At 40.8% G+C, this 115,343-nt stretch carries 103 protein-coding genes and 2 pseudogenes (2 of these 105 cut by a window edge); 49 read left to right on the top strand and 56 right to left on the bottom strand.

The annotated features are described in order from the left end of the window. From CYAN7822_RS11140 to CYAN7822_RS11115, 6 genes are all read left to right on the top strand, one after another. Positions 1–1,367, top strand: partial view of a phosphoketolase family protein gene (locus CYAN7822_RS11140; protein WP_013322366.1) — the 3' portion only. Its footprint begins 832 nt before the window's first position; only the last 1,367 of its 2,199 coding nucleotides appear in the window; the start codon falls outside the window, past its left edge; it ends in the stop codon at positions 1,365–1,367. Between the two features lie 374 nt (positions 1,368–1,741). Further along, positions 1,742–2,668 carry a protein kinase family protein gene (locus CYAN7822_RS11135; protein WP_013322365.1) on the top strand — a complete coding sequence of 309 codons (927 nt, stop codon included), beginning with the start codon at positions 1,742–1,744 and terminating at the stop codon, positions 2,666–2,668. A gap of 225 nt (positions 2,669–2,893) precedes the next feature. After that, on the top strand, positions 2,894–3,298 hold the full coding sequence (tnpA, locus tag CYAN7822_RS11130) for an IS200/IS605 family transposase (protein ID WP_013322364.1): 405 nt from the start codon (positions 2,894–2,896) through the stop codon (positions 3,296–3,298). 211 nt (positions 3,299–3,509) lie between these two features. After that, positions 3,510–3,998 carry a Uma2 family endonuclease gene (locus CYAN7822_RS11125; RefSeq protein WP_013322363.1) on the top strand — a complete coding sequence of 163 codons (489 nt, stop codon included), beginning with the start codon at positions 3,510–3,512 and terminating at the stop codon, positions 3,996–3,998. A gap of 115 nt (positions 3,999–4,113) precedes the next feature. Further along, positions 4,114–6,570, top strand: coding sequence for a pentapeptide repeat-containing protein (locus tag CYAN7822_RS11120; RefSeq protein WP_013322362.1), 2,457 nt, complete (start codon positions 4,114–4,116; stop codon positions 6,568–6,570). 328 nt (positions 6,571–6,898) lie between these two features. Continuing rightward, positions 6,899–8,110: a serine hydrolase domain-containing protein gene (locus tag CYAN7822_RS11115; RefSeq protein ID WP_013322361.1), complete on the top strand. Its 1,212-nt coding sequence runs from the start codon at positions 6,899–6,901 to the stop codon at positions 8,108–8,110. Between the two features lie 65 nt (positions 8,111–8,175). On the opposite strand, the gene CYAN7822_RS11110 is transcribed toward CYAN7822_RS11115, so the two are convergent. From CYAN7822_RS11110 to hisD, 9 genes are all read right to left on the bottom strand, one after another. Continuing rightward, positions 8,176–8,706, bottom strand: coding sequence for a tetratricopeptide repeat protein (locus tag CYAN7822_RS11110; RefSeq protein WP_013322360.1), 531 nt, complete (start codon positions 8,704–8,706; stop codon positions 8,176–8,178). Between the two features lie 181 nt (positions 8,707–8,887). After that, positions 8,888–9,673 carry a transporter substrate-binding domain-containing protein gene (locus tag CYAN7822_RS11105; RefSeq protein WP_013322359.1) on the bottom strand — a complete coding sequence of 262 codons (786 nt, stop codon included), beginning with the start codon at positions 9,671–9,673 and terminating at the stop codon, positions 8,888–8,890. Then, a complete protein-coding gene (locus CYAN7822_RS11100) occupies positions 9,666–10,637 on the bottom strand; it encodes a diguanylate cyclase (RefSeq protein ID WP_041933210.1) in 972 nt (323 codons plus the stop codon). The genes CYAN7822_RS11105 and CYAN7822_RS11100 overlap by 8 nt, the downstream gene beginning before the upstream one ends. Positions 10,638–10,969: 332 nt before the next feature. Beyond that, positions 10,970–12,196 carry a hypothetical protein gene (locus tag CYAN7822_RS11095; RefSeq protein WP_013322357.1) on the bottom strand — a complete coding sequence of 409 codons (1,227 nt, stop codon included), beginning with the start codon at positions 12,194–12,196 and terminating at the stop codon, positions 10,970–10,972. Between the two features lie 50 nt (positions 12,197–12,246). Next, positions 12,247–13,596 (bottom strand): APC family permease, encoded by a 1,350-nt coding sequence (locus CYAN7822_RS11090; protein WP_013322356.1) that lies wholly within the window; start codon positions 13,594–13,596, stop codon positions 12,247–12,249. A 200-nt stretch (positions 13,597–13,796) separates the two neighbouring features. Then, on the bottom strand, positions 13,797–14,267 hold the full coding sequence (locus tag CYAN7822_RS11085; protein WP_013322355.1) for a tetratricopeptide repeat protein: 471 nt from the start codon (positions 14,265–14,267) through the stop codon (positions 13,797–13,799). Positions 14,268–14,316: 49 nt separating this feature from the next. Continuing rightward, positions 14,317–14,529, bottom strand: a complete 213-nt coding sequence (psb35, locus tag CYAN7822_RS11080; protein WP_013322354.1) for a photosystem II assembly protein Psb35 — start codon at positions 14,527–14,529, stop codon at positions 14,317–14,319. A 49-nt stretch (positions 14,530–14,578) separates the two neighbouring features. Continuing rightward, the gene (locus CYAN7822_RS11075) at positions 14,579–15,388 is read right to left on the bottom strand and encodes a slipin family protein (protein ID WP_013322353.1); all 810 of its coding nucleotides are present in this window, start codon (positions 15,386–15,388) and stop codon (positions 14,579–14,581) included. Positions 15,389–15,592: 204 nt separating this feature from the next. Next, the gene (gene hisD, locus CYAN7822_RS11070; protein ID WP_013322352.1) at positions 15,593–16,900 is read right to left on the bottom strand and encodes a histidinol dehydrogenase; all 1,308 of its coding nucleotides are present in this window, start codon (positions 16,898–16,900) and stop codon (positions 15,593–15,595) included. 394 nt (positions 16,901–17,294) lie between these two features. Between hisD and CYAN7822_RS11065 the strand changes: the two genes are divergently transcribed. From CYAN7822_RS11065 to CYAN7822_RS11055, 3 genes are all read left to right on the top strand, one after another. Next, the gene (locus CYAN7822_RS11065; protein WP_013322351.1) at positions 17,295–18,092 is read left to right on the top strand and encodes a class I SAM-dependent methyltransferase; all 798 of its coding nucleotides are present in this window, start codon (positions 17,295–17,297) and stop codon (positions 18,090–18,092) included. Positions 18,093–18,279: 187 nt separating this feature from the next. Then, entirely contained in the window at positions 18,280–18,468 is a 189-nt protein-coding gene (gene rpsU, locus CYAN7822_RS11060; protein WP_013322350.1) for a 30S ribosomal protein S21, read from the top strand. 402 nt (positions 18,469–18,870) lie between these two features. Beyond that, complete coding sequence (locus CYAN7822_RS11055; RefSeq protein WP_013322349.1) at positions 18,871–19,722, top strand: DUF4231 domain-containing protein; 852 nt, start codon at positions 18,871–18,873, stop codon at positions 19,720–19,722. 90 nt (positions 19,723–19,812) lie between these two features. Here CYAN7822_RS11055 and CYAN7822_RS11050 read toward each other — a convergent pair whose 3' ends face one another. After that, a complete protein-coding gene (locus CYAN7822_RS11050) occupies positions 19,813–20,970 on the bottom strand; it encodes a ferrochelatase (protein WP_013322348.1) in 1,158 nt (385 codons plus the stop codon). Between the two features lie 282 nt (positions 20,971–21,252). On the opposite strand from CYAN7822_RS11050, the gene CYAN7822_RS11045 reads away from it, so the two are divergent. The 3 genes from CYAN7822_RS11045 to CYAN7822_RS11035 all read left to right on the top strand — a co-directional run bounded on the left by CYAN7822_RS11045 (position 21,253) and on the right by CYAN7822_RS11035 (position 24,338). Then, complete coding sequence (locus CYAN7822_RS11045; RefSeq protein WP_013322347.1) at positions 21,253–22,017, top strand: LmeA family phospholipid-binding protein; 765 nt, start codon at positions 21,253–21,255, stop codon at positions 22,015–22,017. 94 nt (positions 22,018–22,111) lie between these two features. Then, a complete protein-coding gene (locus CYAN7822_RS11040) occupies positions 22,112–22,930 on the top strand; it encodes an FkbM family methyltransferase (protein ID WP_013322346.1) in 819 nt (272 codons plus the stop codon). Positions 22,931–23,045: 115 nt separating this feature from the next. After that, positions 23,046–24,338 (top strand): glycosyltransferase, encoded by a 1,293-nt coding sequence (locus CYAN7822_RS11035; RefSeq protein ID WP_013322345.1) that lies wholly within the window; start codon positions 23,046–23,048, stop codon positions 24,336–24,338. A 79-nt stretch (positions 24,339–24,417) separates the two neighbouring features. On the opposite strand, the gene CYAN7822_RS11030 is transcribed toward CYAN7822_RS11035, so the two are convergent. The 11 genes from CYAN7822_RS11030 to CYAN7822_RS10985 all read right to left on the bottom strand — a co-directional run bounded on the left by CYAN7822_RS11030 (position 24,418) and on the right by CYAN7822_RS10985 (position 37,148). Then, positions 24,418–25,287, bottom strand: a complete 870-nt coding sequence (locus CYAN7822_RS11030) for an energy-coupling factor transporter transmembrane component T family protein (RefSeq protein ID WP_013322344.1) — start codon at positions 25,285–25,287, stop codon at positions 24,418–24,420. An 11-nt stretch (positions 25,288–25,298) separates the two neighbouring features. After that, positions 25,299–27,023: an ABC transporter ATP-binding protein gene (locus CYAN7822_RS11025; RefSeq protein ID WP_013322343.1), complete on the bottom strand. Its 1,725-nt coding sequence runs from the start codon at positions 27,021–27,023 to the stop codon at positions 25,299–25,301. 1 nt (position 27,024) lies between these two features. After that, a complete protein-coding gene (locus tag CYAN7822_RS11020; RefSeq protein WP_013322342.1) occupies positions 27,025–27,810 on the bottom strand; it encodes a hypothetical protein in 786 nt (261 codons plus the stop codon). A gap of 155 nt (positions 27,811–27,965) precedes the next feature. Continuing rightward, positions 27,966–28,487 carry a ribosome recycling factor gene (gene frr / locus CYAN7822_RS11015; protein WP_425365340.1) on the bottom strand — a complete coding sequence of 174 codons (522 nt, stop codon included), beginning with the start codon at positions 28,485–28,487 and terminating at the stop codon, positions 27,966–27,968. A gap of 377 nt (positions 28,488–28,864) precedes the next feature. Then, positions 28,865–29,386, bottom strand: coding sequence for a DUF2231 domain-containing protein (locus tag CYAN7822_RS11010; protein ID WP_013322340.1), 522 nt, complete (start codon positions 29,384–29,386; stop codon positions 28,865–28,867). Between the two features lie 54 nt (positions 29,387–29,440). Further along, positions 29,441–29,908, bottom strand: a complete 468-nt coding sequence (locus tag CYAN7822_RS11005) for a hemerythrin domain-containing protein (RefSeq protein WP_013322339.1) — start codon at positions 29,906–29,908, stop codon at positions 29,441–29,443. 446 nt (positions 29,909–30,354) lie between these two features. After that, positions 30,355–33,462, bottom strand: coding sequence for a DUF7507 domain-containing protein (locus tag CYAN7822_RS11000; RefSeq protein ID WP_013322338.1), 3,108 nt, complete (start codon positions 33,460–33,462; stop codon positions 30,355–30,357). 440 nt (positions 33,463–33,902) lie between these two features. Beyond that, the gene (locus CYAN7822_RS39010) at positions 33,903–34,214 is read right to left on the bottom strand and encodes a hypothetical protein (RefSeq protein ID WP_216701573.1); all 312 of its coding nucleotides are present in this window, start codon (positions 34,212–34,214) and stop codon (positions 33,903–33,905) included. Positions 34,215–34,304: 90 nt separating this feature from the next. Next, positions 34,305–34,442 carry a hypothetical protein gene (locus CYAN7822_RS39005; protein WP_013322337.1) on the bottom strand — a complete coding sequence of 46 codons (138 nt, stop codon included), beginning with the start codon at positions 34,440–34,442 and terminating at the stop codon, positions 34,305–34,307. After that, positions 34,435–35,541 (bottom strand): AAA family ATPase, encoded by a 1,107-nt coding sequence (locus tag CYAN7822_RS10990; protein ID WP_013322336.1) that lies wholly within the window; start codon positions 35,539–35,541, stop codon positions 34,435–34,437. The genes CYAN7822_RS39005 and CYAN7822_RS10990 overlap by 8 nt, the downstream gene beginning before the upstream one ends. A 98-nt stretch (positions 35,542–35,639) precedes the next feature. Then, positions 35,640–37,148: a UbiD family decarboxylase gene (locus tag CYAN7822_RS10985; protein WP_013322335.1), complete on the bottom strand. Its 1,509-nt coding sequence runs from the start codon at positions 37,146–37,148 to the stop codon at positions 35,640–35,642. Positions 37,149–37,377: 229 nt separating this feature from the next. Here CYAN7822_RS10985 and CYAN7822_RS10980 point away from each other — a divergent pair, with 229 nt between their 5' ends. From CYAN7822_RS10980 to CYAN7822_RS10970, 3 genes are all read left to right on the top strand, one after another. Continuing rightward, a complete protein-coding gene (locus tag CYAN7822_RS10980) occupies positions 37,378–38,688 on the top strand; it encodes an NYN domain-containing protein (protein WP_013322334.1) in 1,311 nt (436 codons plus the stop codon). Between the two features lie 237 nt (positions 38,689–38,925). After that, entirely contained in the window at positions 38,926–39,447 is a 522-nt protein-coding gene (locus CYAN7822_RS10975; RefSeq protein ID WP_013322333.1) for a L,D-transpeptidase, read from the top strand. Positions 39,448–39,644: 197 nt separating this feature from the next. Next, positions 39,645–41,264 carry an alpha/beta hydrolase gene (locus CYAN7822_RS10970; RefSeq protein WP_013322332.1) on the top strand — a complete coding sequence of 540 codons (1,620 nt, stop codon included), beginning with the start codon at positions 39,645–39,647 and terminating at the stop codon, positions 41,262–41,264. 142 nt (positions 41,265–41,406) lie between these two features. On the opposite strand, the gene CYAN7822_RS10965 is transcribed toward CYAN7822_RS10970, so the two are convergent. Continuing rightward, positions 41,407–42,567, bottom strand: a complete 1,161-nt coding sequence (locus CYAN7822_RS10965; protein WP_013322331.1) for a M12 family metallopeptidase — start codon at positions 42,565–42,567, stop codon at positions 41,407–41,409. Between the two features lie 395 nt (positions 42,568–42,962). Continuing rightward, positions 42,963–44,558, bottom strand: a complete 1,596-nt coding sequence (locus CYAN7822_RS10960; protein ID WP_041933651.1) for an Hsp70 family protein — start codon at positions 44,556–44,558, stop codon at positions 42,963–42,965. Positions 44,559–44,719: 161 nt separating this feature from the next. Here CYAN7822_RS10960 and CYAN7822_RS10955 point away from each other — a divergent pair, with 161 nt between their 5' ends. Genes CYAN7822_RS10955 through CYAN7822_RS10945 form a run of 3 tightly spaced genes read left to right on the top strand, consistent with a single transcriptional unit; the run spans position 44,720 to position 48,549 of the window. Next, positions 44,720–45,343: a TetR/AcrR family transcriptional regulator gene (locus CYAN7822_RS10955; RefSeq protein ID WP_013322329.1), complete on the top strand. Its 624-nt coding sequence runs from the start codon at positions 44,720–44,722 to the stop codon at positions 45,341–45,343. Positions 45,344–45,367: 24 nt separating this feature from the next. Continuing rightward, positions 45,368–46,882, top strand: a complete 1,515-nt coding sequence (locus CYAN7822_RS10950) for an HlyD family secretion protein (RefSeq protein WP_013322328.1) — start codon at positions 45,368–45,370, stop codon at positions 46,880–46,882. Positions 46,883–46,926: 44 nt separating this feature from the next. After that, positions 46,927–48,549, top strand: a complete 1,623-nt coding sequence (locus CYAN7822_RS10945) for a DHA2 family efflux MFS transporter permease subunit (RefSeq protein WP_013322327.1) — start codon at positions 46,927–46,929, stop codon at positions 48,547–48,549. 256 nt (positions 48,550–48,805) lie between these two features. On the opposite strand, the gene CYAN7822_RS10940 is transcribed toward CYAN7822_RS10945, so the two are convergent. Continuing rightward, on the bottom strand, positions 48,806–49,348 hold the full coding sequence (locus tag CYAN7822_RS10940) for a pentapeptide repeat-containing protein (protein WP_013322326.1): 543 nt from the start codon (positions 49,346–49,348) through the stop codon (positions 48,806–48,808). 235 nt (positions 49,349–49,583) lie between these two features. After that, positions 49,584–50,111, bottom strand: a complete 528-nt coding sequence (locus CYAN7822_RS10935; RefSeq protein WP_013322325.1) for a hypothetical protein — start codon at positions 50,109–50,111, stop codon at positions 49,584–49,586. Positions 50,112–50,226: 115 nt separating this feature from the next. On the opposite strand from CYAN7822_RS10935, the gene CYAN7822_RS10930 reads away from it, so the two are divergent. The 3 genes from CYAN7822_RS10930 to CYAN7822_RS10920 all read left to right on the top strand — a co-directional run bounded on the left by CYAN7822_RS10930 (position 50,227) and on the right by CYAN7822_RS10920 (position 53,136). After that, positions 50,227–50,925, top strand: coding sequence for a Uma2 family endonuclease (locus CYAN7822_RS10930; RefSeq protein WP_013322324.1), 699 nt, complete (start codon positions 50,227–50,229; stop codon positions 50,923–50,925). A gap of 105 nt (positions 50,926–51,030) precedes the next feature. After that, the gene (locus tag CYAN7822_RS10925) at positions 51,031–52,458 is read left to right on the top strand and encodes an HD domain-containing phosphohydrolase (RefSeq protein WP_013322323.1); all 1,428 of its coding nucleotides are present in this window, start codon (positions 51,031–51,033) and stop codon (positions 52,456–52,458) included. A gap of 75 nt (positions 52,459–52,533) precedes the next feature. Further along, the gene (locus tag CYAN7822_RS10920) at positions 52,534–53,136 is read left to right on the top strand and encodes a pentapeptide repeat-containing protein (protein ID WP_013322322.1); all 603 of its coding nucleotides are present in this window, start codon (positions 52,534–52,536) and stop codon (positions 53,134–53,136) included. A gap of 2 nt (positions 53,137–53,138) precedes the next feature. On the opposite strand, the gene CYAN7822_RS10915 is transcribed toward CYAN7822_RS10920, so the two are convergent. Next, a complete protein-coding gene (locus tag CYAN7822_RS10915) occupies positions 53,139–53,621 on the bottom strand; it encodes a CYTH domain-containing protein (protein WP_013322321.1) in 483 nt (160 codons plus the stop codon). A 185-nt stretch (positions 53,622–53,806) separates the two neighbouring features. On the opposite strand from CYAN7822_RS10915, the gene CYAN7822_RS10910 reads away from it, so the two are divergent. The 5 genes and pseudogenes from CYAN7822_RS10910 to CYAN7822_RS39400 all read left to right on the top strand — a co-directional run. Beyond that, complete coding sequence (locus CYAN7822_RS10910) at positions 53,807–55,069, top strand: GNAT family N-acetyltransferase (RefSeq protein ID WP_013322320.1); 1,263 nt, start codon at positions 53,807–53,809, stop codon at positions 55,067–55,069. An 18-nt stretch (positions 55,070–55,087) separates the two neighbouring features. Beyond that, positions 55,088–55,516 (top strand): Holliday junction resolvase RuvX, encoded by a 429-nt coding sequence (gene ruvX, locus CYAN7822_RS10905; RefSeq protein WP_013322319.1) that lies wholly within the window; start codon positions 55,088–55,090, stop codon positions 55,514–55,516. Between the two features lie 83 nt (positions 55,517–55,599). Then, positions 55,600–56,871 (top strand): glycoside hydrolase family 10-like protein, encoded by a 1,272-nt coding sequence (locus CYAN7822_RS10900; protein WP_013322318.1) that lies wholly within the window; start codon positions 55,600–55,602, stop codon positions 56,869–56,871. Positions 56,872–57,089: 218 nt separating this feature from the next. Further along, positions 57,090–57,770: pseudogene (locus CYAN7822_RS39405) on the top strand (FAD/NAD(P)-binding protein); the annotation flags it as partial. 780 nt (positions 57,771–58,550) lie between these two features. Beyond that, a pseudogene (locus CYAN7822_RS39400) lies at positions 58,551–59,228 on the top strand (MBL fold metallo-hydrolase); the annotation flags it as partial. Between the two features lie 162 nt (positions 59,229–59,390). On the opposite strand, the gene CYAN7822_RS10890 reads toward CYAN7822_RS39400, so the two are convergent. Continuing rightward, the gene (locus CYAN7822_RS10890; protein ID WP_013322316.1) at positions 59,391–59,735 is read right to left on the bottom strand and encodes a type II toxin-antitoxin system PemK/MazF family toxin; all 345 of its coding nucleotides are present in this window, start codon (positions 59,733–59,735) and stop codon (positions 59,391–59,393) included. Beyond that, entirely contained in the window at positions 59,729–59,971 is a 243-nt protein-coding gene (locus tag CYAN7822_RS10885; protein WP_013322315.1) for an AbrB/MazE/SpoVT family DNA-binding domain-containing protein, read from the bottom strand. Before CYAN7822_RS10885 ends, CYAN7822_RS10890 begins: the two co-directional genes overlap by 7 nt. Before the next feature lie 231 nt (positions 59,972–60,202). Between CYAN7822_RS10885 and rpmG the strand changes: the two genes are divergently transcribed. Both rpmG and rpsR read left to right on the top strand, forming a co-directional pair. Next, on the top strand, positions 60,203–60,397 hold the full coding sequence (gene rpmG / locus CYAN7822_RS35635) for a 50S ribosomal protein L33 (RefSeq protein WP_013322314.1): 195 nt from the start codon (positions 60,203–60,205) through the stop codon (positions 60,395–60,397). Between the two features lie 45 nt (positions 60,398–60,442). Beyond that, entirely contained in the window at positions 60,443–60,658 is a 216-nt protein-coding gene (gene rpsR / locus CYAN7822_RS10880) for a 30S ribosomal protein S18 (protein WP_013322313.1), read from the top strand. Positions 60,659–60,721: 63 nt separating this feature from the next. Here the strand turns inward: rpsR and CYAN7822_RS10875 are convergent, their stop codons facing one another. Continuing rightward, positions 60,722–61,663: a hypothetical protein gene (locus CYAN7822_RS10875; protein WP_013322312.1), complete on the bottom strand. Its 942-nt coding sequence runs from the start codon at positions 61,661–61,663 to the stop codon at positions 60,722–60,724. 141 nt (positions 61,664–61,804) lie between these two features. Beyond that, entirely contained in the window at positions 61,805–62,446 is a 642-nt protein-coding gene (ccmP, locus tag CYAN7822_RS10870) for a beta-carboxysome protein CcmP (protein ID WP_013322311.1), read from the bottom strand. 201 nt (positions 62,447–62,647) lie between these two features. Between ccmP and CYAN7822_RS10865 the strand changes: the two genes are divergently transcribed. Further along, the gene (locus tag CYAN7822_RS10865) at positions 62,648–62,848 is read left to right on the top strand and encodes a hypothetical protein (RefSeq protein ID WP_013322310.1); all 201 of its coding nucleotides are present in this window, start codon (positions 62,648–62,650) and stop codon (positions 62,846–62,848) included. Between the two features lie 488 nt (positions 62,849–63,336). Beyond that, positions 63,337–63,522: a diguanylate cyclase gene (locus CYAN7822_RS10860; RefSeq protein ID WP_041933209.1), complete on the top strand. Its 186-nt coding sequence runs from the start codon at positions 63,337–63,339 to the stop codon at positions 63,520–63,522. Between the two features lie 9 nt (positions 63,523–63,531). Here CYAN7822_RS10860 and CYAN7822_RS10855 read toward each other — a convergent pair whose 3' ends face one another. The 3 genes from CYAN7822_RS10855 to CYAN7822_RS10850 are packed head-to-tail and all read right to left on the bottom strand — an operon-like array spanning position 63,532 to position 65,964. Continuing rightward, positions 63,532–64,746 (bottom strand): YeeE/YedE family protein, encoded by a 1,215-nt coding sequence (locus tag CYAN7822_RS10855; RefSeq protein ID WP_013322309.1) that lies wholly within the window; start codon positions 64,744–64,746, stop codon positions 63,532–63,534. A 6-nt stretch (positions 64,747–64,752) separates the two neighbouring features. After that, positions 64,753–64,956, bottom strand: coding sequence for a hypothetical protein (locus tag CYAN7822_RS37625; RefSeq protein ID WP_157871802.1), 204 nt, complete (start codon positions 64,954–64,956; stop codon positions 64,753–64,755). 30 nt (positions 64,957–64,986) lie between these two features. Next, the gene (locus CYAN7822_RS10850; protein WP_013322308.1) at positions 64,987–65,964 is read right to left on the bottom strand and encodes a sulfurtransferase; all 978 of its coding nucleotides are present in this window, start codon (positions 65,962–65,964) and stop codon (positions 64,987–64,989) included. A 378-nt stretch (positions 65,965–66,342) separates the two neighbouring features. On the opposite strand from CYAN7822_RS10850, the gene CYAN7822_RS10845 reads away from it, so the two are divergent. The 3 genes from CYAN7822_RS10845 (at position 66,343) to CYAN7822_RS10835 (ending at position 69,519) form a co-directional block, all read left to right on the top strand. Next, positions 66,343–67,026, top strand: coding sequence for a hypothetical protein (locus CYAN7822_RS10845; protein ID WP_013322307.1), 684 nt, complete (start codon positions 66,343–66,345; stop codon positions 67,024–67,026). A gap of 15 nt (positions 67,027–67,041) precedes the next feature. Continuing rightward, entirely contained in the window at positions 67,042–67,761 is a 720-nt protein-coding gene (locus CYAN7822_RS10840; RefSeq protein ID WP_013322306.1) for a hypothetical protein, read from the top strand. A 120-nt stretch (positions 67,762–67,881) separates the two neighbouring features. Next, positions 67,882–69,519 carry an FAD-dependent monooxygenase gene (locus CYAN7822_RS10835; RefSeq protein WP_013322305.1) on the top strand — a complete coding sequence of 546 codons (1,638 nt, stop codon included), beginning with the start codon at positions 67,882–67,884 and terminating at the stop codon, positions 69,517–69,519. A gap of 215 nt (positions 69,520–69,734) precedes the next feature. Here CYAN7822_RS10835 and CYAN7822_RS10830 read toward each other — a convergent pair whose 3' ends face one another. After that, positions 69,735–70,319, bottom strand: a complete 585-nt coding sequence (locus CYAN7822_RS10830) for a hypothetical protein (RefSeq protein WP_013322304.1) — start codon at positions 70,317–70,319, stop codon at positions 69,735–69,737. Positions 70,320–70,596: 277 nt separating this feature from the next. Continuing rightward, positions 70,597–71,109: a VOC family protein gene (locus CYAN7822_RS10825; RefSeq protein ID WP_013322303.1), complete on the bottom strand. Its 513-nt coding sequence runs from the start codon at positions 71,107–71,109 to the stop codon at positions 70,597–70,599. A 412-nt stretch (positions 71,110–71,521) separates the two neighbouring features. Between CYAN7822_RS10825 and mutS the strand changes: the two genes are divergently transcribed. The 4 genes from mutS to CYAN7822_RS10805 all read left to right on the top strand — a co-directional run bounded on the left by mutS (position 71,522) and on the right by CYAN7822_RS10805 (position 79,040). After that, positions 71,522–74,200 carry a DNA mismatch repair protein MutS gene (gene mutS, locus CYAN7822_RS10820; protein WP_013322302.1) on the top strand — a complete coding sequence of 893 codons (2,679 nt, stop codon included), beginning with the start codon at positions 71,522–71,524 and terminating at the stop codon, positions 74,198–74,200. Between the two features lie 145 nt (positions 74,201–74,345). Beyond that, positions 74,346–74,975 (top strand): hypothetical protein, encoded by a 630-nt coding sequence (locus CYAN7822_RS10815; RefSeq protein ID WP_013322301.1) that lies wholly within the window; start codon positions 74,346–74,348, stop codon positions 74,973–74,975. A gap of 212 nt (positions 74,976–75,187) precedes the next feature. Then, positions 75,188–76,954 carry a 2-succinyl-5-enolpyruvyl-6-hydroxy-3-cyclohexene-1-carboxylic-acid synthase gene (gene menD / locus CYAN7822_RS10810; protein WP_013322300.1) on the top strand — a complete coding sequence of 589 codons (1,767 nt, stop codon included), beginning with the start codon at positions 75,188–75,190 and terminating at the stop codon, positions 76,952–76,954. Positions 76,955–77,324: 370 nt separating this feature from the next. After that, on the top strand, positions 77,325–79,040 hold the full coding sequence (locus CYAN7822_RS10805; RefSeq protein ID WP_013322299.1) for a tetratricopeptide repeat protein: 1,716 nt from the start codon (positions 77,325–77,327) through the stop codon (positions 79,038–79,040). Positions 79,041–79,107: 67 nt separating this feature from the next. Here CYAN7822_RS10805 and CYAN7822_RS10800 read toward each other — a convergent pair whose 3' ends face one another. The 3 genes from CYAN7822_RS10800 to ilvD form a co-directional block, all read right to left on the bottom strand. Beyond that, entirely contained in the window at positions 79,108–79,962 is an 855-nt protein-coding gene (locus CYAN7822_RS10800) for an eCIS core domain-containing protein (RefSeq protein ID WP_013322298.1), read from the bottom strand. A 220-nt stretch (positions 79,963–80,182) separates the two neighbouring features. Next, entirely contained in the window at positions 80,183–81,439 is a 1,257-nt protein-coding gene (gene sigC, locus CYAN7822_RS10795; protein ID WP_013322297.1) for an RNA polymerase sigma factor SigC, read from the bottom strand. 566 nt (positions 81,440–82,005) lie between these two features. Next, entirely contained in the window at positions 82,006–83,691 is a 1,686-nt protein-coding gene (gene ilvD, locus CYAN7822_RS10790; RefSeq protein ID WP_013322296.1) for a dihydroxy-acid dehydratase, read from the bottom strand. A 191-nt stretch (positions 83,692–83,882) separates the two neighbouring features. On the opposite strand from ilvD, the gene rpsN reads away from it, so the two are divergent. Beyond that, the gene (rpsN, locus tag CYAN7822_RS10785) at positions 83,883–84,185 is read left to right on the top strand and encodes a 30S ribosomal protein S14 (RefSeq protein WP_013322295.1); all 303 of its coding nucleotides are present in this window, start codon (positions 83,883–83,885) and stop codon (positions 84,183–84,185) included. A gap of 127 nt (positions 84,186–84,312) precedes the next feature. On the opposite strand, the gene CYAN7822_RS10780 is transcribed toward rpsN, so the two are convergent. Continuing rightward, on the bottom strand, positions 84,313–84,648 hold the full coding sequence (locus tag CYAN7822_RS10780) for a hypothetical protein (protein ID WP_013322294.1): 336 nt from the start codon (positions 84,646–84,648) through the stop codon (positions 84,313–84,315). A 63-nt stretch (positions 84,649–84,711) separates the two neighbouring features. Here CYAN7822_RS10780 and aat point away from each other — a divergent pair, with 63 nt between their 5' ends. Further along, positions 84,712–85,299, top strand: a complete 588-nt coding sequence (gene aat / locus CYAN7822_RS10775; RefSeq protein WP_013322293.1) for a leucyl/phenylalanyl-tRNA--protein transferase — start codon at positions 84,712–84,714, stop codon at positions 85,297–85,299. 414 nt (positions 85,300–85,713) lie between these two features. Next, positions 85,714–86,700 (top strand): RNA polymerase sigma factor, RpoD/SigA family, encoded by a 987-nt coding sequence (locus tag CYAN7822_RS10770; RefSeq protein WP_013322292.1) that lies wholly within the window; start codon positions 85,714–85,716, stop codon positions 86,698–86,700. Between the two features lie 68 nt (positions 86,701–86,768). Here CYAN7822_RS10770 and cysC read toward each other — a convergent pair whose 3' ends face one another. Continuing rightward, entirely contained in the window at positions 86,769–87,341 is a 573-nt protein-coding gene (cysC, locus tag CYAN7822_RS10765; protein ID WP_280990134.1) for an adenylyl-sulfate kinase, read from the bottom strand. A 78-nt stretch (positions 87,342–87,419) separates the two neighbouring features. Between cysC and CYAN7822_RS10760 the strand changes: the two genes are divergently transcribed. Then, positions 87,420–87,854 carry a VOC family protein gene (locus CYAN7822_RS10760; RefSeq protein WP_013322290.1) on the top strand — a complete coding sequence of 145 codons (435 nt, stop codon included), beginning with the start codon at positions 87,420–87,422 and terminating at the stop codon, positions 87,852–87,854. A gap of 26 nt (positions 87,855–87,880) precedes the next feature. Here CYAN7822_RS10760 and CYAN7822_RS10755 read toward each other — a convergent pair whose 3' ends face one another. The 14 genes from CYAN7822_RS10755 to CYAN7822_RS10690 form a co-directional block, all read right to left on the bottom strand. Then, the gene (locus CYAN7822_RS10755; RefSeq protein ID WP_173362906.1) at positions 87,881–88,576 is read right to left on the bottom strand and encodes a potassium channel family protein; all 696 of its coding nucleotides are present in this window, start codon (positions 88,574–88,576) and stop codon (positions 87,881–87,883) included. 77 nt (positions 88,577–88,653) lie between these two features. Continuing rightward, entirely contained in the window at positions 88,654–90,015 is a 1,362-nt protein-coding gene (locus CYAN7822_RS10750; RefSeq protein WP_013322288.1) for a TrkH family potassium uptake protein, read from the bottom strand. 228 nt (positions 90,016–90,243) lie between these two features. Then, entirely contained in the window at positions 90,244–91,383 is a 1,140-nt protein-coding gene (locus CYAN7822_RS10745; RefSeq protein ID WP_013322287.1) for a glycosyltransferase family 4 protein, read from the bottom strand. Positions 91,384–91,486: 103 nt separating this feature from the next. Beyond that, a complete protein-coding gene (locus CYAN7822_RS10740; protein ID WP_013322286.1) occupies positions 91,487–92,956 on the bottom strand; it encodes an MFS transporter in 1,470 nt (489 codons plus the stop codon). A gap of 55 nt (positions 92,957–93,011) precedes the next feature. After that, positions 93,012–93,863, bottom strand: coding sequence for a DNA repair protein RecO (recO, locus tag CYAN7822_RS10735; protein ID WP_013322285.1), 852 nt, complete (start codon positions 93,861–93,863; stop codon positions 93,012–93,014). A gap of 3 nt (positions 93,864–93,866) precedes the next feature. Further along, entirely contained in the window at positions 93,867–94,553 is a 687-nt protein-coding gene (gene deoC, locus CYAN7822_RS10730) for a deoxyribose-phosphate aldolase (RefSeq protein ID WP_013322284.1), read from the bottom strand. Between the two features lie 222 nt (positions 94,554–94,775). Continuing rightward, a complete protein-coding gene (locus CYAN7822_RS10725) occupies positions 94,776–95,387 on the bottom strand; it encodes a class I SAM-dependent methyltransferase (protein ID WP_013322283.1) in 612 nt (203 codons plus the stop codon). Between the two features lie 31 nt (positions 95,388–95,418). Beyond that, positions 95,419–95,607 carry a hypothetical protein gene (locus tag CYAN7822_RS10720; protein ID WP_013322282.1) on the bottom strand — a complete coding sequence of 63 codons (189 nt, stop codon included), beginning with the start codon at positions 95,605–95,607 and terminating at the stop codon, positions 95,419–95,421. Next, entirely contained in the window at positions 95,608–96,375 is a 768-nt protein-coding gene (pflA, locus tag CYAN7822_RS10715; protein ID WP_041933646.1) for a pyruvate formate-lyase-activating protein, read from the bottom strand. It abuts the gene before it with no gap. Positions 96,376–96,440: 65 nt separating this feature from the next. Continuing rightward, a complete protein-coding gene (gene pflB / locus CYAN7822_RS10710) occupies positions 96,441–98,723 on the bottom strand; it encodes a formate C-acetyltransferase (protein ID WP_013322280.1) in 2,283 nt (760 codons plus the stop codon). Between the two features lie 360 nt (positions 98,724–99,083). Further along, positions 99,084–99,713, bottom strand: a complete 630-nt coding sequence (locus CYAN7822_RS10705) for a GDYXXLXY domain-containing protein (RefSeq protein ID WP_013322279.1) — start codon at positions 99,711–99,713, stop codon at positions 99,084–99,086. A 20-nt stretch (positions 99,714–99,733) separates the two neighbouring features. Next, the gene (locus CYAN7822_RS10700) at positions 99,734–101,176 is read right to left on the bottom strand and encodes a DUF2157 domain-containing protein (RefSeq protein WP_013322278.1); all 1,443 of its coding nucleotides are present in this window, start codon (positions 101,174–101,176) and stop codon (positions 99,734–99,736) included. A 152-nt stretch (positions 101,177–101,328) separates the two neighbouring features. After that, positions 101,329–103,221, bottom strand: a complete 1,893-nt coding sequence (locus CYAN7822_RS10695) for a DnaJ domain-containing protein (protein WP_013322277.1) — start codon at positions 103,219–103,221, stop codon at positions 101,329–101,331. 462 nt (positions 103,222–103,683) lie between these two features. Beyond that, positions 103,684–104,889 carry an RNA-guided endonuclease InsQ/TnpB family protein gene (locus CYAN7822_RS10690; protein ID WP_013322276.1) on the bottom strand — a complete coding sequence of 402 codons (1,206 nt, stop codon included), beginning with the start codon at positions 104,887–104,889 and terminating at the stop codon, positions 103,684–103,686. A 111-nt stretch (positions 104,890–105,000) separates the two neighbouring features. Here CYAN7822_RS10690 and lpxD point away from each other — a divergent pair, with 111 nt between their 5' ends. The 5 genes from lpxD (at position 105,001) to psbM (ending at position 110,280) form a co-directional block, all read left to right on the top strand. Continuing rightward, the gene (gene lpxD, locus CYAN7822_RS10685) at positions 105,001–106,047 is read left to right on the top strand and encodes a UDP-3-O-(3-hydroxymyristoyl)glucosamine N-acyltransferase (protein ID WP_013322275.1); all 1,047 of its coding nucleotides are present in this window, start codon (positions 105,001–105,003) and stop codon (positions 106,045–106,047) included. A 38-nt stretch (positions 106,048–106,085) separates the two neighbouring features. Then, positions 106,086–107,654, top strand: a complete 1,569-nt coding sequence (ggt, locus tag CYAN7822_RS10680; protein WP_013322274.1) for a gamma-glutamyltransferase — start codon at positions 106,086–106,088, stop codon at positions 107,652–107,654. Positions 107,655–107,960: 306 nt separating this feature from the next. Further along, entirely contained in the window at positions 107,961–109,493 is a 1,533-nt protein-coding gene (locus tag CYAN7822_RS10675; protein ID WP_425365339.1) for a TolC family protein, read from the top strand. A 138-nt stretch (positions 109,494–109,631) separates the two neighbouring features. Continuing rightward, positions 109,632–109,928 (top strand): 2Fe-2S iron-sulfur cluster-binding protein, encoded by a 297-nt coding sequence (locus CYAN7822_RS10670; RefSeq protein ID WP_013322272.1) that lies wholly within the window; start codon positions 109,632–109,634, stop codon positions 109,926–109,928. A 244-nt stretch (positions 109,929–110,172) separates the two neighbouring features. Continuing rightward, positions 110,173–110,280 carry a photosystem II reaction center protein PsbM gene (gene psbM, locus CYAN7822_RS10665; RefSeq protein ID WP_013322271.1) on the top strand — a complete coding sequence of 36 codons (108 nt, stop codon included), beginning with the start codon at positions 110,173–110,175 and terminating at the stop codon, positions 110,278–110,280. A 164-nt stretch (positions 110,281–110,444) separates the two neighbouring features. Here psbM and CYAN7822_RS10660 read toward each other — a convergent pair whose 3' ends face one another. Continuing rightward, a complete protein-coding gene (locus tag CYAN7822_RS10660) occupies positions 110,445–111,296 on the bottom strand; it encodes a universal stress protein (protein ID WP_013322270.1) in 852 nt (283 codons plus the stop codon). Positions 111,297–111,398: 102 nt separating this feature from the next. Between CYAN7822_RS10660 and CYAN7822_RS10655 the strand changes: the two genes are divergently transcribed. Then, complete coding sequence (locus tag CYAN7822_RS10655; protein WP_245602726.1) at positions 111,399–111,923, top strand: O-acetyl-ADP-ribose deacetylase; 525 nt, start codon at positions 111,399–111,401, stop codon at positions 111,921–111,923. A 37-nt stretch (positions 111,924–111,960) separates the two neighbouring features. After that, a complete protein-coding gene (locus CYAN7822_RS10650; protein WP_013322268.1) occupies positions 111,961–112,872 on the top strand; it encodes a glutaminase in 912 nt (303 codons plus the stop codon). Here the strand turns inward: CYAN7822_RS10650 and CYAN7822_RS10645 are convergent. Continuing rightward, positions 112,852–114,354: a bifunctional metallophosphatase/5'-nucleotidase gene (locus CYAN7822_RS10645; protein ID WP_013322267.1), complete on the bottom strand. Its 1,503-nt coding sequence runs from the start codon at positions 114,352–114,354 to the stop codon at positions 112,852–112,854. The two genes, CYAN7822_RS10650 and CYAN7822_RS10645, sit on opposite strands and share 21 nt — an antisense overlap. 403 nt (positions 114,355–114,757) lie before the next feature. On the opposite strand from CYAN7822_RS10645, the gene CYAN7822_RS10640 reads away from it, so the two are divergent. Then, positions 114,758–115,343, top strand: partial view of a GspE/PulE family protein gene (locus CYAN7822_RS10640; RefSeq protein ID WP_013322266.1) — the 5' end (the start) only. 1,718 nt of this gene lie beyond the right edge of the window; only the first 586 of its 2,304 coding nucleotides appear in the window; the start codon lies at positions 114,758–114,760; its stop codon lies beyond the right edge, outside the window.

Genomic DNA, 115,343 nt, shown 5'->3' with positions numbered 1-115,343 from the left:
TTTTAGAAGCCACCGATAAAGCGGCTAAGTCTGCTTTTAGCGGCAAATTAACCGTTCTTATTGTTAAACAACTCAAAGGTGCAGGGGTTCACAAACGCGGGGCACAGTCTCATAATTTATATCCAGGAGATAGTTTAGAAAAAGATTATATCGTGAATGCGCTCAAGGAACGGGCCTTATCTCCTGAAGCTTGGGACTTGGTAAGAACCAATTTTGAACGTTCTGCTGGTGGCCCGGCATCTCATCATGTAGTAACCGAGAAGGAGTTACCTTTACCCGAGTTAGGCGAGTTACCTTTAACGGAATATGCAGTTAAAGGGGATAAAAAAGTTGCTACAACAGCAATGGGTGAATTAGTCGTTCATGTGGGCAAAAAAGACCCCAATTTTGTCATTACTAATGCCGATGGAAATGCGGCATCGGGTATTAATAACATCAATGTGGGTTTAAAAATTGTTCACCCTACCGTTGATGATATTTATTATCAGGGTCCCCAAGGACAGGTTTATGAACCTTTGAGTGAAGATGCTTGTGCCGGGTTAGCAGTAGGGTTAGCGTTATTCGGCGCTCGTACGTTATGGTGTTCTTATGAGTCTTTTGCTATCAATGGGTTACCGATATGGCAAACTGTCACTCAAGCAATGGCCGAGTTACGCCGCCCGACTCCCTCTACAATAACGCTATTTACTGCCGGGGCGCTAGAACAAGGGCGCAACGGATGGACTCACCAACGCCCTGAAATTGAAAATTATTTTGCGGCGATGATGCGTAACGGGAATATCTTCCCCTTGTTCCCTTGTGATGCTAATAGTATTCAGGTCTGTTATGAGTGGGCGTTAGGCACGAAAAATAAGGGTATTACTATTACGGCCAGTAAGTCTGCATTACCGGTGAGAACCACTTTTGACCAAACCCGTCAAGCGTTGCAAGATGGGGGTGTGGTCTTGCATGAAACCGAAGGCAAGAAACAGGTGGTTTTTGCTGTTGTTGGGGATATGACGCTTATTCCAGTTTTTGATGCGGCGCAACATTTGGAAGACCAAGGTATAGGGGTGCGTATCGTTTCGGTTATTAGTCCCCGCCGCTTGTATCGTCCTGATGATGTGATGTGGCATACTTGCACAGATGCAGACAGTCATTTCTTGGATGATGAAGGGTTTGAACGTCTTTTTGGCGGTGATGCTTTAATTGGGGTTACTGGCGGCACTAGCGCTATGTTAGAACCGGTGATGTTACGCAGTACCTCGAAACGAGATGTTTTTGCCTGGAAACGCGGGGAAACTACCGCAAGCGCTGGGGAAATTATGGCGTTTAATGGGTTGACTGCTGAAGCACTTACTAAACGGGCGCTCTCGTTGGTGGGTTAGTTGGTTTTTGCCGTTGGGTTACGCGGTTAACCTACGTTTATACCCATATTGATACCCGCGCTATGACACCCTCACCCTGAAGGGTGGGGCTATACGAACAAAGCCCGCCTACGCGGGCTAGTTTTTGGCTAAGATTACCTGCGCCCGCACCCTGAAGGGTGGGGCTATACGGGCAAAGCCCGCCTTCGCGGGCTAAATTGGAAATAAAGTAGGATTATTGAGGCTGCGTAGGCAGCCTTCGTTCGTGTAGCTCCACCCTTCAGGGTGAGAGTCTCTCAGGTTAGGTTTGGCTTGTGTAAAGAAATATTGCCAGCAGTAAAAAGATCTTGAAAATGGGGAATTCTAAATAAGGCATAATCTTAAAGTAATTTTTTATGACAATCAAGTTGTTTAGCGATCTAGAATGGCCATTACCTAAAAAATTTCAGTCACCTAAAAAGGGTGAAATCATTATAAATAATGACTCTAAAGATCAATATATAATTGGTAAGCGTATAAATAACGGAAATTTTGGAAATGTATATGAATGTTGGGATGAGTGGGGAAATGAGCTTGTAGCAAAAGTTCTGAAACCCAATAATCAAACTTATAAAAAAGTTCGAGAAGATTGGGAAAAAGAACTAAATAAATTAATAACTCTTCGTCATCCAAATATTACTTATATTTATGATTGCTTTGAATACAGAAATACTTTTTATTTAATTCTTGAGCGTTGTCATCGTACCTTTAAAGAAATGATTGAGATTTACAAATATGAAAATGATTTTTTAGATTATTTATTTCCTTATATTGCAAGAGACATATTACAAGCAATCCATTTTATTCATCAAGTTGGTTATGTTCACAAAGATTTACATTTAGGTAATGTATTTGTCCATTTAGTTAAAGACAAACTGTTACCTGATAATACTCCTGTTTGGATTTTTAAAATAGGAGATTTAGGAATTAGTAACTTAGAAGCTGATATCGATATTTTTAATACAACATTAGCTGCGTGGATGCTTCCACCAGAATATTTAGACCCTCAAGAGTATGCCATTAAAGATAATGGTGAATACCGTCTTACCAAACAGATTGATATTTACCATACAGGACTTTTGTTGCTGAGTGTACTTTTAGGTTATACACCTCCATTTACTGAGCAAGAAATTCTTCAGGGATCACCTCGTCAAATGGCAGAAAATCTTCCTCTACCCTATGGACAAGCGATAGCAAAAGCATTACGTAGGCACGTTGAATTTAGAACTCAAACAGCACTAAAATTTTGGCAAGATATAAAGGCCGCAATTCCATCAACCTGATAAATACCCTCACCCTGAAGGGTGGGGCTACTGGGACAAAGCCCGCCTTCGCGGGCTAAAAATAATAATGGAAAAAAACACAAAAAATAACAAAATTATCCTTTCATATCTGCCCCATTAATGTATAAAATAAAAATATAGAGCCTGCGTAGGCAAGCTTTGTTCGTATAGCTCCACCCTTCAGGGTGAGAGAATATCAAAACCCTAATTAATCTTATTAAAAAAATGACTAGAAATTTTACGCAATTATACGTACATTGCGTATGGGCAACATGGGATAGATTACCCCTAATGACCCCCGATATTCAAGAAATTATATATAATGCTATCGCCCGACAATGTAAGCAACTAAACTGTCAAGTTATCGCCGTAGGCGGCATAGCAGATCATATACATTTGCTTACAAACTTTCCCACAACAATAACCCTATCTAAACTCATTGGAGAAGCAAAAGGAAGTTCTTCCCATCTCATCACCCATGAAATCAAACCCAATGAATTCTTTAAATGGCAAGGAGGATATGGAGTTTTCACCGTCAGTCACAGCAACATAGATCAAGTAGCTAACTACATCCGTAACCAACCCCAACATCATCAACAAAAACAACTCATTTCTGACTGGGAAATTTAATAACATCGCCTCACATTTTGTAAGTTCCTACACCCGTCTATGGTTCCGCTATACGAACAGAGCAATCCTGCGCGGACTAAAATCAATTATAATAGGCTGCGTAGGCAGCCTTTGTTCGTATAGCTCCACCATAGACGGGTGCGAGTCTCCTAAAATTAATAACACTAAAAGTACCTGTTTTAATCTATGAACAGAAAAAGGAGACATAATCATGCAATGGCAAGAAATCTGTGAAAACAAACAATTACAAGACTTACCCTTTAAAATAGAATTAAATAAATGGGGACAAATCATCATGAGTCCTGCGCGAGTTAAACATTCATTTTATCAAGGAATTATCGCTAATTTATTAAACTCAATATTAGAGCAAGGATTTGCCTTTCCTGAATGTGCAATTAATACCTCTGATAATACCAAAGTTGCCGATGTAGTTTGGGCTTCAGATGAACGCTTAAAAATTATTGAAAATGAAATAGCCGCATCTATTGCGCCCGAAATCTGTATAGAAGTGATAAGCGCGAGTAATACCCTTGAAGAAATGCAAATCAAAATTAATTTATATTTAGAAGCCAAAGCCGAAGAAGTATGGTTATGTAATGAAAATGGAATCATGAAATTTTATAATCAGCAAGGAGAATTAGAACAGTCTTTATTAGCTCCCAACTTTCCTAAACAAATTCAAGGTTTTCGGAAATCATAAAATTTTTAAGAAAGAAAAACTTCTTATCCCCCTCAAACAACTTAGAATCAATTATATTAGCCTGCCTACGCAGGCTTTGCTCGTATAGCTCCAGGCTTGAGCCTGCGAGTCTCCTATGCAATTTATCACAACCGAAACCCTTGACACCCCCGGAACCACAGGAGAACAAATCGTATGGCAAACCATTCAAGAAGCCTTTAAAGATAGAAACTGTATCGCTTACTGGCGCTATCCCATCTTTTCTAAAAGCGGCAAATTCCGTAAAGAACCCGACATCTTAATCATAGATCAAGAACTGGGAATCATCATCATCGAAGTCAAATCTATCACCATCAATCAAATAATCAACATTAACGGCCATCAATGGCAATATCAAAACTACTATATTTCCTCGAACTCCCCCTATCAACAAGCGGAAAATCAACTCTTTGCCCTACTAGAATACACCCATCAAGAACCCGCTTTAAAAAATCAAATAACAGGCAGAGTTCTTATCGCCTTACCCCTCATCACCGAACAACAATGGCAAGAAAAAAACTATCATAAACTCCCCACATCACCCCCTATCATCTTTAAAAATCATCTTTTACAGGCTGTGTTCATCGGTGGACAAATAGAAAAAACTCTCCCTCTCACATCAGGAGCTAATCTAACCCAAAATCAATGGAAACTCTTACTATCAATTCTAGCCGGAAACCCTGTACATTGCCAACCCAATCATCAAGTATTATCTCAACCGGAAAGCCGAGGAAAACTCTTACAAAAACTGCGCTCACACATTTCAGAATTCGACATCCAACAAGAAACCATCAGTAAACAAATTCCCCCAGGATGTCAAAGAATTAGAGGCATAGCCGGCTCAGGAAAAACCGTCTTATTAACCCAAAAAGCCGCCATCATGCACCTAAAACATCCTGACTGGAAAATTGCCCTAGTCTTCTTCTCCCGAAGTCTCTATCATCCCATCAGAGAACAGATAGACAAATGGTTAGAATACTTCAGCAATAACGAGCAAAAATACGACCCCAAAAACCGTAACTTACTCATCCTTCATGCTTGGGGTTCAAGACAGCAACCTGGACTTTATAGTACCTTATGTAAATACGCTGGTGTTGCCCCTCTTACCGTTCAAAATACCAGCAGTCAGCAACCCAATGAAGCCTTAGCAGAAGCTTGTAGTCAACTCTTAAAAGAAACCGCCATTCCCCAAATATTTGATGCAATTTTAATCGACGAAGGACAAGACTTAATTGTGGATAATTATAAATTTGAAGATAAACAGCCCTTTTACTGGATGGCTTATCAAGCACTACGCTCTGCTGACCCTTTACACCCCCAACAAAAGCGGCTAATATGGGCTTATGATGAGGCGCAAAGTTTAGACAGTTTAAAAATCCCTACCGCCAGTGAATTATTCGGCGAAAAATTAGGTCATCTTGTCACCGGTAAATATCCCAATAACATCAAAAAAAGTGAAATCATGCGGCGCACTTATCGCACCCCTCATCCCATTATAACGGCTGCACACGGCATCAGTATGGGCTTATTACGCACAGGAGGAATGTTAACCGGCATGACTCGAAAAGCAGAATGGGAAGCCATCGGTTATCAAGTGGAAGGAAAATTTATTCCGGGGCAAAAAATCACCCTAAAACGTCCTCGAGAAAACTCACCTAACCCCATTCCCGAACTTTGGCAAGGTTCAATAATTGACTTTCAAATACACGCTTCTCGCTCCTCAGAAATCAGCAGTTTAGCCAGTCAAATTATTCATAATTTTAGATATGAAGGGTTAAGGCCATGTCGAGAAATTTTAGTCATTGTATTAGGCACATTTTATGAAGCTATGCGGCTAGAAACTCATATCGCCACCTTTTTAATGAGACAAGGAATAGATATATTTATTCCGGGTAGCTCAGATAGTAATATATTAAAACCGGAACCCGACCAACGCAACCCAAATCAATTTTGGTGTGAAGGTGCTGTTACTATTTCTCGTCTTCATCGTGCCAAAGGTCATGAAGCAGATTTAGTTTATATAGTAGGATTAGATCAAGTGGCCAAAGACGAAAGTAATATCTATTTACGCAATCAATTATTTGTCGCCTTAACGCGGGCCAGAGCATGGGTTAAAATCAGTGGAATTGGAGACTATGTGATGTATGATGAAATGCGGCGAGTTATTGGGAGTGGGGATACTTTTAGCTTTACCTTTACTCGTCCTCCCAAACGAGAAATAAACGTCACTGATGCCGGCGAATTATTAAAACGATATGCTTTAGGAGGGAGAAACTTTCGCAATGCCGACTTACAAGAAGCACAATTAAGCGGCATCTGTTTAAAGGGAGCCAATTTAATAGGAGCAAACTTACGAGGAGCAAATTTGGAAAATGCCCAATTAGATCACATCAAATTAATTGCGGCAGACTTAAGCTATACTAACTTAAAAGGAGCCAGTTTAAGAAAAGCAAAATTGATGGGAGCCATCCTAGAAGGCGCTAACTTACAAAACACAGATTTAACCGAAGCTGACCTCACCAATACAGATTTGAATAATGTTAAATTATCATAACAATCATCACACGGCATAAACCTCCGCCTCACTCATCAAAATACTCTAGGTATATCTGTGGAGTAGAATCCGAAAAGTTATCTTATTTTTCGTTAATTTATCGAAAAAATTGTGAAAAAAATCACCGAAAACCGCTTGATTTTTTTCTAAAATAGTACCTATACATGATATAATAATTAAAATATATATTAATCAATACAAATTTTACAGAAAGATTTAGTCTGTTTCAGTTTCAATATATTTGCTGCACTACCAGAGAGAAGAGGGCAACTAAACATTGATGGCTCCTTGGTATTGACTTCAACTGATTGATTTAGGAGGGAGACTAATGAAAAAAGTTTATTCGAGACGTTCTTTCGGTCGCTTTCTTCTGGTGCTATCGGGACTGTTTGCGGGAGGATTGTTAGGTTTATTCAAAGGTAAAGAACAAGCAATCAAACCCTCGGTCGCCAGTCCAACACGACCTTCTGCTAGTCTATTTTCCAACGCCAAATTACAGGAGATTTTGGAGCAAGAGGTGACCAGCGATCATGTTCCCGGTCTGGTCATGTATCTTTCTACCCCAAAGGGAGTGTGGAGCGGAGGAGCGGGTCTGCGAAGTCTGGAGACCGGACAACAGGTACAACCAGATGATGCCTTTTCCATCGCTAGTACCAGTAAAACTTTTGTGGCGGTAATTGTGTTACAGTTGGTAGGAGAAAATAAAATTAAGCTTGATCAGCCGATTGCGGGCTATTTACCCAAAGATATCAGCGATCACCTACCCTACAGCAGCGAAATCACAGTGCGGCAATTGTTAAATCATACCAGTGGGGTAGCAGAATATCTTTCCACCAAAGGGTTTGTCAACGCCGCCAAAAATCGGGACCGGTTTCATCCCTGGACAGCACACGAGGCCATTCAGTTTATCCTCGATAGGCCGCCCCGGGACCAACCCGGGAAAACCTTCGCCTATACCGATTCTAACTATATTCTTTTACAGTTAATCATCGAGGGGATAACAGGAGCGACCCTAGCTGAGGTGACCCGGGAGCGAATCTTAAATTTTTGCGGTCTAAAGCACACCTATACTGAACTCTGGGAATCCCCAGCCGCAAACGTGGCCACTGGTTACACAGTGGATGGGGCGGGAAAGTTACATAGTCAGGTAAACGTCAACGATGGAAACGGTTTGGGGGATGGCGCATTAATGTCTACTGCCGAAGATTTAAGCAAGTTTCTCCACTGCTTATTGGTCGAGAAACGTTTACTATCGCCGTCGCTACTTCAGGAAATGTTGACTTTTATCAGAAAAGATGCGGGCGCAGTATTTGGCATTAGCGAGTACACCATCATGGGAGTCAAAGGATACGGACTAGGGATAGAGCAATTCAATACTCCCTACGGGGAAGCCGTCGGACACACGGGAAGTGCTTACGGTTTTGTCTCAGCAATGTTGTATTTGCGCTCTGGAGACGCTACCGCGATAGTGCTGGCAAACGAGGAAGGGATCGATCCCGTAGAGATCGCCTTCGATGGTTTGAAGTCGGTTTTTGATTGATGGTTAAGTTAAAACCTTTGAGTAGGTTAGGTTTCATCCCAACCTAAAACCCGAGAATAACCCTATTACTTGGACTCAACAAAGCGCTTACGTAACGACTCAGCCCGGCGTTTAGCAAGACTATTATTAGGGTCAACCTTAAGAGTTTCCTCATAAGTTTCTAACGCCTTAGCCGCCATCTGTTTTTTATCATAAACATTGGCTAAATTATTTAAGGCGATCACATACTCAGGATAGAGTTTAATCGCTTCTTTGTAGTTACGGATAGCCAACTCATACTGCTCTTGAGCATAATAAGTATACCCTAAAGCATTATAAATTAACGCCTTATTTTCCGTTTCGATATCATCGTCAGCTTTTAAAGCCTTTTGAAAGAGATTGACAGACTGAACATATAACTTTTTATCCAGATAAAGGCTACCAAGCTCATAATATTCCTTAGCCGTTCCTTTTTCCTTCTGGAGTTTTTTTTGCAGACGGGAAAAAGTGTTTTCAAGTCGTCGCGTTTTGAAAATTTGGCGAAATAGAAAGATCGCTGTCACTGATAATAACAGCACTAATACAGAGATATAAATTACCGGTAGAGATTCATCCATAGTTAGTCATTGGTCATTAGTCATTGGTCATTAGTCATTGGTCATTAGTCATTGGTCATTAGTCATTGGTCATTAGTTATTCGTCATTGATCATTGGTTGTTGTTTAATGACTAGATTAACGATTAACTGTTACAGGATTGACTAAGGACTAATGACTAACCACTAATAACTATTGACTGTTTAAGGTAGTCCCCAATAGGTTGCTCTTTCTTGTAACCATCCGGACCTTTGCCAACGGGCAATCGCATCATTAACACGATTGTGTAGGCTTTTATATTGTAATCCTTTTGGCATAACCACACACAAGGCTTCTCCGGATAAACGGACTGGTAACTGTCGATACTGGGGATATTCCTGCACCCAACCCGCTAAAATACTATTATCTCCCGCAAAAACATCGGCTTGGCCCGATTCTAAAAGACTTAACGCTTCTTCATAAGAGTCTACTCCAATCAATTTGGCGTTAGGCATTTCCGACTTAATCACCGCAATGGTACTGGAGTTGTTCAACAAGGCAACTCGGGAGGAAGCCGCATCAAATCTATTTCGGATTAGGGGATTTTTCGTCACTAACCCTGTCCCATCCAAATAATAATAAATGCTCAAGTCCACCACTCTAGAGCGGGAAGATGTATCTGTTACTCTAGCGATAGTAATATCCACCGTCCCATCAATGACCACTTGTAAACGTTCTAAATTGTTTACCGGACGTAAAATCACCGCCTCCGCACTGCCTAATAATTCTTGAGCCAGACGTTGAGCCACATCAATTTCAAAACCTTGCAGGTTTCCTTGCTCGTTTTTAAATCCTAGGGGTCGTGTATTATCTTTAACCCCGACAATCAGTTTACCTCGATGAATAATCTCTTCTAAGGAAGCGGCTCTAGTAGATGCCCAAGGAAATAACCCTAGAGTCATTAAAGCGATGGCTAAACTCAAGTTTAACAGTTTTTGGCTTTTAATCATGTTCTTGAGGCTCATTAAGGTCATAAATCACCACTTGATTACGTCCCCGTTCTTTTGCTAGATATAGTCCCTTGTCTGCCCGGTGGAGGACCTCATCAAGCGTTGCATCTTTTTGATTATAAGTGGCTAATCCGATACTAGCGGTTATTTTTAGGGTTTTTTGGCCAACGAGCAAGGAAAGTTCAGAAATCGTCTTGCGGATGCGTTCTGCTACAATGATAGCCTCTTTCAGTTTAGTTTTTGGTAAAATCACCACAAACTCTTCACCGCCAAAACGGCCTAAAAGATCTATTTGGCGAATACTATTATTGATAGCATTACAAACGATTTTAAGGACTGTATCCCCCATCGCATGACCATAAGAATCGTTGATGTGTTTAAAGTAGTCTAGATCAATAAGTAAGATAGAAAAGCTACAATGATAGCGTTGAGCGCGATACAATTCCTGCTCGCCGAACTTAAAAAGGGCACGACGGTTAGCCACATTCGTCAAGGGATCGATATTAACTAATAGTTCCAGTTGAGCATAAGCCGCTTTCAGTTCATCTCGAGTGCGTTTTAATTCTAAATGATTTTTCACTCGTGCGAGTAATTCAGCCGCCCTAAAAGGTTTAGTCACATAATCCACTGCCCCTAGTTTAAATGCTTCTAAAAGATCTCCTTCTTCATCACTAGCCGTCAGAAAAATAATGGGAATTTCTTGATACTCTTGATTAGATTTTAGCTTCTCGCATACCTGTAAGCCGTTCATTTCTGGCATCATCAAATCCAGTAAAATTAAATCTGGATGGGCAGTTCTGACTCGTTCAAAAGCCTGCTGTCCACTGGTAGCAAAGGTCGTTGCATAGCCGGAATGATCAAGAATATCAACCACAAGCTGTAAATTTTTACTAAGGTCATCGACGACTAAAATTAGAAAATCTTCTGGGTTAAAAGGTTTAATTTTGTTTAACTGGCTATTCATATAGTCATTGTAAGCGCTCTTTAAGTATCTGCCTTGATATATATATTCTTTTTTTAAGATATAACAGTACAAGTCAAGCTTCAGATAATTTTTTTCTCTGGCGCACTCCATTAGCCAAGCACCCTGTTACCACTTTTCTAGTGTCCTTTAAATTCTCGGTGATCCTTTTTTCCTGGATTACTCGCTTGTTAATGGCGGCTCAAAAACCGAACTGTAGCAATCTTAACGTGAATTGGTCTAATCTAATTTTCCTATATGAAGTCATAACTGATCAAAAAAGGTGGATTGCACTAACCCACCTCATAAGCTATGAAAAATTTTTTTTGCCGCTATTATTTATGATTAGCCAACATTAAGTTAGACTCGTTAACCCCAAATTTATAGCCAATGCCAAAGTTGAGCGGCTTAATACTTTTACCGCTTTGATAAATTTTGTGTAAATCCGGCTGATAACGGTTACTAAATAAACCGATGGGTTGAGTATAATTCCCATAAAACTTCAAATTCCATTTTTGTTGAGCAAAAAATTTCACAGGCATTCCTGAATCATCCTGTAAAACATGATTACTTTGAGTTAGAATTGCATTTCTAATGGTCGAGAAGCTATCATTATACATTAAATAAGAAGCGGCTTTTAAATAAGTCACAGGGCTATTAACTTTCTTGACAAATTCCGCAAATTCAGGAGTTTTCTTTAACCCATCATTAGATAAATCCGTTGAAAAATAATAAAGAGTCCTTGGGGTAGTTTCTCCTTGGGGAACAAAATAAATTTTCACGCCTGGCACCATGCCTTTAGCCATTTTTTGAACATTCCCCTGTTTATCTATTCCCACCAATTCTACATCGAGAATTTGATTATTTGTTCTCGCCAAAAAGGTATAGAGAACTGGGATAACACCCTGGTTAGCCATGTCTTGTTTCATATCATTAGTACGAAAGAAACTAAACTTAAGCAGGGCATAAAGAGAGTTTCTGGCTTCAGCTAATTTTCGATACACCTGACCCGTATTGGTGGCAGAAAGAGTTGGAATTGTTCCCACCGGTTCTAAGCCAATCATGATATATTCTTTTCCTTGGGGAAAAAGAGAATAAGCATAGAGAAAGTCCGGACCACTAAAAGGATAAAAAACCGTTGGGGAAGTGCTATTAATTGCCGAGAGTTCTTTATCTGACCAATTTCTCACTTTAGAAAGTTGTTGTTTATTTAATTGTGCCCAAGAATTTTCTAAAGTATGGTGATGATTTTGCCAAACATCCATATTTTGGATTTTAGCTAATTCGCTGCTATCTTCAACTTTCATCCCGGCGAGTAATCTTGCCGTATCGGTTAAGCGTTTAGCTTTCGCCTCATCAAACTGTTTTGGGGGTTCTTGAGAGGAGATTGATTCAACTTTAGCGGCCGTTTGGGTGGCTTCTGAACCGGTGCTTGTTTGGAGAGCGTTTGGCGATGAGGCAGAGTTTTCCGTCGCAGCTTTCTTTTGTTCAACACTCGCACAAGATTGTAATAAACCCAACAATCCGAGGGTGACAATAAAAGAGGTGAATGTTTTTTTCATGGCTTTTATACTTGAGATAAAAAAAGGGGATTATGTGAAAATTAAATCACTTATGCTAATTTCTTTTTAGAGGCAAAATAATAAATCGGTAAACCCAGAGCAATAGTTGCTAATCCTGCTAAAGATTCTATCGGTTTAGCATGAAAAGAAAAATACAACATCCATAGACCAATGCCAAGAAAAATACAGGGGGTAATGGGATAGCCCCAGGTAGAGTAAGGGCGAGGAAGATTAGGAAAACGTAGGCGATAAACAAAGACCCCTAACACCGTCATAAAAGAAGACAGGATCAGGGTAAATTCTAAATAAGTGACCACTTTTTCAAAAGTCGAAGTAATCAGCAAAACGAGAATAATCGCTAGTTGAAACCAAATGGCATAAGCGGGGACACCATAACGATTTTTTCGGGCTAAAAGTTTGAAGAGGGGGATATCCTCACCAATAGCCTGAGTCACACGCGGTCCGGCCCAAATCATTGAACTAATTGAAGAAATTAAGCCCAAAGAAATCAGCAAAGCCATCAATTTTCCCCCGGACGAACCAAAAATTCGATCAGCCACAATATAGCCAATTTCTAACTGCCCGGCTAACTTATTCAGGGGAGTGCTATACAAAAAGATAAAATTTAACAATAAATACAAGGCCATAACCACCAGGGTTCCCCAAAATAGGGCACGAGGTAAAGTTTTTTCAGGATTTTTCACCTCGCTGGCTAAATAAACCGCCGCATTCCAACCCGAATAGGAATAAGTGACATAAAACAGGGAAATCGCAAAAGGAGAACTAAAAATCAGCGACATATCCTCTGTCGCCGGTGTAAAACTAATCCCTGTTGGGGTAGCTAAATCTAATCCACAAACAATAAAGACAACAATTAAAAGCACCTTCAAGATAGTAAATATCTGTTGAAAGGAACTACCGGCTTTTAAATTTGTACTATGAATTAGGGAAACAGCAATCACTACCACAATAGCGACCACAGTGGCATTTAAGCCTGGTACAACACTGGATAAATATTTGCCCAAAGCCATTCCTGCTAAAGCGATGGGGGCGGCAAATCCTACCGTTACTGATACCCATCCCGATAAAAATCCCACCACAGGATGATAAATTTTAGAAAGAAAATGATATTCTCCTCCTGAACGCGGCATAGTTGCACCTAACTCTCCGTAGCACAAGGCACCGCACAGAGCAAAAATACCACCGACAAACCAAAGCAGTAATAAAGTAAAACCTGATTGAATATCCACCACTTGAAATCCCAAGCTCGTGAATACACCTGTTCCGATCATATTAGCGATCACAAGGCAGGTAGCGGTAAATAGCGTGATTTGGCGAGAAGAACCTACATTGACTGAGAGAGATTCTCGTTCATTATTAACAGAGTCTATTCGTGTCATGGCACTTATGAGACAGGCTCACTCCTCATGGTTAAAATATTCTAACGTTATCATTTGTTCTTATTTATGACTATCACCTCTATGGAGAATGTTGCATTATTATTGGTCAGTAGTCATTAGTCATTAGTCATTAGGGGCGTAAGGCTTGTGTCTACCATTCCCCTTTCCCTTTATCTGTTTCCCCTCTTACCTGTTGCCTGTCAACTCATCAATGCCGTACATTCTAAAATCAGCTTTTGATTAATTAAAGCATGGGGCTGAATTTCTAGGGCTTTGCGAAAAGCATTAATGGCTTCTGCATAATTGCCCAAAGCCGCCTCACATAATCCTAACCCGTGCCAAGCCCCAAAATGAATCGGGTTTAATTTAACGACTTTTTCGCAGTCTTGCTTAGAGGCTTCAAACCGTTCTTGTAGATAATACAGAACAGCCCGCCTATTCCAGGCTTCGGCAAAATCTGGATAATGATCAATAGTTTCGTTTAAAATCGCTTCTACTTGCTCTAATTGTCCGCTCTCTAAGAAAATTTGAGCGCGTCTAAGCAGTTCTAAGCCTAATTCTCCTTTTTGTTCAAACCAAATCCGCCAGAGTTGGGCAGTTGCCGCCTCTCGGACGGCTTCATTTAGGTCTTTTAGTTCTTGGAGTAATTGGTCAATTGTTGGTTTATCCACGTTTTTATCTTAGGTGATAAAAAATCCCTCTGAAACAATCGCCAGCCTTTTACTTTTGTTGCTGTTGGGAATCGTTATTTTCGGCCTTAACTTCAGGCACGAATTCAGGACGTTTTACATCTTCCCATCCCGCAGGACGTTTAGAATTGTACCAAGCAATTGACCCAATGGTTACAGCCGCTATAAATCCAAGGGCATAAACAGCTACAAAATAAGTAGGAAAATTACCGACCTTGGCTACAGCCTCTAAAAACAAATACATCTGTCCTAACCTTTTTTGAGTTAAACTTTGCTTATCTTAACAGAAAAAATCAAACTTCAACTCCTTTAGTCCCGTTTTGGTTAAGAGACTGTCTTTCTTGGGACTTTTGGGCGTTTTCAGTCCATTGTTTCGCTAAAGTAACTAAGTCAGAGGGAATCATCACTAGGGTTGTGGTGTTATTTTCGGCTCCGATTTCAGTTAGCATTTGTAAGCGTCTTAATTCTAAAGCGGCAGGATTTTCCATGATTTTTTGAGAAGCTTGCGCCAACATTAAAGAGGCTTCTTGTTCAGCCGCCGCTTTAATTAAGCGGGCACGTTTTTCTCGAACGGCTTCGGCTTCTTTAGCCATTGCTCGTTGCATCGCTAAAGGAATTTCTACATCTTTCATTTCTACCCGTTCAATTTCAATGCCCCAAGGTTCAGTAATTTCATCCACAATGTTTTGAACGGTAAGGTTGATTTTATCTCTATTTTGTAAAATTTCATCGAGAATACATTGCCCCACCACATTGCGTAGGGTAGTCATAGCGGCTTGATAAACAGCCACTTGGTAATTTTCTACTCGGTTAATGGCTTTAGAAGCATCGAGAATGCGATAGTAAAGCACGGCATTGACTTTAATGGTAACGCTATCGGCGGTGACGGCTTCTTGTGGAGCAATATCAACGGTTTTAGTCCGAATATCCACCTTAGCTTTTTCGTCAACAACCGGCATGATCCAATACATACCGGGTCCTTTAATACTGTTAAAGCGTCCTAGGCGAAAGATAACTCCCCTTTCATATTCACGGTCAACTTTTAGACCCCCAAAACCGAGGAGAATGATAAACCCTGCTATTGTGGCTAGAATGGTTTCCATAGCTGTCTCCCAATTTTTCTGGATATATTTATTTTAGGGAATGCTTTGGGTTAACCGAGCTAGATTTAAGAGAAAAATTATAAGCCAATTTTTTCGGGAAAACCTCGGCTTGGCTTTGTAGATCTTTTTAGAATCTCTAAATATTGCACACCTTTGCTACATCGGGCCAGGGAACTGTATCCCTGGCGATTGTTTTAACAATTTTTAGGAAAACAAGTTCTCTCTTTCTTTGATGGCTAAACCATGAGCGGGAAAGCCCTCATAATCGGCTAAAGTTGTGGTGGTTTGCTTTAATTTTTCAAATCCTTCGGGTGTCACATAAGCGAGGGTTGAACGCTTGAGAAAATCAAACACAGACACCGCCGAATAAGAACGGGCAAAGCCGCCAGTCGGCAGCACAGCATTAACGCCGATGGCATAAGTGGCCATGGAAGAGGGCGTATGAGAACCTAACAAGATTTCGCCGGCATTGTGAATTTGTCCTAGAATATTAAACGGTTCTTTAACTAACACTTCGAGATGTTCTGGGGCGTAGTCATTAATAAAATTGAGGGATTCCTCTAAGCTAGAAGTTAAGATAATACCCCCATAAGCCGATAACCCATCTTCACAGAATTTTCTGCGCCATTCGGGTAATTGTTGTAAATAATGATCGACATACTGACTGGCTTTTTCGGCTACCGTTTCACTATGGGTCACTAACAAAGCCGCAGAATCAGAACCATGTTCAGCTTCAATTAATAAGTCTAGGGCGGCTAGTTGAGGGTTGCTTGATTCATCGGCTAAAATAATCGACTCACTAGGTCCGGCTGGTAATCCCACATCAACAGTGCCAAATAAAAGCCGTTTGGCTGCTGCCCCATAAACGCTACAAGGTCCTGTAATTTTATCTACTTTAGGGATAGATTGAGTTCCCAGCGCCATAGCGGCGATTGCTTGCACGCCTCCGAGTTTATAGATTTCTGTCACTCCAGCCATTGTTGCAGCAACTAAAGAGGCTGGTTCTACCTGACCCTGTTTATCTGGCGGGGTACAGACCACCACACGCTTGACTCCTGCTACAACGGCGGGAATGGCTAACATCAACATCATGGAAGGGAATGCGCCGCGTCCTCTAGGAACATATAAGCCGGCACTAGGAAGGGGGGCTATTTTTTCGCCGGCAAATACGCCTTTTTCTATTTCTGCCAGTTGGATTTCTTCCGGCATCTGGCGTTGATGAACTTCTTTAATGTTTTTAAAAGACTGTTCTATGGCTGTTTTGACATCAGCTTCGATTAACTCATGAGCTTGAGCAAATTCTTCGGGGGTGACGCGAAGATTTTCTACCGTTGCGCCTTCGTAATCAAATTTTCTGACATATTCCACTACGCCGTCATCCCCATCTTGTTTAATTTTTTCAATGACGGTTTTAGCAATGACTAGAGCATTATCGATATCTAACTCTGCCCGTTTTTTTAAAAGAGCGAGTTCTGAAGCTGACATTTGGGCGAGTTTAAGAATCCTAACCACTTTCCCTATCCTTGTAATATTACTTGAGGCTGATCTTTTTTCTAGCTTATCAAGGAAAGGACGCTGACTGAGATCAGCCCCTGGAGATCCATTAATAGGGTGACATCCTTATGTGTCTATCGATCCGACTCTCCGGCAGTTTGTCTAGAGCTAGTTTTCACTATTGTTTAATTCAAATCTCTCATGAGTAATGCCACAGCCGCTTCACTTTAGTTAACTGAACATTTTTTTAGGCAAAAGTACAGTAATTAATCTCTTAAAAATAAGTATATTCTCAGACAATTAATATGGCTTAAAATAAGGATTTTCTTAGCGAAAACTATTAATTTTATTAGTTTATTGAGTTAATTTGATTTTATAATTAATAATTAATTAAAACAAGGAGATACTTAAAATGATTTCAGAGCAGTATCAAGTTTTTGAAAAACAAGAAACTGTTCAAGCTTGGGATGAAGACTACTATCATCCTCTTGCACAGGATTATTATGATAAAGCCATTGAAAATCTATTTAAATTGATGGATATTCAGCCTGGAGAAACCATTCTTGATGCGGGTTGTGGGCCAGGAGTTCATAGTATTCGCCTAGCCAAGAAAAACATTAAAGTTTTAGCTATTGATATCTCAAAAACTATGCTTAGAGAAGCCCAAAAAAGAGTTTTACAAGAAGATGTCACTCATTTAATTAAATTTAAAGAAGAAGATTTAACCGCTCTAAGTTTTGCTGATGCTTCATTTAAATCAATTTTTTCTTGGGGGGTTATTATTCATATTAAAGAAATAGAAAAAGCTCTAGATGAACTAGCACGAGTGACGGCTCCAGGTGGCAAGTTAGGGTTGTATATAACCAATAAAAACGCTTTGGATCATACTATTGAATCCCTAGCAAGAGATTTATTGAGTAAACATAAATTGGCTTGGGAAAGCCTTCCTATGGGTAAGGGAATCTGGTTTGATTTTAATAATGAAAAACTCTGGGTTTGGCAAATTGATACAACGGCTTTAATCAAATATCTTGAGCAGAAAAATTTTCGTTTAACCGCTCATATTATTGGTGAGTTTACAGAAATTCAGCGACGGCTTAAAGGAGTGCCAAGGACTTTATTGCTAAAATTTAATAATCTTTGCTACTCATTAAAAGTCTCTCCTAATCTTGCCTCTACTAATTTACTAATTTTTGAAAAAACTCAATAAACATTGCCAGGGTGCGAATTAAAATACCGTAAACACTTAGCTTTAGAGTATTTCATCTAAACTCAATTGGTAAATATTTGTCAAGGAAGTTTTTTGCCTAACGGCTTCTACTTGTCAGAGGCCGCAATTTTTTGTATAATACAGAACTCACAACAACTAGCCTAAAACGGAGGTACTGTTCTCACGAATGACTCAGATAATTATCGGTCAAAGCGAAAGCCTTGAATCTGCCCTCAGACGTTTTAAAAAACAAGTTGCCAAGGCAGGTATATATCAAGACATCAAAAAACATCAATTCTTTGAAACTCCCCAAGAAAAAGAAAAACGCAAAGAAGCGGCCCGTCGCAGAAGTCGCACCAGACATAGAACTCGTTAATAGAACTACGAGAACTGGGCAAAAAGAATATGCCGATCATTGGTGGGGCACGACACTTCAAGATGTTAAGCTCGTCGCGCCTCTCTCATTTATGAGTTGGCGGCCTGTAGCTCTGGGCCACTTCTTGTACCGGTTCACCCATTGCTGCTGTAGAATCTTACTTAAAGCCGCTCTTTTGAGCCAGCGAACCCTCAAATGTGATAGCTTTTGCCATGAAGTGAAATAGAGAATTTTGAGCAATAAAAAGGGAATTTAACGGGATAAATGTCAACTATTTCTAGTGAATCCCGATCCTGATTGAGCAGGCATATTAGCCTTTTTAGCGAATAAATGTTTAAATTTTGTCCTAAGCGGAGTAGGTCGAGTAAAATGATAGATGCAATTTAAATTGATCTTAAAGCTATGGCCAATATCGAACAAATAGACCCAATTCAGGGTTTAAATACCGAACAAGATTACTCTAGCTCAGAAAACGCTGGGTTTTTGTCAGCGTTGAAAATATTTGAGTATTTACTGTTAGCTATTTTCATCGGGACAATAATTTTTAACTTAATTTTTCCCGAACTGCAACTCGTTAAATTGTACTCTGCTGGTTCGGCGGCTGTTTTAGTTTTTGTGTATTTAATTGATCAAGAATTAGCTAAAGGCTACAACAAAAGCAGTGAGCGCTTTGAACTGACTCGCAAGGCTAAATTATATGATGCTCTTAGAAGTGATGTGACTGGGGGAGCGAATAAGTTTATCACGCCAGCCAGAGTTAGAGCCTTAAAATATAGCCAAGATTTAATTGATGATTACAAAAAAACCCGCGAAACCTCTCGCAATATTTATTATATTTTCCAGATTGCGACGATTGTTTTATCTGGGGTTACACCCATTTTAGTATTAGTGGACAAATTGGAAACCGGCAACGGCTGGCTCAAATGGTTACCGGTTATCTGTCCTGCCATTGCGGCGATCGTGGCTAGTATCGTGACTTCCTTTCCGTTTCAAGAAAACTGGGTGGCTGCCAATACTGCCGTTGAATTGTTAGAAGCTGAACAGGAAAAATTTATTTTAGGAGTAACTCCCCTGTATCAATACAGTTCTTTGGAAGCATCTCAATTGCCTCTGGAAGCACAAAAATCTGTGGAGAATTTTATTGTTCAGGTGAATAATATTCATCTCAAGCAATTACAGGCCTTTAATGAGAAGAAGCTAGAACAGAAGCCCGAGGAGGGAACAGGTGAGGAGCAGTCTCAACCATCAAGCTAACGATGTGGGATGGGCTTTTCGCTCATCTTCATCATAACTAAGGTAAAGGGTAAGGGAAACTGTGAGCTTACCCTACCCTATAACCAGGTTTTAATGATGATGATGTCCGTGATGATGGTGATGGTGATGATGATGGTTAGCTTGCACTTGGGAGATAGCTAAACTGGGATTAACCGCTAAAGCTTCCTCGTTTAATAAAGCCTCTATTTGCTCATCTGCCCAGTGGGCTACCATCTGACAAAATTGAGGATTATCGTTGACACAAGCCATCTGAACATAATTGACTTTAGGGTATTTGCGACGCAAATTTTCAATAATATGCTCCACATCTAAAAGGGTTTCGTGGTTTTCTGTCGCAAACCCGATGGGCATAAAAATCAGTGCTTTTGCTCCGAGTTCAATCAAATTATTAGCCGCTAATTCGGCGTTCGGTTGAGTCCATTTAATCAGGGGGGTTTGGTGATTTAACCAGCCAACAGAAATCAGAGGATAACGATAAATCAGTTTTTCTCTGACTAATTCATAAAGCGCTTGGCTTTCATCAATTCCGGAGGTAAACCCTTTGGCTTCATGGGGACATCCATGATTCATTAAAATAATCCCAATTTGGGAAGGTAAATAAGTGGCGGCTAACTCTTGGCTAATTTTTTCTTCTACCAACTGGGCCATTAAATTGATATAGTCTGGCTGATTATAAAAAGAGGGTATATAGCGCAGTCCTTTAACCCAGTGTTCTTGTCCGTTACTGGTATGGGATAAAGCCGCATTCACTTGTTCTACGGCAATGCCACTGGTAAAGATCGAATCTACCACTAACAGGGGATAGATCAAGATTTTTTCAAACCCTTCAGCTTTAATTTGTTCTAAAACTTGATGTGGCAAGAAGGGGGCGCAGAAGTTAAAGGCTTTAAATACCTTAATTCGTTCTCCCCACTTCGCTTGTAAATTTTTCTCAATGGCTTCCCGTTGATGTTCAAAAATATGATTATGGGGTGAAATAAAGTGGTTATGTTGGTGTTGCCACTCATGGAGGTCAAAAATAGCTAATAATTTAGCCAGAGGGGGATAAATCCAGGTGGGAACCGGAGCAAACTTAGCGGTTAGAAGATTTAATGCCTGTTCATTGTAGTTGGCGAAGTCTTCATAACTTTCTACTTCTCCATAACCCATCAGTAGCACCGCAACCCCGTCATGGGCAGGTACTGAGGGAGTGAGGTCTTGTTGTCGTTGTTCAGGTATAGCAACCACTATATTTTCCTCTCTTGATTGGATCGCTGATCGCTGTGCGGAACTGGTTCCGCACCCCAGTCAGCTTACTCTTTGTTTTATTCTAGAACACTATCCCCCTATGGGGCATTTTTGATGAGTCATTGGTCATTAGTCATTAGTTGTCCTTTCCCCTTCCCTCTTGCCTTAGATAAGCTCGCTTAAACTCATGTGTTAGTTATTCAAAAGTTTGGAATAACACATTGTCTACCCGCTTAATATTTCTTAATGTTAAGATGGGCAATGATACTCGTAAATCAGGATATGACATCGATTGTGTTTGGTAGCTTACCATTACCCAACCAAAGTGGAGATCAACTCGTCAGCAAAGCGGTAAGCGCAGCGATCGCTGCCTTATTCAAGCGCACTGGCAAAATTGAGGCGAACGTCCGTGCTGAACCCGTAACTAAACTGCTTCAGGGCAGTGTGGACGGGTTTGACTTCATTGGTAACGCCATGCTGATGTACAACGGACTACGGATTGAGGCAATGGAACTCTATGTCCAAGCGGTTTCTATCGATTTTAGTGCCATTTTTAAAGGTCAGGTTAGACTGAGGCAACCGACTCAAGCAAGTATGCGAGTTGTGCTGACTGAAGATGATTTGACAAAATCTTTTAACACACCTTTTGTAGTAGAAAAGTTACAAAAATTACAGTATCAAGGAAAAGCGCTCTATTTCCAAAAGACTGAGATGATTCTCAATGAGGATAAATCCTTTAGCTTAAAATCTCAGGTCCGAGTCGGAGAAGCTTCAGAGCCGCTTAATGTGGACCTCAAAGCTCATTTAGAAGTGGTTGAGCGGCGTAAGCTTCAATTTGTCGATGTCACTTATGGGGGTGATTCAGAAGGGATAGAATTAAGCAAAGCTTTAATTGATCATGTGAATAATTTATTAGATTTAGATAAATTTGCCCTCGATGGGACTCAATTACGTTTAGATCGCTTTAGAATCAAGGATAAAGAACTGGTTTTTTATGGCATAGCTAAGATTGATCAATTTCCTCAGCGCAAGGTAAAAGCGGCTTAAATTCGCCTTATCTCCCCTGTAGTTTCCTGATTTTTGACAAAATAGTAAATGAAGGGTGAGATAGGGTATAATATCTTTTTATTTTTAATTTTCGATGAGTGAACTATCTAAATTTATTAAAAACTTAGTTAGACAAAATTATCAAAGTAAAATCGTTCAAATAGGTAAAGAAATTGCCGAAGATTTTTTAAGCGGCTACTGGAACGAAGCTTATTATAATATGCCAGATAATGGCGAATTTTATCTAATTGAATCAGCCCAAAAATATTTTGGTTCAAAAAATATTATTGCCTTTGATGTGGGAGCCAATCATGGAGAATGGACTAGGTTCCTGAAAAATAAATTTCCTAATTCAAGTATTTATTGTTTTGAAATTCTTCCTGAAACCTTCAGCATTCTTGAGAAAAATTTAGGACAGGAGGCAGGAGTTACTTTAATTAATATTGGACTCTCTGATCGGGATAGAGAGATTGAAGTAACCAGTTATCTCTATGGAGATACCTGTAATAGTATTCAACCATTACCCAGGGATTGGGAATCGACAACTGTAATCTGTTCAGTCAAGTCAGGAAACCAATATTGTCAAGAAAACCAGATTAATCAGATTGATTTTCTGAAAATTGATACAGAAGGGCATGAACTCTCAGTTTTAAAAGGATTTAATGAACTGCTTCAAGCGGGAAAAATCACTTTAATTCAATTTGAATATGGTCTAACTTATATTCCACCGAGAATAACGTTAGGCGATGTTTATCATCTTCTTGCGCCCTATGGTTATTCCATTGGAAGACTTTACCCCACAGGAGTAAAATTCAAGCCCTACAATCTGTTTGAGGACGAAAACTTTAGAATGGGTAACTACGTAGCTATACATCAATCTGCTGATAGGTTATTAGATCAAATTAAGTTATAAGTTTTTGTGTTAGGCAAGCAGTTTCAGGTTAAATCATAAATTTGGCTGATTATGAGGAAATTTGAGCTATCAATGGTATGATAAGTAGATTAAATTACAGTTGAGACTGCTTATTATGGCTCATTTTGGACTTATTTGTCCTGCTGCCCCCAGTCATCTTAACACGATAACGACTTTAGGCTATGAACTAAAACAGCGTGGTCATCGCGTTACTTTATTGGGAGTTGAATATGCTAAACAAAAAGCTCTAGCTATGGGATTAGAATTTCAGGAGACTGGCAAGACGGATTTTCCTGAAGGCTCAACGCAAAAAATAATTTCTAAACTTAGTAATTTACATGGAATTAAAGCATTGCGCTATAGCTTTGCCATTGGTGTCAAGGCGGCTAGAACGTGCCTTGAGGATGCTCCTAAAGCCGCTCAAACCGCAGGAATAGAGGCGATGTTAGTAGATCAATGTGCCCCAGAAGGAGGAACGGTTGCTGACTATTTAGGCATTCCTTTCGTAACTATTTGCAATGGAGTGATGACCAATCAAGAAATAGGTGTTCCTCCCTTTATAACATCTTGGAATTATGATCCCTCATGGAAGGGGCTTCTACGCAACAAAGTCGGTTATGAACTGCTTAATTATTTAGAAAAATCCCTGCGAGAAACCATTAATAGCTACCGTAAACAGTGGAATTTAGCTACATTCTCAAATTTTAACGAAAGCTATTCCTCATTAGCTCAACTTTGTCACCAGCCTGCCGAGTTTGAATTTCCTCGCCAAGAACTACCATTAAGCTTTCATTTTACAGGACCATATAGTCATAAAAGTAAGCGAGAACCTGTACCTTTTCCTTATGAGAAGTTAACGGGAGAACCTCTTATTTATGTTTCGATGGGAACAATACAAAATGGTCTTCTGTGGATTTTCCAGATGATTGCCGAAGCGTGCGCCCCCTTAAAGGTTCAAGTGGTGATAGCTTTAGGGGGTGGTCATAGTCCCGACTCTCTAGCCAATTTGCCGGGAAACCCCCTTGTCGTTGGTTATGCACCGCAATTAGAACTATTAAAAAAGGCTACTCTGGTTATCACTCACGCGGGGATGAATACTACTTTAGAATCTTTAACCAATGGGGTTCCTATGATAGCTATTCCCATTACAAACGATCAACCCGCAGTAGCGGCGAGAATCGCTTGGACAGGAACCGGAAAAGTTTTACCTCTTTCGCAAGTTAGCGTGCAGAAACTACAGCAGTTTATCAAACAGGTGTTAACAGAAGATTCCTATAAAAACAATGCTATCAGATTACAACAGGCCATTAAGGACTCTGGAGGAGTGCGCCAAGCGGCTGATATTATTGAACAAGCTATATTTACAGGCAAACCGGTTTTTTCTAAAAATCAATACACCTATCAGTAACTTTTATCATTTTGGAGTCTTTCTAGTTTAAAAGTTAGTACGATTTCCGCCATTATAAGGATTTATTCCTGGGTTTTTGTTATAAATTTTGTTGAGGATAAATCAGCCAAGCAAACTGACCGATTCCTAACCAAAAATAAACAATTAAAGCTAGGACAAATAAGCCCACACAGCTACCGATAATTAAATAATCAGTTCTGCTGAGAATAGATTCGTGAAGATAAGTCCTTTGAGAACTGCCCGAAAAAGCCTTGGATTGTAATACCACTTCTAGGGTTTGAGATTTGGTCATAGCATTTAAAATCAGGGGGACAGCTACCGTAGCATAGACACGGATACGTTTTAGTAAACCCATTTTTTCAAATGCCAATCCCCTTAATCTTTGGGCTTGAATAATGGCTTGAATTTCATCAAAAAGTAAGGGGAAAAAGCGCAAAGTCGAAGAAAAAATAAAAACAATTTTATAAGGAATTCTCGCCTTAACTAGGCTAACAATCATCTGGTTGACATCAGTGGTAAAAATGGTTAACGGAATCACCAGAAGCATTGTCAAGGTTTTAAACATAACATTTACGCCATATAAAAGCCCTTCTACCGACATTTTTGCGCCACCCAAAATCCACCAATGGGCAGGAACCGTTAATAAGGTGGTTAATTCTTGCTTATGGGTTAATAATTTGACCTGAGTGATATTAAAAAAGCCCATGCTCAGTAAAAGAAACAGATAAAAGGGGAGCATAATCTTTAAAAGAGTGCCGAGATAATCTAACTTAACTCCTGCTAATAGACAAGCAATGACCACAGTTAAGGTTAAAAAGCCGCCGGTAATTGGACTTTCCCAGATAAAGGCAATGAGGGTAACTGTTACCATAATCACCAATTTGCTGCGGAAGTCGATACGAGTAAAGATAGAATCTCGTTTTACGGTTTGAAAATTGGCAATTCCCATAATCTTATCTCCTAACTAGACTGACGAGGTACAAAGCAATTGGCCAACTCTTGAGGCGTTAATAAAGGGTAATCTTGTCCTGTAAGTTCAGCGAGTTTTTGAGCTAACAAAACCGCTTGAGGGGGAGTTAAATAGGTAGATTGTAACAGTTCTGTTTGATGATAAGCTTGGCGGATAGGGGCATCGAGTAGGATCGTTCCTTGTCCCATGACAATCACTCGCTCGGCATATTCAGCCATCAAATATAAATGATGAGTAATGACAATAACCGTTTTTCCCTTTTGATGTAATTGACGACTCACATCTAAAATAGAACAGGCTCCCCGATAATCTTGTCCGATGGTAGGTTCATCAAAAATCACAATCTCTGGGTTCATGGCTAAAATTGCGGCAATGACGATTCGAGCGCGATCGCCTTTCGGTAAAGCCAGGGGATGAACATGACGAACTTCCCATAACTCCATATCTTTAAGGCTAGAGGAGGTCCGTTGCTCGATCATTTTGCGGGAATAACCGAGATTTCGCAAAGCAAAAGTGACTTCTTTTTCTACGGTAGTGTTAAAAATTTGCTGATCGGGATTTTGAGCCACATAGCCGATGGAACGCGCTAAATCGCTGACTGAGAGGGTGCTAGTCTCTCGATTATTAACATACACCTTGCCATGAGAAGGTTGTAGGAGGTTGAGGAAATGCTTGACTAGGGTACTTTTGCCGGCTCCATTTTGCCCCACAATCAGCACATATTCCCCCGGATGAATATCTAAAGATACTCCTCGTAAGGCTTGGGTTCCATCTTGATAGGTATGGATGAGGTTTTTTACACATAGCAAAGGGGGTTCTGTTCTCTCTGGCGGTGTCAGAAATTGAGGGGGTGGAGTGATTTGAGCTTTTTGGGATAAGGCGACCAGGAGGGCTAAACTCGGAGGGAGGGTAACCGGAATTTGACTAATGGGAATTTGCCGCTCTGTGATTAAATAAAAAGTTTGAGCCGCTTGAGGGGGGCGCAGATAGTGTTGAGTTAATTGTTCAACCTGGGAGTAAATTTGGTCAGGGGTTCCTAAAGCTAACAGTTTCCCATCCGATAAAAAAGCCATGCGATCAGCAAATTGAGCCATTTCTTCAGCCGCATGAGAAACCATAAGAATAGAAATACCTAGCTCTTGATTGAGTTCTTTAACAGTAGCAAAAACTTCGTTTGAACCGATCGGATCTAATTGAGAGGTAGGTTCATCGAGAATCAATAGACTCGGTTGTAGGGCCAAAACACAAGCAATGGCTAAACGTTGCTTTTGTCCGCCGGATAACTCTTGAGGATTTTTTTGCTCATAACCTTCTAGGCGCACTGCTTCTAAGACTCGGGGAATGCGGCTGATAATTTCATCTCTAGGAACCGATAAATTTTCCAGCGCAAAAGCGATTTCATTTTCTACCGAAGTCGAGGTGAGTTGCATTTCGGGGTCTTCAAATACCATCCCCACATAACGAGATAATTCTGTGATGGGACTATCGAGAGTATCTTTTCCGGCTACAGTAATATGGCCAAAAAAGCGCCCCCCGTAAAATTGGGGGACTATTCCATTGAGGGCGAGACAAAGGGTTGATTTCCCCGCACCCGTCGGGCCTATCAGTCCTAAAAATTCTCCTGGGTAAATTTCTAGGGAGATATCTTTTAGTACCGCATCCCTTGAAGAGGGGTAAAGATAAGAAACTTTTTCTAAAGTGGCGATCGCTTTCATATTAATAAATAGCTTCTCTAGGTTTAACTAAATTTATCTCCCTCAGTCCAGAAATTACCCCAACACCAATGATTGTCCCGCCCACACAACGAAACAAGTTTTCTACGGGCATAATCGGAATAAGCGCAATCCAAATTTCTTCGGGCCAATTATACAAATAGTAATTGATCGCACTCGCGCTGAGATGGCCCACTCCAGAGACGGTCCAGGTTCCTAAGAATAAACCTGCTATTAAAGGAATAAGTTTGTTACTGTTGATCCAGCGAGCAAATAAGGTTCGAGTGGGTAAAGCGAATAATACAAGGCCCGACCAATCGATAAAAGAACCTAGAAAGATGATCTTAGGACTGACACCATTGTGAAGGGCTTGGCGGACATAGAAACAATAGGCAAATGTGAACAAAATGGTTAATCCCAGCCACCAGTATTTCCGCCTGTAACCTAAAACCATTGCTCCGGCGGTAAAGCTTCCTAGAAAGGCTCCCGTCACTGAAAAAATCGGCATTCCTGCCGTATAGGGAGCAAAAAAAGCACCAATTAACATCCCCATACCACTGGCTAATCCTCCGGCAAGTGGTCCGAGTATCCATCCGAGCAAGGGATAGATAAACTGACTCATGGGCATTCCGCCACCTGATGCTAGGATGATCGTAAAGGGAATAAAAGCCAGTGCTGCCGTAACGGCGGCTAAAACGACGATATAGGCGACGGGAGCGCCATCAATGGAGGCCACGCTTGTGGTTTGAACTTGTCGTTCTTCTCCCTCTGGGATGTGAGTGAGTGTCATATCTTATCGAGATTTTGTGAGGATGAATGAAAGAGTTTATGCTTTAGCCGCATTCACTTAGTTTATCAAACATTAAGTAGCATCGTCCTCTTTGGCAAACCTCATCAAAAATCCCACAGATTTTTCGCTGTGGGACCTGGCAAAAAACTAAATATTTAGACAGTGGTGATGTCTTTTTCTTTAGCCTTTAATAACTCGTCAATTTTGGCATTATATTCGTCAGTAATCTTTTGAATATCATCTTGTAAATTACGAGCTTCATCTTCGGAAATTTCGTGACTTTTCTCCTGTTTGCGAATAGCATCGATCGCATCTCGGCGAATGTTACGAACGGCGACTTTACCCTCTTCTGCTAATTTCCCAGCTAGTTTAACCAGTTCTTTACGGCGATCACTGGTTAAAGGGGGAATATTCAAGCGGATGATTTGACCATCATTATTGGGAGTTAGTCCTACATCAGACATTTGAATCGCTTTTTCGATTTTGCCCAGACTAGATCTATCATAGGGCTGAATAGCGATGGTCGTCGCGTCTGGGGTGGTGATATTGGCCAAAGACTTTAAAGGTGTTTCTGTCCCATAATATTCTACCGTTACCCGATCCAATAACGAAGCATTAGCGCGACCTGTACGAATGGTGTTAAAAGATCGTTGAGTGGCCTCAATGGTCTTTTGCATATTCTCTTGAACTTCAGCTAACTTCACACAAACCTCTTTCAATATGCTAGAGTGACGTAGTCACGTTAAATAGTTGAGAAAAATTCTAGAATGACTCTTAAAATTCTAGAAAGCTAGAATTATTGTACAGTAAAGGTTTTTAGTAACGTACATCCTAGCAACCAATTCAAGAGACTGTGAGGTTAGACAGTAGGTAAGGCTAAAAAATTGTTACATTTCGCCTATATTGTGCCCTTTATTGATGTGCTGGGACTTATTTTGCTGACAATATCAGGGAAAAGTCGAGATAGATGACATTTGGCCTAAAAACAAGCACTTCCTGTTGATAGGAGTGCCTGAGCAAAGAGTTATTATCTACAGGAGATTAGCTATAAATTTTAGGGTCTTTCATTGGGGCCATAACCAATAACCGCGACTTTATGACGATAAATTAATTCAGCACCATACCATCCTGTCACCCCTAATGTCGTGGCGACTACTAATGAGACAATAATTCCTGTGGGAACAATGGCGTTTGCTTGATTGCCCCATCTCAAGCCAAAATTAATCAGCGAAAGTGCCAGTGCTGCCACATTTCCAATCAAATGAATCCATCCTGCACTATGTTGCCGCACTCGATTTATTTTCAAAAAGTCCATTAATCCCGTAATGGCGGCAATAATCCCTGTCACTACACCAGCACCAATCAGCCACATAGAAGCTCTAGCCCAAAATAGATCTTGAGTCAGCCAGTAGGCCAAGTCCGTTGCTAATACGGCACAGAGAAAAGCAATGGGAAAAGTGACTAATAATGGATGTATGGGATGTCCTGCAATAGCTACTGTACTGGGTACACCAGTATCACGGTACTCTCGCTCATCACTTTCAATAAGGGGGGGAATATTAGGCGTTTGTGTCATAATTACAGCAAAATTATTTCATTCAAAATTTATAATGTTTAGCTTGAGAAAAGCTTAAGCCATTGCTACTTCAATATTTGGCGCGAGGCGCAGCTTAGTTGCTTGAAACTTTTTTCCCATTTGTTCTAATTCTTGTTCATCTATATACTGACGAACTGCCGCAAAAATTTCTTTTTCTTCTTCCTCAACATGGTGCTTGACTTGTTGTTTTAAGTCTTGTATCTTTGTTGAGAATTCAGAATCTTCGGCACTGATACTGGTTAACTGTTCGAGAATGATTTCAGCAGAAATATGTTCCTGTTCTGCTTCTTCAATATACTGCTTGGTTTCTTCATACTCTTGCATGGCCGGATAAAACACCAGTTCTTCTGCCTGAGCATGAAGGTTTAACTCTTTGTAAATTTCTTTAAAAATCTCTTGACTTTTTTGGGGATCTTTGGTTTTCTCAATCTCTTGCAGGAGTTTTTCTACCTTACGGTGATCTTCTTCAATTAGATCGAGAATATTTTTGACTTTAGCCACGATTGTTTTCCCTCATCTGTGCTATCGGCCTTAACTCTTGGTCGTTTAAATAGCTTTATCCCTATTTTTCAAGATTTTATTAATGATTTGCTATACCGAAAGAGAGATTTAAATTGAAGATTTTACCCGCCCCAAGGTAGAACATTAGGAAAAATAAGTGGCAGTTGTTTGAGGCTAGTAGCTATTTTGTCGACCGCTTCTAAAGTATAGTTTCTCGTTGACTTTTAGCGAATCCCAAAATTTTAATTACTGTTGCTACGAGTTGGAGCAAACATCTTTCTCAAGAGAGAAGTTTTTTAGAATTTTAACTTTTATATTTAACTTGTTAATTGAAAAAAACGTTATTTTTCTGGCAATTTTTAAGCCTCCTATCTCCTGACTTGTTTAGATGGGTAGGCATGGCCTACCCAGATCTATTTAAGCTAAAAAATATTGACACTAGACAATTAAGATAAACCGAAGTTGTTGTAGTTGTCGAGAGCCGTATTAATGGATTGACCAGAGGATAAATTAGCCAGTGGAGCGGCTACATTCCAAAATGGCGAACTCGCATTTAGTTTATAAGTTGATGCACCCACCACTAAACTTCCATCCCCAATTGCGTCCTGATTTTCGTCGGCAGTATGGGTTTGTATCCAGGCAATGCCGTCGTTGATATCTTTAATGGGAGCCGGATTAAAGGCTAGATAATTAAGCCAGGAGGCAACTAAAGAGCGATCAAGGGTGTAGCGCTTGTCTTCTTGCACTTTGTTGGAGGCGGCAAGAATGGTTTTTGCTTCGTCGAGACTGTAGAAAATTGTTCGCTCTCCATTGTCGGTGATTCCGTTTCGGTTATAGTCACCGATGAGAATCCCTACGCTTGATTTTCCGGTCACGGGATCAATAACGTTAGGAGCATTGCTAGAAGCTGAATAAGGTTGCAGCAGAATGTCACTCATGGGGAAATTTGAACGACCGGCGAATTCTGTGTCATTAGCCGCATTCCCATCCCATACTTGAGTCCAGTTAATCCAAAAGCCGGGTGTCCGCACCCCAGGGGCCTGGATACCAAGGTAGGAGCTAGTATCGTTGTCTGTGATTTGTCCGCCAGAGTAGTCACCGCTAACTGTACCCAGGTTTTGATAGTTACCAGTGATAGCAATGCCGTCGGCTTTGTAAATCCAAGTTTCATTGGGAGCTAGAATGGTATCTCCGTCACCATTATTGACTAGCTTGATTAATTCTTGTTGGACTTTATCGTCGGTCACGCTAATATTAGATAGGCTGACGTTACCAGTATTTTTGACTACATACACCCAATTAATTGCTTGTCCTGCCGTAATCCCGACATTATCCCCTTTGACTAACCCGTCAGTCGTGATTTTGTCTATTTCAATCGAGGGTTTTTGAATAATTTCAACGGTTTCGGAGTCTTGTTTAGCCGCACTTTGGGTACTCGAGGCAGTAGCAATATTGACTAATTGTCCTCCTTTGTCGAGGTCATTTTGAGTCACGGCGTATTGATAGGTGTAAGTCCAGGTTTCCCCCACATCCAAGACATCATCGCCATTAACACTCTTTTGTGTGGCACTTAGTACCAAATCATCCGAAGTGTCAGTAGCAGTAAAGTTATCATCTACCAGGTTAATGCCACTTAAGCTAATATTGCCTGTGTTGGTGACGGTGTAGGTATAGGTGATCACTTGTCCGGCCCAGTCAACTTGGCTCTTGTCGGCGGTTTTAACCACTGCTAGGTCGGGTTTTTGAATGATTTGAACAGTTTCGGAGTCTTGTTTAGTGGCGGCTTGGGTACTGGAGGCGGTAGCAATATTGACTAATTGTCCTCCTTTGTCGAGGTCATTTTGAGTCACGGCGTATTGATAGCTGTAGGTCCAGGTTTCGCCCACATCCAAGACATCATCGCCATTAACACTCTTTTGTGTAGCACTTAGCACCAAATCATCCGAAATGTCAGTAGTAGTAAAGTTATCATCTACCAAATTAATGCCACTTAAGCTAACATTGCCTGTGTTGGTGACGGTGTAGGTATAGGTGATCACTTGTCCGGCCCAGTCAACTTGGCTCTTGTCGGCGGCTTGAACCACTGCTAGGTCGGGTTTTTGAAGAATTTCAACGGTTTCGGAGTCTTGTTTAGTGGCGGCTTGGGTACTGGAGGCGGTAGCAATATTGACTAATTGTCCTCCTTTGTCGAGGTCATGTTGAGTTACGGCGTATTGATAGCTGTAGGTCCAGGTTTCGCCCACATCCAAGACATCATCGCCATTAACACTCTTTTGTGTGGCACTTAGCACCAAATCATCCGAAGTGTCAGTAGCAGTAAAGTTATCATCTACCAAATTAATGCCACTTAAGCTAATATTGCCTGTGTTGGTGACGGTGTAGGTATAGGTGATCACTTGTCCGGCCCAGTCAACTTGGCTCTTGTCGGCGGCTTGAACCACTGCTAGGTCGGGTTTTTGAAGAATTTCAACGGTTTCGGAGTCTTGTTTAGTGGCGGCTTGGGTACTGGAGGCGGTAGCAATATTGACTAATTGTCCTCCTTTGTCGAGGTCATTTTGAGTTACGGCGTATTGATAGCTGTAAGTCCAGGTTTCGCCCACATCCAAGACATCATCGCCATTAACACTCTTTTGTGTGGCACTTAGCACCAAATCATCCGAAGTGTCAGTAGCAGTAAAGTTATCATCTACCAAATTAATGCCACTTAAGCTAACATTGCCTGTGTTGGTGACGGTGTAGGTATAGGTGATTACTTGTCCGGCCCAGTCAACTTGGCTCTTGTCGGCAGTTTTAACGACGTTGAGTGCTGGACTACTGACATTGGCAATTTGACCAATTTTGAGGAAGGGGATAGTCTGCTGACCGGTGTTGATCTTATCCAGAAAATTACCATTAGCATCAACCACGCGCCCTCCTAAGAGTTCCCCCTGTAGGTTTCCAGTGGGATTACTAGCAGCTAAATTTGCCAGTAATACATCGATCCGCACGACAATTTTTTCGCCGGCTTCGAGGTCGCTAATGCGGACAGTACCCTGTAATTGTGATCCTTTGGTGTAGGGAGCCACTTCTAAGCCGCTTTTTGGGTCGACTATTTTTTCACTGCCAGGTACAAGGATAGCTGTACTGCCTAAAATACCGTTTTTATCAAGGGCTGTATTTCCCTGGTAATCGTCATAGATGCCGCTATCTAGACCATAAACGCCTTTACCTCCATTGCTATCTGTCCCGTTGTCACCATTTTCGACATTTCCATAGTTTACGGCTACGTTGACAATATCAATTTGAGCCGCACCACTTTGTCCGGTACTATCGGCAAGAAAGCCAAAATCAAACTCGGCAAACTGAACGGGATCAACAGCATTCTTGGCTACTTCAATTTGTACCAAGTAGGTGACGATATTGCCAAAAGCAAATTGTCCACCCTGTAGCTGTTCGGTGATGTCTTTGTAGTTGCCAACGGTGCGATCATTATAAGCGCCACCTCCTGTATTGAGGTTGTAAGTATAAGGTGCGGCGGCGGCAAAATCAATAGTGCTAAAGTCTCCTCCTGCCATAATTTTTTCTCCTAGTTATTAATTTGGATGGACATTTTAAAAATCTTTAATAAGTTATTTTTTTTGAGTTAGGTTTTAGCTCCTTTTAGAAATGCACCAGTTTTAAACCGCCAAAAATCAATCCACTATTTTTTATGCAATAGTGATTAAAGTTTTTTTAATGGCTACTTTAATCTATATTTTTTGACTAAGTTTTTAGATTTTTTAAAAATCAGTTATAGTACCGAATCTAACTTTGATAATAGTTTAATGTCAATTAGAAGAGTTACTGAAATGATTTTAAGATATTTATAACAATATGTTTCATTTTGATTGTTTCAACCAGAAATTCTCCTCAAAATCATGGTTATTTTCACAAAAGCAACAAGTAAAACCAGAAAAATTAGAGAATATTTACTAGATTAATTCTTTAAGTTCAGTAAATTCCAGGATAATTGAAGCTAAAAAATTTTGGGGATTTCCCTACAAGCTATTTGTAGCGATGAGGGAGCGTCTGTATCCAGTCCTTGAGGACATTGTTCAATTAAGGCATCTACACAAGTTTTACAGTCACTTTCTTGAGTTAGTTTTGGATAAGCTTGTTCTTCATTTACTGAATTACCTTGTAAATAATATATCCAAGTTTCAATATTTCTTTTAGGAATAAAAATCGCTATTTTTTCATCAGGTTGACGTTTTTCTTGTCCATCTTGCTCAAGAGCATTGTCTAATTGTCTTAAACATTCTTCAACGGTTCTAGTATCGGCATCCATTACTACTACTAAACAAACCGATAGATAAGTAGATTTACTTCGATAAGCTTTTACCTGTATGAGGTATTGTTGTCTTACAAATTGCTCACCTTATCTTTGTCCATCAGGAAGAGAAAGAAGTCTTATTTTCTTGGCATCAAAACCTCGTTTAATTAAAAAATATCGAGCAAAAACTTGCTGCTGTAGATCTTCACATAGAATAGTAACGTCAACTTTCCGCTTAGTCATCTAACCAACCTCTTGCTACTAATTCGGAAACAGTAAGCCCTGTATTTTTATTAAAATCTCGAACAGCTTTAACCCGCACAGGAGTATAGTTATTTTCCCGCTCAAACCAACACCCAAGAGATGTAGCTAAGATATTAATTAATTCTGGGTGATGAGAAATGAGTAAAGCTTGTAATTTGCCTTCTCCACAAAGATCATAAAGCTGCATGAACCAAGGTTGAATTTCTGGCAAAGCTAAAAAGTTATCTGGTTCATCTAGACAAAGCGTATAGTCTTCAGATTGCGTACAACTAATTAGACTATATAAGACAACTAGACATTTTTGTCCATCCGATAATTGATTTAAGCGATATTCTATATTACCTGCTTTTCCTTCAAAAACCATTTTTAAAATTCTTTTTGATTCTCCAAATATATCAAATTTTAGATAAACTGATTCATCAAAGATGTCTTTTAAGCTTTTTTGAACCTCAAAGCTTTTTCTTTGATTTTGTGACATATATCGATACCATGAGGCGAAATTTTTCATATTATATAATAATAAATTTTCTTCTTTTTCGCTTTCATCTTTTATTAAAGTAGGTAGTATTTTAATAATCAAAAATCGTTCCAGTCTTTTTTTAAACCAACTCAATTTTTTAGTATTTACTGTATCACTCATGGAAGGAAGGCTTGACAAAGCAGCATTAAAAGGAATTGTCCCTTCTTCTGAATAATTATCTCGATAAATTTTTACTTCTCCAGACTCAAATTTTATTAAACGGTTTCCATCAAAAAACAAACGCTTATAGTGAATTCTGGCTTTATTTATTTCTTGATTGTGTTCGATGGCTAATTCATATTTATAATTACCTTCATTACCTTCGATTTCTAGTTCAAATGTTTGAAGAGGTAATTTTTGCCAAATCGTAAAATCTGCAAGTTTAAAAATCTGATGGATTTGTCCTTCACCAGTGATAAAAGCTTGTAATTTTCTTAAAACTTCAAAAACGGTTGACTTGCCGGTTCCATTGAGTCCCATAAATAAATTAATTTGTCTCAAGGAAAGCTCAAAGTTTACGAAGCAGCGAAAGTTGTCTATATATATTCGTTTTAGCATATTTTTCTATTTCGCGCAAAGACGCAAAGAAGTTTGATGAGTCCGCGCAGGCGGACTTGGTTCATGTAGCCGTATCTTTTATGATTACGGGATTTGATTTATTTTATCTCATAGCCGAATAAGTTCGGGTCAACTTCTGTTAGGTTTAAATCTCCTAATCCGTATTCTGCCCAACGACGATTAACCATAGCCGCCACATCGGGATCTGATTCTAAAACTTCGCCCCAATCATGATCGGTTTCGGGATATATTTTGGTGGTGGCATCGATTCCCATTCTTCCTCCTAAGCCGATTTTTTGACTGGCAAAATCTAAGCTATCAAAGGGTGTTTCGGGGAGAATAAATACGTCTCTAGATGGGTCAACTTTTGAACTAATTGCCCAGACAACTTGGCGCGGATCGCGGATATTTATATCTTTATCTACCACAATGACAAACTTGGTATAAGTAAACTGTGGTAAGGCACTCCAAAAGGCTAATGCCGCGCGTTTGGCTTGTCCGGGATAGGCTTTATCAATGGAGATAATAGCGGCTTTATAACTTAGCGCTTCCATCGGTAAGAAAAAGTCGGTAATTTCTGAGACTTGTTGCCGCAAAATGGGGGTGTAAATACGATTTAAAGCGATGGCCATCATGGCTTCTTCTTTCGGGGGACGACCACTAAAAGTAGTTAAATAAACGGGATCTTTGCGATGAGTCAGACAATGAAAACGGATCAAGGGAGAGTCTTCTATTCCTCCGTAATATCCCATGTGATCGCCAAAGGGACCATCGGGTAATACTTCTCCTGGGGTAATGGTTCCTTCTAAGATAAATTCTGAGTCGGCCGGGACTTCTAAGTCTAGGGTTTTACATTTGGTTAGCTGTACCCCAGAACCGCCATATAAGCCGGCAAATAACCATTCTGAAAGATCAACCGGAATAGGAGTGGCGGCTGCCATAATAATTAGAGGATCAACCCCAAGGGCGATCGCTATTTCTAATTTTTTGCCTTTTTCTGCGGCTTTGCGTAAATGTCTAGCGCCCCCTCGTACTGATAACCAATGTACCGTCATGGTATTGGATGATTGCAATTGTAGGCGATAAACTCCTACGTTAGGGGTTCCTGTCTCGCAGTCTTTGGTGATGACTAACCCGAGAGTGATAATTTTACCGGCATCTCCAGGGTAAGGACGAATGAGGGGAAGGGTATTGAGATCGAGATCGTTTCCTTCTATGACAACTTGCTGACAGGGAGGAAAAAAGTTACGTCCGGGTTTCGCTTTGACGACATCAAATAGGACTTTACCAAAGTCTACGAATTGAGAGAGTTTTTTCGGGGGTTTGGGTTGTTGCAAGAGGGCTAGTTTTTTGCCGAGTTCCTCTAATTCTAGAGGATGGTTCATATTCATCGCCCAACAGATCCTCTCTACTGTTCCCATCAGGTTGATCGCAACCGGAAATGATGCACCTTTGACATTTTCAAAGAGTAAGGCGGGGCCCCCGGCTTGTAACATTCGGTTAGAGATCTCTGCAATTTCTAAGTCGGGATCGACTAAAGTGTTGATGCGTCTCAGTTGTCCCCGATCTTCGAGTAGTTTTATAAATCCCCGTAAGTCTCTCGTCATAATTAAAGTAGTTAAGAAATATGAAGCTTTATCATTTTCTATTGTACATTCAATCCCTCTACAGACGTTGCCTGCAACCTTTCTACACTCAAAAGAGAGGGCGTGAATCCGATTTGCTATCAGGGGGGTTGGAGAGATCCTCGGTTCAAAATATTATAAAAATACGATTACTTAGAATTTTTGCGGTCATATTAGGGAATTATAGAATTGTAGCTTGTAAGGTTGGCTTATGAATCAAACCTCTGATTTACTCGTCTCTATGAGTGAGTCTATTTACCAAACTCTGGTAGAGACGCATCAACACCATCCTGATTGGTTTCAAAACAAGTTTAAGTCTTATTCTTGGCAAAACCCTGAGTTTAAAGATAAATTTATCACGCGGTTAGTGGAAAAGTTCTCTCCCACTGAAGAATGGGATACGGTTATTCTTAAACTTATTGCTTTACTGACTAATATTTTTTTACCGATTTTTTTTAAGTCCCAATTATTTACTCGGTTAATTAGCAAACTTAATCAATTAAGTTCTTCTCATCAAAACTCCTCTCCTTTATCCGATGAGGGGTTGGCGGTTTTGTTGTTGGATGCTGAAAATTTATCTCTTGAAGAAAAAATAGAACGATTATTAGAGAGACTTTCTTCTTATCCTTTAAAAGTTAAGTTAGCTGTGGCTAATTGGCGCAGTCTGGGCAAGAAAGATGAAGAACTTAAACAACGCGGCTATGTTCTAATTCATGTGCCGAGTGGAAAAAATAATGCCGATTTAGAAATGATTGCTTTAGGCGACTCGGTTTTTCTACACTCTTGTCTCGTTAAAGAGGTTTTTGTCTGTTCGTGTGATAAAGATTTAGACCCTCTAATTAAGCGGCTTATCCAAAATGATTTGATTGTACATCGAGTTTCTCGAAAAGCTGATGAAATAGTTGTTGTTGATCCTAAAACTCAAAAAATTCACAAATATTCAATAAGTTCTCTGCCGGATATTCCCTCACTTCAGGATTTTATTCCACTCCTGAAAAAGATTATTTTAGAAGAACAAAAAAAGCAGGAAAAGCAGTGGCTTCTCTTGTCCGAAGTTTCTAAGGTCTTTAAAGAAAAAACAGGACTACATATTAGTCAAATTGTTAACTATCTTTTACCAGGTAAAAGGGCAAGAGATATTTTTATAGAATTTAAAGAAGACTTTGTTATTCATCAAATTGGTGAAAAATCTGAACTTTATGTAACTGTGTTTGAAAAAGAAAAAAGTTCTGTTTCGCCTGTAGAAAGTGCAAAAATTAGTGAAGTTTTTCAAGTTTTGAGTTCCCAAGAATTACTCAAAATAGCAGTGGTCGGAATTGTTAAGGTTTTAAGTGAACAATCCAAACAGGAATATATTCCCATTGCCAATGTTGCCTCTGAGTTTAACAAACAATACAACCTGCCGATTACTAAAGCTATTAAAACTTTTCAATTAGGGAACAAGCTGATCACTTTTTTAAAATCTTGTGAACAGTTAAAATTGAAACAAAAGCAAAAACTTTATCAAGTGGCTTTAAAATAGTCCTCCAACCACAGAAGTAATTTTTCACAGATGAACCGAGATAAATACAAATGAATTGATGAGCCGATAGAAGCTTAAGAATATCGTTAAGAAATTTTAAGCTTTGTCTCTGTTGTGATGGACTGGTGACACGAATGGATTCATTGTTAATATGGAAATGAACTAGCTTATAAAATAAGCAGCAACAGCAATTATTTAAACATCCTTCTCTAAAAAAGCAAGAAAAGGGAAGATATTATGATCAAGTCACACTCACACAACACTCTATTTTTCTCTGGGAAAGCAGTCTTAGCAAGTCTGTTACTGACTTTAACAACGGTTGGGATGGGATTAACTCCTTTACCCAGTTTAGCCCAATCGCCGCAAGATACTATCAATGAAAAAATAGTGGCCCTCAAAGCCTCAGAAAATCGATGGATAGAAATCGATCTATCTTCTCAAAGGTTAATTGCTTGGGAAGGGAAAAAGCCGGTTTATGCGGTGATTGTTTCCACAGGTAAGAAAGAAACTCCTACCCTTCCGGGTGTCTTTAATGTAAAAATTATGCGTTCTTTAGATCGGATGCGGGGACCGGATTATGATGTTCCTAATGTTCCTTATGCCATGTATTATCAAGGCGGCTATGCGATTCATGGGGCTTACTGGCATAATAAATTTGGCACGCCGGTTAGTCATGGTTGTATTAATGTAGCGGTTGATCATGCTGAATGGTTGTATAAATGGTCTTCTATAGGAACGCCGGTAGTCATTCATGATTAATTTTTTGGGTGGGTAAGGCCCACCAAAATGTTAAAATTCCTTACTTGTTCTTGGTCTTGAGTTAGATTTAAATTAACAAAGTAGAGTTTTTCTTAATTATTTAAACAAAATATTAATGAAATTTTAACGGTGGGTGTAGATAGTAAATAATCTTAGCTGGGAATACTAGGAATATAGTTCATATAGGCGATCGTGTTATGCTGATGGCACTAAAAAACCAACTTAAGCGGGGAATTTGGCTAGGGTTAATTTTGCTAACTCTGGGGATTACCCTAAGTGTAGTATTTAATCCTTATACTAATCTGAATATACAAACCCTAACAATTATCAATAAAAATCAAGAAAAAATAGTAGGTAAACTTTATACGCCAAAGATGGCTAAAGTCCCTTTACCGGTAGTGATATTATGTCATGGCATTACTAATTCTAAGCAACACTCTCACTTATTAGCTGTAGAATTTGCTCGTTCAGGACTAGCAGCAATTGCGTTTGATTTTGGGGGATTTGGCGAGTCTTATTCCTTAGAAAAATCTAAGAACCTACTTGAACAGTTAAGCGTTACCACTCAAGAAGATACTCAAGCTATTTTTGATTATATTCAAACCAATAACCGACTATTTGATCTTAACAAAATAGCTATTGTTGGTCATTCAATGGGGGGAAATACCGCTTTAATATTTTCTCAAAACCATCCAAATATTAAATCAACTGTATCCTTGAGTTTTGGGAGTGAAGTCAATCATAACTTTCCATCTAATTTATTATTTGCAGTTGGCTTATATGAAGAATTAAACCCTATTCGTCAATTGAAAGAAGTTTTTAAATCAGCGTTACCTTCCCAAGTAGAATGTAATTATATGGAGATCTGCGGGGATTTTGCATCAGGAACGGCTCGTCAATTTCTGATTTCTCCTACTGCCGATCATTTCACTGCCCCATTTGATCCTTATCTAATTGAAAAAATTATTTTATGGACAATAAAAGCTTTAAATCTAACTAATACTCAGGTTTTATCCTTAAAAATACATAGTTTTATTATTGCTCAACTTTGCGTTTTTATAGGAAGTTTAATTTGGGGCATTCATTGTCTTTATAATAAACCTTTATGGAGCCGAAGTCTCGGAATTTTAATACTAATTCTATGGTTATCAAGTAACAGCAAAATTTTAGATGCTGACTGGAGTAGTTTGGTCATTTATTTTTTAGCTATCTTGTTATTTTTGACTAATTATGCTAACCAAAATAAACATTTATTTATAAAAAAAATCAAAATAGCTTCATTATATGTCGGATTATTTCTAACAATTATTTTTATAATTACTGTTTTTTCAAATATTCCAGAAATCGTCTCTCGTCCTCATTATTTAATTGATTTACCAAGATTTTTTATCCAATTTGTTTTTTTCATAAGTTACAATTTTATTTTAAAAATACGATTAGTTTTAACGCCTAATTATAGCTATAGTTTAAGCATTAGTTGGCTATTTGGTATTCTTTTAATGATTGAAACGCTATTCCCTACAAAAATATTAAATTTTTTAGAATTTATAAGTATTAGTATAATTAATTGGTTGCGTCAGCCATTTAGATTGGGGTTAGGTAGGTTATCTCGTCAAGAAGGAATAACTTTAGCATTATTAGGTATAGTTTTAACTATAATAATTATCATAAGATGGCGAGAAGGTCTGCTAAGAGAAGCATTAGAAATGCCAAATATTTTCGGTATTTTGTTGATAAAAACGGTTTTCTTACCGATATTTTTAATTGTGTCAACCCTTCGCTCCCGTTGGTTTCACCATTTAGAAGCTAGTGTTTAAACCTAAGTTTGATGTCAGGAATTGACGGAAGGATCGAAAGAGTCAGGAGTCAGAATACTTGATTTTATAAGAATTTTTAGCCATAAAAACCCTTTAAAGTCTCAATTCTTCTCCTGTCTCTTGCTAAATGTCGAACTAAAGTTTACCAAAACATTACTGAGGTTTCGCCAGTAGAAAAGTTAGAGTATAAACGAATTCTCAGCACATACCGCCGACCTTTATAAAGCCGAACATTGATTTGTGCATTAGTGTCTGTGCCACTGTCGTCATCGCCGTCGACATACTTCAGGTCACCATTGATATCCTCAAAAAGAACCATGACTGTATCCGATTTTCCAAACGTCTGAATTGTATAGCTTTGGGTGGCAGGAGGGTTGATCACAAAGTTCTTTTGTTCAGCAGGAGCAAGCGAAAGAACTTCCGAATGGGAAGCTTTTAATTCTGGATAACTTGATTCATCAAGTGGGGGATAGAAGAATTTTGCCTGCTGCAAATCTCGCTCAGAAAGTCCGCCGGCAGGGTTTAATCCGTTGCGATACTGTTCGGGGCGGTCAATGAGTCCTGCCGCAAAAGCGTAATGCATAATTGAATTGGGGTCCCACTGTGTGCCTTGGACTTCTCCGGGTGCAAGCTTTTGGAGAATATTAAAAAACGTTGTCTCTCGGTCCCATTTATTGGGAGGCCCACCAAAATATCTGTAAACGGCCTCTTCGTTCCATACGATACCTGCAAACGGGTTTTGGTGTTCATGAGGGAAACCCAATGTGTGACCGATCTCGTGAACTGGAACATCTACTCTACGGGGATCAGTGCGAAGATCCCAGCCGAAATTCATGGTTCGCTCGCCTTGTTTAGGAATAGTGAGGATATCACGCCCAATATAAGACCAAGCTCCATCTCCTTGCAGAAATCCGATTCGTATCTCTGCCTCGCTCATGCTTCGAACTTCCTCAAACTTGATGCCAATCCCTACTTTTTTCCACTCCTCAAATCCCTGCCGGACAATATCCTTCTGGTCGTTTCCTGCCGCATAGTCACCTTTCTCGAAAAAATAATAACGTAATTTTGTCCCATTGACCCACTTCTTTGAGATTAATTGGATCAGCCGCACACGATCCAACGACACGTTCGAATTAAATGTCTGTGGCGGAACTTTTGGCAGTGAACAATATTTTAGTGCTTCGTTAGCTGGATGCGTCGCATCCTTTGACTCGCGTTGGATTCCCAGCTTGCTTTCAATGTTTTCAATTCGTTTTATTAATTGCTCAAGTTGAGAAGAGCCGATTTGTAAAATCTCAGTCATGACAAATTCCTCCAAAGTCAATTAATCGAGCATAACCCATCAATAGGTAGCGAATCGAAATTGATAAATCTGAGGCTTTTTAAAACCGAACATCAACAGATTTATTACACCACCCTAAAACTGACCATACTGTTCATTTTTCTGGGTTTGCAAAAAGAAAACCGCGTAAAAATTAGCCCCCTACTGCTCCTTTGTAAAAGTAATCTTTTTTCAAAAACTGTTACTTAGTCAACGGTAGGATTTTTAAAAATTATACTTAGGCAGTTAGGTTAGAGAAACTTATATCTTAATTGATATCAATGATATATAAAAATTAAAAGAACAGCGAATTTTGCAACAAATCTTAAACTGGATAAAAAGTTATCCAAGATAAATTACAATTGTTATGTAATAGTTCAACTTAGCTGGGCGACAATTTGATTGGTTAATAAGTATTGCTGTGTTAACAAATCCTCTACATTAATTCGTAAATTTCGCCGCTCATCGATCCAAAATTGAATTTTAACGCGATCACTTCCGGGATACCCTAAAGGATCTAATCTAGCAATTGTCCGCGCCCCTTCTCTATCATTAAGGGGTTGTACTACGGTATCTCCTCCCCCAACCGCACGAGTGATTAAGCGATCGCCATCAAAATAAACCTCTGTTGCTCCGGTTTCTGCACCCAATTCTCCGATAATTAATTCAATCGAAGGCTGATTGTCTACTGATGCTCCTAAAACTAATTCGATCGGTTCACTCATGGGGTAAGGTTGCCCTGATTTAATAATGCTATGCCAACTGTGACAGTTTCTGCGACTATTCCAGTAACGGATACCATAACTGTGATAGAGAAAGTCTTTGACTTGAAATCCCTGTGCTAACTGTAAAGCCCCAAGAGCAATGGCCTCAAAGGGACGATCACATTTAATTTTACTTTCCTCAAAATACTCCCTCACCCATTTTTGCACCGATGGGACCTGCACTGTACCCCCCACTAACAACACAGCATCTATATCTGATACTTCTATGCCGTTGCGTCTTCCCTGTTGCAACACTTGCGTCATTAATTCATCAAGTTGAGCAAAAAATTGTTGCTGTCTGAGGATTTCCTCAAACTGCTGCCGGTTTAATTCCAACTCATAACTATCTAAAGTTTCATCATTAAAATACACTTCTGTCGCTTCTGTTTGGGAAGATAATTGTATTTTTAATTTTTCTGCTAAACGAGTGGTTAAAGGAGATTTCGGTAAATCTTGCGTTTGATGAAAATAATCTACTAACCAATAATCTAGATCACTGCCTCCCAAATTCGCTCCGGCTTTGGCTAACACCCTAGCAAGTTTGGCTTTTTGTCCTGAACTCGTCCCTAATAATTTTTCTCCCCATTTGAGAATAAACCCCTGAGACTTTTGTTTCGTTCCTAAATCCAACTGTACCAAAGATAAATCAATGGTTCCGCCGCCAAAATCTACCACTAGCAACAAGCTTTCATCGGTTGTCCCATACCCTAACGCGGCGGCAGTGGGTTCATCAATAATTCTGACTTGTTCAATATTCCAACCCTGACAAACTTGAGTTAACCAATGACGGTAAGTCTCAAAACTATCCACCGGAACAGTTAACACTAAGGAATTAGGGGTTTGAGAGGTTTCTGGTTGTAATTGTCCAATCAGGCTATTTAAAAACCATTCTCCCACCATTTCAAAGGTGACCACTTTCTCATCTAATTCGGGTAAAAACCCTTGAATGGGTGCCCCTATCCCTCGTTTAAAACTGCGAAAGAATCGCGCATCGTTAGTTAAGTCTAAACCGCGATCTCGGATCGTTTGTCCTACAATGACTTTACCCTGACTCGCATCTTCGACATAAACTAAACTAGGAATCAACGGAGGATTGTCTCCCAATTGTTGAGAGAATCCTAAAAGATTAATGGTTTCAGGTTGTTGGGTAACGGGGTTCCAACGGGTGATAACGGTGTTACTCGTTCCGAAATCGATAGCGTAGGACACTGTTGTCGTTCTTATACAGTTAGACTGAAAAAAAGGATATTGATAAGGTAGCAGGGATTTCGCTCCTTTAGCAACAGTCATTAGTCAATAGTCATTAGTCATTAGTCATTTTTGACTAAATCATGTTTTACTATAAGTAAGTAAGCACTTACACAATATAAATGACTAATTTATCACCAGGAAAGACACAGACACGCGATCGCCTAATCAAAGCCGCTATCGAAGTTTTTGCCGCCGAGGGAATCACAGGAGCAACAACCCGTGAAATTGCGCGTGTAGCGGAGGTAAGCGAAGTCACCTTATTTCGACATTTCCCGAGCAAAGAGCAACTTCTAGCAACGGTAGCTGAACAGATCAAGACATTAGAAATACAAGCCCTTAGCCAGCAAGAGGAATGGACACAAGATTTATGGCGTGATTTGCTGCATTATGCCCAACTTTACGATCAGATGATCGAAAAATACGAAGCACTGATCCGAATGTTTATCGGCGAAGCCAAGCGTCATCCCCAAGAAGCGCTGCAAGTCTTTCAGCAATCTATTCTGCCTCTACGAGAAAAGCTGATCAAATATCTTCAAAATGGGATAGAACGAGGAACTGTTCGCAGTGATCTAGAATGTCCCTTAGCCGTCGATCAGTTTACGGGAATGTTATTAGCTGGAATGTTACGCCGCCACGTCTCATCGATTCCTCGTGATTACACTCCTGAGCATTATTTAGAAGCCTGTGTAGAGTTATTTGTTAGGAATATTCAAGCCTCGGTTTCCTCGAATTCATTGAGTTAAAAATTATAGCGAAAGTAACGTAACATGAAGCCAGAACCATTAACAAATAATTCAATCCAGCTAGAATCATCCCCTGTATCCAACGGCAAAAAGACTCAATTGGAACGAAACCCTCAACAATCTTCACAGACGACCTATGAGGATCAAATTGAATCCACCTCATCAATAGCCAGCGAAGGTAATGAAACAAAATTAAAGCCCAACGAACAAAAAAATCTCCCTATAAAAAACGAAGATACTGTTACATTTAAAGACCCGGGCCTTGAAGAAGACCCGCAGCAAAATCAAGAAAAAAATCCTTTAAAATCTCTTGTTAAACGAGGCTTGATGTTACTGATCACCCTTAGCCTTTTTGGTGTGGGGGGTCTATGGGGTTGGCGATGGTGGCAATTTGGACAAACCCATGTCACCACTGATAACGCCCAAATTCAGGGACATCTATCTCCCATTTCTGCTAAAATTTCTGCCACTGTTCAACAAGTTTTAATTGAAGACGGTGACCCGGTAGAAGCCGGACAGATTTTAATTATACTTGAAGACCAAGATTTAAATCTGAAAATACAACAGGCACAAGCCAATTTAAGAGCGGCTCAAGCTCATTTAAAAACCGCTAGAGATACAGTCAGCGTTACTCGTCAAACCAACCCAACGCAAGTGCAACAAGCTCAGTCTAAGCTCGCCTCAAGTCAGTCTGCGGTTAGCGCCGAACAGGCTAATGTTCATCAAATGCAGGCAAAAGTTGAAACCGAGCAGGCAAATGTCGCTCAGGCCCAAACACTGGTGAACAAAACCCTGGCCGACTTCCGCCGCTACGAATTTCTTTACGAACAAGGGGCCGTTTCAGCACAACAATTTGATACAGCGCGGGCGGCCTATGAAGATGCTCGCTCCCATTTAGCCGCAACTAATAAAACCGTTGCTCAAGCACAAGCCGAAGTTAAAAACGCTCAAGCCCAACTCAAACAAGCACAGGCTCAGGTAGAAGCCGCCCGAGGGCAAGTAGCTGAAACCCAAGTATCCGGGCAAACGGTAACCGTGCAAACCGACCAACAGCAAGAAGCACAGGCGCAAGTGGAACAGGCTAAGGCGGCTTTAGCCCTTGCCCGTCAACAGTTAAAATACACGCTGATTAAATCTCCCATTAAAGGAACCATTGGTCAATTGACAGCACAAATGGGGCAAAAAGTCCAGCCCGAGCAACCTTTATTATCAGTAGTTCCTTTACAAACCGAGCGGGTATATGTGCAAGCAAACTTTAAAGAAACGCAATTAGGCAAGTTACACATCGGGCAACCAGCAGACATTGAAGTGGATGCTTACCCACAAGAAAAGTTCCACGCCACAATTGCAGGTATTAGCCCCGCAACCGGTGCAAGTTTTGCTCTGATTCCTCCGGACAATGCTACGGGGAACTTTAATAAAGTCGTTCAATGGGTTCCCGTCCGCTTAGTCTTTAACCGCAATGCCGATCCCCAACACAAGCTTAGACCCGGATTAAACGTTAAAGTCACGGTAAATACAGCCAAGGACAAGAGGTAAAAACGAGGCAAAAGGCAAAAACTTATTTTTTTATTCTATTTTTAATGGCTACTAATCAATTCTCGTCAAAAACTAAACTCTCAAAAAAATCAAAAGACCTGGTTTATGATGCCGGTGGATATGTTCAAGGCCCTCGGAAATGGGCGATCGCCGTGACGGCCTCATTAGGGGCAATTTTAGAAGTCATCGATACCAGCATCATCAACGTTGCTTTAACCGATATTCAAACCACCCTCGGAGCAACTATTACAGAAATTGCTTGGGTCGCTACAGGTTACGCCATCGCTAATGTGATTCTTATTCCTCTTTCAGCTTGGCTAGGGGATTTTTTCGGCAAAAAAACCTATTTTGTCTTTTCTATGGTGGGTTTTACCTTCGCCTCAGTGCTGTGTGGTTTATCCCCCAATCTCGCTATCCTGGTTATTGCCCGAATACTGCAAGGATTATTTGGCGGTGGACTATTAGCCAAAGCGCAAGCAATTCTCTTTGAAAGCTTTCCTCCCGCCGAACAAGGCGTAGCTCAATCTGTGTTTGGTGTTGGTGTGATTGCCGGACCGGCCATCGGCCCGACTTTAGGCGGCTACCTTACGGATAATCTCGGGTGGCGATGGATCTTTTTTATCAATCTCCCCATCGGGTTAGTGGCCATAGCGATGTCGATGATCTTTTTACGTCCTGATCCTCCCAAAGTGAACAAAACTCAACAGCCCGTCGATTGGTGGGGAATTGCCTTATTAGCCGTCTCGGTGGGCAGTTGCCAAGCTTTTTTAGAAGAAGGAGAAAGAAATGATTGGTTTGAGTCGAGTTTTATTACTACCCTAGCCATTACGGGCGTAGTGGGATTGGTGCTGTTTATTTGGCGAGAACTGAATATTAAAGCACCGGCGGTTGATCTGCGAGTGTTGAAGCATAAATCTCTGGCAGCCGGTAGTCTTTACTCGGGTATTTTAGGGATGGGACTTTATGGGGCCTTGTTTGCTGTACCGTTATTTGCTCAAGGGGTACTCGGATTTTCGGCCACACAAACCGGCGATTTACTTGCTCCAGGTGCTTTAGCTTCAGCGATTGTGATGATTATACTCGGTAAAATGTCAGGTAAGGTAGATGCCCGCATTTTAATTGGTCTTGGGGCAGTGGGTACCTCCGCCGTTATGTTTAATCTAGCAACCATCACTCCTCAAACCGGTACTGATGATTTATTTTGGCCGCTGGTTTGGCGTGGTGCAACAACGGTTTTAATGTTTCTGCCTCTGAGTCTGGCCTGTTTAGGCCCTATCCCAAAACAAGATATTTCTGCCGCCTCGGGTTTTTATAATTTGAGTCGTCAACTGGGCGGGAGTATTGGAATTGCTATACTAACTACTTTGCTCCAGCAGCGAGAAGCATTTCACCAAACCATCTTGCTGGCAAAACTCACTCCTTATGATTTAGAAACTCATGAACGACTGAAGGTTCTTACGAGCTTATTTATGAGCCGGGGTTCGGATGCCGGTAGCGCTCATCAACAAGCCCTTGCATCGCTTCAGCAATTGGTCAATATCCAAGCGGCGATTTTATCTTTTGCTGATATTTTTCGCTTTGTGGGTCTTATATTTTTGTGTTCTTTACCGTTATTGCTATTTCTAGGTAAAGGAGGAGCCAGCAGCAAAGCACCAGCCGCCCATTAAATTTTTTATCTAATAGCATTTACTCAGAAAAATTAATCAGTGGAAGCTTAAAACCGCCACTGATTCAAGGCTACTAAATTTTCTTAGATCTCTTGCACAAATCATCATTTTTGAAGAAAACGAATAAAGGATCAAGCCTTTCCCCTTTCCCCTTTCCCCTTTTCCCGACTTCTGCAAGAAGTCTATTGAGTGAGAGTTTGTCTCTGTAATTGCTCGCTGCAAAAATTTTTCGGTGAATTGAAAATTCAAAAAATGGTCAATTTTGACCCATCTTTTCCCCTGACCAACTTACCCAATTCGGTGAACGCGCTGGTAGGGGAGTATGACACATATCATCTCCACAATGTCCGGCTTCTAGGTTATCTGCCATATTTAAATCCGTGTTGATGATTTGAGCATCTGTTAGGTTAGCACCCATTAAGTTAGCCCCATCAAGATTGACTTCTCTCAAATTGGCTCCCGTTAAATTAGCTCCAGTTAAATTAGCACAACGTAAGTCAGCTTTAGTTAGATCGGCTCCCGATAAATTGGCTTCTCTTAAATCTGCACCAATGAGGTTAATTTCTACTAAATTTGCACCCACTAAATGAGCTTTGAGTAAGTCGGCATCCGTTAGATTTGCTTGCATCAAACAAGCTCCACTTAAATCAGCTTCACTCAAATCAGCGCCGCTTAAATCAGCGCGAGTTAAATTAATCCTTTGTAAGTTAGCTCCTTCTAAATTGGCTTGATGTAAATTGCTTCCCTGAAAATCGCGTTCTTTGGCTTTATAACGTTTGAGTAATTCTTGTATATTCATTGAGGTATTGCCTCCTTTACAAGTTATTAAAATTCCATATTCTCTTAGGGAAAAACCTAGAAATAGTCAAACTTCTAGACTTATCTAGGTTCGTTTCTCGAAAATGCGCTCATCAATGTCATAAATTTATGACCCAATTGTATAGATTTTACTTGACAAATTCAAGCAAGTATGTTTACTCAGTGAGGACTAAACCCGAAACAGAAAGAAGGTTTGAGAAAAAGTTAAATTATCCTTAAGAACTGAGCAAACGGCCGAGAAAACTACTAGCAGTCGTCCAAGAGCGATGGTTTTTTCGGATCTGCCAGCCGGTAGCGGCTTGAGGTGCCCGCCATAAGTCTAAATGCTCTACAGGCGGATCAGCATAAAAACTTTCTTGTCCTTCTCCCAAAAGAGCAGAACTCCAATGGGTAAATGAATCATGAGAGAGACGATAAATAGGAAAATCTCCCCACAGAGGCACGCCCCACCCATCAACAGCAATCAAGGCCCGTACTTGTTTGCCCTGTTGCCGCCAACGCCAAGCCGCACCAATAGCCCCCACTACACCAGCACTAAAACTAATGAAAGTTAATTGTTTAAAGGGGTTATTTTTATATTCTTGTTGTAAAAAATCAACGATATGAAACGCCGAGAAAGTGGGATAACGATCCACAGGTAAAACTAACAGAGGAGTTAAATTAATCCTTTGTTGTTTCAAGGCTTCCAGAAAATTATTGGTTAATTGAGGGTCATGAATACCCGGACAAATTAAATAAGTCATTAGTCAATAGTCATTAGTCAATAGTCATTAGTCATTGGTCAATAGTCAACAGTCATTAGTTACGTTAGAATTAACAAAGAGAATAGATAATCAAGCAGATAATTCAGCCCTTATCATGGTACAATATGACCCCAAAGTTCGCTTACCCAGTAGCGAGGAATTACCCGAAACCGATAATTTACCAGTGGATAACGAATTACATATCCTAGTCCCTAATTTTCTGCGCTTTATTCTCAGCTTTATTTGGACGACTCGAAATAATTGGTTTTTTGGCGTAAATATGGGACTTTATCATGCTACAGGCGTTAATCCTAGAGTTCCTATTGTTCCCGATGGGTTTCTCAGTTTGGGCGTAGATCGCATCAGAGGTAATAAACTTCGCAAAAGTTATGTCGTTTGGGAAGAAAAAGAAATAGTCCCTCAATTCGTCCTAGAAGTAGTCTCAGAAACCCCAGGTAATGAGTATGAAAGCAAAATGGAGATTTATGCCCGTTTAGGGGTGTTATATTACCTAATCTATAATCCCGATTTTTGGCTCAGAGATAGACATGAACCCTTTGAACTCTATCGCTTAATTGATGGAGAATATCAGCGACAGATAGGGGAACCTTATTGGATGCCAGAAATAGGCTTAGGAATAGGACGCTCGCGGGGAAATCATGACCGATTAGAGCGAGAATGGTTATATTGGTACAATCAACAAGGGCAAAGATATCCAACACTAGAAGAACAAACCCAACAAGCACAACAACGTAGCCAAAAGTTAGAAAACTACTTGCGCTCCTTGGGAATCGATCCAGATACGATTCAGTAGCAAATAAATTGGGCTTGACTGATTAAAGCAATCAGCTATAGTTATCCTAGAGAAATAAGATCAAAAATCAATAAAAGGCGATTTCAGTACATCAATTCACCCCCAATGCAACCAGAAGCCACTCTCAATCAACTTAAAGCCTCTCTTCCCGACGGTCAACTGCCTCCGAGTTATGGCGTTTATTTTAAAAACACCCTTGTTGCCCTTTGCCATGCCTTAGAAGACCACATCCTGCTCAGTAGTAGCCAAAATTCAGCACAAAAACCCCTAGTGTTGGTCACTTTTCAACAGGGGAAATGGTACTTACAAGAAGCCGATCGCTATTTTGATCTGGCTCAGTGTTCCGCTCATGTGGCCATTGCGGCGATGCCGGATAGCGGGTTTGCCACTCATAAAACTGGACAAGAAGATAATGTCTCTTTGGTTCATCTTGATGACAGTGATAGTCTGGTTAATGAATGGAATCTGATTATCGTTGCTCGTGACTATGCGGCAATGGTATTATGTCACGAACTGTCGCCGGAAGAATATCGCGCAGATAATCAACCCACTGTAGACACAGAACGAAAATTTTATGGGTTATGGACCTTTGATCGCACGCTGGTGGAAAAATCGGCCTCTATTTTAATAGAAAGATTTCGGCCTTATAATCCTACCCTAGCCGACAGACTCCACACTTCACATCAAGAAATCTCTCTGATGCCTAGTGCCGCTCCGGCCGATCTCAGTGGTGTTGTGGCGAGGATTGTTAGTTATTTACAAACCAGCCAACAGCAGCTAGTTACTATTACTCGTCAAACCCGAGAATTGGTAGAGTTGGAAGGACAAGCGCTGAAAATGAATCGCAATTTAGCGGCTAACAAATTACAAGCTTTCCTGCGAATGGCGCAAGGAGTAGATGAACGAGATAAAGATAATCCGGTAGCCTCTCTCCAAGTAAGCGCCTTATCAGAAACTCTCGGACAAATTATCGATTTACCCACGCTTAAACTGCGAAGATTACGATTAGCTGGGTTACTGTTTCGTATTGGGTTAGCCCAGGCCCCTAGTGAAGTATTTTCTCAAAGCTCCCATCAATTAAATGAAACTAATTATAGTTTTTGGAGAAAACGTGCTGTCTTAGGGGCACAACTATTGGCAACAATGCCGGAACTGGCCCCGATACAACAAATCGTGCTACATCATTTAGAACATTGGGATGGAAGTGGCACACCTAACGGATTAAAAGGCGAAGAAATTAGCATCGAAGCCCGTATTTTAGGATTAGTCTCTTATTTTCAAGAACTCACTCAACCCAGAGGCGACCGTGCGGCTTACAATTTGACAGAGGCCCTCGAACAATGTCAAAACTACAGTGGTACTCGTTTTGATCCAGCACTGATAGAGTCTTTAACAACGGTTATTCGACTAGCAGAGATGGGATTAATGCAATTACCGACTCGTCCTTCGCAATTACCTAGTGTATGGCTAGAAGAAGGTAAAAAACCGGAGTCAAAAGACAGGAGTCAGGAGACAGAACTTACCAGTTCATAGTCTAAGAGATGTTGTTTACAACGTTTGTACTCTCATCAGTGGTTTGTTCTTTTTTAATTGTAATTGAGCATTAAAATGGGGAATTTAGAAACATTGGATTTAGCCGCCATTCGTAAAGGAAAAGTCAAAAATCTTAGGCTGAGTAATTTAGCTGGGGCAGATTTAGCCGGTGCCGAATTGGCAGAGGCTGATTTATCAGAGGCTAATTTAACAGGTGCCTCTCTAGCGGGTGCGAACTTACAAGGAGCAATCCTCAGAGCTAATTTAAAAGGGGCAGATCTCACCGGTGCTAATTTAATGGGCGCAGATTTTCGCAATGGCGACCTACGCGGGGCAATTTTATTGGAAGCACAAGTTTCTCAAATTAGCTTTGCCGGAGCTTTTCTCGGCGGCGCAATTTTAAGCCATGTAGACTTAACTGGGGCGGATTTTCGCGGAGCCGACTTACGAGGAGCAACCTTAGTAGGCGCTATGATCAACAAGGCGGATTTTAGCGGCGCGAATTTATCGGGGGCTGATTTATCAGGGGCAGACCTCGAAGAAGCCATTTTTCTTGGGGCTGTGTGTAGAGGAACGAATCTGACACGAGCCAATTTACTGTGCGCTCAATTTGAGCAAACGCTTTTAGAGGGTGCTATTTTAGACAATACTTGTCTAGAAGGAACCTCCCTGGGTTAGATTCATCTGTGTTCATCTTTCCATTTTTTAAAAGGATACTTAACCAGATTAGAATTGTGATATTGAAGGTTTCCCGTTACCTCTTGACCAATCCAGTTGGGTAACTCAACTGCCTGATTTTCCTGTTCTAATTCGACTTCAGCGATAATTAACCCTTGATTATCTCCCATAAACTCATCTACTTCCCAAATTAATTCCCCTTGTTTTATCTTATAACGAGTTTTTTCTATTAATGGGTGATCGCATAAGTTTTCTAACATAAATAAAGCATCTTCTTTGGGAATCGGATATTCAAATTCTGCTCTTGTCGCTCCTGTGGTTTTTCCTTTAATGGTTAAGTATCCTTGCTCGCCGATAAGACGAACACGAACAGTATTAATTTTATTTTCAGTGGTAATGTATCCTTGACGATAAATGGTTCCAGAGCCTAGAGAGCGCCATCCATCGCCTTTGACTAAAAATTTTCGTTCGATTTCTATTCCCATAATTACACTCGGGGTAGATAGATTACATTTGTATTATATAGGTGCTGTCAACTGAAGCAATCGCAAATTGATCAGGCGTGCCTTATAGTAGTTGGTCTGTTTAGAGTTGATCCAATTTTCTAGGGTTGTTTAATGAGCTATTAAAAGCGTTAGAATAAAACAGTAGGCGACCAATGGACTTTTAGATGAGCGTATCTCCACCCCAAACGGCTAAAATCACCATTCGGCCTTTATACTACCGAGACATCGAAGCTATCAAAGACTTAGCTCAAGATAACTCTTTGGATAATCAGCAGGATGGGTTGGCTAGTTTTAAGCAAGATTTGCAACAAGTCCAGCGTTGGTATGGACTTCTGAAACTGCTGAGTTGGTTTCCTAACCCTTTTCAGCATGATTTAGGATTTTACGTCGCTCATAAAGAAGTGCCTCAAACTTCCACTACTCAACTTCGAGGCGTGATTCAAGTGGCTCCCTTTAATAGTAGCCGCAGCACTTGGCGAGTAGAGCAAGTTTTGATCAAAGAAGATCAATCCGATCTAGAATTTTTTAGTGATCCTCGAGGGGTAGCCTCTAATCTGCTGCGCTATTGCTTAGAGAAAATTTGGGAGGCTCGCACTTGGGTTATAGAAGTTAATATTCATCAGAAAAATATTATCGCGCTCTATCGGCAAAATGGATTTCAACCCTTAGCCGAGTTGAGTTATTGGTCTTTGTCTCCCCAGTTATTAGAACAATTAGCCCACTCAGAACCCGATTTACCGAACTTGTTACCGGTTAGCAATGCTGATGCTCATTTGCTCTATCAGTTAGATTGTGTTTCCATGCCGCCGCTACTGCGTCAAGTCTTTGATCGCCATACACAAGATTTTAAAACCAATTTCCCGCGAGCATTAGCCAATAAACTGAAAAATTGGTGTGGAGAAATAGAAATGTCTCGAGGCTACGTTTTTGAACCCCAACGCAAAGCCGCTATCGGGTATTTTGAACTGGCCTTATCTAAAAACGGCAATTTGCCTCATAAAGCTAAGTTAACGGTTCATCCGGCTTACACTTGGTTATATCCTAAGTTATTAACTCAAATGGCGCGGATTGCCCAAAAATATCCCTTGACTCCCCTAGAATTAGTCTCGGCTGACTATCAACATGAACGCGAAGAATATCTGGAAAAATTGCAAGCCCAAAGAGTAGAGCATACTTTATTGATGTCTCGTTCGGTTTGGCATAAATTAAAAGAAAGCAAACCCGAAGGTATCCCATTAAGTGAAGTTTTTTCTGGACTCCATCCGGTCCCTCGTCAACCGATTCCTAGTCCTTGGTTAAAAGTCTCTCATCCCGGGCAAAATAGAAATGAACCAGATAAGTCGGGAAATCAACGCTCTTTTACGGGAGAAAAACCCCCTGAGTCGCCGGAAAATACCGAAAATGGAGGCAAAAATATTGAACAATAACGGGTGGGACTAATCAAGATGGAGAAAGTTTCGGCATTAGGATTAGATGTCGGTAAAAGGCGCGTTGGAGTCGCTGGATGCGATGGATTAGGATTAATTGCTACCGGCTTAACTACTATTGTCAGAAGTTCTTTTGTCGCTGATGTAGAACAACTCAAACAATTAGTACAACAACGAGAAGCAAAAATCTTAGTGGTGGGTTTACCCTATTGTATGAATGGGGATATAGGTTCTCAAGCGAGACAAGTTCAAAATTACGCCACAAGAATCGGTAAAGCTCTACAATTACCCATAGAATACGTGGATGAACGCTTAACTTCCTATCAAGCAGAAGAAGAGTTAAAAGCTCAAAAACGCTTTTCTACTCGCAATAAAGGTTTAATTGATCGTCAAGCCGCCGCGATTATTTTACAACAGTGGTTAGATATGCGCCGCTCAAACAGTTAACCGTTAACAGTAATGAGTTATATTAAAAAAAATTCAACCCGAGTCTAGAGAAGTTGCCGGCAACATTTCTACAGAGATTAATCATGAAAACCATTCGCGGCGTGTGGCTAACTAATGTAGGCAGTGAGGTATTAAATTCTCGTCAAAATATTATTAATGCACTGAATTTATTGGCTGATACGGGATTTAATACGGTTTTTCCGGTAGTTTGGAATAAAGGCTTTACTCAATATCCCTCTCAAGTCATGCTTCAAACCTTTAATCAAGAAATTGATCCGGCTTTTGCCGGGCGAGATCCCCTCGCAGAAGTGATTGAAGCCGCCAAAAATGTTGGCATCGATGTTATTCCTTGGTTTGAATATGGCTTTGCTTGTTCATATCAAAAAAATGGCGGACATATTATCGCCAGTAAACCCCATTGGGCGGCTAAAGATATCAATAATCAACTCTTAAATAAAAATGGCTTTGAATGGATGAATGCTTTTGAGCCAGAAGTGCAGAATTTTATATTAAGTTTAGTTCTAGAAGTTGCTCGTAATTATGATGTTGCTGGTGTACAAGGAGATGATCGTTTACCGGCTTTACCCTGTGAGGGGGGATATGATGAAAAAACTCGGGCGCGATATTATAGCGAGCAAGGTGTTAAACCCCCGCAAAATATTAAAGATGCAAAATGGTTACAATGGCGAGCCGCTCTTTTAACGAATTTTTTGGGTAATTTATCTCGAGAAGTTAAAGCCATTAAAAATGATTTATTGGTTTCTATCTCGTCTCATCCCTATCCTTTTGGTTATCATGAATATTTACAAGATTCTCCCACCTGGATAAGACAAAAAATTGTTGATGTGATTCATCCTCAACTCTATCGGAGAACCTTAAAAGACTATCAGGCTCTAGTAGAGACAACCCTTAAACAATTTAGTCCTGACGATTTAACTCGACTTTTTCCGGGGGTTTTAATTCGATTAAATGCGCCTGGAAAACCACAAGATTTTCATATTTCTCCTGAGCAACTTTGGCAAACTATTCTTATTAATCGACGTTTAGGAATTCGCGGCGAAGTTTTTTTCTTTTTTGAAGAGTTAAATGTTAACGCTCAATCTCTTGCTCAATTTCTTCAGGCAAAAAATTATGCAGAACAGATTTTTATCAGTGCGGGAATGAGGGGAGATGATGTTCAAGAAATACAACGGCTTTTACAAAATCGAGGCTTTTATCGGGGTAAGCTCAATGGAAATTTTGGCTTTCGGACAAAAGCGGCTGTTACAGCTTTTCAAAAAGCTAATGGCTTAAAAAATGATGGGATAGTTGGCCCGCTAACCTACAGGCAATTAAAATTCTCGGGAATTACATAAATAAGTTTTATGTTGTTGGGGATAATCATTAACTAAAGTTTGTCTAAAAACACCTCTTTTTGGGTTGAGAGAATCTAGGCTCGTTCTTTTGAGAGAGAAGAAATATTGAAGTTATTTAAGATACTTTTTGAAAATAATTATTCGGCTATAATGGAAAAAATAAACTTTAAAAATATTTCTTCTCCCTAAAAAAAAATATAATAAATAAAAAAACTAATATGAATACTCAACTTAACCAAAGCATAAGAAAAACGAATATACCTTTACCGTCCACGATTATTATTATTGGTGGCGGCTTTAGTGGTTCGATGGTAGCGGCTCATCTGCTGCAAAAAGCCAAAACCCCGATGATCATTAAACTCATTGATCGCTCTCCAGAACCAGGTAAAGGAATCGCTTATGCTACCCCGATCAAATCTCATTTGCTTAACGTCAGCGCCGGCAAAATGAGCGCCTATGCGGATCAACCCGACCATTTTATGGAGTGGTTACAGCAGCAAAACCACCCTGAGATCCAGAGCAGGAGTTTTGCCCCTCGGCGGCTATATGGGGAGTATATACAAACAACGTTAGAACAAGCCCTCAAGCAGGCCCCGCCCTATGTCCATTTCGAGAAAATTACCGCCGAAGTGGTCGCTATTCAACCGTTAGGCAAAGGGGCCGTAGTATCTTTTGAGAGCGATGAACATCTCTATGGAGACAAAATCGTCTTAGCAACGGGGAATTTTCCCTCGAATTTGCCGCCCTCTATTAGTCATCTCGTCAAGAGTGATCGCTCAGTGAAACAAGCTTGGTATTGGGAAGCGACGACAAATCTTGACCCAGAAGCGTCCGTGCTGGTAATCGGTACAGGGTTGACAATGGTAGACATGATAGTCGCTTTGCATGAACAAGGACATCGTGGGCCGATATACGCCGTTTCTCGTCATGGACTGCTCCCCCAACGCCATCAAGCCGCTATCTCGTCTTATCAAAGATTTATCGATGTAGAGAATGCGCCTCAAACCATTGGCAGACTCCTGCGTCAAGTGCGTCTAGAAGTTAAAGCCGCCGCTTCAATGGGTGTAGATTGGCGTGCAGTTATAGATTCCCTGCGCCCGGTAACCCAACAACTTTGGCAGCACCTTTCCCTAGAAGAACAAAAACGCTTTTTACGTCACCTCAAATGTTATTGGGATATTCATCGCCATCGTATCGCCCCCGAAATTGCTGATATTTTAGAAAGTTTAGTGCAACGGGGACAGTTACAGGTTTATGCCGCGCGGCTGGAAAATGCCAGTTTAACTGAAAGTGGTCTTGAGGTAACGCTCCGTCAACGGGGAACAGAGATCATCACTCATTTGAGCGTAGGTCGTCTGATCAACTGTACCGGCGCTAACGGAAATTATCGTACTATTTCTCATCCTCTGATCAGCAGTTTGCAAATTTTAGGATTATTACGCCCCAGTGCCATCGGATTAGGCATTGACACGGCTAATAATGGTGCCATTCTTGATGCTAAAGGGAATCCCTCTAGCTGGTTATATACTTTAGGGACTTCAAGAGCGGGTAATCTTTGGGAGTCTATCGCGGTGCCGGAACTCCGAAAACAAGCACAAGATTTAGCCCAAGAAATATTGCAAACTCTGCCACTTAAAACCGGTTTTAAGGTTTTTGTCGAGGAACAAAAGCAAAATACACTGATATGGCGGCAACTGTTCGATAAAGAATCTTCTACCTATACTTATTTAATCGCTGATGCTCACTTGAAAATAGCCGCTTTAGTCGATCCCGTGCTAGAACAGGTGGAACGGGACTTACAAATTCTGCGAGAGCTTGGGTTAACCTTACGTTACTGTTTAGAAACTCACGTTCATGCTGACCATATTACCGGCGCGGCTAAATTGCGAACCTTGACCGAATGTGAAATTATTGTGCCGCAAAATGCCGGCGTGATGGGAGCCGATCGCTTTATGGCTGATGATGAACTATTGTTATTAGGAGAGGTGGAAATCCGGACGATCGCTACTCCGGGTCATACCAATGGACATAATGCCTATCTAATCAATGGGACTCATTTGCTAAGTGGAGATTCTTTATTAATTCGCGGCTGTGGTCGCACCGATTTTCAAAATGGGGATGCCGGCTTACTGTATGATGTGGTTACTGAGCGATTGTTTACCTTAGCCGATGAAACCTTTGTCTATCCGGGACATGACTATCAAGGACGCACCGTTTCTACCATTGGAGAGGAAAAACGCTGTAATCCTCGTTTTGCTGGCCGTAGCCGCACCCAGTTTCGAGAATTAATGGCGAATCTGAATCTACCCTATCCCAAACGAATGAAAGAAGCTGTTCCTAGTAATGAGCTATGTGGGGCATTACTCGAGCCGGATTTAGATCAAAGTGCGGCGGATACTTCTACCACTTCAAGCGTTGATCCCCTCGTTTTTTGCGGGATGTATATTTAAATTCATCAATTCCCTTTACCGGTTATCGCTATCAACGTCCCAAAATTCCTCTAGACCCAGGCCATTTACTCATGTTACCAAAGATTCAAGACGAGCCATGATTTCGTTTAACGTTTCCATCGAGATTTTTTCGATAAAGTTAGCATTTCTAGCTTGACAATCGACGGCTCTTAATTGATCGACCAATACTACTCCTTGAACCTGGCACGAATCCGGCAATTTCACTTCAAAAGGCCACCCCTTTTCCTTGCTCGTAATGGGGCAGATTAAAATAATTTTTGAGACTCGATTATAGGCTTGGGGAGAAATCACTAAGGCCGGACGTATCCCAGATTGTTCACTGCCGGTTCGCGGATTTAATGAAAGCCTGATGATATCGCCACGACAGGGAATACTACCATCAATTTTTACCAAATCTCGTCTCCTTGGGGATCGCCCCACTCGATTTCTTCATGCTGTTGATCGGCAGAGATATTTTGAAGTAATTCGGAGAGGGTGTATTTAGGACGGGCAGGTGATAAAATAATTCGATTATTTTCTAAGGAAATCCTTAATAAATCTCCTTCATTTAGCCCAATTTCTTGAATTATCGCCTGTGGTAGTCTTATCCCAAGAGAGTTACCCCACTGACTTAACTTTTGTATCACCATGATTAACTAAAAATCCTCAACGGTGTTTATACAATGAATATACAAGATATTTCTATACTACCACCGACTCTCCTACTAAATATTGGAAAGCTTGATTGGCCTTCTGTGCTGCCTTGAGAAATGCCGTTTTATCGCCTCGTAAAACAGTCCTTTACTCTTGATCAAAGAGCCTAGAATATGCGATGATAGTTATTTGTGTGTAAATTTAATTAGGATAAACGTTCCTCGATTATGGCCAGCAAGAAAGGTGTACGCCTAATCATCACTCTAGAATGTACCGAATGCCGCTCGAACACCAATAAGCGTTCCGCCGGTGTCTCCCGCTATACGACCTCTAAAAACCGTCGTAATACTACAGGCAGATTAGAATTAAAAAAATTCTGTACCCATTGCAACAAGCATACTGTCCACAAAGAAATCAAGTAATTTCTTTAGCATAAATTAAGTAAAAAGTCAAAGAAAGAAAAAACTATGAGTTATTATCGTAAGCGGCTGTCTCCCATTCCTCCCAGTCAACCCATTGACTACAAAGACATCGAACTGCTACGGAAATTTATTACTGAACGCGGCAAAATCTTACCCCGACGGATTACAGGATTAACAGCCCAGCAGCAAAGAGATTTAACGGCGGCGGTAAAACGCGCTAGACTGATAGCTTTATTACCTTTTATCAACAAAGAAGCTTAGAAGAAAATGGCAGGAGATGAGTAATGCTGCCATTCCCAGAGAGATCAGCAGGGTGGGTATGGCTCACCCTAATCTAATTAGACTTTTAGCATAGCGTTTGAGCATTTGTAGGGTAGTTTCTGAGCCGGGCTGCGGCTTAAGTCTGCCTTGAATCTCAAATTGCTGATAATCAGGCATAGGACCCTGAGTCGGCATATCTGTATACCAGAGATTTCCATAGTATTGAGTTCTTTGTGTTGCCAAATGATCATAATTGAGTTTGACAGCATGTAGAGTATCCCAAGAAGGAGCAAAGATGACAATACTATTATTTTTAGTCTGCTGTTTAACCGTATCGCACCACTCCCAGGGCACCCAACATCTATCATAATCTTCGTTGTAACGCCAAAACTCTCCAATAAAGCGCTTCTTGGGTTTTAAGGTAAGGTAATGAGTATGAATGTCTAAATCTTCAGAATTTACCGATGGGTTGACATTCAACATATAGGTTAAAGCTTTGCTGCGAATATCTGGATGAGGACTGATTTCGTAACCCTGAAGATATTTTTGCAGACCTGCATCATATTTAGTGGGTCTTGTAATGTTAAATTTCTCCCTCAAAGTGTTTTTAAACTCCTCAGAATGAAAAAACTCACGAAGCTGTTTTAAGATATTATTTTGGGGAGTTTTCAGACGAAAGGCAAGGCCAAAACCCTCGCAGGTTTCAACATTAGTGTAGCCAGATTGGCCTTTAAGCCACTTTAAGTAAGCCTTTACTGAGGTTGTACAACCTGGAAAAGCGATAATTTCATACCCTTGCTCTATCAAAGTATCAATTAAACTTTTTGTATCATTGGCTTTTGCTATAGCAATTTGACTTGCATTGATTACGGCATTAAAATGCTCTTCTGAAAGGAAATCAAATATTTCTAAATGCTTAAATGGCTCTTGACGAAACTCTGCTGAAGCAATTTTGTCAAGCAGATAGGTAAACTGGCTAACTTTCGTTGCTTCTATTGTATTCATACAATTTAAGGCTTACTCGTGAATTGGGTTTCCAGGGATTATAGCAGCAAAATCTTAAGCGCAAAATCAGCACTAAGATGGGTGGCTCGGAAAACTTTTTTAGGTATTTTTTAACACTTTTTTTATAAGTAGTTTCTTAGATTATTCTTTCCTATCCCCATCACTAGAATCCCGCCCCGGCGCATTTTCAATAGCCGCTAATGCCGCACTAGAACCGGCAATAATATCTCTTTCTTCTCCTCCTAAATATAATCTTCCAAAACTCCCGACAGCACTCACTTGTAGAATATTAATTAAAGCCGCTTTTTCAGCTTCATTAGCAGCGAGGGCAGCATAAGCGGCGGGTTGAACTTCTAGAACATATAAAGTTTGTCCGGCTAACAGCATTTGTCCCCGGCGACTCCGGTTAATCAGTTGTGCTTGGTAAGGGTCGATATTACGGATAATTTGGCTAGAAACCACTTGCGGTTTAATACAATCTTTTTGATTAATACCTAGTGAGGCTAAAATGGCTTTGCCGGCGGCTCGAGTTTCTCCTTGATTGCTAGAATGAATTTCTAGAAGTCCGTAGAGTCTTTCCACAAATAACACCCCAGGACGGACAACGGCGGCTTTAAGGGCTATATCCGTAATGCGGTTAATTTCAATCCCCGGTGAGACTTCTATCCACAAAGAAGCATCGCCCGGCACGGGTAAAAATCCTTGTGCTACCGCACCAATATAAGCGGCGTGCTGAGGTTGTAACCTGTCTAAATAAACGTAACTCCGTAATTCTACACCCAAAATTGAATACTCCGTTGGTGGTAAGATAGCTATAGAATTGACCTACAACAAGTTACCATAAGATGCACGGTTATAACCATTTTCAAGGCATTAAGTGAGCAAACTATCATGAATTTGCTCGAAATTCGTCCTCATATCCAAAAAAAGCTCTCAAGAGTCTTGTTAAGATTAAGATAAAACCACCAATTACAAGAGAGCAACATGACTCAATCAAGTCATCAACCCACCCCTAACCCTGTGCCTCCATTAGAAATACAACCGACGCTTAAGTTAGCGCTGTTTATTCAATACCTTCAAAACAATCCTATAGAAACCGCCGATGATTGCCAAGCCACCATTAACTATTGGGATGAAAACAACTTAAATTTATTGAACGGTGCCGATAAAAAAGAAGGTTTTTAAAATTTTTTGTCTTTTATTAAACAAAACTTTTGCTGAGCCAGATCAAGACTAGATGACTACAACAGGACAAATCATGCCTAAGATCCTGTCCAGATCCTTAGTATTATAATTTTGACACTCCTTGCCCTGAAGTGCAAGGATTCTCAGAATGATGGAAACATCATTGAAGGGATAGCCAAAATCCCTCTACTCTCTCGTCCAAAAGGATCTGAGTCTACTTTTAGGTGTCTGTTTGCTCACTCGCTCAATTGTTTTTGCTTGTGGGGGCTAGGACTAGAGTGTTGCCACTGGTTTAACCATTTCGGTTAAACGCCATTTAACTAGAGCGTCCCACCACGAGGATTTTCACCTGCCAATTAAGGTCATCGTGGCTTTAATTATTATATCCTAGTTCAAATTTATGTAAAGCCGTCCTAGAAGGACGGGGTTTCTACCCGTAATTTTCGATGAACGAAGCTATCAAATGAGCAGAATAACATCAGGTTGAGTTGAATTCTCTTTTAAGCGCCCAACATAATAATACTATGATTCAATATACTGTCAGCTTGGGGGTGGCTATTTATGGTCTGCATGGTAAGACTCAAGAACAACTCCTTCGAGCCGCCGATAAAGCCTTGTATGAGGCTAAAAATTCAGGCAGGAATCGAGTTGTCATCGCTCTACCCTGCCATTAACTTTTGCTATTATCCATTAGACAACTCAAACAACGGACGTAGCTTCACGCCTAACGCTGTTCCGCCCATAGCACAAATAATCCAAAGCCATCCATGTAAACTCGTGGAAGCAATGCCGCTAAAGTAAGCGCCCACATTACAGCCAAAGGCCAACCTAGCCCCATAACCCATGAGCAACCCTCCCAATAAAGCCGCCATCATCGCTAATTTAGAAGGGGGTTTTTTAATGGACAAGCGTCCGACAAGGGCGGCGGCTAGGGCAGCACCCAGAATAATACCCAAATTCATCACAGAAACCACATCAGCTAACACACTACGACTGAGGGACTCAAAGTGTGTCCCTTGACTCCAATACTCGCTAGTGGCAGGATTCCAGCCTAATAGCTGTGCGATTTTAGCGCCCCATAAGGTAAAGCCCGAAGTAACCCCCCAAGGTCGTCCGGCTATAAGTAGGGTTAACCCATTGAGAAAAGCCAGCATAAACGCTCCTATGGGAAGGGACCAAGGGCCATACAACAGAGAATGAAGCCATGAAGAGGGTTGCCCGGGTGAAGTAGGCATTACCTCGCTTTTTTTCTCCGGATTTTTCTTGGCAAACCACAAAGCGCAGGCAATAAGCCCAAAAGTAAGCAATTGAATAGATACTCCAGTCCATCCCCATTGCTCTATCAAAGATAAAGGTTCAGTTTTGGGGAACCCTGACCAAAAAGGGGCGGTTAGGGTGGACCAAAATGCTCCGATACAAAAGGTCAACAGTGTCAATAGCATCATACTGCTACCACCGCCGATAGTGTAAAGTGTTCCGCAGGCACAGCCGCTACCAAGCTGCATCCCCACCCCAAACAGAAAAGCACCAATGGCTCCTTGAACGCTGACGGGAAAAACGGCTCCTGTCATTTCTTGTCCCCATAGGGAACCTCTTAAGAGAATGGGAGCAAATAAGAGCGTCGCACAGGCTAACATCAAGATCTGTGCCAGTATGCCCTTGAATTCACCATGAACAAATAATTTGCGGTAAGCCGAGGCAAACCCGAAACTAGCATGATAAAGACTAATGCCAAATAAATTGCCGATGAGAAATAAGACACATTGCCGCCAACCAAAAGGACTCAAAGCCAGTATGATCGCTATTCCTATTACTAGAAGCAGTAAAATGAGGGTTTTCTGGGAGCGAGGTTGTAAACTGCGGGGTGCAACCGATAGAGAAATGCCTGAACTACTCATGATTAGCTAACTTAAAACATTTATCAAAGAAGGAGAGGGAGAAGGAGAGGGAGAGGGAGAGGGCTTAGGTTTCCTTCTAGTATCATCAGTTCTAGTGGGAGCGCAACTCATCTTGTATGGGATAGCAGAAGCATACTCGCTAGTCGGTAATAGATTGATAATATTTAGGGCAAAACAGCAAGGAATTAGGGTTAAAGAAAAGATTTTCATCTTTTAAGGATACTCCAGAAGCGGCTCAGGCTAGACATTTTGGCTATCTCGCCCTGTTTCGATGGGCAAATCTGGATAGGACGAATATTCTGTCCACGAGCCTTCGTATACTCTTACCTTGGGATAGCCCAGTAAATGCTTTAATACATGATACTGCAAAGTCGCTTCTCGTCCAGTGCTACAAGTGACGATGATATCTTGGTCCGGGGTAATGCCACGTTTAGCTAAAATTTGTTTAATTTCTTCTAACGGTTTCAATTGATGAAAGTTAGATTCTCCAACCGTGAAACTAACCCAAGGAATATTTTTAGCTCCCGGAATATGTCCGTTACGCACCCAAATCTGTTGCTCCCCGGAAAATAACTCAGGGGGACGAGGGTCAATAAATACGATGCCAGGCTTTTTAATCGATTGTTTAACTTGCTCTAGGGTAACGCGAACTGACGGATCATCTTTTACGCTAAAGGTGCCGGCTTTATATTTAGGAAATTCTTTAGCCACTGGCAATTGAGCGGCTTTATAGCCAGCTAACCCACCATCTACAATTGCTACATTATGATGTCCGGTTCGTTCTAACAGATAAGCCACCATTGTTGCACCGAGGATCTCTCTGCCATCAGCATAAACCACTATTTTGCTTTGATCAGTTACGCCGGCTTCGCTAAAAAGAGACTGTAGTTTCTGGCTTTGCCAATATTGTACTGGTAGTGTGCCGTTAGGCCCGCGAAAAGTCGGATCGGCAATATGCACAGCATTAGGAATATGTCCGGTGATGTAATCTAAGGGGTTACTTCGCACATCAAGTATACGGATGTCGGCATCGTTTTGATGTTCGGCAACCCAAGAGGGAGACACAAACACAACCTTAGAAGGTGTAGCGGCTGTAGACGGATGAATCGGTAGTAGGGGAATAATGGCTGTACAAACGATCACAGAAATCAGAAAAAACAAGATTTTTGAAGGCCAAGATTTAATCAATGAAAGCTGTTTTAAGATACTACTCTTCATTTTTTACTTCCTCTATGAATAATCAAAGGTTTCCCTAGAGCCTACAGACTCTATGCTATTAATCAAAGCAGAAGGTTTTTTTTGCAAACTACACTAACTTTATCAAATTATAATAGTTTTCTTAGAAATCATCTCACAAGTTTACAAACAATAGCAAGAGTTTAGTCCAAGAAAGTTTTCAATAGTTGGCCCAGGAGCTACTGGAGATTAATCTAGGTTATAAAATTTAAACGGTTTATAAGGCTACATTATTAAGCACGCTCGGGTTTTTCTTCGACATGGCCGAGGATGATTCTTAGAAGTTGAAAATTTCCTATTATATCCCTTGACGAAGCTTGAGAGCCTGGTTACCCTAGAAATTATTGGGGAAGTTTAGCCATGAATCATTTCGCCATTTTAATTAGCTTTTTACGGAATCGTTTTCAGTTTTTGGAAGAAATTCATAAAGGTAACCGACTAGAAACTAAAATTTTTTCCTTACTGATTTGTAGTGCCGTTTTTTTAGCCATTTATGGAGCCATTATCGGGTCTTCTCAAAGCTGGTTACAAATGCTGTCTTCAGCGCTCAAATTACCAGCTTTATATTTACTCACCTTAATTATTTGTCTGCCAACGTTATATTTTTTTGATATTGTCTCTGGCTCTCGGTTTAGTTTTATTCAATATATTGCTTTACTGTTAGCTTCTCTATCAATGATTAGTGTAATGTTGTTTGGTTTTGCTCCGGTTTCTCTTTTCTTTAGACTTTCTTCTAATGACTATTTCTTTTTTCAATTGTTGAATATTACGATTTTTGCGATTACGGGTTTTATCGGCATTAATTTTTTCTATCACTCAGTTATTAATATTCCTTTCCAAAATGATGAAATTCCTAAAAATCGAAAAAATATTATTCGGGGTTGGTTAGTTCTATTTGCTTTTGTTGGCAGTCAATTAGGATGGACGCTTAGACCTTTTTTTGGGAGTCCGGGTCAACCTTTTGCTTTATTTCGCGATATAGAAAGTAATTTTTATATTCAACTCTTTAGAATTATTGGTAGAGTTTTAGGTTTTAATTCCTAAAATGGAGAGAATTAAATGTCAGTGAATCTTGATGATTTTTTGATTGAGCAACAAGAGTTAGAGAGTTTAATTGATGGAAATCTTGTGACTCAAATATCTCTTGATATTTATCGAGGAGTGTTTTTAAAAAATAAGAAGAGTTTGTTTTCAACTTTTTTAACGGAAATTTTTACTTTTATACTGATTTTAATTGGCGTGATTCCCCTCGCTATTATTGTCATTCGTAATCGAGTCAAAATGCCTGAAGGTAGCACCGAAATTAATCAAATATTAATAATTTTAGCAATCATCTGCTTAGGGTTAATGTTACTGATTAATATTTATTGGTGGAAACAAAGTCATCAATTTAAGTCTTTAGCTATCTTAGTTGATAAAACTGAACAATATAATCATCTAATTCAATCGATTAAGCTAGTGAAAGCTCTAGAATTAAGCAATGCCTTAAATACGGCAGAAAATTGGGAAAGTCAACATCAAGATTTAATGGAGGCTTTAAGGGTAATCAAAGATAGTTTAATTCAAGGTTTTACCGTAGAGAAAATTATCAGAAAACATAAAGCACTGATTAACAATCAATATGATTTACTCACCAGTATCGAAGCTAATTTAACAGCTTTAATGACCTTCGATTTAAGTAATCCAAGTAGTAATTATAGAGATTTATTACAAGATGCTATACAGATTGGCATGACAGTCCATAAAGAAATGATAAAATTACGAAATAAACAAGATTAATTTCAGGATTTTTAGCCCTCAATAAATAATTTAAATGCGTCTTAGCTTATTCTAACTAGGAGAGGAAGTATTTAAGCGAGTGACTAGAGTAAAATACTATAACTGATTGGGAAGCTGAAAATGTCGTCATCTTTAAATCCAGAAAAGGAAATTTTGATCGTCGGTGCAGGGCCAGTGGGATTAACAATGGCGGCGAGTTTAGCACAATCAGGCATATCTTGCCGCATTATCGACAAAGCAGATGCCCCTTCCCAGTGGTCGAAAGCTTTAGGCATTTTTCCCAGAACCCTTGAAGTTTTTGAAAACCTAGGAGTAATAAAACCTGTTCTTGAGACCGGTAAGCCGCTTCATAAAATCAACCTACAGGCACAACAGCAGCGCTTAGGAAGCGTTAGTTTTAATACCGTTAATAGTCCCTATCCTTTTGTGATTAGCTTGCCTCAGAGCCAAACAGAACGCATTTTAAGGGAACATTTGGCTCATCTTGGCGTAAAAGTTCAGCAAAATGTCGAGTTAGTCGGATTGAAGCCGCACGAAGGAGGCGTTACTGCTACCCTACATCATGCCGATGGACAGCAAGAAACTTATCAACCGAGTTGGTTAGTGGGGTGCGATGGTTCCCGCAGTAAAGTGAGGGAACTTTTAGGCATTCCTTTTGTGGGTTCTCACTATCAAGAAAGCTTTGTCTTAGCAGATGTCAAAATCGATGGGTCATTACCTGATAACGAAGCTACCGCCTTTTATTATGCTGATGGAGTGTTAGCCCTGTTTCCTCTGCCCGGGGAAAGGTTTCGGGTAATTATTAGTTGGCCTCAAAAACTAGCCGCTTCTGAACCCACTTTAGCGCAGATTCAAGCCTTGGTGGATCGCGCCAGTGCCCTTAACCTACAATTAAGTGATCCGATCTGGATTTCCAAGTTTCATATTTCTCGTCGCAAAGTCAGACAGTATCGCATGGGACGAGTATTTTTAGCCGGAGATGCCGCTCATGTACATAGTCCAGCCGGCGGACAGGGGATGAATACTGGCATTCAAGATGCACATAATTTAGGTTGGAAATTAGCCTTAGTAGCGGCTGGTTTATCCCCCTCATCGCTGCTAGATAGCTATCAGATAGAACGAGAACCGGTTGCTAGTGAAGTGTTACTATTCACTGACATGATTACGCGAGTGGCTACCTTACGCAACCCTTTTGCTCAATTTCTACGCAATGTTATGATGTCGGTGGGGATGAAGATTAGCGCGATCACGGTTCGAGGTGCTAATACTTTAGCCGAAGTCAATATCAGCTATCGTCACAGTCCCATTGTTGCAAATTCTCAACCTAGCTTTTTTGCAAATTTGAATCCAGGTACAGTCAAGGCAGGAGATCGCGCCCCTGACGCGCAACTACATCAACTCTCAGGGCAACCTGTGCGAATTTTTGAGCTTTTGGGTAAGCGGCAGGTTCTTTTATTGTTTATTGATGGGGAAATTTTGAGTAAGATCTATCAAAATTGGTGGGCAAAAGTTAGAGAAATTGAAGAAAATTACCCCGAAACTATTACTGTTTATCCTATTTTTTCGCGTAAGGAACTAGCAACAGATTTAGAGAAAAATTATTCTATTTTAATAGATTCAGAACAAAGATTTGCTCAACAATATCAAATAACAGAGTCTTGTTTATATCTAATTCGTCCTGATGGTTATATCTGTTTTTGTAGCCCCTTATCTGAATGGGAGCGGCTTCAAGCTTATCTAAAACGCATTTTTTATTAAACAAAATTTTTGAATTTAAAATATAAATATTTAATCAATGAGGACATCTCATCTACAATTGAGAGGCAGTATTAGCTAAAGCTCAACGCACTGGACTATATTTGACTAGAATTAGAGCAAAATTTTACAATACCATTTCTGTATAAAGATGCAACCAATTAAAAAATTCGGCGCAGCTTCACATAGAAATGGTATAATATTAGGCGTAATCGTCATTATGGAGTAGAAATACGAGTGCCATCAAAAGCAAATGTGTATGAATGACTCGATTCTTGCTCTGGCAGGTCTCCATCTAAAGGAAAGCTAGTAATTGTAAATGTTCCTGACACTGTATCCAATGAGAAATTAAACTTTGCATAATAATCACTTTTGGCAACAGTGACCTTTTCAGGCTTTGCAGAATTGGGATCTGGGAAATTAAAGTTTAACGTTGTGGCTTCGACCCAATTATCATTTGCACCACATTCCCAAACACCTCGTCCGCTTGTAAAACGATTATTAGGAAATCCTTGAGCAGCCGGAGGGACACCGTAAGTACCACCTTGATTGGAATCAATAGCAACAATTTGACCGTCTGAAGTTAGTGATATTACTCTTTTTCCTGTGAAGTTATTAGAACTAATAGCAGTTCCGTAATAGGTATTTAGTAAATATGTTCCAGGGACTTGAGGACAATTTGCAATTGCCGCTTGAGCCTCCGCTTTATTTAGAACAAAAACATCCATAACAGTCAACATTAACAAGAGACAGAAAGTACCGACAACTACAGATAAAATCTGTCGAATTTTTGCAGAAATCATAGACAATAACCTCCATTCAAATAGTATATATGTACGATAAAAAGTCGTACTAAAGGGACAGGGGACAAATGTTAGTGGCTCAAAGGGGGCTTCCCTATACCTATCAAGCTAGAAGGAAAAGGTTAACCCATCGGGACTCGCGACAAACTTTAGTCACTAAAAGGGCTAAAAACCTTGCTGGACATATTTTCTAGCTTAAAGGGGGTATAAGCGGCACGGAACCTATATCTATCAAGAGTTTAACTGACGCGCTCCGGTTAAACTTATACGGAATAGCTCAATTTGTGCCTTTATTATCGCGAATAGCTAAACTGTTGCCATCACGATCAGTAAAAAATGCTAACCGTACTCCATTACCAGGCTTTTGAATTGAACTTACAGGAATGGCTCTGTCTTCCAAATATTTTTTAGTCACCGCTACATTATCAACAACTATTGTTATTACTCCTTTCGCTGTCCCCGTTCCTTCATAAGGGTTTTGGTAGACTGCAATCCTCCCCTGAACTACATTAGGGTAATAAAACTCCCTCCAACAAATCTGCTTAGGATCATCGGTACAGGGGGTATCCATGTTTTGATCGATTGTCATACCCAGGATATCAACGTAAAATGGAGTTGCTTTGCCTTTTATAGAGGAAGAATTTACCCTGTATAAATAACTTTGGGGTTTTAGTATTTGGATTGTAGTTTTTGAGAGTTCTTCTTGTGCGTATGCTGGTGCGCTCAAACCAATAGCTAATACAACAGCTAACAGCACTCCAATAAATACTCTTGGCAATTTTTGTATCATGTTTGTAACTTGAGGTAGTTATACAAATGGTTAATATGTAGGAGATGACTCACTTCAATCAGCGGGATTTAGCTCAACCTAGGATCAAAGGAGCAAAAATTAACTTTTTTTCTGCCTACATAATTAGAGACGTTTCCTGACCCCAATTTCGGAATTTTTCGAGTTACAGACATTTTTTCTAGTCCCAAACCCTACTCAAACCCTAGAAACTTAGCTACTCCTTACCTTTAACCTGTCACCAAATCTGCTCTACTGGCATTTTTGGGAAACCTGTCTATAGATATAAAAGTTGTCAAGGCAATGGAAGTCTATAGCATTTCCCTAAAACGCTTCGTAACAAAGCCTTAACATAAATCCCCCTTACGAAGTGCTAAACTCAACAAAAGCAGCTTGTTATATTCCCATTCTACTCATGACTACCTCTCCAGAGTCCCCAGAGATCACCACAGAAATTGCCACTAAAAAATCTCCTCATACGGACTATCGTAAACTGGACCGTAGCAAATTAACGCCGATGTCTCAGCACTACATAGAGGTAAAAGAACAATATCCCAATGCCTTATTACTGTATCGAGTCGGGGACTTCTTTGAGTGCTTTTTTCAAGATGCTGTTACCATCTCCCAAGAATTAGAATTAGCCCTCACCAGTAAAGATGGCGGCAAAGAAATAGGGCGAGTAGCTATGACCGGTGTTCCTCATCATGCCCTAGACCGTTATAGCCGATTATTGGTAGAAAAAGGCTATGCTGTCATTATCTGCGATCAAGTGGAAGATGCCGCCGAAGCCGCAGCAGCCGGACGCATGGTAGAAAGACAAATTACTAAACTGCTTACCCCCGGTACCATAACCGATGAGGGAATGTTACACGCTCGCAAAAATAATTATCTCGCCGCCATTGTTATTGCCAAAGACCATTGGGGGTTAGCTTATGCCGATATTTCTACGGGAGAATTTTTAACCACTCAATCTAATAATTTATCTGCCCTCACTCTAGAATTATTGCGGCTACAACCGTCAGAAATTTTAATTCCTACTAATGCCCCTGATATTAATAGCCTACTACGACCCGGAGAAAAATCTGATTACTTAGCCGATTATTTACCCGACTGTTTTTGTTATTCCCTGCGGTCCCAAATACCTTTTACCCTCAATGAAGCTAAACCCAGACTGTTAACCACTTTTCGCCTTAAGTCTCTAGAGGGGTTAGGATGTGAAGAGTTAACTCTGGCTATTCGGGCAGCCGGCGGATTATTAGAATATATAGAGGATACCCAAAAAGCGCATCAAGTCCCCCTACAACCCCTCAAAACTTACAACCTAACTGAGTTTCTGGTTTTAGATTATCAAACCCGGAGAAATTTAGAAATTACTTCTACGGTAAGAGATAATAGTTATTATGGTTCTCTGTTGTGGGCATTAGACCGCACCGCTACGGCAATGGGAGGACGGGCACTACGCCGTTGGTTATCAGAACCTCTCTTAAGTATTAAAGGCATTACAGCGCGACTTGATACCATTGAAGAGTTAAAAGAAAACCCTTCGCTTCGTACCGACTTGCGGCAACTGCTGCGAGATATTTATGATTTAGAACGTATTACCGGACGTGTGGGCGCGGGAACCGCTAACGCCAGAGAATTACTCGCTTTAGCCCAGTCTTTAGTTAGATTAACTGATTTAGCCGACTTAGCTAAAGGGGGCAATTCACCTTATCTCAGGGCGCTACAAAAAATTCCCCCAGACTTAGAAGCTTTAGGAAAAGAAGTGGTCGCCCATTTGGTAGAAACTCCCCCCTTACATCTTAAAGACGGGGGGGTTATTCAAGATGGGGTCAACTTTCAATTAGATGAAATGCGCCGCTTGTATGAGGAAGATCAACAGTGGTTAGCTAATTTAGAAGTGAGCGAAAGGCAACGCACAGGTATTTCTAATTTAAAAATAGGCTATAACAAAACTTTTGGTTACTATATCAGTTTACCTCGTGCTAAAGCCGACCATGCCCCCGAGAATTATATCCGCAAACAAACCTTAACCAATGAGGAACGCTATATTACCCCTGAATTAAAAGAAAGAGAAACTCGAATAGAGAGGGCTAAAGATGAACTACATGAATTAGAATATCAAATTTTTTCGCAATTAAGAGCTAAAGTAGCCGAGAAAGCCCAAGAAATTCGCAATATAGCGAAGGCTGTAGCGGCTATTGATGTGTTAGCCGGGTTAGCGGAAGTAGCGGTTTATCAAAGTTATTCCCGCCCTCAAATAACCGAAGGAAGAATAATAGAAATTACTGACGGCAGACACCCTGTGGTTGAACAGTCTTTAGGAATGGGTTTTTTTGTTCCCAATTCAACTAATCTGGGAAGTTTGCCGCCCAGTAAAATATCAGAAGGAAATAATCAGGATTATCCTGACTTAATTATTTTAACTGGGCCTAATGCAAGTGGGAAGAGTTGTTATTTAAGACAGGTGGGTTTAATTCAATTAATGGCTCAGATCGGTAGTTTTGTTCCTGCTAAAGCCGCCCTTTTAGGAATCTGCGATCGCATTTTTACTCGGGTGGGCGCGGTGGATGATTTGGCAACCGGACAATCTACCTTTATGGTAGAAATGAATGAGACGGCGAATATTCTCAATCATGCCACGCCTAACTCTTTAGTTTTATTAGATGAAATAGGACGAGGTACAGCTACATTTGATGGGTTATCCATTGCTTGGGCGGTGGCAGAATATTTAGCGGCAGAAATTCAAGCTAGAACAATTTTTGCGACTCATTATCATGAGTTAAATGAATTAGCTTCTATTTTATCAAATGTGGCTAATTATCAAGTAACTGTAAAAGAAATGCCCAATGAAATTATTTTCTTACATCAAGTGCGTCCCGGCGGCGCAGATAAATCTTATGGGATAGAAGCCGGGCGGTTAGCTGGATTGCCCTCTGTAGTGATAGATCGGGCTAGACAGGTGATGACTCAGATCGAAAAACATAGTAAAATTGCTTTAGGATTGCGGCAAGGAATTCAAAAAGTCAATCCCATTAAAAATAAAAAATCGAGAGAAAAAATGCTTGAACAGTTGGATATTTTTGGAGAGTAATTAGCCGTTTTTAAGCTTACAAAATCTGAATATATCCTAATTTATCACTCATGGGCACTATAGCATTGACAATAATACTGTATTCCGCTAAATTTATAGTGCTTTATAGCAACGAGATGTATCTAGATTGACAAGGATAATGGAGATGAAGCGTCTAACTAACTGGCTAAAACTGCCAAAAAATAGAGTATTAACTGGGGTGCGGAACTCGATCCGCACTGGGTTTATAGTAGGGCTTTTCTGGGTAGTGGGCATGATTTTTACAGATGATGCGTTGGCCCAAACTGTCATTACTCAAACGCCAAAATTAGACAGTACCTTGCAAACAATAGTAACAAAAACTCAATTTTCCCTTCAGAAAGCTGTGCAAGATACAAATCAGGTAATTAGCGATTTACCAGAACAATTTGACCTTGCCGCAACGGAGACACAACCAGCTATTCGCAAACAAATAGAAGACGATATTGAAAATAGACAAGATGCCCTCGAAAATCTCGCTGATAAGGTAGATGATTTAGCTGAAAAAGTGAAAAAGTACAGTAAGAAATTGTATGGTGCCGGTTTAGGTTCCCAGATTCAACAAAACGCCCAAAATTTGCTCCTGTCCTTAGACAACCTGGCTAACAGTATTAACCGTTTAGCCGATGATGTAGAAGCCGCCAGAGACAATATAATCGTTCCTATCGGCGATCAGCTTAGACCTCAAATTGAGGCAGTCAAAGGCGCTCTACAGGAGGCCCAGCAGTCAATTGAAGCTATTCAAAATCCAGCATAACCCTTTTACCCCAGAGGCGTTAGAAAAGTTGCGGCACAACGAAGGTTAAACCAGTTGCCGCCTTTTTTTGTGTTACCCACACCCACCAAGGTGAGGCCTTGACGTTTTCTGAATCAATGATGCAGGGGCAGGCGTTTTCAAACTAACTAAATCAGATTTACTATTAACTAATGACCAATGACTAATGACTACTGACTAATGACCAATGACTAATGCCAATTGACTTTCGCAACACTAACACCCTTTGGGCTTCGATATTAGTGGAAACCTTACATCATCTAGGGTTAACCACTGCTGTCATCTGTCCGGGTTCGCGTTCAACCCCTCTAACTCTAGCCTTTGCTCAACATCCGCATATAGAAGCTATTCCCATTTTAGACGAACGTTCCGCCGCTTTTTTTGCCTTGGGTATGGCTAAAAGAACCGGTTTACCAGTGGCCTTAGTCTGTACCTCGGGAACTGCCGGCGCGAACTTTTATCCTGCGGTTATCGAAGCCAAAGAAAGTCATGTCCCTTTATTAGTTTTAACTGCTGATCGCCCTCCTGAATTACGTCATTGCCACGCCGGACAGACGATCGATCAGCTTAAATTATATGGTAACTATCCCAACTGGCAAACAGAAATCGCTGTCCCTGATGCAGCAATAGCCATGCTTGCCTATCTGCGACAAACGCTCATTCATGCTTGGGAACGCTCCCTATTTCCCACTCCGGGGGTGGTGCATCTTAATTTACCTTTTCGGGAACCTTTAGCCCCTGTGATTAGTCCTGAGATGGAAACCGTTCAATCTCTGTTTGACTTTAATCGATTTTTTGCGGCTATTACTTCTGGGACAGGCAAAAAAGCACTATCCCTAAGTAGTATTTCCGCGTCCTCCCAGGTTGGGCAATTTTTAAACTTGATGGAAGAATGGCAGTGTTATCAACGAGGTATTATCATAGCCGGCGTTGCTCATTCTTATCATCCACAAGACTATTGTCAGAGTATCGCTCGTCTTTCTCAAGTTTTACACTATCCGGTTCTAGCTGAAGCGTTATCTCCTCTGAGAAATTTTGCCGCTCTCAACCCCTATTTAGTTTGTACCTATGATTTAATTCTTCGCAATCCCTCTTTAGCCGCTCAATTAACGCCAGATATTGTCATTCAAATTGGGGAACTTCCCACCAGTAAACAACTCCGTAGTTGGTTAGAGAATATTCAACCTCAAAGATGGATTATAGACCCCCATTCAGAAAATTTAGACGCGCTGCACGGTCAAACTATTCATTTACGAACTTCTCTTGAACAGTTAACAGATTCTCTCAAGATAGCGGCTACTGATACTCATTCTGAATATCTTTTATCCTGGTGTGAGCTAGAAACAAAAGTTAGACAAAATATTGATAAGACGATGAAGTCTATAGAGACTTTTATCGAAGGTAAGATTGTCTGGTTAATGTCGCAATTGCTACCCAAAAACACCCCGGTTTTTATTGCTAATAGTATGCCGGTAAGAGATGCAGAATTTTTTTGGAGGGCAAATAATTATCATATTATCCCCTATTTTAATCGAGGGGCTAACGGGATTGATGGAACCTTATCAACGGCTTTAGGTATGGCTCATCATTATCAAAGTAGTGTGATGTTAACGGGAGATTTAGCCCTGCTCCATGATACTAATGGGTTTTTAATTCGCCCAAAATTTAGAGGACATTTAACGATTATTTTAATTAATAATGGCGGCGGTGGAATTTTTGAAATGTTACCTATTGCTCAATTTGAGCCGTATTTTGAGGAATATTTTGCTACGCCCCAAGCAGTCAATTTTAAGTCTCTGTGTTTGACTTATGGAATTGAGTATTATTTAATTAGGAATTGGGCAGAATTTCAACAGTTATTAAATCCGTTACCGCAGACAGGAATTAGAATTTTAGAAATTAATACTAATCGCAAGTTTGATGCAGAATGGTTAAAGAATAATTTAGGAAATTTTTCTTAATTAAAATCCCGCCTTGAAAGGGGAATCAGTGTATTTACTTGGATAAATACTCAAGTATTTGTAAAAAGTGTATTAAGAAAGTGGCTATTTTTCCAGTTAACTTTATGCAAATTTTACCAATAATTTAATGACAATCGCTGAATTTTGCTTTAAAATCAGGAATATTAACCTCAAAATTGATAAAAATATAGCAAAAACTATCGTTAATTAAATTAATTTTTTGTAATGAATTATGAAATTTTTTATCAGCCCATTGGTGATCACTTTCTTAAAGCTAGGGTCCTCAACAGGATAGAAAATTGAAGCGTGGCATCAAGTAACCAAAATCAAAATTCTTTCATAGAAAATTCTTTGAGCCAAAATTTTTGCCATGATGAAACCTTTTATCAGTAGCTTAATTATTGCTAGTCTCTATTTTACTCCTGCAACCATCGTCCCCTTAGAACAACTGCAAATAGCGCAAAGCCAAAAAATAGAAGAACTTTTACAACAAGCTCAACAGCAAATCGAACAAGGAAAACCTCTAGAGGCCATAGAAACTTTACAAGTGATCCTCACAAGAGCGAAACAACAACAGGATAGATATACTGAAGCCTTTGCATTAGTGGGGTTAGGATTTAACTACAATAATCTTGGGGAACTTGAGAAAGCATTGGCCTATTACAACGAAGCTTTGCCGATCATGCAGGAAATCGGCGAATCCAGAGGAGAAGCAACCACCCTCAATAATATTGGAGGAGTCTATAACAGCATGGGACAACCTTTGATCGCGTTGCAATATTATAGCCAAGCTTTGCCCCTGAGACGGGAAGCCGGCGATCGCGAAGGAGAAGCAACCACCCTCAATAATATGGGAAGAGTCTATGACAATATGGGGAAACCTCGGGAGGCGTTGGCATACTTCAAGCAAAGTTTGCCGATCATGCGCGAAACGGGTGATCTGACCGGCGAAGCAACCACCCTTAATAATATTGGAGGAGTCTATGATAGCATCGGGCAACCTCAGATCGCTTTAGAATACTACAGGCAAGCTTTACCGCTCATTCGCCAAACCGGTAATCGCAGTGTGGAAGGCACTACCCTCAATAATATGGGAGGAGTCTATAGCAACATTGGACAACCTCAGAAAGCCTTGGCATACTACAACCAAGCTTTGCCTATTCTGCGGGAAACCGGTGATCGTCGAGGAGAAGCCGCCACCCTCAATAATATCGGAGAAGTCTATACCAATATTGGACAACCTCAGAAAGCCTTGGAATTCTATAGCCAAGCTTTGCCACTGATTCGGCAAACCGGTGATCGTCGAGGGGAAGCCGCTACCCTCAATAATATCGGAGAAGTCTATACCAATATTGCAGAATTTCAGAAAGCGTTGCTATATTACAGCCAAGCCATGCCGATTATGCAGGAAACGGGTGATCGTCGAGGAGAAGCCGCTACCCTCAATAATCTGGGTTTAGTCTATGACAGCATCGGACAGCCTCAGAAAGCGTTGCAATATTACTGCCAAGCTTTGCCGATCATGCAGGAAACGGGTGATCTTAGCGGCGAAGCAACCACTCTCAATAATATTGGAAGAGTCTATCACAGCATCGGGCAATTCTATAAAGCGTTGGAATATGTCAGCCAAGCTTTGCCACTGAGACGAGAAACGGGTGATCGACGTGGGGAAGCGACTAATCTTAATAATATTGGATTAGTCTATGACCAGATTGGGCAACCCGAGAAAGCGTTGCAATATTACCATCAAGCTTTGCCACTCATGCAGGAAACGGGTAATCGTCGAGGAGAAGCAACTACCCTCAATAATATTGGTGCTGTTTATGACAACATTGGGCAACCCGAGAAAGCGTTGCAATATTACCAGCAAGCTTTGCCTATTATGCAGGAAACGGGGGACCGTCGAGGAGAAGCAACCACCCTTAACAATATGGCTTTTATCTATTTAAAGACTGGGCAACCCGAGAAAGCGTTGCAATATTATCAACAAGCTTTGGCTCTCAGTCGGCAAATCGGCGATAATTCTCTTGAAGCTAAGGCCCTCAAAGGCCTTGAAGAAATTAACCGTCGCACCAACCAACCGTAAAAAGCCATTAGGAAAACCAGCATGACAGAGGTGCGTGCCGTTTTGAAACCGATCAGGTGGCAGGATTTCACCGTTTTCCCGTTTGCTGCACTACATGAGTTAATTCATGTGCTAAGAGTGTTTTCCCTTCATCGGTACTGGGACTATATTTACCGGCATTAAAATAAATATCTTTTCCGTGAGTAAAAGCTTGAGCTTGAATCGACTGATTCATCTGATGGGCACTACTATCATGATGTACCCTCACTTGACTAAAATCAGCCCCAAAACGAGGTTCCATAAAACTTCGGATTTCCTCTTCTAAAGGAGAACCTGCACCTTGACTATAGGATAATTGCTGTTCTAAGCTCTCTGTATCCATTGCTCCAGATTGTTGCCCGCTCGATTTGGTTTGAACTTCTTCTTCTTCGGGTTCCATTTCCCGTTGAAGTTCCGGCTTCATCTTCAGTTCTTCCTCTTCATTGGGCCCTTCCATTCGTTGTACCAACGGCGTAATACTACTGGCCAGAGGTTTCATTTTCAGTTCTTCCTCTTCATTGGGCCCTTCCATCCGTTGTACAAGCGGCTGGGTTTGTCGTTGTTCGTCGTTGCTTGAGTCTCGTTGCACGGTTTTCGCTTCAGGCATGGTCATCACCTGCTGCGCTACCCGATCAGCTTCTTGTTCATAAGGATCATTGGGTTGTCCGATAGTCAACTTAGGAGCGATGGTAACCGCACTGGGAACAATTTCGATCTGACTTAGATGATGTCCTAGACGGGCGGCCGTTTCCATTTGAGTTTGTAAGGGTAAGGGTTTCGGTGACATCTCCCCTGATTTTTGTTGGTATTGTTCTACCGCCAACGTTTTACGTTGTTTAGTCAGGGATGGAGACCTAACCGAGTAGGTTAATAGGGGCTTTTCCATTTTTGCGGAAAAATTCATAAGCCGCCTCGATCAAGTTTAGGACTAAAAGTATTATAGCTTGGTTTACCTTAAAGTTGGCTCTATTTCTTGGCTGACTTGATTTTTATTTACAAAACCCTCTGAGGATTTTAGCTTTTTCAGTTGGCTTGAAGCGCAGGACCCAGTTATTAATTGATGAGCGTTCATCATTAAGGATTTAAGCGGAAAAAAGAGCTAAAAATTAATAATTTAACTGCTTTTAGCTTAAGGCTTCAAAATAGTCTCGAATCTGATTACGGCGTTTTGGTTGGCGTAATTTTTGGATCGCTTTAGCTTCAATTTGTCGAACTCGTTCGCGTGAAAGCTGTAAAGTGCGCCCAATATCAGCGAGGGAATAGGATTTGCCATCTTTAAACCCATAACGCAGTTGAATGACTTCTCTTTCTCGAGTCGTTAAATCTGCTAAAAGATTGTGTAAATCTTGTCGAAGGGCTTCATTAGCGATGTTATCTTCTGGAGAGGCTTCTGTTGTTTCTAATAAATCTATTAATTCAGTATCTTTTTCTTTGCCGACTTTAATTTCTAAGGACACAGAGCGAGGTACTCGCATCAATACTTCCCGAATTTGCGGAGGTGACATCTCTAATTCTTGGGATAACTCTTCTATGCTTGGAGTTGCGCCTTTAAGTTGAGCAATTTTCCGTTGTGCTTTTTTAATTTTATTGAGTTTTTCTGTAATATGAACCGGTAGACGAATAATACGACTTTGAGTAGCGATCGCCCGAGTAATTCCTTGACGAATCCACCAATAGGCATAGGTACTAAAACGATAGCCTTTAGTGGGATCAAATTTATCGACGGCTCGTTCTAATCCTAAAGTGCCTTCTTGAATTAAATCTAGGAGTTCTAAACCCCGATTTTGATACCGTTTGGCTACTGAAACCACTAAGCGCAAATTTGCCTTAATCATCTGTTCTTTGGCATAAATTCCCGCTTTTTGAACTCGCTCTAATTCTTGAACCTCAAGATTAGCTAATTCTGCCCAATGGCGTTTTCCTTCATAAAGAGTTTTCTTGAGTTCAAAAACTGTTATTTCAGCAGCATCCGCTAAACGTTCTAAAGAAGGACGATGGCCTAATTGAGATGTTAATTGATCTCGTTTCTCGATGAGAGAAACAAAGTTTTTAATCACGAGATCTCCGTTGGCAATGGCAACTGAACGGAGTTCTAATAATTGTATGTAACGCTGTAAATCTTGAGCATTTTGGACTTCTTCATCTTTTTTGAGCAAAGGAACACGGCCAATGTCCTGTAGATATAATCTGACTAAATCTGTTGTTGCCCGAGTGTGAGTTTTGCTGGCGGTTACGGTCTCTGTCTCGGAAATATCGGATGCGAGCAGAGCATCATTATCTATCTCAATAGCCATTTTTGTTTTGGAATAGGAATTCAACAAACTGTAAGCTGATGGAGCATACTCGTTGTCGGTCTTGCTCGAAAAAATAGTTGCTGTCATAATGGTTTCGATAAGGACGACTGCGGTGACAATCAAACTTCTAAATCACTCGCTCACTCTTAGCTTTCCCACATTAGTCCTAAAAATCCACATAGGCGATGATTTTTTTTGTGTTAGATTGGGAATGATAAGCTCAAACCCATCTAGAGAAAGGTGAACCGATTTTGAAGTCAACCTTAACTACACTGAGGCTGATCAATTTTCCCGAAAAATTTGGGTTTTTTTTCAGTATGTTTCTGTAATATAAACTTCATCAAAGTTTACAGGAAAAAAAGACCTTGTTTCCAAGGTTCATGCTCAACTAGAGTGGTTTATCTCAGCAAAACTAGGATTAAACTCGATTTTTCTGCGGCTGACTCCAGAAAAATACTGATACTTTAGCAAGGTGGGGCGGGACCTGTTTATGCTCAGATCTTGCACCAATTGATTTAAAACCTTCTCACATCGGGGAAAGGTTAAAGGGGAAGGGAGAAAGGCTATTTGATCCTTTAGTATTTCCCCCTTCTCCAAGAAAGCGTAGATATCGAACTGCTGCAAGATGTGAGGCCACTGTACCCACTGGAGTTTTAGAATAAATCTTTGTCGGTAACCGCTCCTATACTACTAGAAGAGACTAATTTGGCATATTTCGCTAATACACCTTTGGTATAACGAGGGATGGGCGGTTGCCAGTTAGCGCGACGACGGATTAATTCATCTTCAGCTACATTAAGCTGTAATAATCGCTCTTTCGCATCAATGGTAATGCTATCTCCCTCTTGTACGAGGGCAATATTTCCGCCTACTGCTGCTTCTGGGGCAACATGACCGACGACTAGCCCGTAAGTTCCCCCAGAAAAACGCCCATCAGTAATTAATCCTACGGAATCTCCCAATCCTGCCCCAATAATGGCTGAAGTCGGGGCTAACATTTCTCTCATACCGGGGCCACCTTTGGGCCCTTCATAACGAACAATAATCACATCGCCAGCTTGAATTTTACCTGCAAGAATCGCCTCTAGACAGCTTTCCTCGGATTCAAATACTCGCGCCGGACCGGTAATTTTAGGATTTTTGACCCCGCTAATTTTAGCGACTGCTCCCTCGGTGGCTAAATTTCCTTTTAAGATCGCTAGGTGTCCTTCTTTATACACTGGGTTATTCCAAGGACGAATGACATCTTGTCCTTGAGGGGGTTCATCGGGTACGTCTTTTAAAACTTCTGCAACCGTTTGACCGGTGATGGTTAAAGCATCCCCGTGTAATAAGTCATGGACGAGAAGCATTTTCATCACTTGGGGAATGCCCCCCGCCTGATGTAAATCAACGATGACATAGCGTCCACTCGGTTTGAGGTCACAAAGTACGGGAACTCTAGCTCTAATGGCTTCAAAGTCATCGATGCTCAGTTCTACCCCTATGGTATGAGCGATCGCTAATAAATGTAAAACCGCGTTGGTCGATCCCCCAACGGCCATAATCACGGAAATCGCATTCTCAAAGGCTTTACGGGTTAAAATCTGACTGGGCAAAATTTGCTTTCTGATGGCATCTACCAGCACAAAAGCGGATTTTTCGGTACTGTCGGCTTTTTCTGCATCTTCTGCTGCCATAGTGGAAGAATAAGGTAAGCTCATCCCCATTACTTCAAAAGCGGAGGACATGGTGTTAGCGGTAAACATTCCCCCACAGGAACCCGCCCCGGGGCAAGCATTCCGTTCTATTCCTAATAATTGAGCATCATCTATTTTACCGGCACTATGTTGTCCTACGGCTTCAAAGGCACTGACAACGGTTAAATCTTGTCCGTTGTATTTTCCGGGTTTAATGGTACCGCCATAGACGAAGATAGCAGGGATATTCATACGAGCGATGGCGATCATGGCCCCGGGCATATTTTTATCACAGCCGCCAATGGCAAGCACACCATCCATACTTTGACCGTTACAAGCGGTTTCGATAGAGTCAGCGATCACATCGCGCGAGACGAGGGAGTATTTCATTCCTTCTGTTCCCATAGAAATTCCGTCACTCACGGTAATGGTGCCGAAAATTTGCGGCATGGCTCCCGCTTGCTTGAGTCCGGCTTCGGCCCGCAGCGCGAGATCATTGATGCCCATATTACAAGGGGTAATGGTGCTGTATCCGTTAGCCACTCCCACAATGGGCTTAGTAAAGTCATTATCTCCAAAACCTACCGCCCGAAGCATGGCCCGGTTTGGTGTACGTTGACTGCCTTGTGTAATGATGCGACTTCTGTAATTATCTGACATAGATAAGTTCTCCTCTAAATGCCCTACGTACTGCTTTTATTTTCGGCTTTGGCTCCCCATTTCCATAATAAATGCTTATAAAGGTTTAAGATTATCACAGCAGTTGGTAGAATTTTGCTCAACGATTAACCCAAGAATTAGTTATTATAGAGAATGCTGTCTTTAATGCACAAGTGTAACTCAGAAAGTTTATGGCTAAAAAATCTATGATTGAGCGTGAGAAAAAACGCTCCGCACTGATTGCTAAATATGCTGACCAACGAGCCGATTTAAAAGAACAACTGCGCCAAGCAGAAGATCTCGACGAAATTATTGAACTTCAACGGCAATTACAACGTTTACCGCGCAATAGTTCCCGTACACGCCATCGCAATCGCTGTTGGGTAACCGGAAGACCTAGAGGTTATTATCGTGATTTTGGTTTGTCTCGTAATGTCCTGCGCGAATGGGCACACCAAGGGTTACTTCCCGGCGTGGTTAAGTCGAGTTGGTAAGTTAGTCAATAGTCAATAGTCAATAGTCAATAGTCCGGACATCATTAGGCAGTAATCCACAGTCAAACATAGACAATTAAAACTGATGACTAATGACTAATGACTAATGACCTCCTTTGACTGATAGCTAATTTTGCCCACAACATCGTTCAATGCCTAAACTGTCTAAAATTAAATCACTCATCGCATTGGCGATGGCAAATTCACTATAAAAACTTTCTCTAAAATCAAAGGCCTGCATCTCGGTGACAACGGCGATGACTAATGACCCTAAATCATTTTCTCCTTCTAGTCGCTGACGCACAAAAATTTGAGCGGCTCTTTGGGCGATGGTTTCATTAATGGGTTCAGGGATAAATTCAAGGTCCATCCAACGATGTAAGGCACTTTTTAACCATTTGCCTTCAGAGTCAGGGTCTTTAACTGGCGGTAAGGTAATGGGAGGGATCGGTTGTGATGTCATTTGTTATTGGTGATTTTTTATGGCGAGCATGTCTTGTAATCCCCATGATATAACTCCTGACCCATGACTAATCAAATGATTTGGGATGTTGAATCGATTATTCAAGCTTATGCCCAAGGTTATTTTCTCATGAGTGATGAGGATGGGACTTTGGGCTGGTATACGAGCCGTCAACGCACGTTAATTCCTTTAGATGACCGTTTTCGTTATCCAAGATCTTTACAACGGGTTTTAAATCAACAAAAGTTTACTGTGGCGATTAATCGAGATTTTCCCTCGGTTTGTGCTGCCTGTGCCGACCGCGAAACCACTTGGATTTCTGGTGAATTAATTGATATTTATTTACAACTTCATCAGGCCGGTTGGGCTTTTAGTTTTGAAACTTGGCTCGGTGATCAATTAGCGGGAGGAATTTTAGGGATTGTGATCCGAGGCGCTTTTATTGGTGAATCTATGTTTTATCGGATTCCTGATGGCTCAAAAGTCGCGATGGTGAAACTGGTAGAGCATCTCAAACAGCGTGGTTTTGTGTTGTTTGATGCTCAACTGCAAAATCCTCACTTAGCCCGCTTTGGGTCTTATTGTATTACTGATCGCGAGTATCAAGTTCTGTTGAAGCGAGCCTTGTCGCATAAGTGTTTTTTTAGTTAACATTTATGTAATATAATATGTTACATAAATCGAATGCGAGTAAAATCTTATGACCCCCAAGACAAAAACCTTGATCGGCGGGTTCGGTCATCCGCCTTAAACCGAATCTTTCATTGTAACATTTTTTAAGTCATTATAAGAGTAGGTCAGATGCTAAAGATTCTCGAGTCAAAGGCTCAGCTACTTATAGGATATACAAGAGTTTAAATAGTCTATCATATCAGAAATTATCCTGTATTGAACCTTTTGACTATTGTCAACGTCTAAATGATGAGATAACATTAGAGTAAGTCAAAGTCATACTGACTTCATTTAAGTTCTTTCTCGAGGCAGATGTGTAAAGCCATCCTGATTTAGGGAAAGATAAAGATAGCGACAGACTTTATGTTTGTTTTAAGGAGTCACAACTGTACGATGCCCACTGCTAAAGTCAACCCCAAAAATCAAAAACCGACATTCTCAGCAGATATGGTCAGAACTTATTTGCACGAGATTGGGCGAGTACCCTTGTTAACTCATGAGCAAGAAATTGTTTATGGTAAGCAAGTCCAAAAAATGATGACTCTGTTAGAAAAGAAAGATGAACTGGCGATACAGCTAGAAAGAGAGCCAAGTCTGACAGAGTGGGCTAACCATGTCCAAATGAGTGAAGAAGAACTCAACCGAGCGATTCAACAAGGGAAACGGGCAAAAAGAAAAATGATCGAGGCGAATTTGCGCCTGGTGGTAGCAATTGCCAAGAAATACCAGAAACGAAACATGGAATTTCTCGATCTAATTCAAGAAGGAAGTTTAGGATTAGAAAGAGGGGTAGAAAAATTCGACCCCACAAAAGGTTATAAATTTTCTACCTATGCTTATTGGTGGATTCGCCAAGCCATTACCCGCGCGATCGCCCAACAAGCACGGACTATACGTTTACCGATTCACATAACTGAAAAACTTAATAAAATCAAAAAGACTCAGAGGGAATTGTCACAACAATTAGGACGTAGTGCAACGCCTTCTGAAATTGCTAAAGCCTTAGATTTAGAACCGGACCAAATTCGAGAATTCTTAAGTATGTCTCGTCAACCCATCTCTTTAGACGTGAGAGTAGGGGATAACCAAGATACAGAATTGTCAGAATTACTCGAAGATGAGGGAATTTCTCCTGACAATTACATTACTCAGGAATTAATGCGCCAAGATTTACAAGATTTACTGGCGGAATTAACGCCGCAACAGCGAGAAGTTCTGTCTTTACGTTTTGGCTTACAAGATGGAAAAGAACTATCTTTAGCTAAGATTGGTCAAAGAATGAATATTAGTCGTGAGCGGGTACGCCAGTTAGAACATCAAGCCCTAAGTCAGCTACGTCGGCGACGTTCTAACGTTAAAGAATATATCGTAGCCAGCTAAGGAATAATCAGGGTTAAGAATTAAGAAATAAGGCCGAAAAAAGACTTATATTCTTAATTCTTTTCTTTTTAGCGTAGATAACCTAATTGCTCAAGTTTGTGCCAAATTTTGTTGACACTTTCTTCTAGGTCTTCGATATCGGTACGACATTCTACTTCAGGATTAAGAGGAGGTTCATAAGGGTCATCAATGCCCGTAAAAGATTTAATTTCACCGGCTCGAGCGCGTTTATAGAGTCCTTTAACATCTCGGGATTCACAAACGGTTAAGGGAGCATTGACAAAAACTTCCACAAAATCGCCAATTTTTTCTTTAACTTGTTCGCGGATTTCACGATAAGGAGAAATAGCCGATACTAATACAAATACTCCATGACGAGTCAGCAGATTAGCGACAAACCCAATCCGGCGGATATTTTCATCACGGTCTTCTTTGCTAAATCCCAATCCTTTAGTAAGATTAGTCCGAACGACATCTCCGTCTAATACTTCTAGGGGATAATCTTCTTCCCGTAGTCTTTGTTCTAAAGCATTGGTGATAGTCGTTTTACCAGCACCACTTAAACCAGTTAACCAGATCGTTACGCCACGCTGCTTCATGCTACTTTCTTTATATTTTTTTAATTGAGTTTTAAGATATATTACACTGTTAATCAAATATTGTACTAGATTAAAGTGAACTAATTAATATTTTTGATTAAAAATTTGAGAACCATGTCTATGACTCAACAACCGATTTTTCATTTAGCCATTCCCGTTAATGACCTTGTGCGAGCAAAAGCTTTTTATGGTGATGGGTTAGGGTGTGAGATCGGACGGGAGAGTGCTTCTGCTATGATTATGAATTTCTATGGTCATCAAGTAGTGGCTCATTTAACCCAAGAACCTCTCACACCTCAAAAAGGAATTTATCCCAGACACTATGGCATCATTTTTCCAACCGAAACCGACTGGGAAGCTTTAGTGCAACGCGCAACCGAAAAACAGCTATCTTTCTATCAAGAACCATCACGGCGTTTTCCTGGACAGTTGACCGAACATCGCACCGTTTTTATTCAAGATCCTTTTTACAACCTTTTAGAGTTTAAATTTTACCCTCATTTAGAGGCAATTTTTGGGGCAAGGGAGTTAAGTCAAATTGGCGATCGCTCTTAGGAATAGGAAGGACTAATAGCCCATGACTAAATGGGCAATCGTTGAATATCTTTATTAGATCCCATAATGACCATAGCACAGCCTTTATGGATTCGATCTTGAGGATTGGGATTAATTTTATACCTTTCTCCATCCCCGATGGCGATGACATTTAACCCAAAGCGGGCCCGTATTTGCAATTCCGCTAGACTTTTATTATCAAATTCTTCTGGAACTCGCACTTCTACAATACTATTTTCTTGATCTAAATCTAGTCGTTCTAAAATAGCAGGTTTAGTCAAAGTATAAGCTAGATCACAGCCCGCTTCGTATTCCGGGAAAATAACAATATCAGCCCCAACACGTTTTAATAACTTACCATGTATTTCTGTGGAAGCTTTAGCCACAACACAATGAACGCCTGCTTCTTTAAGATTGAGGGTTGTAATAATACTTTCTTCGATGTAATTGCCAATGGCCACAATCACAGTATCAAATTCAAAAAGACCCGCTTCTCTTAGAGCGATAGGTTTCGTGGAATCTAGTTGAATAGCGGTGGAGGCAATTCTATCTGTAATCACTTGGGCGACTAATTTTTCATCAATATCTGTGCCCATCACATCATAGCCCAACTTATGTAGTGTTTCACACACTGCCCGCCCAAAACGTCCTAACCCGATCACGGCAAATTGACGATGATCTCGCCGCAAACCATCTAAAAAATTTAGGGAACGTAAACTGATTCCCCAAGGTTTTTTATGATGATGTTTTTCAGGGTGATCTTTTTTAAAACTTTCCACTGTTTTTCTCCGCTTTTTGACTATCCTACTAATAAGTTTTCCTCGGGATAATGGAGCGCACTAGGGCGAGGGTCTCCGATAATAGCTGCCATAAATAATAATACCCCCACTCGACCAGTATACATGGCTAAGACGAGCAAGAGTTGGGAATAAGGAGATAGAGGAGCGGTGATCCCTGTAGAAAGTCCAACCGTACAAAAAGCCGAGATGACTTCAAAGGCAATATGGATTGAATTATAAGTTCCATTAATAAATATGGGATTTTTCAGGAAAGAATATTCAATTAAAGCGATAGCAAACGTAATACCTAAAACGGTCATAGCTGAACCAAAAACGACGGCTACAGCTTTTAAAACTAAAGAGACGGACACTTCTCGCTCATACAAGACCACTTGTTCCTGACCTCGTAATACGGCCCGAGTCGAACTGGTTAATATCCGTAAAGTGGTAGTTTTAATGCCGCCTCCGGTTCCACTGGGACTAGCACCAATAAACATTAATCCCATCGTTAAAAACAACCCAGAAATGGTTAATTGCCCAAAATCAATGCTATTAAATCCAGCCGTTCGAGTGACGACCGATTGAAACCAAGCGGCTAAAAGTTTATCTTTTAAATTGAAGCCTCCAAAGGTTTGAGGATTGGTAAATTCAAGAAATAAATAGCCCAAAGTGCCGAAGATTAATAAAAAAATTGTGGTATGAACAGCTACTTTATAGTTTAAAGAAAAATCAAATCTTTCTCGTTTAAATCGATCAATAAACCAGGAATACATTTCAATAATAACTTGATAGCCAATTCCTCCAAAAATAATTAATATGGGAATAGTAAAATTAATAATATAAGAAGAACGATAGCTGATCATGTTATCTTTTAAAAGTCCAAAGCCCGCATTATTCCAAGCACTAACACTATGAAAAATGGCAAACCATAAGCCTCTAATGGGGCCAAAATCACTGGTAAATTTGATAAATAACAATAAAGCTCCCGCGATTTCAAAGGCAAGAGTCGTAGCAATAACCGAGCGCACGATATTTTGACTGCCCTGTAAAAAAGGACGATCAAAAGATTCCCGAATAGCAAACTTTTGCCGCAATTCAAACCTTTTGCCAATTAACAGCATCAAAAAGGTAGTAGTCAGCATATAGCCTAAGCCGCCGATTTGAATAAGCAAAGTAATGAATAATTCTCCCCAGAAAGAAAAGTAAGTGCCGGTATCGACAACCACTAAGCCGGTAACGCAAACCGCAGAGGTTGAAGTAAATAAAGCGACAATGGGATTCCCCCAACTTCCTGCGCTAGTGGAGAAAGGCAGAATGAGTAATAAAGTTCCTGCTGCAATAACGGCAATGAATCCTAAGCAGATTGTGCGGGCGATGGTCATTTTAAAGTAGAGCTTTCCTCATTGAACAAGTCTAGAAAACCACAGAGGCAATTACAAGCTTGTCTGCTCGTTGGGTATTTCAGGATACATGAGGGATATTGTACTCGATTTCTGTATAAGGTTGGCTATCTCGAAAAAATTGGCTCAAAGCTACAAATTTTAGCCAAAAAGGGAAATAACACCTACTTAATAAATTTTGTCTATGAGTGTTTTATGGTCAGGAAGTTATTAACTAAAAAATACGGCCTGATTTTGCAACACTTCAGCATAAAGCTTTTCTAAATGATTAATATTTTGACTAAGAGTATAACGGTCTAATACCCGTTGTCGGGCTTTTTCACCTAGAAGTTGAGTAATTTCAGGATGGTCTCGAAACAAAGGCAAAAGGGTTTTTAATTGAATTGTCACCCCTTGAGTATTAAGAATTACTCCTGCTCCATCCTCAAGCACTTCTCCATCTGCCCCGGCATCGGTAGCAATACAAGCTACCCCACAAGACATAGCTTCGAGCAGAGACAAGGATAACCCTTCGACTAAAGAGGGTAAAATAAACACATCAGCCGCTTGAAGAATTTCAATTCTTTGGTTTTCTTCGGCCACAAAACCTAACCAATGAATATTATATTCAGGCCCATAAAACGGTTCTAACGCAGAAGTTAAAGGCCCATCGCCGACGATGAGTAATTTACTATCTGCCCCGAGGTCTGAATGTTTCCAGGCTTTTAGCAAAGCTTCTACATTTTTTTCGGTGGCAATTCTTCCTAAAAAGACAAACAAGCGTTTAGCATTGAAGCGAGTTTTTAGAGAACTGAAGCCGGGGGAATATTTTTGAGGATCAACGCCATTGGGAATCACCGCGAGTTTTTGAGGAGGAACGCCTAACTTAATTAACAGATTCTGTTGCAATCTGGAAAAAACAATGACTCGGTCATAATGGGCTAGAAAAGGAGCATATAGCTGATAGGTGAGAAATTGGGTACTCGAGGAGAGGTTACGGAGTTTGTTATCAAAAGGGGGATGAAAAGTAGCCACGAGAGGAATATTTAATTCCTCACAAATTTCCGGTAGGCGAAAATCAAGAGGAGAAAGGGTAAGGGAGGCGTGAACTAAATCGGGTTGCAGTTGTTTTAACGCCGCCATCAAAACCTTACTCGACTTCGGAGTCGGAATGGTGTAGACCTGAGATTTATAGAGGAAGGGTAATACCACTTCAGGGCAATCTGGCCAATTCTCTGATGCCGATTCTTCTTGAGCAAAATGAAGAAAACTAACCTGATAACCTCGGTCTAATAAAGCATTCGTGACCTCTCGACCATAGGTAACGTTACCACAAAAGGGTGATTTTTTTCCCAACCAAGCAATGTGCATTCAAATAAACAACTCTGAATTACGAAAATTGATCAGTTGTTAATCTAAAGAGGACTAAGTTCTAAGATCTCCCTAAGAAATCCTGATCTTTGTCAACTTTAGCTTAACTTCCGCTCCTTGAACGAGAAATATACCATGTTAAGACCCCACCTACTAAAGCCAGAACAGCTAAAGCTATTAAGACGGGTTGTAGTCCTATAAGTGTTTCCGCAATGCCGGCTAAAGCTAAAGGTAAAGAGAGGGCAATATTCACGGCGTTATTTTGTAACCCGAATACTTTACCGCGCATATCCGCAGGGGTTTCTGCTTGAATAGTGGTTTGCATAGGAACACCCACTAACGCCCCAAAAAAACCCAGAAAAACGGTGGTGATCAGAGCTAACCAAAGACTATGATTAGACCAAGATAGACCCACTAAAGAAGCGGCTACTCCCATAGATCCCCATAAACTGAGTTGATTGTGAGAAAACTGTTGTCCCCAATGGCCCACCACTGCCGCACCACAAGCTAAACCTAAACCCCCCATAGCTAAAAGAATGCCAAATTGTTCAGCTTTCATACCGGGGATAGTTTCTGCTAGTCGTACTGCGATGACTGACAAAGCGGCGAAGACAGAAAATAAAATAATCAGTTGAATTAAGGCATTTCTCACCCGATGATTTTTGCTCAGATAAGCGATCCCATCGCGGATATCTTCTAAAACATGAGGTCTTTCTCCCTGAACATCTTCAGGTTTTTCTTTAGTTCTAAGTAAGAGTAAAATCAATCCGGCGATGGTATAAGAGCCGCCGACGGTTAAGGCTTTACCCATATCTTGAGATAAGCCGATAAATTGACCCAGATGAGCGGCAACGTTTAATAATGGTTCTCCAATGGCAAATCCAATAATTAGGGTTGCCATCATGGTGGTGGTAAATAGAGAATTCGCTGAGAGGAGTCGACGACGTTTGACGATGGTGGGAATAATCGCTTGTTCGGCTGGAGCAAAAAATTGAGTCAGGGTAGAATCAACGAAGGTTAGAACTAACAACAATAAAAATCCTAGCGGCAGGGCAAAAACGGTTTGAGCTTCTCCTTGCCATTGTCGCACTACTTTGGGCAACCACTGAACCGGAATAGCTAACGTTTCATTGGCTGATAGCCATAATAGAGGAGGAATCACTAAAACTAAAAGCCCTCGTAGTAAATTAGAAATAACAAGAACGCCTTTTTTTGGCCAGCGATCCACATAAACCCCGGCTAAAGAGCCAAATAAAACGGCAGGAATCGTAAAAGCGATCATAATCGCTGATACCCAACCACTAATAGGCTGATCTTGGGCTTGAAAATGAGCCGTGATCAGGGCAATCATCAAGACAAGATAGACTTTATCGGCCAGTTGAGAAAAGACTTGTCCGCTCCACAAAATCACAAATCGGGGATTAGTTAGAACTGCGCCTAATCCTTCGCCGGACGAGGTATTCTCGGAAGATTTGCTTAAACTTTTCGCCTTGCTCAATAAGGCTGGCTGATGGTTGTCACCAACGCTTTTATGACAGTGTGATGGATTTTTCTGAGATTGAGATAACTGCATTCTGTTTTGTTTATGGGCTATCTGGGTTTTTATAAAAGTCAATCTACAAACAGATTTAAAACTCTACAGGAGCTAAAGTATCAACTAGGGTAGCAGAACGAAAGGAATAACCCAAATAATACTGAGCATATTCTCTTAAGAGTCGTTCTATTTTGATCCAAGCCACATCTAGGGAGGGGATCACCACGTCCCGAGGAAAGATCTCGTCAGCTTTCGGTAGGAATTTTTTTGAGAGTTGTTGTAATAAGGTTAATTCTACTGCCGTTAGTTTCCAATTCAACTTGGCCAGAGGAATTGCTTGGCTTGGCTCATTTTGAGCTTGATTATTATTGCCTCTATCCAAGGATAGATTAATCGTGCCGCCAGAATCAAAACTAAAGCCCACCCGCCAATGAGCGTCAATAAAATTGGTTTGAATGGGTTGATGAGTTAAACAGCAGGAATGAAACACAGGGGCGACTCCTGCGATGGCCAAGAGGTGATAGACGGCTTGCGCTAGATGAGCGTATAGACTCTGTGGCGTTGATAATTGTTCTATACGCCGTAGATGTTCGTTGAGCAGTTCATAGAGTTCTATTTGGGGTTGTTCACTCAAGGCTAAAGACAGCACTAATTCGGCTATATATTGGCTGACGGTCAGTTTGCCTAAATCTCGACTTAAACCCGGATAAGATTCGAGGGTTTCCGCTTGGATGATCTTTTCCAGGGAACGCCCTTTGACGATTAATAATTGATTGACGACAAATAATTCCGCACGTCCTCGCAGTCTTGATTTATGTTTTCTCGCTCCTGGGGCCACTGCCCGAATTAATCCATATTCCGATGTCAAAATGGTCACTAGACGATCACTCTCTCCTAGTGGCATTCCTTTGAGGATAATTCCAGTTGCTTGATAGGTTTTAGTCATTCCTCATCTGTCTTGTTCTTCTGTTTTGCCTTCTAATTGACTAATTAGTTCCGGTCCTCGTGATGTGCCCAGTCTGGTGGCCCCAGCTTCAATGAGGGTCAATGCTTGTTCGGGGGTACGGATACCGCCAGAAGCTTTTATGCCCACTTGTCCTTTAGCAATGTTTTTGAGAAAACGAACATCTGCCACTGTTGCTCCACCAAACCAACCGGTACAGGTTTTTAAGTAGGCTGCCCCCGCATCCATACAGATTTCGGCGGCTAACCGTTTTTCGGTGTCGGTGAGAACATTTGTTTCTAAGATCGTTTTGATAGTTACTCCGGTTGCTTCACAGATGCCGGCAATTTCTCGATAGATCTCTTCGGATTTTCCGGCTTTTAACCATCCTAAGTTAATCATAACATCTAGTTCGGTGGCTCCGTTTTCGGCGGCTTCTTGGGCTTCATAGAGTTTGACGGCAGAAGTGGTTGCGCCGGTCGGAAATCCAATCACGGCACAGACTTTAACTGTTTTGCTATGCAGGAATTGCACCGCCTGCTTGACTGCCGCAGGGTAAATACAGACGGTGGGAAAATGAAATTGCTCTGCCTGGGCACAGCATTGTTCTAGCTGTTCGGGCGTGGCAGTCGGGTTTAATAGAGCATGGTCAATGTAACCTGCAAGCTCTATGTCTGACTCTGCTACTCTCATTGGGTAATTGAACAATAAAGACTCACTGTTCAATTGTTACATTGATTGAGTCTTCTCGAGTAGGAATGAGTGGAAAATCTTGGCTGTTGGGAAGGGCTAGGGGAAAAGGGGAAGGGAGAATAACTTAAGACTCCTGTTGGGTGTGTTAGCATAGGGTAGCGCACCTAAACCGGTAACTAAAAAAATTTCAACTTAGAATAATTTCCCTAAACTTTTTATATTTTATTTAGTCGCTACCCCTTTATACATATAGCCAATAATTTTCGGGAGATCTGGAACATAAAATTCTTCGAGAGAAACGGTTTTAAATGTTTGGCTTATGATCGCTCTAATATTTCGATTTAAATGACAGCCATCGCCGATAATTTTTTGAAGAGGATTTAAGCGATTTTGCCAAACTTGTACCGAAGATTCATTACTTAATCCATGTTCAATAAAAAAGAATTTTCCTCCGGGTTTTAAGACACGATGAATTTCTTGTATTGCCTGATCAACTTTGGCAATACTGCATAATGTCCAGGTACTCACAACCGCATCAAAACTTTCATCTTTCATCGGTAAATTTTCCCCATTTAGAACGCGATTATCTACCATTATTTGAGTTTTTTTTAGTCTTTTTTGCGCTAATTTATTCATCCCTGGATTAACATCAACTGTAGTAATTTTTTCCACTGAGGAAGGATAATAAGCAAGGTTTAATCCTGTTCCAAAACCAATTTCTAGAACTTCTCCTGATACCTCTGATAAGACTTGTTTACGGTATTCAGAGATTTTTGGGTCAGACATATTGATATCAATTAACCAAGGCAAGATAACGTTTGAATAGAAGCCCATAGAATGATCATTTAATTGACAACGATTTCTATTATACTTCAGCTTCAAAGTCTACTTTGTCGTAGAGGTCGCTTAAGGGAATTTGTAAGGCAATAGAAGCGAGGGATAAAGCCGCGTCTTCTCCGCTATACTCAGAAAGTAGCCATTCTTCAGAATTAACTTCTAGTTCTAGATATTCTGCGGGAGTATAGGATTTTTGCGCTTGTGCTTCTGTAACCATTTATTCTGCTGGTAAACCATACTTTCTAAACACCTGAATCACGGCTTGTACTTGCTCAAAAGTTGCCGCAGGTGTATCTTTTAATTGATAATCATAGCCTAATTGTTCCCACTTATATTCCCCCATTTTATGAAAGGGTAAGACTTCTACTTTTTCTACATTATCTAATGTTGAAACAAATTGCGCTAACCCTTCTACATTATGTTCAAGATCAGTGAGATGGGGAACTAATACAAAACGAATCCAAACCGGTTTTTTAATGTCGCTTAGATAGCGGGCTAATTTCAGGGTAGGTTCTAATGAAACGCTGGTCAGATGGCGATAAATAGCCGGATCAAACGATTTAATATCTAATAAGACTAAGTCTACATAGTCGAGAACGGGTTTAGCAATATTTAAGTTAACATAACCTGATGTATCTAAAACGGTATGAATTCCGATTTCTTGACAACGCCGGCAAAGTTCTTCGACAAATTCGGGTTGCATTAAGGGTTCGCCGCCGGTAACGGTAACGCCGCCTCCGGAAAATTGAAAGTATGAGCGATATTTTTGTATTTCTGTAATGAGTTCTTCTACTTGGATTTTTTTGCCGTCGCTAAGATGGCGACAATCAGGATTATGGCAGTATAAACATTTTAAAGGACAGCCTTGAGTAAAAATGATATAACGAATGCCTGGGCCGTCTACTGTTCCACAACTTTCGACGGAGTGTATATATCCTGTGGTTTTGGATAGGGGTTGTTGGGTTTTGGTTAGTGTGGCGATCATCTGATTGATTTGTCGCGCCATAGCGCAAAGGAGAACCCCCCCATTAGAAGAGGGGGATGTGATGATTAGATTCGTTCGTGGAAGGTACGATTGATGATATCGAGTTGTTGTTCTCGATTTAGTTTGATGAAGTTGACGGCGTAACCCGAGACGCGGATGGTGAGTTGAGGATATTTTTCAGGATGGTCCATCGCATCGAGTAGGGTTTCTCGCTCAAGTACGTTAACATTGATATGATGACCGCTATCGTGGAAGTATCCGTCTAAAATCCCGACGAGGTTGTGAATTTGGGCTTGTTCGGTTTTGCCTAATGCTCTGGGAATGATAGAAAAGGTGTAGGATATGCCGTCTTGGGCGTGTTCGTAAGGGAGTTTAGCTACAGATGCAATTGAGGCGATCGCGCCTTGGGTGTCTCGTCCGTGCATGGGGTTGGCACCGGGGGCAAAGGGTTCACCGGCTTTGCGTCCGTCGGGGGTGCTACCGGTTTTTTTGCCGTAAACGACGTTTGAGGTGATGGTTAGTATTGATTGGGTGGGAACGGCTTTACGGTAGGTTTTATTGCCGCGTATTTTGTTCATGAAGGTTTTGACTAAGTTAGCCGCAATTTCATCGACGCGATCATCGTTGTTGCCATATTTGGGATAGTCTCCTTGGATTTGGTAATCTATGGCTAATCCTTGTTCGTTGCGAATGACTTGCACTTGGGCATATTTAATCGCCGATAAAGCGTCTGTGACGACGGATAACCCTGCTATCCCACAGGCCATGGTTCGATAAATATCTCGGTCATGTAATGCCATTTCTAGGCGTTCATAACAGTATTTATCGTGCATATAATGGATGACGTTGAGGGTGTTGACGTAAAGTTTAGCTAACCAGTCTATTAATCGATCAAATTTCGCGGTGACTTCTTGATAGTCTAAAATATCTGAGGTAATGGGAGCAAAAGCCGGGGCAATTTGTTCGCCGGTTTTTTCATCTTTACCGCCGTTGATGGCATAGAGTAAGGCTTTGGCTATGTTCACTCTTGCGCCAAAAAATTGCATCTGTTTGCCCACGCGCATTGCTGAAACACAACAAGCGATGGCATAGTCGTCTCCGTATTCTGGGCGCATTAAGTCGTCGTTTTCGTATTGTATGGAGCTAGTCTGGATCGAGACTTTACTACAGTAGCGTTTAAAGGCGATCGGTAAGCGTTCTGACCACAATACGGTTAAATTGGGTTCGGGTGCTGGTCCTAAGTTATTTAGGGTATGAAGGAAGCGAAAACTGGTTTTTGTGACTAAAGGACGACCATCTTCTCCTAACCCTGCGATCACTTCTGTTACCCAAACCGGATCAGCCGCAAAGAGTTGGTTATAGTCTGGAGTGCGTAAGAAACGCACCATCCGCAATTTCATGACGAAGTGATCAATTAATTCTTGCGCTTCGCTTTCGGTGATCTGTCCTCGTTTGAGGTCCCGTTGAATATAGATATCGAGGAAGGTAGAAGTACGCCCCAAGGACATAGCTGCGCCATTTTGTTCCTTAACTGCGCCTAAATAAGCAAAATATGTCCACTGTATCGCTTCTTTGGCTGTGGCTGCGGGTTGGCTGATGTCGTACCCGTAACTGGCGGCCATGGTTTGGAGTTCTTTTAAGGCTCGTATTTGCTCACAAGTTTCTTCGCGTAGACGGATGACTTCTTCGTCTATGACATCGAGTTCTAAACTGTTGAGTTGTTCTCGTTTATCTTCAATCAGGCGAAGGGTTCCATATAAGGCAACCCGGCGATAATCTCCTATTATACGACCCCGGCCATAGGCATCGGGTAATCCTGTGATAATGCCGCTATGCCGCGCTTTTCGCATTTGGCTAGTATAAGCATCAAAAACACCATCATTGTGTGTTTTGCGGTATTGGGTAAAGATTTTTTCGGTTTCCGGGTCTAGTTGATAACCATAAGCTTCGAGGGATTTTTGCACTACCCGTATGCCACCGTTAGGCATTATTGCTCGTTTGAAGGGTTTATCTGTTTGTAAGCCGACTATTTGTTCTAGGGTTTTATTGATGTAACCCGGGGCATGAGCCGTAATCGTTGAGGGAACTTTTGTGTCTGCGTCTAAGATGCCTTTTTCTCGCTCTTGTTGCGTTAATAATTTGACTTGTGTCCACAGAGTTTTGGTGCGTTCTGTTGGGTCTGTTAAAAAACTTTCGTCTCCAATATAGGGGCTATAATTTTTCTGTATAAAGTCTCGTACATTAATCTCTTGCGTCCATTTTCCCGTTGTAAAAGCTTGCCATTCTTTATTTGTAGATTCTTCTAATTCATGAGTAGGTTTGTCGGTTGCTTCTAATTTTATACTCATGCAATTTTGCTAGTTATTTTTTCTGGACTAGCCTCCTTACTTTTTATTATATCATGATTATTTGTTTTGCTCTTTTACAAAATTTTTAATCTTTTTTTAATTTTATAATTTAGGTATAGTTATATACTAAAAATGAGTAGAGTTGATTATTGAGATAGTTCAAAGAAATGAAAATTAACAAAGCCATTAATTAATATTTTTAATTTTAAGTATTTTCAAGTAAATTTTTTTTCTGCAATTTTCAGGAAATGATGATAATGTAAGCAGATCTCAATATTAAAAATGTTCGTTAGTGTTCTGCGCTACCTAAATTTTAGAGAAATTCATGATCTAGCAAAAGGCACTCTTGCAACAGAGAAATTAAAAGCGATAATATTGTTCACCAATCCAAAGACCGACAGGCACAGCATTTCCCCCCGCATCGATTTTGACTTCGACAACAAAAGGACGCTCTCCCTTTTGATTAGCTTGTAATTGCTCAATAGCCGCATTAATTTCATTCCGTTTAGCTTCCGGAAAATAGTAAGTTTCTATACCATAATCAATCCACCAGCCGTAATTAGTCATTTTTCCTTCAATAGCTACTTGATTAGAGGGTAAGTTTTGAGGACGTTCAGCACTGATAGCAACGGCTTTCCACGCTAAGGGAGGCTTTTGGGTAGAAGGGGTTTTAGGCGCTTCTAAAATGACATAAAACGGCTTACCTTTATGAAAGGTGTCTCCCTTTTTTTCGCTCTCCTGGGCTAATTGCTCCCAACCGCGAAGAGATTTGAGGTTGTCTTCAGTAGAGATATCATACCTCAGCGTTTGCGAATAACCTCGCATCCAATCATAAGGATCAACTGGCCGGGTTTGCAAGATAACGGTTTTACCCGAGATGTAAGTATAAAAAGCCTGACTAGGGATGGCAAAAACCAATACCAGTTGAAAACCAAGGGCTGTCCAAAACCGCCACTGAGGAATTGATGAAAAAATTTTGAAGTTAGTCATGAGTTGTTAGTCGTTAGTCGTTAGTCGTTAGTCATTTCTCCTTCCCCTATTCCCTCACTAATTGAATTGAGAGAACGTAGGTAACGCTCAAACCACAGTCCGGCAGCTATCACCGCCAGTCCACAGAAAAATAAAACAATCGCTTTGAGCAGTAAACCGGTATTGTATTCGATCATTCTCGAAAGCAGTTGCAGCGCGAATAAAATTACTCCTCCCCAAAAACCTTTTCGTTGTCCTGTCCTCAAGGCTTCTCGAATTAAACCTGCCGCTAACAAAAATAGCAGTATATTAAAGATTATGGTTCCTATCGCTCCTAGCGGTTGTATAGTGATCTGGCAAAAAATCATCAGTCCAGTCAAGACAATGATTGCTGCGACAGCGAGACTATTAGATTCAAGAGTCCATTGAGAACCTTCGTTTCCTTCTCCCGAGTAAGCGAGTTGCCACCAAGCCCAAATAGTCAATCCTCCTAACCCAATAACATCGAGAAGATACAACCATTGCTGCCAATTTAAACCGGTTTCTGATAAATAGTTAAAAGGTTTATCATACCAAATATTAAAAGAAAACCAATAAAACAAAATTGCTAAAAATAAAAGCCCGAAGAAACGACCAATCGGGTTAAATAAAGCATTAGCCGCAGAAAACCCCCACAGAGAATCCCGATAACCCCATAACAAGGCGGGAGGCAAACAGGAGGCCACAGCCGTTAATACTCCACCCAGCAAGCGGTTAAAGGTAAAAAATTCCCACAATAATGAGCCAAGATTCCAACTAAAAGAAACTACTATTAATATTACTGCTAACCCAAATAAAAAACGGGAGCGACACCAATAGGCCAAAGGGATGAAGAGTAAACTGGTTAATAAGGGCATCTGTGTTATGGCTAATTCCAGTATAGAGGAGCCTTCCCAGATGGAACTCCGAAATAGTCCGCTCAGATAGCCGAGTCCCACTAAAATAATCGCTAGAATGCCCATTTGGCTCAAGCGCAAGCTGTAGGCCATCACCAATACACCTAACCCCCAAACGAGAAATAGTTGATAGGTAGAGCCGCTTTGATGAAACATCTGGGACATTAAACCCAAATTAGCCCCGAAAATCAATCCTCCTAGCAACAGGAACCCTTTACCTAAACGAGACTGCCATCGTTCGGAGGAGATTCGCCAGAGATAAAATCCGCTAACCTCTACGGCGATCAATAAACTCACTAGCAAAACAACCTTTATTTCTCTAGACCAAACTTGCCAGTTAGCCGCCACAAAGGTGATCACCGCCAACCCTAACAGGATACTCCCCAACCCGATCAAAATCATAATGAAACGATTGCGAGCAGAGGTTTCTAATTCAGAAAATCGGTAGCGAGCGGCTATTCGGGTGTAAGCCTCTTCATCGATCAGTCCTTCTATAAACCATTCTTTAGCTTCTTTTTGTAGTTGATGGCGAAACTTTTCTGAAACCATTTTTGGCGTTCCAGCTTTTTGAGCTTATTGATGGATTTAGTCTAACAAAGCTAACTGAACTCGAGCAAGAATTTATATTAATTTTTGTAGCTATTTCAGCTTATTTTTAAACTCCCCATTTAAAGGGCAGGGTCTTATTTTTGTTCACTTGATCAACTGTCATAAGGTTTTTGAAGAAATTGCTCATAAGCGCTATTAATAATCTGCATTTTAGCTATAGCTTCATCATCCGGATTCAGGTCAGGATGATATTGTCTGGCTAAATGTCGGTAAGCATCTTTAACTTGTTTAGCGGTGGCATTTGTCGGGACTCTTAAAATTTCCCACCATTCTCCTGAGTTTACAACATCAGTTATGGGTTGCTCGCTTATCATGCCAAGTGTTAGATACCAAACTTTAATAGAATTCCCGTAACCCCCACTAATTAAAATTTTCCCATCAGGGCTAAAAACGATAGGGCTGCATCCACATAGGTTTTGAAGCAATTTTTTTGTGGATAAACACCACAGTTTAATTTCTTGGTAACTGGCACTGACAAGGGTTTCTCCGTCCGGACTAATGGCAAGACTCAACACGCTGTTAGTATGACCCTTTAAAGTTTTGAGCAATTCTCCTGTGGGTAAATGCCAAATTTTAATCGTTGTATCTGTGCTGCCACTAATCATAAATTTTCCACTCGGACTAATAGCAATGGCTGTGACTTCTCCTGAATGTCCCTGTAAAAAATGGGGAGGTTTATAGCTTTCTAATTCCCAGATTCCAATAGTTTTATCGGCACTCCCACTCACTAGCATTTGACTATCGGGAGTAATAGCAATTGACCAGACTATATCTGAATGTCCGTTAAGAGTTCGTTTCCATTGTCCCGTGAAACCTCCCCAGATTTTCAGTTTGTGATCGCCACTTGCACTAATGATAGATTGACGATTATGGGTAAAGGCCAGTGAAAAAATTGCCCCTTCATGACTCTGATAAGATCTTAAGCTAAAAAAAGCGGAAAAAATCTGTTTTGTGGCTAATTTCCAAGCAGAAATTCTTTGATCGAACCCACCAGCAATGATCATTTCTCCATCAGGACTAAAAGCGACGGTTTGAACTTCTCCCCCTAAACCAAAAAAGGTATAAATCGGTTTTCCGGTTGTTAAATTCCAGAGTTTGACCGTTTGATCATTACTGCCGCTCATCAAAGTTTGTCCATCAGGACTAATGGCAATTGCATTAATTTTACTTGGGTGATCTTGAAGAATATACCCACATTGCCAATGAGCAATTATTTCTTCGCTTTTCGTTAATTCTTTGGCAGAAGAATTCTGTTTTGCTGCTTGAGCTTGTAAAGCTTTCCAAAGGTTTTCTATCTCATCTTGAAAGTTGACATTATTATTATTTTCTATTTTGTCTTTTAACTCGCGCAATAATTCTTCTATCTCTTGTTGATCATAGAGAGTTTTCTGGGAAAATTCTTGCCCGTCTTTTTCGGCAATTGGTAAAAATAGCATCACCGCAAAGTCTTGAGAATCTGAATCAGTTTTAAAACCTACGGCTCCCTTAAGACTTTCTAACTCTTGTTCTACTTCTAACGATGACCAAAATTTTTCTTCTTCATACTCTTGGGTAATTTGTTCTAAAAACAGTAAATTTTGATAGATTTTCTTTTCTAGGTTGCCATAACTAAGCATTTTAGCTAACCCATACATTCCCAAACCCACCACACCACCGGCAACAGACAGAGGAATCATGCCAATAGCAATAGCCCCTCCACCTAATCCTAATCCCATATTTCCTATCAGACTTGAAACCCCCAACCCGCTAATGGTTCCTAGTCCAGCCGCATTGAGGGCGGTAGCATCTGCTTCTTCTAAAGCCTTCAAGGCCCCATAAGCGGCAGCACCCGTTACGCCACCCACCACAGCAACAGGGAGCATACCAATGCTAACCCCACCAAATTTCCCGATTAATCCCATTTTGCCAATAGTAGCGGATATTCCTGCACCCGCCGTTGTCCCACCAGCAACAAAACCCTTTCCTTCCCTTGAATGGTGCGTCATTTATTAGGCAACCCCAACTGAATCAATGGCTGACATTCCTAACATTCCCCTCTAGAACCGAAAAATTAAGCTTGTTCTCTGTACTTAAAGCACACGAGGGATATAAAAAAGACAGCAGTGATCTGCTGACTTGCGTCTAAAGACATTTGCAAAAAGCTGAGGACAGACTCTACTCTTAAACTTCTACAGTTTATTAAACTCATAATTTAGGATAAAAATTTGAAGATTTGATGAAGTTGTCAGTAATTCTCGCATTTTTTAATTTACAGGCGATGAATACCAGACAAATGTTTTGTTCTTGTGCTATTTGGAGCATCTTTATAACGAACCAAGAGATTGAACACCCAGAACACAGGCTTATCTGGTGTCGCATCTAACCTACAATTTTTTTAATGATGTGTATGGTGCCGATTTGACATCCTCGCCGCCGGTCAAGGTACGGCGATTCCTAAACCTCACGATTTAGGTTTCTTGCTTCCTTCCCTTACGGGTTTTTCGCAACTGCCCTTTAGACTCATGCCTATCAGGTCTTACGTCCGCTCCACAGACAGTCACCGCCAGTCCGGCGGCCAAAATGTTACGACTTGCATTAATATCTCTGTCATGGGTCATCCCGCATTCTCGACATTCCCACTCACGGATATTCAGAGGCAATTGATCCATTACGTGACCGCAATTCCCACAACGTTTACTGCTTGGAAAAAAGCGATCAATCTTCACCAGTTCTCGACCATACCACCGGCATTTATATTCAAGCTGTCCGACAAATTCAGACCATCCACACTCAGATATCGCTTTAGCCAGCTTGGGGTTTTTGACCATATTCCTGACAGCCAAATCCTCAACTACTATCGTTTGGTTTTCACGAATCAATTGAGTTGTCAGTTTATGGAGGAAATCTTTTCTAGAATCCGCTATTTTTGCGTGAACTCTAGCTACTTTCAATCTAGCTTTTTCTCGGTTCTTGGAACCTTTTTGAGTCCGAGAATACTCCTTTTGAACCCGTTTGAGTTTCTTGTAAAGCTTGTTGAAATGCTTGGGCTTGCTGATTTTTGTTCCATCGCTAGTGGTAATCAGACTGGTTATCCCCAAGTCTATCCCGATAGCTTTGTCGCTTTTTGGCAAAGGTTGAACCGTCTCATCCTTAACGAGCAAAGAGACGAACCATCTACCGCGAGCATCAAGTTTAATGGTTATCGTCGAGGGAGTTGCACCATATGGAAGTTGACGACTCCAGCGAATAGCCAAGGGTTCAGAACACTTAGCCAGCCAGACTTGACCATCCTTCCACTTAAAAGCCGACTTGGTGAACTCCGCGCTACCTCCACTTCTTTTCTGCTTGAAGCGTGGATACTTGGCGGTCTTTCCCCAGAAGTTAGTAAAAGCTTTCTGAAGATGCCTCAATGTTTGTTGCAGTGGAACACAGCTAACCTCGTTGAGAAAATCCAAGCTTTCTTGTTTCTTCCAAGAGGTAAGCATAGCGGATGTTTGGCAATAGTCAATTCGCTCAAGTCGCTCGTACCATGCCTGTGTTCTTTCATGCAAAGCCTTGTTATAGACAAGCCGAACGCATCCCAGGGTCCGACGCAAGAGGGTTTCCTGCTCAGACGTTGGGTAAAAACGGTATTTAAATGCGCGTGTTGCTTCGCCGTCTTTCGGAGCGGTCATGCCTTGAGAACGTTAGACTACATTCACATTTTAGTACATATTCTGTGAGAATGCTACAATTGAAGAATAAAGCCGTCATAGAACGACGGGGTTTCAGACCCAAAATTTTCGATGAAATTTAATGTGATTGTGGATCAACTGAGTCAGTTTATCAAATCCCATAGTCTGACCACTAACCCAGATTTTAATCCTGAAATTACTCAACTGGCTGCCATTGATGAAGCCGCATCCGGTCATCTGAGTTATATAGAAGGGGCAAAATTTGCCTCTATGGTGAGTAAAACCGATGCTTCTGCTTTGATTTTACCTGTAGATGAAACCTTGCAAACTGAAGCCACACAAAGAGGGATTGCTTGGATAGCTACCGTTGAACCTCGCTTAGTTTTTGCTCATGCTATTAGATTATTTTATCAACCCTTTCGCCCCTGTCCAGGCATTCATCCCACTGCGGTCATTCATCCGGATGCTGTGATGGGAGAAAATGTTTCTATTGGGGCTCATGTGGTTATTGGTGCCGGCGTTAAACTCGGTCATGATGTTTGTCTTCATCCCAATGTGGTGATTTATCCCGGCGTGACAGTGGGCGATCGCACGATTCTTCATGCTAATTGTACCATTCATGAACGTAGTCAAATCGGTGCAGATTGTGTCATTCACAGTGGTGCCGTCATTGGTTCAGAAGGGTTTGGCTTTGTACCTACTGCTGCTGGGTGGTTTAAGATGGAACAATCAGGTATTACTGTGTTAGAAGATGGGGTAGAAGTGGGTTGTAACAGCACCATTGATCGCCCGGCAGTAGGAGAAACCCGGGTTAAACGCCATACTAAAATAGATAATTTAACTCATATTGCTCACAGTTGCGAAGTGGGAGAAAATTGTGCTTTTGCGGCACAAGTTGGGTTAGCTGGTGGGGTAAAAGTTGGTAACCGAGTGATTTTGGCCGGACAGGTGGGGATAGCGAACCAGGCAAAAATTGGAGATGGTGCGATCGCTTCTGCACAAACGGGTATTCCTAATGATGTTCCTGCCGGCGAGATTGTGTCTGGTAGTCCCTGTGTGCCCAATAAATTATATCTTAAGGTTTCTGCTATCTATAAGCGGCTTCCTGAGATGTATCAAACTTTTAAACAACTTCAAAAACAGTTAGAAAAAGAATAATGCTTACATTTTTTATTTAAACTTATTCATCAATATAAATGAGAAAAAAAACTCGTGGTGTGATTGCTGCCGGACACCAAAAAACGGCTGAAGCGGGACAAATAATGTTCGAGTTAGGAGGAAATGCTTTTGATGCTGCTATCGCGGCAATTTTAGCCTCCTTTGTGGTTGAGTCTACTCTAACTTCAGCCGGAGGAGGAGGATTTTTACTGGCTCATACTGAAGAGCAGGAAAATATTCTTTTTGATTTTTTTTGTCAAACGCCTCGACAGAAAAAACCTGTACAAGAAATTGATTTTTATGGCATTAAAGTTAACTTTGGAGTAGCCATTCAAGACTTTCATATTGGCAAAGGTTCTATTGCTGTCCCGGGCAATGTAGTGGGAGTTTTTGAAATTCATCAACAATTGGGAAAATTACCGTTTGATGTGGTGGCAGAACCGGCAATTGATTATGCGAAAAATGGATTTATTATTCAGAAATTTAATCAGTATTGTCAAGAACTTTTATCTCCCATTCTTTTAGAAACCTCAGAATCTCGAAAAATTTATGCTCCCGAAGGGAAATTAGCTCAACTAGGTCAAACTTTTTATCTTAGGGATTTTGCCGAAACATTAGGCGAATTAGTGCAACAAGGCTTGAGCGGCTTTTATCAGGGTGAGATTGGTCGGCAACTGGTGAGAGATTTATCCAAAGGAGGTTATTTAACCAAAGAAGATTTACTATCTTATCGAGTCATTCGCCGAAAACCTTTAAAAATTTCTTATCGAAATTATGAGTTATTAACGAATCCTCCGCCTAGTTCCGGAGGCGTTTTGATTGCTTTTGCTCTCAAATTATTAGAAAGTTGTGATTTAAAAAAAATTGAATTTGGCAGTGAGAAACATTTACAAATTTTAGCGGAAATTATGCGCTTAACGAATGAAGCTAGACAAGAAAAATATGATTCTTATTTATATCAAGATGATATTATTGAGTCTTTTCTGGCTTCAGAATGCCTAGAACCTTATCAAAAAAAATTCCAAAAAACGCTCAATAAATGGGGAAGTACCACCCACATTAGTGTGATGGATGAACTGGGAAACGCGGCTAGTGTGACTACTTCTAATGGTGAAGGGTCATCTTACGTTATTCCAGGCACCGGCATCATGCTCAACAATATGTTAGGAGAAGCCGACCTCAATCCTTTCGGTTTTCATCAGTGGCAAGAAAATCAACGAATTTCCTCAATGATGTCGCCTACCATTGTCTTACAAGAAGGAAAACCGAAAATTGTTTTAGGTTCAGGAGGTTCAAACCGCATTAGAACGGCAATTTTTCAAGTGATCTCTAATTTAATCGATTTTCACTTACCGATGGAAGCGGCTGTCAATAATTCTCGAGTCCATTGGGAAAATTACATTTATAACTTAGAACCCGCTCCAGGACGAGCCGCAATGATTAAGCACCTCAAGCTTCCCGAAGAGACATCTTTTGTCTTGTGGGAGCAAAAAAATATGTTTTTTGGTGGGGTTCATACGGTAGGACAAAGAAAAGACGGAACATTAGAAGGTTCTGGTGATTCTCGAAGAGAAGGGGTAGCCTTGGGAGCAACTGGAGAGAGCTAACGTCTTAGAATCATTAAATGAACTCAAAAAATAGCTGTTAAGTTATTCACTAACAGAACTCTATGTCAAGATCAACTCATGGTATTGTCATGGAGTTCTGAGTTGCTTAACAACCACCGACAACATCTAACCCAACTAAAAGCAATGCTAAGTTTTCCGAAATGGATGACCTTTAGTACAGGAATTTTGGCTTTTGTGATCTATGGAGCCTCAGTCAATGCTCAAATGATACCTACTGCCGGACCTTCTCAGGTTAATTTAGAGTCTTCTGAGTTGTTTCCTGTTCCCTCAAAAGCTGCTGATTTAATGGAACCTCCCGAGACAACCCCTGTTCCTCGGGTGAGTGAAATGCTAAAACTGGCTCAAGAGCCATCACCTTCTAACACACAACAAACTTCTCCTCAACAAACTTCTCCTCAACAAACTTCTCCACAAACTCCTCAGCCATCCTCACAAAGTGCCCCAGGTAATGCCTATCCTCCTCCACCAGTGCCGCCCTATCTCAATCCTGGTGCTAATCCTTTACTTATCCCCAATAGTCCTAATCAAGTTGATATTGGTAGAGTTCAGCCCATCACTCTTGAGCAAGCCGTTGAACTCGCGATCAACAACAATGAAGAAATTAAACAAGCTAGATTTGCCTTACAACGTGCCGGTGCCCAGTTAAGAGAGGCTCAATCTCTCCAATTTCCTACGGTAAACACTAACTTTGATTTTGAGCGGCAATCGGACCCCAGTATCGATCAAAGTCGGCAACGGGCAAATGAAAATAATGTCCCTCTAGATTTTAACTTTCTGGCACAAACCACTAACAATGGGCAAATCGAACTGAACTATAATGTCTATTCGGCTGGTGAACGTCCGGCCCGCATTTTGGCGGCTCGAAAAGAAGTTAACCGTAATCAGTTAGAAGTAGAACGAGTGGCTGAAGAAGTGCGCTTTAATACCACTGAGGCTTACTACTTATTACAACGGGCTGATGCTCAAGTGGCTATCGCTCAAGCGGCGGTAGAAGATGCTTCAGTCAGTTTGCGGGATGCTCGCTTACTCGAACAAGCCGGACTGGGAACGCGATTTTCTGTTCTGCAAGCTGAGGTAGATTTGGCAAGAGCTAACCAGGATTTGACTCGAGCGATCGCCGATCAGCGAACAGCTAGAAGACGCTTGGCCCAAGTTTTAAATGTGGGACAAACCATAGAATTAACGGCGGCTGATGAAATTCGAGAGGCAGGAACTTGGCCTATCTCCCTTGAACAAACGATTGTTCAGGCTTACCATAATCGGGCGGAGTTAGAACAGCAAATCCTGCAAAGAGAAATTTATCAGCAAACCAGCTATGCGGAATTAGCCTCGGTTAAACCCCAAGTGGATTTTATTGCTAGATATCTGTATACCGATACTTTTGAAGATAGGTTGAGCGTGGCAGATGGTTATGCCTTTATTGCTAGACTACGCTGGCTTATTTTTGATGGAGGGCGGGCAGAGGCACGGGCTAGACAAAATTATCGCAATATGGATATTGCTAACGCTGAGTTTGCTAGACTGCGGAACGAAATCCGCTTTAATGTCGAACAGGCTTACTATGATCTGATTGCTAACCAGGAAAATATCCAAACGGCGAACACTAACGTGATAACTGCCACAGAAAGCCTTCGACTGGCTCGTTTACGGTTTCAAGCGGGCGTAGGGACTCAAATTGATGTTATTAATTCACAACGGGATTTAACCCAAGCCCGTAGTGATTACCTACAAGCCGTTATTGATTACAACCGTTCTCTTAATCAGTTGCAACGGCAAGTGAGCAACTGGCCGGCTAACAACTTGTTTGATAAGTTTTAATTGTGGTGTGGGGGGGACAACCGAGTTTTTAGTCCCCCATTTTTTTTTGCCCAAATCGTAGTTTTTTGTAACAAATGTGTTAAAAAACTTCATAATTATTTAAGATCTAGAAAAAGGGCCTAGGCGTAAGGAGAAAAAATGTCTACTATCACTTTTGTTAAAGAAAACAAGGATGTCGTAGTGGCTCAGGGGGCTAATTTGCGAGAAAAAGCCTTGCAAAACAGTGTTGATATCTACACCTTCAAAGGAAAGCTGACCAATTGTGGCGGCTATGGTCAATGTGGGACTTGTATTGTGGAAATTGTTGAAGGAATGGAGAATCTATCTCCTAAAACCGATTTTGAGCAGCGCAAGCTGAAGAAGAAACCCGAGAATTATCGTTTAGCTTGTCAAACCCTTGTCAATGGACCGGTGAAAGTGAAAACCAAGCCCTAACACATTTGAGGCAGGCCGCAGCAGTTCGCTTAGGGTGAGATTCCCAGCGCTCCCCAAGCGAAGGCCCCCAAAATCCTCCATTAGCTACGGGCTACAAAACTCTGTTGGGAGAGGCTTTCAAGGCTTAGGTAAGGAAAATTTCTGCACTTGTGCCTCCTGCCCCCTGCAATAGTGCCTCCTTCTTTGGTTGCCTCGATAGTGATATTCTAAGAAGTTGTTGTTCTATCGGGAGACAGTTCATCAGATGCAAGTTAATGATTTAGGATTTATTGCCACCATTCTTTTTGTATTAGTTCCTACCGTTTTTCTGTTGATCCTTTATATTCAGACCAGACGGGAAACCGAAAGTTAAGCAAAGTTACAATAACTTTTAAGGGAAAGCTAGAACATCTCGCTTTCCCTCCTTTTTTGGCTGGTTGTTAGATCGCAAAAGGCAACAGGTAAATTCTGATAGTAACTCGGTTTGACGCTTTGAGACTGCTATGCTCCCAGGCTTCAACTGCTCCTTGTCAGCGATTAAAGTCCTTCTTTTCGTGCTAACAACACTGGACAATTAGCATTGACTCGCACATAATCTGATAAAGAAGTCCCTAATAAGCGATCAAGGTCGGGTAAGCTTTTAGCCACAGAGGGACGACGATCAGGAGATCCCAACAACAGCAAATCGATGTTATTATCTTCGGCTAACTTACAAATTTGTTCTCCAGGCCGCCCTCCGGTTACCAGACAACGATAGGAAATTCCTAGCCGCTTGACTTTCGCTACAGCAGGAGCAATGACTGGATTACTTTCCATCTCGCTTTGAGATAAGATCAAGTCGGGTTTTAAATCTGGGTTAACCCGAGCTAAATATAATTGTGCATCTGGATAGTCTTTAAGCAAAAAGGTGGCAAATTCTAGAGCATAATCAGCCGCCGCCGATTTATCTAAGGCGACCATCACTCGCTTGATTTTTTTGACGTAGATATCATCTTTGACTAGCAACATGGGATGATTCGTCAGTTGGAAAACATACTGACTGACGGAGTTTTCTAAAATCGCCTCGAGGCGTTTTAATCCGCGAGAACCCATGAGAATCAAGTCAGCGTTAATTTCTTCTGCCACCTGGCATACAGTATCTTTAGGTTCTCCTTGGCGTAAAATGGTAGAAACTTTACTGGGATCAAGAGGTACATTTTCAAGAACCTTGGCAATCAGTTGAGTCCCTTCTTGCCATTTTTCGGTTAGAGCGTCTGTGGTAATCTGTGGGGGAACAACATGCAAAATCGTCAGAGCCGCTTTTTTGAGCGCAGGAAAGTCCATCAAAACCTTTAGCATTTCTAAGGTGTTACCTGTTCCTGCATCAGCGTATAAGATCTTCTCTAGCATGGATTAAAACTCGATTGTTCTATTAGCTTTTTCTGCTTTCAGCATACTGCTAATGGTGGCTGAGAAATTTAACGACTTGTTACAAGTTGTGTCGGGAGGTTGATGATGTGGAAAAAACAAATTCTAGCACTGCAAGGGGATATTACCAAACAAGCGGTGGAGGCGATCGTCAATGCGGCTAATCCTTCTCTGTTAGGGGGGGGCGGTGTGGATGGGGCTATTCACCGTGCCGCAGGACCCCAATTATTGGAAGAATGCCGCCGTTTAAACGGTTGCCAAACTGGAGAAGCTAAAATTACTGGCGGCTATCGATTAGCGGCTAAATGGGTGATTCATACAGTGGGACCTGTTTGGCACGGCGGAAATCAACAAGAAGATCTATTATTAGCGAGTTGTTATCGCCATAGTCTGGCTTTAGCGGCTTCTCAACAAATTCGCTCGATTGCTTTTCCGGCTATTAGTACCGGAGCCTACGGTTTTCCTCTAGAACGAGCGGCTTTAATTGCTGTAACTGAGGTGCAAAATTTTTTAAAACAGCCGAGTTCTATTGAGCAAGTTATTTTTGTTTGTTTTAGTTCCGAGGATTTTGATTGTTATCAAAAAGTGATTCACAAACTCATTGTCTAAAACCGATACAACTCCCCTATTTTTAATAGTTAATTTTATGTCTATCTCTTTAGTCGATTTAAAGCAAGAGCAACTTTTAAAATGGGTAACACAAGCACTGGAAAGAAGCCAAAAGGGCAAGATTCCTGATTATATTCCTTTACTCCAGAAAGCCGATCCTAACGGGTTTGCTGCCTACATTTTAACGGTACATAGGGCTTATTCAACGGGAAATTTAGAGTTAACCTTTCCTTTAATGAGCGTGGTTAAGCCCTTTCTTTTACTTTATTTATTAGCCGATTTAGGCAGTGATGCCGTTTTTCGGCGGGTAGGGGGTCAACCTTCCAATTATCCCTTTAACTCTTTAGAACAATTACAAATAGATCGAGGTTTTCCTAGAAACCCGATGATTAATAGTGGTGCGATTACTTTAGCCTCATTGTTATCAGGAAAAGATGCAGCAGAAGCCTGTGAAAACCTACGACTTTGGTTGAATAAATTAGGAAATTGTCACCTATTTCTAGATGAGTTGATGTTAGAATCGGTTCTATCTCTCCCCAATGTCCGTAATCAAGCTCTTGTCCAAGAATTAGCGGCTAAGGGTTCTCTAGACAATCCTCAATTAGCCCTCAATATTTACAATTATATTTGTTGTTTGGCGGGTAATATTGTTGACCTTGCTCGGCTCGGATTATTACTTGTCTCTCCTCCTACTGCCCTTAAAGTCGAACATTGTCAGATTGTTCAGGAAATCATGACAATCTCTGGACTTTATGAAAGTTCTGGCGGATTTGCCCTTAAGGTAGGGTTTCCCACGAAATCCGGGGTGAGTGGAGTAGTGCTTTCTCTGGTTCCTGAACAAGGGGTAATCGCTTGTTATAGTCCTCCTTTAGATGCACAGGGAAACTCTGTAGGGGGACTCTTTTTAATAGAGCAAATTGCCAAAGCTTTATCTATTAATCGCTTTTGAATTATAGGTCAGCTTAAGTTGGTCCATAAGAGCCTGACGAATATCCTTTTCTTTGCCAATGACTTTAAGTCCGGGTGCTTGCTCGGTTAAAAAACTCATGCCAGTTTCTTTTCCTTTCATTAAAAAATCATTGATAGCTACCCGATAAGTTTTTTCTGGGTCTAAAGCTTGATCATTAATGAAAAAAGTTTTTCCATCTGGACCGAGTTGAACATTTGCTGTCTGAAGATAGCCGCCGGTTCCTTGATTTTTGATTCCTTGTTCCAAGATTTCTTCTAATAAACTTCCCTTCATTTCTACTAACATAATCTCTCCGCCAAAGGGCAAAATCCGCAGCACATCATACTGAGTTATTTTACCTGGGTACAATATGTCATCAATCCGAATGGAGCCGCTATTATAAATGGCTAAGTCGGGTTCGGGTACAGCATTTAACATCGCTTGAGCAATTAACTCGGTTAAACGGGTTGACTTATTGCGAACACTCGCTTCTAACCCATCGAGAGATTCGGTTGTGGTAGCGATGACCTCTTCGGGAGCAAAACCCTGAGCGCGAAAGGCTTGATATCCCTTGTCCTGCCATTGCTTAACTATCTTAGCAGTATTAAGGTCATCGGGGATAGCGTCTGTCACAGGTTTTAACTGCGATTCTATGGTTAGGTGTTTTGTTTGAGTGTCATAGGTTAGATAATGGATATAGACTGATTTAGCGTTAGCATCGGCTTTGAAGACGGGAGTATAATCATTGCCTCGCCACTGTTGAATATTTTCGTGTTCGTGACCCCCTAAAATCAGATCAATTTCTGGAATCGTTTGTGCTAGTTCTTGGTCTTGTGCTAGTGCTAGGTGAGTAACAGCGATGATAATATCTACTTGACCTTTGAGTTGTTGTACTTGTTGTCTAGCGGTTTCAATGACGGCTTTATAAGTTACATAATCGGCCGGATTACTATCAAGGGTTAGACCAATCAATCCGACTTTTACAGTAGTGTTTGCTTTTCCTGGAATAGTAATAATTTTATAAGGTTCAACTTTGGGGAAAGGCTTGTTTTCTTTATCAAAAACATTACTAGAAATCCAAGTAAATTTAGATTCTTCAAGTCTTTTTAAGAACTGTTGGTATTTAAGATCAAATTCGTGATTGCCAAAAGTGGCAAAATCCAAACCCATCGCATTAAGAACAGCAACCATTTGCTCACCTGCTAGGGATTGTCCGTTAACTATGGCAGTTCCTAACGCTGAAGGACTAAGGCAGTCTCCCGCCAAAATTGTATAAGTGTTCGGATTGGTTTTTTTTAGGTCTTTTTCCAGAGTGGCTACACGAGCTAATCCACCCTGTTTTCCTTCGGCTAAAGAGGAAATTTCATAGACATCATTTAGCTGTAGTAGAGTAATCTTGACCTCTTCTGCTCTAGCGATAGGCGAAAAAATGACGAAGCCAAAAAATAACACACTTCCTGCTAATTTTTGCCATTGTTTCATCGTTAATTTTCCTTCTTTAAATCAAAAAAATGCAAGCTTCAAGACTATTTTAGATCTAGTAAAAAAAATAGATTTTGTAATAACATTAGGCGGATTTTATTTAAGTAGTATTACTTTTTTTGATCAAACTAATGCTATTACTATAGTGTAATACATTGAAGCCACTCTATAAAAATAAGATCTAACACCTGTTACTGAATCTTTGTAAAATTTTTCTGAAGATATGGGCACTCTAAGATTAACAGGCGACCTGTTAGTACCTAAACATAAATAAACTTCTTAATGTTAAAGAGTCTAAAGACCCCTAATCTCTTTATCAGAAGAGACTCAGAGGTTCATAGACGACTATGCCAAAATCAAAATTTACTTTTGTTCACCTAGTTGATCACCCCCTATTGGACCAATGTCTTCTCTAAATGATCCTTCCTCGTTTACCCTTCCGCCCTTTGCCAATAAACTAATACAGTCAGGCTACATCAACCTACCGCAAATACAGCAGGCTTTGATTGAAAAGAAAAAAACCGGACGTTCGCTGCTGGAAATTTTGCAAGAAGTAACTGGAAAGCCTCTGCCACCGGAGTTTGTACGCCAGCACAAAAAAGATCATCTATTTAATTTAAAAATTCTTTACGGAATTGATGTTTTTGATCCAGAAACCTATTCTTTCGAGTGGAAGCAGGTAGAAGAATTGATTGAGACTTTAATTCCTCTAGAATTATGTCGCCGCTACAAACTGTTCCCGCTCAAAAAACGGAATCACCAGCCGCCCTCCATTGTTGTTGCGTTAGTTAATCCTAAAGATCCAGAAGCGCTCAATGCTCTCAAACAGATTTTCCGTCCGAAGCAGTTGAAATTAGCGCGTAAAGTCATCACTCAGCAAGATTATAACCAATTACTCGAGCAGTACCTCACTCAGCGTCATTTTCATGAAACGACACAAATTCATGTAGCCGAAGAAGATTTAGAAACCCTAGTGGATATTACTGATA

This window comes from Gloeothece verrucosa PCC 7822 (genome assembly GCF_000147335.1).
In the GTDB taxonomy this organism is placed as follows: Bacteria; Cyanobacteriota; Cyanobacteriia; order Cyanobacteriales; family Microcystaceae; genus Gloeothece; species Gloeothece verrucosa.
This window is presented reverse-complemented; position numbering and strand designations above follow the sequence as displayed.

Coding starts and splice junctions, on each gene's coding strand:
- CYAN7822_RS11135 (WP_013322365.1), top strand. CDS start 1,742: ATGACAATCAAGTTGTTTAGCGATCTAGAATGGCCATTACCTAAAAAA.
- tnpA (WP_013322364.1), top strand. CDS start 2,894: ATGACTAGAAATTTTACGCAATTATACGTACATTGCGTATGGGCAACA.
- CYAN7822_RS11125 (WP_013322363.1), top strand. CDS start 3,510: ATGCAATGGCAAGAAATCTGTGAAAACAAACAATTACAAGACTTACCC.
- CYAN7822_RS11120 (WP_013322362.1), top strand. CDS start 4,114: ATGCAATTTATCACAACCGAAACCCTTGACACCCCCGGAACCACAGGA.
- CYAN7822_RS11115 (WP_013322361.1), top strand. CDS start 6,899: ATGAAAAAAGTTTATTCGAGACGTTCTTTCGGTCGCTTTCTTCTGGTG.
- CYAN7822_RS11110 (WP_013322360.1), bottom strand. CDS start 8,706: ATGGATGAATCTCTACCGGTAATTTATATCTCTGTATTAGTGCTGTTA.
- CYAN7822_RS11105 (WP_013322359.1), bottom strand. CDS start 9,673: ATGATTAAAAGCCAAAAACTGTTAAACTTGAGTTTAGCCATCGCTTTA.
- CYAN7822_RS11100 (WP_041933210.1), bottom strand. CDS start 10,637: ATGAATAGCCAGTTAAACAAAATTAAACCTTTTAACCCAGAAGATTTT.
- CYAN7822_RS11095 (WP_013322357.1), bottom strand. CDS start 12,196: ATGAAAAAAACATTCACCTCTTTTATTGTCACCCTCGGATTGTTGGGT.
- CYAN7822_RS11090 (WP_013322356.1), bottom strand. CDS start 13,596: ATGACACGAATAGACTCTGTTAATAATGAACGAGAATCTCTCTCAGTC.
- psb35 (WP_013322354.1), bottom strand. CDS start 14,529: ATGTATTTGTTTTTAGAGGCTGTAGCCAAGGTCGGTAATTTTCCTACT.
- CYAN7822_RS11075 (WP_013322353.1), bottom strand. CDS start 15,388: ATGGAAACCATTCTAGCCACAATAGCAGGGTTTATCATTCTCCTCGGT.
- CYAN7822_RS11065 (WP_013322351.1), top strand. CDS start 17,295: ATGATTTCAGAGCAGTATCAAGTTTTTGAAAAACAAGAAACTGTTCAA.
- rpsU (WP_013322350.1), top strand. CDS start 18,280: ATGACTCAGATAATTATCGGTCAAAGCGAAAGCCTTGAATCTGCCCTC.
- CYAN7822_RS11055 (WP_013322349.1), top strand. CDS start 18,871: ATGGCCAATATCGAACAAATAGACCCAATTCAGGGTTTAAATACCGAA.
- CYAN7822_RS11045 (WP_013322347.1), top strand. CDS start 21,253: ATGACATCGATTGTGTTTGGTAGCTTACCATTACCCAACCAAAGTGGA.
- CYAN7822_RS11040 (WP_013322346.1), top strand. CDS start 22,112: ATGAGTGAACTATCTAAATTTATTAAAAACTTAGTTAGACAAAATTAT.
- CYAN7822_RS11035 (WP_013322345.1), top strand. CDS start 23,046: ATGGCTCATTTTGGACTTATTTGTCCTGCTGCCCCCAGTCATCTTAAC.
- CYAN7822_RS11030 (WP_013322344.1), bottom strand. CDS start 25,287: ATGGGAATTGCCAATTTTCAAACCGTAAAACGAGATTCTATCTTTACT.
- CYAN7822_RS11025 (WP_013322343.1), bottom strand. CDS start 27,023: ATGAAAGCGATCGCCACTTTAGAAAAAGTTTCTTATCTTTACCCCTCT.
- CYAN7822_RS11020 (WP_013322342.1), bottom strand. CDS start 27,810: ATGACACTCACTCACATCCCAGAGGGAGAAGAACGACAAGTTCAAACC.
- frr (WP_425365340.1), bottom strand. CDS start 28,487: ATGCAAAAGACCATTGAGGCCACTCAACGATCTTTTAACACCATTCGT.
- CYAN7822_RS11010 (WP_013322340.1), bottom strand. CDS start 29,386: ATGACACAAACGCCTAATATTCCCCCCCTTATTGAAAGTGATGAGCGA.
- CYAN7822_RS11000 (WP_013322338.1), bottom strand. CDS start 33,462: ATGGCAGGAGGAGACTTTAGCACTATTGATTTTGCCGCCGCCGCACCT.
- CYAN7822_RS39010 (WP_216701573.1), bottom strand. CDS start 34,214: ATGGATGCCGATACTAGAACCGTTGAAGAATGTTTAAGACAATTAGAC.
- CYAN7822_RS39005 (WP_013322337.1), bottom strand. CDS start 34,442: ATGACTAAGCGGAAAGTTGACGTTACTATTCTATGTGAAGATCTACAG.
- CYAN7822_RS10990 (WP_013322336.1), bottom strand. CDS start 35,541: ATGCTAAAACGAATATATATAGACAACTTTCGCTGCTTCGTAAACTTT.
- CYAN7822_RS10985 (WP_013322335.1), bottom strand. CDS start 37,148: ATGACGAGAGACTTACGGGGATTTATAAAACTACTCGAAGATCGGGGA.
- CYAN7822_RS10980 (WP_013322334.1), top strand. CDS start 37,378: ATGAATCAAACCTCTGATTTACTCGTCTCTATGAGTGAGTCTATTTAC.
- CYAN7822_RS10975 (WP_013322333.1), top strand. CDS start 38,926: ATGATCAAGTCACACTCACACAACACTCTATTTTTCTCTGGGAAAGCA.
- CYAN7822_RS10970 (WP_013322332.1), top strand. CDS start 39,645: ATGCTGATGGCACTAAAAAACCAACTTAAGCGGGGAATTTGGCTAGGG.
- CYAN7822_RS10965 (WP_013322331.1), bottom strand. CDS start 42,567: ATGACTGAGATTTTACAAATCGGCTCTTCTCAACTTGAGCAATTAATA.
- CYAN7822_RS10955 (WP_013322329.1), top strand. CDS start 44,720: ATGACTAATTTATCACCAGGAAAGACACAGACACGCGATCGCCTAATC.
- CYAN7822_RS10950 (WP_013322328.1), top strand. CDS start 45,368: ATGAAGCCAGAACCATTAACAAATAATTCAATCCAGCTAGAATCATCC.
- CYAN7822_RS10945 (WP_013322327.1), top strand. CDS start 46,927: ATGGCTACTAATCAATTCTCGTCAAAAACTAAACTCTCAAAAAAATCA.
- CYAN7822_RS10940 (WP_013322326.1), bottom strand. CDS start 49,348: ATGAATATACAAGAATTACTCAAACGTTATAAAGCCAAAGAACGCGAT.
- CYAN7822_RS10935 (WP_013322325.1), bottom strand. CDS start 50,111: ATGACTTATTTAATTTGTCCGGGTATTCATGACCCTCAATTAACCAAT.
- CYAN7822_RS10930 (WP_013322324.1), top strand. CDS start 50,227: ATGGTACAATATGACCCCAAAGTTCGCTTACCCAGTAGCGAGGAATTA.
- CYAN7822_RS10925 (WP_013322323.1), top strand. CDS start 51,031: ATGCAACCAGAAGCCACTCTCAATCAACTTAAAGCCTCTCTTCCCGAC.
- CYAN7822_RS10920 (WP_013322322.1), top strand. CDS start 52,534: ATGGGGAATTTAGAAACATTGGATTTAGCCGCCATTCGTAAAGGAAAA.
- CYAN7822_RS10915 (WP_013322321.1), bottom strand. CDS start 53,621: ATGGGAATAGAAATCGAACGAAAATTTTTAGTCAAAGGCGATGGATGG.
- CYAN7822_RS10910 (WP_013322320.1), top strand. CDS start 53,807: ATGAGCGTATCTCCACCCCAAACGGCTAAAATCACCATTCGGCCTTTA.
- ruvX (WP_013322319.1), top strand. CDS start 55,088: ATGGAGAAAGTTTCGGCATTAGGATTAGATGTCGGTAAAAGGCGCGTT.
- CYAN7822_RS10900 (WP_013322318.1), top strand. CDS start 55,600: ATGAAAACCATTCGCGGCGTGTGGCTAACTAATGTAGGCAGTGAGGTA.
- CYAN7822_RS10885 (WP_013322315.1), bottom strand. CDS start 59,971: ATGGTGATACAAAAGTTAAGTCAGTGGGGTAACTCTCTTGGGATAAGA.
- rpmG (WP_013322314.1), top strand. CDS start 60,203: ATGGCCAGCAAGAAAGGTGTACGCCTAATCATCACTCTAGAATGTACC.
- rpsR (WP_013322313.1), top strand. CDS start 60,443: ATGAGTTATTATCGTAAGCGGCTGTCTCCCATTCCTCCCAGTCAACCC.
- CYAN7822_RS10875 (WP_013322312.1), bottom strand. CDS start 61,663: ATGAATACAATAGAAGCAACGAAAGTTAGCCAGTTTACCTATCTGCTT.
- CYAN7822_RS10865 (WP_013322310.1), top strand. CDS start 62,648: ATGACTCAATCAAGTCATCAACCCACCCCTAACCCTGTGCCTCCATTA.
- CYAN7822_RS10855 (WP_013322309.1), bottom strand. CDS start 64,746: ATGAGTAGTTCAGGCATTTCTCTATCGGTTGCACCCCGCAGTTTACAA.
- CYAN7822_RS37625 (WP_157871802.1), bottom strand. CDS start 64,956: ATGAAAATCTTTTCTTTAACCCTAATTCCTTGCTGTTTTGCCCTAAAT.
- CYAN7822_RS10850 (WP_013322308.1), bottom strand. CDS start 65,964: ATGAAGAGTAGTATCTTAAAACAGCTTTCATTGATTAAATCTTGGCCT.
- CYAN7822_RS10845 (WP_013322307.1), top strand. CDS start 66,343: ATGAATCATTTCGCCATTTTAATTAGCTTTTTACGGAATCGTTTTCAG.
- CYAN7822_RS10840 (WP_013322306.1), top strand. CDS start 67,042: ATGTCAGTGAATCTTGATGATTTTTTGATTGAGCAACAAGAGTTAGAG.
- CYAN7822_RS10835 (WP_013322305.1), top strand. CDS start 67,882: ATGTCGTCATCTTTAAATCCAGAAAAGGAAATTTTGATCGTCGGTGCA.
- CYAN7822_RS10830 (WP_013322304.1), bottom strand. CDS start 70,319: ATGATTTCTGCAAAAATTCGACAGATTTTATCTGTAGTTGTCGGTACT.
- CYAN7822_RS10825 (WP_013322303.1), bottom strand. CDS start 71,109: ATGATACAAAAATTGCCAAGAGTATTTATTGGAGTGCTGTTAGCTGTT.
- mutS (WP_013322302.1), top strand. CDS start 71,522: ATGACTACCTCTCCAGAGTCCCCAGAGATCACCACAGAAATTGCCACT.
- CYAN7822_RS10815 (WP_013322301.1), top strand. CDS start 74,346: ATGAAGCGTCTAACTAACTGGCTAAAACTGCCAAAAAATAGAGTATTA.
- menD (WP_013322300.1), top strand. CDS start 75,188: ATGCCAATTGACTTTCGCAACACTAACACCCTTTGGGCTTCGATATTA.
- CYAN7822_RS10805 (WP_013322299.1), top strand. CDS start 77,325: ATGATGAAACCTTTTATCAGTAGCTTAATTATTGCTAGTCTCTATTTT.
- CYAN7822_RS10800 (WP_013322298.1), bottom strand. CDS start 79,962: ATGAATTTTTCCGCAAAAATGGAAAAGCCCCTATTAACCTACTCGGTT.
- sigC (WP_013322297.1), bottom strand. CDS start 81,439: ATGACAGCAACTATTTTTTCGAGCAAGACCGACAACGAGTATGCTCCA.
- ilvD (WP_013322296.1), bottom strand. CDS start 83,691: ATGTCAGATAATTACAGAAGTCGCATCATTACACAAGGCAGTCAACGT.
- rpsN (WP_013322295.1), top strand. CDS start 83,883: ATGGCTAAAAAATCTATGATTGAGCGTGAGAAAAAACGCTCCGCACTG.
- CYAN7822_RS10780 (WP_013322294.1), bottom strand. CDS start 84,648: ATGACATCACAACCGATCCCTCCCATTACCTTACCGCCAGTTAAAGAC.
- aat (WP_013322293.1), top strand. CDS start 84,712: ATGACTAATCAAATGATTTGGGATGTTGAATCGATTATTCAAGCTTAT.
- CYAN7822_RS10770 (WP_013322292.1), top strand. CDS start 85,714: ATGCCCACTGCTAAAGTCAACCCCAAAAATCAAAAACCGACATTCTCA.
- CYAN7822_RS10760 (WP_013322290.1), top strand. CDS start 87,420: ATGACTCAACAACCGATTTTTCATTTAGCCATTCCCGTTAATGACCTT.
- CYAN7822_RS10750 (WP_013322288.1), bottom strand. CDS start 90,015: ATGACCATCGCCCGCACAATCTGCTTAGGATTCATTGCCGTTATTGCA.
- CYAN7822_RS10745 (WP_013322287.1), bottom strand. CDS start 91,383: ATGCACATTGCTTGGTTGGGAAAAAAATCACCCTTTTGTGGTAACGTT.
- CYAN7822_RS10740 (WP_013322286.1), bottom strand. CDS start 92,956: ATGCAGTTATCTCAATCTCAGAAAAATCCATCACACTGTCATAAAAGC.
- recO (WP_013322285.1), bottom strand. CDS start 93,863: ATGACTAAAACCTATCAAGCAACTGGAATTATCCTCAAAGGAATGCCA.
- deoC (WP_013322284.1), bottom strand. CDS start 94,553: ATGAGAGTAGCAGAGTCAGACATAGAGCTTGCAGGTTACATTGACCAT.
- CYAN7822_RS10725 (WP_013322283.1), bottom strand. CDS start 95,387: ATGGGCTTCTATTCAAACGTTATCTTGCCTTGGTTAATTGATATCAAT.
- CYAN7822_RS10720 (WP_013322282.1), bottom strand. CDS start 95,607: ATGGTTACAGAAGCACAAGCGCAAAAATCCTATACTCCCGCAGAATAT.
- pflA (WP_041933646.1), bottom strand. CDS start 96,375: ATGATCGCCACACTAACCAAAACCCAACAACCCCTATCCAAAACCACA.
- pflB (WP_013322280.1), bottom strand. CDS start 98,723: ATGAGTATAAAATTAGAAGCAACCGACAAACCTACTCATGAATTAGAA.
- CYAN7822_RS10705 (WP_013322279.1), bottom strand. CDS start 99,713: ATGACTAACTTCAAAATTTTTTCATCAATTCCTCAGTGGCGGTTTTGG.
- CYAN7822_RS10700 (WP_013322278.1), bottom strand. CDS start 101,176: ATGGTTTCAGAAAAGTTTCGCCATCAACTACAAAAAGAAGCTAAAGAA.
- CYAN7822_RS10695 (WP_013322277.1), bottom strand. CDS start 103,221: ATGACGCACCATTCAAGGGAAGGAAAGGGTTTTGTTGCTGGTGGGACA.
- CYAN7822_RS10690 (WP_013322276.1), bottom strand. CDS start 104,889: ATGACCGCTCCGAAAGACGGCGAAGCAACACGCGCATTTAAATACCGT.
- lpxD (WP_013322275.1), top strand. CDS start 105,001: ATGAAATTTAATGTGATTGTGGATCAACTGAGTCAGTTTATCAAATCC.
- ggt (WP_013322274.1), top strand. CDS start 106,086: ATGAGAAAAAAAACTCGTGGTGTGATTGCTGCCGGACACCAAAAAACG.
- CYAN7822_RS10675 (WP_425365339.1), top strand. CDS start 107,961: ATGGAACCTCCCGAGACAACCCCTGTTCCTCGGGTGAGTGAAATGCTA.
- CYAN7822_RS10670 (WP_013322272.1), top strand. CDS start 109,632: ATGTCTACTATCACTTTTGTTAAAGAAAACAAGGATGTCGTAGTGGCT.
- psbM (WP_013322271.1), top strand. CDS start 110,173: ATGCAAGTTAATGATTTAGGATTTATTGCCACCATTCTTTTTGTATTA.
- CYAN7822_RS10660 (WP_013322270.1), bottom strand. CDS start 111,296: ATGCTAGAGAAGATCTTATACGCTGATGCAGGAACAGGTAACACCTTA.
- CYAN7822_RS10655 (WP_245602726.1), top strand. CDS start 111,399: ATGATGTGGAAAAAACAAATTCTAGCACTGCAAGGGGATATTACCAAA.
- CYAN7822_RS10650 (WP_013322268.1), top strand. CDS start 111,961: ATGTCTATCTCTTTAGTCGATTTAAAGCAAGAGCAACTTTTAAAATGG.
- CYAN7822_RS10645 (WP_013322267.1), bottom strand. CDS start 114,354: ATGAAACAATGGCAAAAATTAGCAGGAAGTGTGTTATTTTTTGGCTTC.